At 37.9% G+C, this 85,419-nt stretch carries 74 protein-coding genes; 54 read left to right on the top strand and 20 right to left on the bottom strand.

What is annotated here, in order from left to right; genetic code table 11:
- The first annotated feature begins 622 nt into the window (after nt 1–622).
- Nucleotides 623–892: a hypothetical protein gene (locus BFL47_RS13430; RefSeq protein WP_069660309.1), complete on the top strand. Its 270-nt coding sequence runs from the start codon at nt 623–625 to the stop codon at nt 890–892.
- Between the two features lie 523 nt (nt 893–1,415).
- On the top strand, nt 1,416–2,372 hold the full coding sequence (locus BFL47_RS13425; protein WP_069660308.1) for a hypothetical protein: 957 nt from the start codon (nt 1,416–1,418) through the stop codon (nt 2,370–2,372).
- Between the two features lie 32 nt (nt 2,373–2,404).
- Here BFL47_RS13425 and BFL47_RS13420 read toward each other — a convergent pair whose 3' ends face one another.
- Nucleotides 2,405–2,779: a hypothetical protein gene (locus tag BFL47_RS13420; RefSeq protein WP_069660307.1), complete on the bottom strand. Its 375-nt coding sequence runs from the start codon at nt 2,777–2,779 to the stop codon at nt 2,405–2,407.
- Nucleotides 2,780–2,983: 204 nt separating this feature from the next.
- On the opposite strand from BFL47_RS13420, the gene BFL47_RS13415 reads away from it, so the two are divergent.
- Together BFL47_RS13415 and BFL47_RS13410 are read left to right on the top strand one after the other, a co-directional pair.
- Nucleotides 2,984–5,446 carry a bifunctional YncE family protein/alkaline phosphatase family protein gene (locus tag BFL47_RS13415; protein ID WP_069660306.1) on the top strand — a complete coding sequence of 821 codons (2,463 nt, stop codon included), beginning with the start codon at nt 2,984–2,986 and terminating at the stop codon, nt 5,444–5,446.
- A gap of 30 nt (nt 5,447–5,476) precedes the next feature.
- The gene (locus tag BFL47_RS13410) at nt 5,477–6,292 is read left to right on the top strand and encodes a hypothetical protein (RefSeq protein ID WP_069660305.1); all 816 of its coding nucleotides are present in this window, start codon (nt 5,477–5,479) and stop codon (nt 6,290–6,292) included.
- Here the strand turns inward: BFL47_RS13410 and BFL47_RS13405 are convergent, their stop codons facing one another.
- Nucleotides 6,293–7,570 carry an Hsp70 family protein gene (locus tag BFL47_RS13405; protein WP_069660304.1) on the bottom strand — a complete coding sequence of 426 codons (1,278 nt, stop codon included), beginning with the start codon at nt 7,568–7,570 and terminating at the stop codon, nt 6,293–6,295.
- A 224-nt stretch (nt 7,571–7,794) separates the two neighbouring features.
- On the opposite strand from BFL47_RS13405, the gene BFL47_RS13400 reads away from it, so the two are divergent.
- Together BFL47_RS13400 and BFL47_RS13395 are read left to right on the top strand one after the other, a co-directional pair.
- Nucleotides 7,795–8,625, top strand: a complete 831-nt coding sequence (locus BFL47_RS13400; RefSeq protein ID WP_069660303.1) for an energy transducer TonB — start codon at nt 7,795–7,797, stop codon at nt 8,623–8,625.
- A 33-nt stretch (nt 8,626–8,658) separates the two neighbouring features.
- Nucleotides 8,659–9,183, top strand: coding sequence for a protease (locus BFL47_RS13395; RefSeq protein WP_069660302.1), 525 nt, complete (start codon nt 8,659–8,661; stop codon nt 9,181–9,183).
- Between the two features lie 11 nt (nt 9,184–9,194).
- Here the strand turns inward: BFL47_RS13395 and BFL47_RS19320 are convergent, their stop codons facing one another.
- Nucleotides 9,195–9,527 carry a phage holin family protein gene (locus BFL47_RS19320; RefSeq protein ID WP_083257172.1) on the bottom strand — a complete coding sequence of 111 codons (333 nt, stop codon included), beginning with the start codon at nt 9,525–9,527 and terminating at the stop codon, nt 9,195–9,197.
- Between the two features lie 62 nt (nt 9,528–9,589).
- Nucleotides 9,590–11,095, bottom strand: a complete 1,506-nt coding sequence (locus BFL47_RS13385) for an MFS transporter (protein ID WP_069660300.1) — start codon at nt 11,093–11,095, stop codon at nt 9,590–9,592.
- Nucleotides 11,096–11,350: 255 nt separating this feature from the next.
- Here BFL47_RS13385 and BFL47_RS20375 point away from each other — a divergent pair, with 255 nt between their 5' ends.
- Nucleotides 11,351–11,479: a hypothetical protein gene (locus BFL47_RS20375; protein ID WP_262482892.1), complete on the top strand. Its 129-nt coding sequence runs from the start codon at nt 11,351–11,353 to the stop codon at nt 11,477–11,479.
- 63 nt (nt 11,480–11,542) lie between these two features.
- Here the strand turns inward: BFL47_RS20375 and BFL47_RS13380 are convergent, their stop codons facing one another.
- Complete coding sequence (locus BFL47_RS13380; RefSeq protein WP_069660318.1) at nt 11,543–12,391, bottom strand: glycoside hydrolase family 16 protein; 849 nt, start codon at nt 12,389–12,391, stop codon at nt 11,543–11,545.
- 385 nt (nt 12,392–12,776) lie between these two features.
- On the opposite strand from BFL47_RS13380, the gene BFL47_RS13375 reads away from it, so the two are divergent.
- The 28 genes from BFL47_RS13375 (at nt 12,777) to BFL47_RS13240 (ending at nt 48,695) form a co-directional block, all read left to right on the top strand.
- Nucleotides 12,777–15,671, top strand: a complete 2,895-nt coding sequence (locus BFL47_RS13375) for a triple tyrosine motif-containing protein (protein ID WP_069660299.1) — start codon at nt 12,777–12,779, stop codon at nt 15,669–15,671.
- Between the two features lie 204 nt (nt 15,672–15,875).
- The gene (locus BFL47_RS13370) at nt 15,876–16,640 is read left to right on the top strand and encodes a polysaccharide biosynthesis/export family protein (protein ID WP_069660298.1); all 765 of its coding nucleotides are present in this window, start codon (nt 15,876–15,878) and stop codon (nt 16,638–16,640) included.
- A gap of 93 nt (nt 16,641–16,733) precedes the next feature.
- On the top strand, nt 16,734–18,983 hold the full coding sequence (locus BFL47_RS13365; protein WP_245681374.1) for a GumC family protein: 2,250 nt from the start codon (nt 16,734–16,736) through the stop codon (nt 18,981–18,983).
- Nucleotides 18,984–19,268: 285 nt separating this feature from the next.
- On the top strand, nt 19,269–19,802 hold the full coding sequence (locus tag BFL47_RS13360; RefSeq protein WP_069660297.1) for a UpxY family transcription antiterminator: 534 nt from the start codon (nt 19,269–19,271) through the stop codon (nt 19,800–19,802).
- A 53-nt stretch (nt 19,803–19,855) separates the two neighbouring features.
- Nucleotides 19,856–20,869 (top strand): acyltransferase family protein, encoded by a 1,014-nt coding sequence (locus BFL47_RS13355; protein WP_069660296.1) that lies wholly within the window; start codon nt 19,856–19,858, stop codon nt 20,867–20,869.
- Nucleotides 20,870–20,888: 19 nt separating this feature from the next.
- Nucleotides 20,889–22,334: a lipopolysaccharide biosynthesis protein gene (locus BFL47_RS13350; protein ID WP_069660295.1), complete on the top strand. Its 1,446-nt coding sequence runs from the start codon at nt 20,889–20,891 to the stop codon at nt 22,332–22,334.
- On the top strand, nt 22,331–23,497 hold the full coding sequence (locus tag BFL47_RS13345; RefSeq protein ID WP_069660294.1) for a DegT/DnrJ/EryC1/StrS family aminotransferase: 1,167 nt from the start codon (nt 22,331–22,333) through the stop codon (nt 23,495–23,497). The genes BFL47_RS13350 and BFL47_RS13345 overlap by 4 nt, the downstream gene beginning before the upstream one ends.
- 39 nt (nt 23,498–23,536) lie before the next feature.
- A complete protein-coding gene (locus BFL47_RS13340) occupies nt 23,537–24,394 on the top strand; it encodes a glycosyltransferase (RefSeq protein WP_245681373.1) in 858 nt (285 codons plus the stop codon).
- A gap of 37 nt (nt 24,395–24,431) precedes the next feature.
- Entirely contained in the window at nt 24,432–25,526 is a 1,095-nt protein-coding gene (locus BFL47_RS13335) for a glycosyltransferase (RefSeq protein WP_069660293.1), read from the top strand.
- A gap of 105 nt (nt 25,527–25,631) precedes the next feature.
- The gene (locus BFL47_RS13330) at nt 25,632–26,918 is read left to right on the top strand and encodes a DegT/DnrJ/EryC1/StrS family aminotransferase (RefSeq protein WP_245681372.1); all 1,287 of its coding nucleotides are present in this window, start codon (nt 25,632–25,634) and stop codon (nt 26,916–26,918) included.
- Nucleotides 26,919–26,927: 9 nt separating this feature from the next.
- Nucleotides 26,928–27,527 carry a sugar transferase gene (locus BFL47_RS13325; protein WP_069660292.1) on the top strand — a complete coding sequence of 200 codons (600 nt, stop codon included), beginning with the start codon at nt 26,928–26,930 and terminating at the stop codon, nt 27,525–27,527.
- A gap of 34 nt (nt 27,528–27,561) precedes the next feature.
- On the top strand, nt 27,562–28,638 hold the full coding sequence (locus tag BFL47_RS13320) for a hypothetical protein (RefSeq protein WP_069660291.1): 1,077 nt from the start codon (nt 27,562–27,564) through the stop codon (nt 28,636–28,638).
- A 109-nt stretch (nt 28,639–28,747) separates the two neighbouring features.
- Entirely contained in the window at nt 28,748–29,887 is a 1,140-nt protein-coding gene (locus BFL47_RS13315) for a hypothetical protein (protein WP_245681371.1), read from the top strand.
- Nucleotides 29,888–29,897: 10 nt separating this feature from the next.
- Nucleotides 29,898–30,686, top strand: a complete 789-nt coding sequence (locus tag BFL47_RS13310; RefSeq protein WP_069660289.1) for a glycosyltransferase family 2 protein — start codon at nt 29,898–29,900, stop codon at nt 30,684–30,686.
- 21 nt (nt 30,687–30,707) lie between these two features.
- Nucleotides 30,708–31,763, top strand: a complete 1,056-nt coding sequence (locus tag BFL47_RS13305) for a glycosyltransferase (RefSeq protein ID WP_069660288.1) — start codon at nt 30,708–30,710, stop codon at nt 31,761–31,763.
- A gap of 51 nt (nt 31,764–31,814) precedes the next feature.
- Nucleotides 31,815–33,653 (top strand): asparagine synthase (glutamine-hydrolyzing), encoded by a 1,839-nt coding sequence (gene asnB, locus BFL47_RS13300; RefSeq protein ID WP_069660287.1) that lies wholly within the window; start codon nt 31,815–31,817, stop codon nt 33,651–33,653.
- 28 nt (nt 33,654–33,681) lie between these two features.
- Nucleotides 33,682–34,773 carry a glycosyltransferase gene (locus BFL47_RS13295; protein WP_069660286.1) on the top strand — a complete coding sequence of 364 codons (1,092 nt, stop codon included), beginning with the start codon at nt 33,682–33,684 and terminating at the stop codon, nt 34,771–34,773.
- Between the two features lie 9 nt (nt 34,774–34,782).
- Nucleotides 34,783–36,678: an asparagine synthase (glutamine-hydrolyzing) gene (gene asnB, locus BFL47_RS13290; RefSeq protein WP_069660285.1), complete on the top strand. Its 1,896-nt coding sequence runs from the start codon at nt 34,783–34,785 to the stop codon at nt 36,676–36,678.
- Nucleotides 36,679–36,720: 42 nt separating this feature from the next.
- Nucleotides 36,721–37,794 (top strand): NAD-dependent epimerase, encoded by a 1,074-nt coding sequence (locus tag BFL47_RS13285; protein ID WP_069660284.1) that lies wholly within the window; start codon nt 36,721–36,723, stop codon nt 37,792–37,794.
- 398 nt (nt 37,795–38,192) lie between these two features.
- Nucleotides 38,193–39,572: a pectate lyase family protein gene (locus BFL47_RS13280; RefSeq protein ID WP_069660314.1), complete on the top strand. Its 1,380-nt coding sequence runs from the start codon at nt 38,193–38,195 to the stop codon at nt 39,570–39,572.
- A gap of 106 nt (nt 39,573–39,678) precedes the next feature.
- Nucleotides 39,679–40,833, top strand: a complete 1,155-nt coding sequence (locus BFL47_RS13275) for a glycosyltransferase family 4 protein (protein ID WP_069660283.1) — start codon at nt 39,679–39,681, stop codon at nt 40,831–40,833.
- Nucleotides 40,834–40,879: 46 nt separating this feature from the next.
- Nucleotides 40,880–41,905: a GNAT family N-acetyltransferase gene (locus BFL47_RS13270; RefSeq protein ID WP_069660282.1), complete on the top strand. Its 1,026-nt coding sequence runs from the start codon at nt 40,880–40,882 to the stop codon at nt 41,903–41,905.
- A gap of 78 nt (nt 41,906–41,983) precedes the next feature.
- The gene (locus tag BFL47_RS13265; RefSeq protein ID WP_083257170.1) at nt 41,984–42,787 is read left to right on the top strand and encodes a phytanoyl-CoA dioxygenase family protein; all 804 of its coding nucleotides are present in this window, start codon (nt 41,984–41,986) and stop codon (nt 42,785–42,787) included.
- Between the two features lie 11 nt (nt 42,788–42,798).
- Nucleotides 42,799–43,770: an aspartate aminotransferase family protein gene (locus tag BFL47_RS13260; protein ID WP_069660281.1), complete on the top strand. Its 972-nt coding sequence runs from the start codon at nt 42,799–42,801 to the stop codon at nt 43,768–43,770.
- On the top strand, nt 43,767–44,294 hold the full coding sequence (locus tag BFL47_RS13255) for a GNAT family N-acetyltransferase (protein WP_069660280.1): 528 nt from the start codon (nt 43,767–43,769) through the stop codon (nt 44,292–44,294). The genes BFL47_RS13260 and BFL47_RS13255 overlap by 4 nt, the downstream gene beginning before the upstream one ends.
- A gap of 33 nt (nt 44,295–44,327) precedes the next feature.
- Entirely contained in the window at nt 44,328–45,377 is a 1,050-nt protein-coding gene (locus BFL47_RS13250; RefSeq protein ID WP_069660279.1) for a GNAT family N-acetyltransferase, read from the top strand.
- Nucleotides 45,378–45,406: 29 nt separating this feature from the next.
- The gene (locus BFL47_RS13245; protein WP_069660278.1) at nt 45,407–47,356 is read left to right on the top strand and encodes a polysaccharide biosynthesis protein; all 1,950 of its coding nucleotides are present in this window, start codon (nt 45,407–45,409) and stop codon (nt 47,354–47,356) included.
- A 241-nt stretch (nt 47,357–47,597) separates the two neighbouring features.
- A complete protein-coding gene (locus BFL47_RS13240; protein ID WP_069660277.1) occupies nt 47,598–48,695 on the top strand; it encodes a phosphatidylinositol-specific phospholipase C1-like protein in 1,098 nt (365 codons plus the stop codon).
- A 5-nt stretch (nt 48,696–48,700) separates the two neighbouring features.
- On the opposite strand, the gene BFL47_RS13235 is transcribed toward BFL47_RS13240, so the two are convergent.
- The 10 genes from BFL47_RS13235 to BFL47_RS13195 all read right to left on the bottom strand — a co-directional run bounded on the left by BFL47_RS13235 (nt 48,701) and on the right by BFL47_RS13195 (nt 59,393).
- The gene (locus tag BFL47_RS13235; RefSeq protein ID WP_069660276.1) at nt 48,701–50,581 is read right to left on the bottom strand and encodes a metallophosphoesterase family protein; all 1,881 of its coding nucleotides are present in this window, start codon (nt 50,579–50,581) and stop codon (nt 48,701–48,703) included.
- A 105-nt stretch (nt 50,582–50,686) separates the two neighbouring features.
- Nucleotides 50,687–51,175 (bottom strand): VOC family protein, encoded by a 489-nt coding sequence (locus BFL47_RS13230; RefSeq protein WP_069660275.1) that lies wholly within the window; start codon nt 51,173–51,175, stop codon nt 50,687–50,689.
- Between the two features lie 16 nt (nt 51,176–51,191).
- Complete coding sequence (locus tag BFL47_RS13225) at nt 51,192–51,767, bottom strand: YceI family protein (protein WP_069660312.1); 576 nt, start codon at nt 51,765–51,767, stop codon at nt 51,192–51,194.
- Between the two features lie 228 nt (nt 51,768–51,995).
- Nucleotides 51,996–52,991 carry a hypothetical protein gene (locus BFL47_RS13220; protein ID WP_069660274.1) on the bottom strand — a complete coding sequence of 332 codons (996 nt, stop codon included), beginning with the start codon at nt 52,989–52,991 and terminating at the stop codon, nt 51,996–51,998.
- Between the two features lie 11 nt (nt 52,992–53,002).
- Nucleotides 53,003–53,407 carry a hypothetical protein gene (locus BFL47_RS19620; RefSeq protein ID WP_170827323.1) on the bottom strand — a complete coding sequence of 135 codons (405 nt, stop codon included), beginning with the start codon at nt 53,405–53,407 and terminating at the stop codon, nt 53,003–53,005.
- 14 nt (nt 53,408–53,421) lie between these two features.
- The gene (locus tag BFL47_RS13215; RefSeq protein WP_069660273.1) at nt 53,422–53,742 is read right to left on the bottom strand and encodes a hypothetical protein; all 321 of its coding nucleotides are present in this window, start codon (nt 53,740–53,742) and stop codon (nt 53,422–53,424) included.
- A 42-nt stretch (nt 53,743–53,784) separates the two neighbouring features.
- The gene (locus BFL47_RS13210; protein ID WP_069660272.1) at nt 53,785–55,209 is read right to left on the bottom strand and encodes a hypothetical protein; all 1,425 of its coding nucleotides are present in this window, start codon (nt 55,207–55,209) and stop codon (nt 53,785–53,787) included.
- A gap of 42 nt (nt 55,210–55,251) precedes the next feature.
- Nucleotides 55,252–56,646, bottom strand: a complete 1,395-nt coding sequence (locus BFL47_RS13205; protein WP_069660271.1) for a hypothetical protein — start codon at nt 56,644–56,646, stop codon at nt 55,252–55,254.
- Nucleotides 56,647–56,672: 26 nt separating this feature from the next.
- Nucleotides 56,673–57,974 carry a DUF3344 domain-containing protein gene (locus tag BFL47_RS13200; RefSeq protein WP_069660270.1) on the bottom strand — a complete coding sequence of 434 codons (1,302 nt, stop codon included), beginning with the start codon at nt 57,972–57,974 and terminating at the stop codon, nt 56,673–56,675.
- An 18-nt stretch (nt 57,975–57,992) separates the two neighbouring features.
- The gene (locus tag BFL47_RS13195) at nt 57,993–59,393 is read right to left on the bottom strand and encodes a hypothetical protein (protein WP_069660269.1); all 1,401 of its coding nucleotides are present in this window, start codon (nt 59,391–59,393) and stop codon (nt 57,993–57,995) included.
- A gap of 289 nt (nt 59,394–59,682) precedes the next feature.
- Here BFL47_RS13195 and BFL47_RS13190 point away from each other — a divergent pair, with 289 nt between their 5' ends.
- From BFL47_RS13190 to BFL47_RS13150, 10 genes are all read left to right on the top strand, one after another.
- Nucleotides 59,683–60,087: a Crp/Fnr family transcriptional regulator gene (locus BFL47_RS13190; protein WP_245681370.1), complete on the top strand. Its 405-nt coding sequence runs from the start codon at nt 59,683–59,685 to the stop codon at nt 60,085–60,087.
- Nucleotides 60,088–60,330: 243 nt separating this feature from the next.
- Nucleotides 60,331–60,672: an EthD domain-containing protein gene (locus BFL47_RS13185; RefSeq protein WP_069660268.1), complete on the top strand. Its 342-nt coding sequence runs from the start codon at nt 60,331–60,333 to the stop codon at nt 60,670–60,672.
- A 138-nt stretch (nt 60,673–60,810) separates the two neighbouring features.
- Nucleotides 60,811–60,981, top strand: a complete 171-nt coding sequence (locus BFL47_RS19810; protein WP_170827322.1) for a hypothetical protein — start codon at nt 60,811–60,813, stop codon at nt 60,979–60,981.
- 17 nt (nt 60,982–60,998) lie between these two features.
- Nucleotides 60,999–61,895: an NmrA family NAD(P)-binding protein gene (locus BFL47_RS13180; protein WP_069660267.1), complete on the top strand. Its 897-nt coding sequence runs from the start codon at nt 60,999–61,001 to the stop codon at nt 61,893–61,895.
- A gap of 43 nt (nt 61,896–61,938) precedes the next feature.
- Complete coding sequence (locus BFL47_RS13175) at nt 61,939–62,574, top strand: flavin reductase family protein (protein WP_069660266.1); 636 nt, start codon at nt 61,939–61,941, stop codon at nt 62,572–62,574.
- Between the two features lie 226 nt (nt 62,575–62,800).
- Entirely contained in the window at nt 62,801–63,388 is a 588-nt protein-coding gene (locus tag BFL47_RS13170) for an RNA polymerase sigma factor (RefSeq protein ID WP_069660265.1), read from the top strand.
- 58 nt (nt 63,389–63,446) lie between these two features.
- The gene (locus BFL47_RS13165) at nt 63,447–64,463 is read left to right on the top strand and encodes a FecR family protein (protein ID WP_069660264.1); all 1,017 of its coding nucleotides are present in this window, start codon (nt 63,447–63,449) and stop codon (nt 64,461–64,463) included.
- A 187-nt stretch (nt 64,464–64,650) separates the two neighbouring features.
- A complete protein-coding gene (locus BFL47_RS13160) occupies nt 64,651–67,788 on the top strand; it encodes a TonB-dependent receptor (protein ID WP_245681369.1) in 3,138 nt (1,045 codons plus the stop codon).
- Between the two features lie 12 nt (nt 67,789–67,800).
- Nucleotides 67,801–69,141, top strand: a complete 1,341-nt coding sequence (locus BFL47_RS13155; RefSeq protein WP_069660262.1) for an alkaline phosphatase family protein — start codon at nt 67,801–67,803, stop codon at nt 69,139–69,141.
- Nucleotides 69,142–69,278: 137 nt separating this feature from the next.
- On the top strand, nt 69,279–72,548 hold the full coding sequence (locus BFL47_RS13150) for a TonB-dependent receptor (RefSeq protein WP_170827321.1): 3,270 nt from the start codon (nt 69,279–69,281) through the stop codon (nt 72,546–72,548).
- Between the two features lie 78 nt (nt 72,549–72,626).
- On the opposite strand, the gene BFL47_RS13145 is transcribed toward BFL47_RS13150, so the two are convergent.
- On the bottom strand, nt 72,627–73,838 hold the full coding sequence (locus BFL47_RS13145; RefSeq protein ID WP_211480968.1) for a type II toxin-antitoxin system HipA family toxin: 1,212 nt from the start codon (nt 73,836–73,838) through the stop codon (nt 72,627–72,629).
- Between the two features lie 17 nt (nt 73,839–73,855).
- On the bottom strand, nt 73,856–74,164 hold the full coding sequence (locus BFL47_RS13140; RefSeq protein ID WP_069660259.1) for a helix-turn-helix domain-containing protein: 309 nt from the start codon (nt 74,162–74,164) through the stop codon (nt 73,856–73,858).
- Nucleotides 74,165–74,460: 296 nt separating this feature from the next.
- On the opposite strand from BFL47_RS13140, the gene BFL47_RS13135 reads away from it, so the two are divergent.
- Both BFL47_RS13135 and BFL47_RS13130 read left to right on the top strand, forming a co-directional pair.
- A complete protein-coding gene (locus tag BFL47_RS13135) occupies nt 74,461–74,952 on the top strand; it encodes a YybH family protein (RefSeq protein ID WP_139125821.1) in 492 nt (163 codons plus the stop codon).
- Nucleotides 74,953–74,962: 10 nt separating this feature from the next.
- On the top strand, nt 74,963–75,871 hold the full coding sequence (locus BFL47_RS13130) for an SMP-30/gluconolactonase/LRE family protein (RefSeq protein ID WP_069660257.1): 909 nt from the start codon (nt 74,963–74,965) through the stop codon (nt 75,869–75,871).
- Between the two features lie 100 nt (nt 75,872–75,971).
- Here BFL47_RS13130 and BFL47_RS13125 read toward each other — a convergent pair whose 3' ends face one another.
- Entirely contained in the window at nt 75,972–76,418 is a 447-nt protein-coding gene (locus tag BFL47_RS13125) for a Crp/Fnr family transcriptional regulator (RefSeq protein ID WP_083257169.1), read from the bottom strand.
- A 432-nt stretch (nt 76,419–76,850) separates the two neighbouring features.
- Here BFL47_RS13125 and BFL47_RS13120 point away from each other — a divergent pair, with 432 nt between their 5' ends.
- The 3 genes from BFL47_RS13120 to BFL47_RS13110 all read left to right on the top strand — a co-directional run bounded on the left by BFL47_RS13120 (nt 76,851) and on the right by BFL47_RS13110 (nt 78,848).
- Nucleotides 76,851–77,489 carry a DUF6266 family protein gene (locus tag BFL47_RS13120; protein ID WP_069660256.1) on the top strand — a complete coding sequence of 213 codons (639 nt, stop codon included), beginning with the start codon at nt 76,851–76,853 and terminating at the stop codon, nt 77,487–77,489.
- A gap of 3 nt (nt 77,490–77,492) precedes the next feature.
- Nucleotides 77,493–78,137, top strand: coding sequence for a DUF6266 family protein (locus BFL47_RS13115; RefSeq protein ID WP_069660255.1), 645 nt, complete (start codon nt 77,493–77,495; stop codon nt 78,135–78,137).
- Nucleotides 78,138–78,323: 186 nt separating this feature from the next.
- Nucleotides 78,324–78,848, top strand: coding sequence for a hypothetical protein (locus BFL47_RS13110; RefSeq protein ID WP_069660254.1), 525 nt, complete (start codon nt 78,324–78,326; stop codon nt 78,846–78,848).
- A gap of 41 nt (nt 78,849–78,889) precedes the next feature.
- On the opposite strand, the gene BFL47_RS20250 is transcribed toward BFL47_RS13110, so the two are convergent.
- A complete protein-coding gene (locus BFL47_RS20250) occupies nt 78,890–79,315 on the bottom strand; it encodes an FUSC family protein (protein ID WP_262482893.1) in 426 nt (141 codons plus the stop codon).
- 3 nt (nt 79,316–79,318) lie between these two features.
- A complete protein-coding gene (locus tag BFL47_RS20245) occupies nt 79,319–79,972 on the bottom strand; it encodes a hypothetical protein (RefSeq protein ID WP_245681367.1) in 654 nt (217 codons plus the stop codon).
- 158 nt (nt 79,973–80,130) lie between these two features.
- Between BFL47_RS20245 and BFL47_RS13100 the strand changes: the two genes are divergently transcribed.
- From BFL47_RS13100 to BFL47_RS13085, 4 genes are all read left to right on the top strand, one after another.
- Complete coding sequence (locus BFL47_RS13100; protein ID WP_069660311.1) at nt 80,131–80,820, top strand: SIR2 family NAD-dependent protein deacylase; 690 nt, start codon at nt 80,131–80,133, stop codon at nt 80,818–80,820.
- Between the two features lie 292 nt (nt 80,821–81,112).
- Entirely contained in the window at nt 81,113–81,886 is a 774-nt protein-coding gene (locus BFL47_RS13095; RefSeq protein WP_069660253.1) for a DUF2971 domain-containing protein, read from the top strand.
- Nucleotides 81,887–82,014: 128 nt separating this feature from the next.
- Entirely contained in the window at nt 82,015–82,755 is a 741-nt protein-coding gene (locus BFL47_RS13090) for a phospholipase D family protein (protein WP_069660252.1), read from the top strand.
- A gap of 212 nt (nt 82,756–82,967) precedes the next feature.
- The gene (locus BFL47_RS13085) at nt 82,968–85,073 is read left to right on the top strand and encodes an AAA family ATPase (protein WP_069660251.1); all 2,106 of its coding nucleotides are present in this window, start codon (nt 82,968–82,970) and stop codon (nt 85,071–85,073) included.
- The last annotated feature ends 346 nt before the right edge of the window (nt 85,074–85,419 follow it).

The raw sequence follows: 85,419 nt of genomic DNA, 5'->3' as shown, positions 1-85,419 counted from the left end.
AATGATGTCTTTTATACCCTAAAATTAATCGTTAACTTCAGTCCTGAATAGTTAGGTTAAAAGTAATAAATAAGTGTAATCGCTACAATTTCGAAGCAAAGATATGCGTGCATTAAAAGATATCTATAGTTAGCACTGGTTGCAAGATGTACTCGTTCGCTGCATCTTCGAGTGATAGTATAAATTTAGGGATATCTGCAAGAACGAAATCTTCTTTTAGCGCAAAAAACTGGAATAGCTCAGAGTATTTCAGTGTAAAAGGTAAACCATAATAATTCATAAGGGCTTGTTCTGTTTCTACCAATTTTTAGCATCAGATCATTTAGTTCGTCACTTTAAGGGTTCTCCTGCAGTAGATGCCAGAGGTGCGCCCTTGCTATATAGTCCAATAATAATTCAGGAAATTCTTTATCATCCATTACGCTAAGGTATTTAAATTCAACGTATTTGCGTATAATGAAAATTGTTTATTATCGACAGTAATTAGGTGCTTAATTGTTCTTAGATTTCAGAAGATAAGGGTAAAAATAAATATGCCAATTTGGTCAATAAAAGGCAATCATAAAAGTTTTTGAAAACCAATTCCGCATTTAAAGCTTTATGTAATAAAGATTTATAAAGTATGGCTGATAATAATATTGGCATTTATGATGATCAGGATGATCAGAATAATGCAGATGAAACAACTAATTTGGACAAAGCTGAAGTAAATAAAGATGAGTCGGAAACAGAAGATACAGAGATTAAGGTCAATGCCCAACCGTTAACTACCCAAGGTGATGAGGCTGAAATTGAGAAATTCATGGCTGCAACTACAAACCTTTCGCTAGATCAATTAAAGAAAGAGGGCGGTCCACAAAGTAATGATGATACTGACGAAACAGCTGAGTGATTCTTAACCTTTGATCAAACAAATAATCAGTAAAAGCCAGCCTTAAGCTAGCACTTTTGATATTAGATCTTAAATCGATGTCGAGGTATTGACATGTGGTTTTGAAAATATTTGGGCGATGCTTTCATCTAAGTATTAACAGTTTATTGTGATTGGTAAGTGATAAGAGAGCAATATCAATGGGTTAAGGAATCGGGAAATGTTTTGTTCAACTATGGCAAGACAATATCTTCCAATGGTTTATTAATTGAAAACTCTTCGTTTGGGAGAGGTGGGAGTATAAAGAATTTATTGGTTCACATTGCGAATACGGATGAACTTTGGGTCATGGAATTCAATATTGCGTGAGAAAGCTTATTTTGTTTTTTTTAATGGCTAGTTCTTTTAGCATACTTGTGCGTCAAATTATGATTTCAATGTAAATTTGATACTTACCAACGTAACCGGCCTCCAGGCTATTATGAACCTTATAAACAATGCGCTTCTTTTTTCTTAACCTTATCTCTGTTAGCTCCGATTAGCCATGAACAATAACCCGCGTAGAAAGAGTGACATTCTGCTCAAGAGTGCTTTTGAAGAAGCTTTTCCCGATTTACTGCGCTTCTTTTATCCGGAAGCTGATCAAGTATTTGATTTGGATAAGGAATTTCAGGTGCTGGATAAGGAATTACGGGAGATCTTTCCTGAACGTGAGAAGAAAGGAGGAGCACGTGCCGCCGACTTGCTGGTTAAAGTATGTCTTTTGAAAGGGGGATTTGAATATATACTGGTACATGTAGAAATTGAAGGAGGGAACAAACCAGGCTTTGAGAAAAGGATGTTCCAATATCAATACAGGCTAACTGACCGCTTTGGAATTCCGGTGGAAGCATTAGCTGTATTTACTGGAGAAAGGAACCAACGGAGACCAGGCCAGTATCATGAAAAGCTAATTTTCACCGAGATCTTATTTAAGTATAAAGCCTATCAAATCTTTGATCATACTCATGAAGAACTACTGGGTATGGATAATCCATTTTCATTGATCATTCTGGCAGCACAGAAGGCCCTGCTTGAAGGGAAAATACCGGAAGAAGAATTAGGTGAAGAGCGGCTTACCATTGCCCGGACTTTAATAGAGAGTGGTAAATATAATCATGAAAAAATTGCACGTTTTATCATCTTTTTGAAAAATTTGGTCTATATAAAAGATCCGAAAATTAATCGTATTTTTGATATAGAAGTAGACACCTTAATGGGAAGGAGCAACGTTATGGGAATAATAGAAACAATAAACGAACTGAATAGGGAAGAAGGTTTTGAAATGGGTCTTGAAAAAGGTATAGAAAAAGGCTTATCTCAGAAAGAACTGGAGAAGAATATAGAGTTCACCAAAAACCTACTATCTTCAACAGATTTAAGCGTCTCAAAAATTGCTGGTCTGGTTGGTGTTACAGAAGATTTTGTTAGAGAAATCAGTAATAGCTTGAAAGACAAATAAATTACTTTTTCACTTCGCTAATTTTAACATCCCTACGGGACACCTGTTGAGTCATTACAATTTATTTTAACTGCTTTTCCCTCTGCAAAAGTTTTGTATCCAGTGATAAATTTATAAATGAATCTTAATTTATATTTCCATAAGTCTTGAAATTCCATTTTTTTAATAATTTTATTATTTAACGCAACCGCATGAAGTTTGGATGCTAGTTTATTATAAGCAACAATCTGCATTTCTTCGAGCAGTTCTTCAGCACATATTTTTCCTTCCAGAAACAGATGTTCGTAGATGAATTCGTAATAAGGTTCAGAACTCACATTCAAGCTTAATTCAGGAATAAGTTCTTCAGCAATTAAAGATTCTTCTATAGCTCGTTTGAGCAATTGTAAATCCGGATGCAATTTCACATAGAAAATTTATTAGCGTCACTCACAATCTTCTCTTTCTCTTATTGTACTAATGTACCTGTATTAAATTTGTTTACACTAATAGAAAATAGGTGATCATAAAAAGAGATTGTATTGGTGAGGTGATTTTATTAATAAACCGCTAATGATTTATTAATGCAAACTTAATATATGGTGCCTTACTTTATACTTTGTTATAACGATATGATGTTACACACTACAAAGAAGCGTTCGCTTAAATTACTTATCCTTTTATTTGCTGTAATTATGGGCTCTACCTGTAAAGCGCAGTTGCCTACTAATAATCCTAAAGCACCGAAGGTTCTTCTTCCTAATGGCTGGTCTTTAAGTCCCGCTGGTAAATCTTTGCCGCTTGGTGATCTTCCTCTGAATATGGTCTTGTCACACGATAAACAAATGCTTGCTGTCACCAACAATGGCCAAAGTGAGCAAGTGATTCAATTGATTGATCCTAAAAGTGAAAAGTTATTGGATGAGGTGTCTATTGCCAAGTCCTGGTATGGGATCCGTTTTGGTGATGATGATAAAAAGTTATATGTATCCGGTGGAAATGATAATATCATTTTGGTGTATGCTATTGCGGGTAGGAAAATCGGAAAAGCGGATACGCTTACTCTAGGTAAACCATGGCCGGTTAAAATTAGTCCAGCTGGATTAGATGTAAACAATAAGACCAATCGTTTATATACGGTTACCAAAGAGGATAGTGCGCTGTACGTTTTTGATTTGAAAACTAAAGCGGTCATTAAGAAAATAGACCTGCAACATGAAGCTTATTCTTGCCTGCTCAGTCCTGACAAGCTTAAATTATATATTTCACTATGGGGCGGCGCCAAGCTGTTGGTTTATAATACGGTAACCGGGAAAATTATAAATGAAATTTCTACGGGAAATCATCCAAATGAAATAGTTTGCAGCAAGAATGGAAAGTATGTTTACGTGGCCAATGCCAATGATAATTCGGTATCGGTTATTAGTGCCGCGTCGAATAAAGTGATCGAAACTATTTCTGCTACATTGTATCCGACAAAATTGACTGGATCGACTACCAATGGATTGGCCTTATCTTCTGATGAAAAAATACTTTACATCGCTAATGCGGACAATAACTGCTTGGCTGTATTCAATGTTTCCGTCCCGGGTAAAAGTGTCTCGAAAGGATTTATCCCTACGGGATGGTATCCAACGAATGTTAAAACGGTTGGCAATAAGATTTTGGTAGCCAATGGAAAGGGTTTCGCCTCTATGGCCAATCCGCAGGGGCCTCAGCCAATTAAGAAGACGGATAATAGTGGTTACCAGACGGGTATTACGGATAAAAAGAAGGTTCAGTATATCGGGGGACTTTTTAAAGGAACGCTTTCTATAATTGACGAGCCTTCGGATGCACGGTTAAATACTTACTCCAAACAGGTATATGCGAATACTCCTTTTAACGCTCAGGTTGAAAAAGTGGCTAAGGGTGAGGAAGGAAATCCTATCCCGATGAAAAAAGGTGATGTTTCTCCGATTAAACATGTTTTTTATATCATCAAAGAAAACCGTACGTATGACCAGGTTCTGGGGGATATGAAGGAAGGAAATGGTGATACGAGTTTATGTATTTTTCCGGAACGGGTAACTCCTAATCATCATGCATTGGCCAGACAGTTTGTTTTACTGGATAACTTTTATGTGGATGCGGAAGTGAGTGCTGATGGTCATAATTGGAGTATGGCTGCTTATGCCACTGATTATGTGGAAAAGACATGGCCAATTAGCTATGGTGGTAGGGGTGGTACCTATGATTATGAAGGAAGCAGAAAGATTGCTTATCCTAAAGATGGATTTATTTGGGATTACTGTAAGCGCGCTGGACTCAGCTATAGAACGTATGGGGAATTTGGAGAAAATGGAATGGCCAATATCAAAGCTCTGGAGGGCAGGGTATGTCCGGGTTATGATGGTTTTGATATGGATATTAAGGATGTAGACCGGATTAAAGTTTTTAAGCATGATTTTGATTCGCTGATAGCTATAAATCAGGTGCCGCAGTTTAATTCTCTCCGGATAGGGAATGATCATACCAGCGGACAGAAACTAGGAAAAATTAGTCCTATTGCTGCAGTTGCGGACAATGATCTTGCCTTAGGTCAGCTGATTGAATATATTTCTAACAGCTCTATTTGGAAGGAGACAGCGATTTTCGTTCTGGAAGATGATGCGCAGAACGGCCCGGATCATATTGATGCACACCGCTCTCCGGCTTTTGTAATCAGTCCTTATGTTAAAATGGGCTCGGTAAATCATACCATGTATTCTACTTCAGGAATTTTACGGACAATGGAACTGATTTTAGGTTTACCACCAATGAGTCAGTATGATGCCGCTGCTTTGCCACTTTTTAATTGTTTTGATAGCAAGCCTGATATGAAGTCATACCGTTCATTGGGTTCAAACATAGATTTGAATACCCTCAATATTGCCGTGAATACAAGTTCTAAAAGATCGGAATCGTTCAACTTTGCTAAAGAAGATGCAGCTCCGGATCTTGACCTGAATGAAGTAGTATGGAAATCGGTGAAAGGGGAGGACTCTGTGATGCCTGCTCCACGGAGAAGTGCATTTGTAAAGTTGGAACTGAAAAGTGACGATGACGAGGACTAATTAGCGAATCATACTTAACCTTTTATTACAATGAAAAACATCTTTTTAGCTGCATTGCTTCTTACTGTTGGAACCGCTTTTTCACAGCAATCCAAGGTCATTAATTCTTCAAATTTAATTTCTGGGGTACAGCAACCTTTCCTGTTTTCGGTGTCTTCATTAACTGAACCTGGTTGGAACATCAACTACTCGGGTAGTTATGGAAAAAATATTACAAATCCTTTTGGCTTTAATGGGGTAGACCAGCAGTTTGCTGTATCGGGCTATCTAGGCTCCCGCTTTACCTTATATGCCAAAGCTGGGATTGGTTTCAGTGAATCAGGGGGAGTACGCAGTTTACAACAGGTAGAGGTCATCCGGGACTTAATTGGAGGTGCTGGTAAAACACAGGGATTTAGGTTTGGAACGAGTCTGGGTGTAAGACGTGAGTGGACAAACGAGAATGTCGTTTTTAGTAGATTAACTGCGGCACTGGGTAATAAGTTATGGAACCTGGCAGGTAATGTGAGGATTGAAAAGGCCTTTGATAATAACAGGGATAACGTTGATTTGATTACAGCTGTTGGTTTTCATCATAAACTGGGTAAACAATTCTTTGCTGGCTTTGAAGCTGCAGGTGAAGATTTGGAAGGGTTCTGGGACAAAGAGGAGGCTGAAGGAGGTGCTAAGCTTTTTATCGGTCCATCGGTTAATATGGCCACTAAAGATTCGCACTTTTTGTTCTCGCTAGGTGGCGGACCGATTATCTATGCTACTTCGAGTACCCGCAACATTGACAGTGCACCAAGAGACTTTAATATTTCTAATAACGGTTATACTGTCCGGTTTATGGTAGGGTTTAAGTAATCATACTTCTTCATCTTCGAACAGATAGCCACTGTAAGCCAGCCCTTGGGCAACACTCCTAAAGTTATCTCCGGAATTTATGTTGAGGTGCGGAAAAGTTGTTTTGAAAAGATTCTGGACAGATACAACCATGGATGTTCCACCGGTAATGAAAAGGCTGTCAATATCTTTTGTATTTATTTGATTTACTGTCATGAATTCATTTAAATAGACGCGGATTTTGTTGATATCCTTTTCTATAATGGCATTGTACTCTGACAGGGAAACAACCTCATCAATTTCTATATCCCTGTTGGAATAACTGAATGCGGAACTCTGCTTACTTGAGAGATCAATCTTTGTCTTTTCAATGGACTGAAATACGGAATAACCGAGATTATGATCAATGAGTGTTATGAGATTTTTAAATTTACGGTTATTTTTGGAGAAATAATAGTAATCATCAATGTCTTTCCTGATCCTGCTGCCGTTGAAAAAGTTCATTTTATCCCAGGAACAGATATTGGCGAATAGTGAATTGGGAACGTTCAGGATCTTTCCTGGCGTGGCTTCATAGGGCGTGTCCTTACCAAAATAGGGGGTTCCTCTTTCCCACATAAAGGCGGAATCAAAACTATCTCCACCAATGTAAATCCCTCCTGTAGCGAGCAGATTGTTTTTGCGGTCAATGCTACCCACTTTTTCCGGGTCAAGTATCAGATAAGTAAAGTCTGTTGTACCTCCTCCAAGATCGGCTACCAATACATTCTCCTTTTTTTGGAGCGTCTTCTCGTATGCATAGGCTGCTCCTATGGGTTCAAACTGGAAACGGACATGTTTAAATCCGGCGAGTTGAGCGGCTTTAGTTAGCCTATTTTGTGCCAGGGTATCCTTTTGGGTGCTGTCATCATCAAAGAACACGGGACGGCCTATAACAACCTTCTGGGCTTCTTGTCCTGTCATTGCATCAGCTCTTGCTTTTAGCTCTTTCAGAATAATGGCTACCAGGTCGGATGCGTCATATGCTTTGTTTTGAATGCGTGTTTGGGTGAAGCTGCTTCTGGATAAGATCTGTTTGACTGATTTAATAAACCGTCCTTTCATGCCATCTTGCAGGTAGGCTGAGATGGCATTTTCTCCTACAACGTATTCTTCATCTCCTGTCGTGCTCCGGTCTTGTGGAAAGTAAATCAGGGATGGAATGATTAGGGTCGTGAGGATCTCTTGTTTCTCTTCATCGTAAATGGATAAAGCCGAATTTGTCGTTCCAAAATCTATTCCATACAAATATTTCTTCATGGCAAACGGGGATAATTATTCAGCGATGTATAAAATAGAATAACCGGGCGGCGAAAGTATAAAAAAAAACTGGAATTAACCTGATGGATTGGTTGAGAAATATATTTCTTCAAAGAGTATTTTTATTATGGAATGTGATTGATGTTGTCATCATAAGAATATAAAAAGAGACGTAGCTATCCTGCTTTTTAAACCTTAAAAATTCACCTTTAATATTTAATAAAATGGCAAAGTTAGATCTTTATAACCAAGAGTGGATTGACGTCGTATTTACTGGAAGGAACCAAGAGTATGGTGCTTATCAATTAAGGAAAAACAATAGTAGGATGACAAATCTGGCTATGTTCTCTGGAGCATTATTTTTTACTTTGATAATGAGTGCTCCGCTGATTTCCAGATATATTAATGGGGCAGAATCGAATAATGGAATTGTGCAACTGCCTTTAACTAATGTAACACTTATTACTGCTCCAGCGATTGATAAACTGGCCCCTCCTCCTCTTAAGGTAGTGGAGCCTACTCAGCCTAGGGTAAGTCAGATAAAGTTTCCTCCTCTGGTAGTGGTGCCTGCTAATCAGGTGAGCAATGTGGATCCACCTACTGTTGATGAGTTGAAGATTGCGGATCCTGGCCCTAAAACGGTTACGGGTAATCCTGATGCGGCCGTGCAGATTGATGGTCCTGTAGGTACATCTCCGGGAACCAAATCAGTCGTAATAGAAGATGAAACGGTACATCCTTTTGAAGAGTTGGAACAAATGCCGGAATATCCTGGTGGGTTGGCTAAATTCTATTCATACATCGGTAAGAATTATGTTTATCCTGCTTCAGCGAGGGAAAGTGAAGTTTCTGGGAGAATAGTTATGAGTTTCATTGTGGAAAAGGATGGTAGTCTTACGGATATAAAGGTGCTTAAAGATTTGGGTATGGGTACTGGAGAGGAAGCAACCAGACTCTTGAGAAAGACAATTAAATGGACCCCAGGGATTCAAAATGGTAGAGCGGTAAGGGTTCAGTATACACTGCCAATCATGTTGAATTTGGAAGGGCAGTAAATTATGCCATATAAAAAGGGATACTTTTGTGATATGAAAAACTTGAAATTTATATTGGCTGCCGGAGTGTTGGCCCTTTCATCTTGTAGTCAGACTACACGTTCAACGGATCGTGACAAAGTAGTGGCGGATTCAATAGCTCAAGAGATAAATGTTCTTACTGCACAAAAGGCTCTTTTTGCTAAAATGGAAATTAAGGATACGATTAAAATAGGTGATTTGGTTCAACTGAGATTCACTGTTTATAATAAGGCGGACAGCGTTATGCAATTTTGTAAATGGCATACTCCATTTGAACCTTTAATAAGTAAGTACTTGGATATTAAAAATGAAAGTGGGGAGGAAGTTTCTTATAAAGGTGCAATGGCTAAAAGGATGATGCCCCCTCCAGCAAGTAGTTATATGAAGTTAAATCCTCAGGATAGCGTTTCTATTGATGTTGATTTGTTAAAGGGTTATGCAATTGAAGGCGCAGGTAAATATACAATTAGCTATAACAGTCAAAATATGAGCGGATTAATGGTTAGAGACAGTATCTCATTTGTGTATATTAAATAATTCTTTTGGTGTTAATTGAGGGACAATAGAGTTCCTGCAATTGCTGAAACTAAGGCTATTATCAAAGCCGGAGTAAAGCCTTTTAATTCGAAATCATTAAAGAGTTTATCTGCTATTTTGATCATTACGGCTGTAACTATCAATCGTACAAAAAATGATAAGAAGCCAAGTGTCAGGATGTTTAGTGGAAAGCGGAGCAGCAATCCTATAGTCGCATTCAGGATACCAATAACAAAAGCAACCAGTACTGCCGTTCCAAAACTTTTAATCCTGATGCCTGGAAGCAAAGAGGAAAGTGTTAAAAGTATGCCTGCGTTAACTAATAATCCGATTATAAAATTCATGAACAATAATAATGTAAATAGTTTTTAATTCGGATTATTTTTTAAAAGTGTTTTTGATCTTTCTATAACCCTTCCTTAGGAAGGTCGTCCTTACCCGGGTCTGAAAAATGCTTTCTTTGTGTCCTGACAATGGCACTTAGCTGTTCATGTATACTGATAATGTCACCGATCAAGAAATAATCCCTTAAATTGTTCTTAATACTGGTGCGCATAATTCTTCTTACTGCATTCTTCTGCACCTCGCCGACTTCATTTATCCGGCCCAGAAAGTTTAAGGATAACAAGGCGAGTAACGCTCCTATAAGGAACAGAAAGTTCCATTCATGCAATGCAACAATGCGAACCAATTTGGAAGCCGTTGGACTGGTCCATTGAGCTGAAATAGACAGACTTCTTTGTGCAAAAAAGTCGGCTAATAATCCCCCCATCAATGGTCCTAAAGATGAAAACACAGCTGTGATAATATTTTTGACTGATAAATAGACAATCGCATCTTTTTTAGGAGCAAGCTTTAATCCTATATTGGTGAGGGATAAATTGATTCCTGCTGTAGAAATCCCACTGAATGCATGAATAATGACCAGTAAGCCAATGTTAGCGAAATGATGGGAGTAAATACCTACAAAACACCAGGCAATGATGCACAGTATATAAAGAGGGGCATTGATAGCTATAATACTCTTGTTACTGTAGCGGTCTGAAAAAGTGCCCCACATGTTTAAAGTCAGGATACTGAAGAGCTGACTAATTATGGAAAGTATGATGATGTAAGAGATGGGTAATCCTAATCCTTTCATCATAAACACCGTAAAAAAAGGTGTAGCTATATTTAAAGCAAATACCCATGCTGAATTGAAGACGAGTAAGTGGCGAAAATTAATGTTTTTGAGGGGGCGTTTGAAAAGGGATAGGATATCAGCATTAGTGAGGTAGGATTGTGGTTCTGGTGCATTGGATAAGATGATTCCACCAATGATGCCAATTATTCCGGCCAGGATGAAAAAGATGGAATAGGTTTTTAATTCATACTGTTGCTGATTCTTTTGTACATAGTCAAGTATTAGAGCTAAAATAATACTCAGTACTACATTTAAGATCTGCGTATATTTACTGCGGCGTGAGAAATACTTCCCTAACATGGCTTCGGGAACCATGTCTTTCATCCAGGAGTTCCAACTTGGTCCGGCTATAGATCCAAACAGGTAATGAAAGAAAAGGAAAAATAGAAGCAACTGAACGGGGCTGTCTGGAGACCACCAAACCATGCAACCGATTAAAAAGAGTGGAATCCTGGCGAGAAAGGCACAATAAACCGCAACAGCCCTTCTGTTATGATACTTACTAACCAGCCATATCGATATCAGCTGAAAAATATTGGTAAACATAGGCAAAGCCGCCAATATACCTATCTCTATGTTATTTGCACCTAATAGAAGTGCCATTGCAATTAAAAAGGCCCCACCAGTAAAAGCAGTCATTGCTTCTGCTGTAAGACCATCCCATATTACTATTCTTAACCCTTTGGTTATATCATTTTGCGTTAATATTTCTTTTGGTCTTAAATCCATAGAATGTAGATAATGAAGAATAGGTCTTAGCTAAGAAACATTCATTTATACTTTTTTTGGCAGAACTGTGATGTCAATTATGGAAACTTGCATTATGTATAAATTTATAAAAAAACGACCAGATTAGGATGGCTAATTGTCTTGTTTTTTAGATACTTACCAGTTTTGTTTGTATGAAGTGCGAGGCAGTTTTCGCTGGCACAGACTTTGTTGATTGTTAGGTAAGTAAATTAAGCATTTACCTAAAATTTAAGTATGGCTGAGAAAAGTAATGATAAAGATCCCTGCTGGGAAAAGTACGAGCAGGTAGGAACGAAAACTAAAAAAGGTAAAAAAGTACCAAATTGCGTCCCAAAGAAGGATTCAGGTACGAAGAAAAAGTGATTAAAATATTAACCCCTGTGATATTTATCACAACGATTAATATTTTAATCACTTACTTAGGAATTACTTTTCTATCATTTTGTACACGCGTGCATAGTCTACTTCCATCACCGCAGGGAAAACTGTTGGATCTACGCCATCTTTTCCACCCCAGTTTCCTCCTACAGCAACATTCAGCAGGATATGGAATTTTTTATCAAAAGGCCATGATGAAAAGCCTTTTCCATCATTTATAAAATTGAATATTTCCTGATCATCAATATATCCTCTAACGGCATAAGGGGTCCAATCTAATCGATAAATATGAAAGTCTGACATTGCTGTTGGTATCACTTTAGCATCACCCTTTTGCGTTCCAATCGCACCATTGTATGCATCTGTATGAACAGTGATATGTACATTATTAGGGTCATAACCGACATGTTCCATAATGTCAATTTCTCCGGATTTGGGCCAGTCGCCATAAGCGAAATCTGTTGGCAACATCCAGATGGCTGGCCATGTCCCTTTGCCTGCTGGTAGTTTAGCTTTAAATACAAACCTGCCATATAAAAAATCAGCTTTTCCTTTTGATACCATCCGGGCAGAAGTGTATTCCTTTCCATTAAATGATTCTTTTACGGCGTTTATCTTTAATGTACCGTTTGAAACTTCAGCGTTTTTTACTGAGTTGGTATAGTACTCCAGTTCATTATTTCCCCATCCGCTACCGCCAATATCATAGCCCCATTTAGTAGGATCCGGCTGGCCTGATGTTTCAAATTCATCTGCCCATAAAGGCGTGGTTTCAAATGTCCAATTTTTATCAACAGGTGTTTGAGAAGGTTTTTCAGGTAAGGGTTTAACTTCTGCCTTATTTGAACATGAAGTACTAATAAATAGAAAGCAATTTAACATGGTTATTAGAGACATACCTTTAGGGTTATTTGGTTTTAGAACAGGTTTCATTTTATTCAGGTTGTGCTAATTTATAGTATTAGCATCGTTAGAGCGTTTATAATTTGAGTGCAAATATAAATACTCTACAAACGGAACCGGATTTGACCGCTACAACAATACCTGAACTGGAATCTTAATTATGGATAAACAGTGAAAATTTGGTACTACATTACTACTACCCCTTAAGAATCATGTTGTATATTTGACTTAATAAATGCTGTTTTTATTAACCAATAAACCTATTAAGCATTTGGGATTTTAATTTATTGTTGCAATTAAGTAAGTTGCACATATTCTGTTTTTATTCTAATAACTAATTCAAACTATCAATCTTAAAATTAGTTCTGTATAATTTTACATGAGGTGTATCTATCTAATCATTGTTCTGTTTTCCTTTTCAAAGCTGTACGCTCAGAATCCTATAGGGATTCCACAAATAAATACTTATAGTAATCTGGATTATAAAGGGGGTACACAGAACTGGGATATCGACCAGGACAAGAATGGGATTCTGTACTTTGCAAATAATGAAGGCTTATTAAGTTTTGATGGAAGGCATTGGAAATTGTATGCTTTGCCACACCGCACCATAGTAAGATCTGTTAAAATAGATGCTGCTGGTAAAATATTTGTCGGTGCTCAGGATGAGTTGGGGTACTTCTTTCCTGATCAAAGCGGATCGCTTAAATTCCATTCTTTAAAAAACCGGATACCTGCTAAAGATCGTCAGTTTTCGGATGTTTGGGAGATCGTGATTATAATGGATGAGGTGTTCTTCCGTACGACAAATAAGCTGTTTCATTTAAAGGATGGGTTAATTAAAGTGTATAAACCTGAAAGTTCCTGGCAATTCATTGGTAAGGTTAATGGGAAGCTTTATGCGCAGGATATGAAAAAAGGCTTGATTGTTTTTGAAAATAACAGCTGGCAGCCAACCGTATTCAAAGCAAATCCCATCCATGATTACATTACATCTATCTTAAATTATAGTACTGATACACTTCTGGTGACTACTTTGAAAAGTGGATTATATTTGATGGGCAAAAACTTTTTTATTCGAAAGGAGAGTCTTTATAATCAAACCTTTAAAAATAACCGTCTTTACAAAGCGATTACCGTTAACAACAATTTGTTTGCAGTTGCTACGTCTTCTGCGGGTTGTTATATCATGGATAAAAAAGGAGGAATTATACAGCAATTTTCATCAATAGAAGGCTTGTACAAAAATAATTTAAGAAGCATTTTCATGGATAAAAACCGCAATCTGTGGTTAGGACTTGATGATGGTATCAACTTTATTGCGTTTAATAATGCTATTAAATATATCTATCCGGATAAGGAAAAACAAACCAGTAGTTATTGTTCATTAATATTTAATAATTCCTTGTACGTAGGTACATCTAATGGTTTGTTTTACAATAGTTTACAAGTAAATAATAAGGACTTAAGTTTCTCCAGGCAGGATTTTAAACAAGTTGCAAATACCACAGGCCAGGTGTGGAACATGAGCGAAGTAAATAATAAACTACTCCTTGGTCATGAGGATGGTGCTTTTGTGATTGAAAACAACAACGCAAAACAGTTATATGGATCTCCCGGAACCTGGCTATTTGAACCGCTATCAACCAGTGGCCCTTCCTCAAGTATAATAGCAGGAACCTACACCGGTTTACAATCTATTGATTTCAGTAATAACCAGTTTATTAATAAAGGTCAGGTTAAGGGCCTTAATGAACCTTTGCGTTTTCTTATCGCCGACAAAGGTGTATTATGGGCCTCGCATCCTTATAGAGGCGTTTACAGAATGAAATTATCTTCCGGCAGGAAGAGGATAACCGAGACTAAATTGTTTACAGATAAAGATGGATTACCATCATCTTTAGGAAATTACGTAGCAAAGATTAAAAATAGAATTGTAATAGCAACAACAAAGGGTATTTATGAATTCAATGATAAAACGCAGCGGTTTGCTCCATCCACCTTTCTTGGTCTTATTTTTAAAGATAATGTTTATCATTATCTGAAGGAAGACAAAGTGGGTAACATTTGGTTTGTCAGCTACAAGAGGGCAGGTGTTGTTGACTTTAAAAAGCCTTCTGGAAATAAGAAATACACCATCGTCTTCTTTCCTGAATTAAATGCACAGGTACTAGCAGGTTTTGAAAATATATATCCATTTGATGAAGAGAATGTATTTATTGGAGCTACCCGTGGGCTGATACATATCAACTATAAAAAGTACATCCAGAATATAAAGCCTATAAATGTTACCCTTTCGCTGATTAAGGTTTCAGGTAGGAAAGACAGCATCATTTATGGAGGTTATTTTTTAGCGGATAATAAAATACAGTCGCAGCAAAATGCTAAAGAGAGTGTAGAATTGACGCATGAAAATAATTCGCTGCATCTCGAATACTCCTCTGCCTTATATGAGCAGCAAAATATTATAGAGTTTAGTTATCAACTGAGTGGGTTTGATCGTGATTGGTCGGAATGGAACTCTAAAAGCGAAAAAGATTACACCAATCTTCCGCGAGGTAACTACATTTTTAAGGTGAAGGCCAGGAATAATCTGGGTAACGAATCCAAGACTGTTACTTATAGCTTTTCTATATTACCTGCCTGGTATGAATCTTATTGGATCTATCTATGTTATTTTTTGGTTGTAATAGGAATATTCAACTTGTTAAGCCAATGGCAGAAAAGGAAACATGCTAAGGAACAAGAGTATCTTAAATACCAGTATCAGGTTAAAATTGAGCGGAATGAAAATGAAATAGTCAGGTTGAAAAATGAAAAGCTGGAGGCAGAGGTGAACTTTAAAAACAAAGAATTGGCCACGACAAGTATGCACCTTATCCAGAATAATAAATTGATATCAAAAATTAAGGAGGAATTAGCCCCTCTTTTAAAGGATGAGGAAAATGGTGCGGAGGAACTTAAAAAAGCAATTCGCCTATTGAATGAAGCGGAAAAAAGTACTGCTGATTGGGAACAGTTTGCCATACATTTTGATCATGTTCATTCAAATTTCATCAGTAAATTAAAAGCCAGGTTCCCTAACCTGAGTTCAAATGACTTAAAACTTTGTGCCTACCTGAAGATAAATTTATCGTCAAAGGAGATGGCTCAGTTAATGAGCATCACGATCCGTGCTGTTGAAGTGAGCCGGTATAGGTTGAGAAAGAAGTTGCAGATTTCCTCCGATACCAATTTATTCGACTATCTCTTACAGGTTACCAGCCAGGATTGAGCTGTTGAATTAATATTTCACCCTGTTATTTTGTTGATTTATTTGATTAATTGGTGATGATATTTATGTAATAGTGTGCATGTTTCGTTTGATGATAACACTTCTAGCACAACCTCTATAAATCATTCCTTTTTTTAAAATTTCGATATAGATTTACATACCAGTTAGAAACAGTAGGTGGTTGTTAAGTAAAAAATAGAATTTATGTTCAAATTTTATATGTATTGTTCGTTGAGCTTAATTTTATTAAGTTCATGTTCGCCTAGAAGGAATCTGGTTTATTTTAGTGATCTAACTGGAAAATCAGGAGAAAGTCAGGTAATTACTAACGATATAGAGCCTAAAATTCAAACCAATGATTTATTGAGTATAACGATTAATACATTAAGTACTGAATCAAATGTTTTGTTTGCTGTAAATTCGAATAACATGAATAAAAACGGTTATTCTGAGAAAGAAGGATTTCGTGTTAATAAACTAGGCAATGTAAACTTGCCGGTTGCAGGGAACATTCACCTTCAGGGATTAACGATTGAGGAAGCACAGCAAACGGTGATAAAAAGTTTGAATAACTATGTCAAAGATCCAATTGTAAATATTCAGTTCCTGAACTTTAGAGTAACGGTAATCGGAGAGGTGAATCATCCTTCGACTTTTACCATGACCAATGAGAAGATGAATGTTTTAGAGGCTCTGGGTATGGCGGGTGATATGACTGCTTACGGTAAAAGAGAAAATGTTTTATTAGTCAGAGAGATTGAGGGTAAACGTACAATTATTCGCATGAACCTAAACAAGGGTGATATTCTTAATTCACCCTACTTCTACTTGAAACAGAATGATATCGTATATGTAGAGCCGGATAAAGCAAAAGCAATAGATATTAGTCCTAATAATCGCCTTATGCCGCTTGTTATAGCGACTATTTCTGCAGTAGCGGTATTGGCGACCACTTTTCTTAATCGATAAACAAACAATAAGTAAATAGTTGACACCGTGGCTTTAATCAATCAAAAACAACAACAAGCTTATCAAGTAAAAAATAATTTACTTGAAACTTCAATGAGGTATCTTAAAAACTGGTACGTTTTTGTTTTATGTATAGGTATGAGCTTAGGAGCCGCTTACGCTTATCTGGCTTATTCTACACCGCAATATAAAGTTAGTAGTACTTTGTTGATACAGGACGATGTAAAAGGTGATGCAGGGGGCAAAGGAACTGCATTCAGTGATCTTAATATGTTTCATATATCTAAAACAGTGGATAATGAAATGGAGGTTTTACGTTCAAGGGACTTGATTTTTAATGTACTTAAAAGCTTGTCTATGGATATCCATTATATGGTAGAAGGGAAAATAAAGGATAAGGAATTATATGGCAAATCATTGCCGGTTCGCGTTGTGGTATATAAGTTGAATCCTGGCGCTTATGCTCAAATTCTGAAACTGGTTATTAAAGACAACTCTAGTTTTACTCTTGAAAGTAAAGGGAGAAGAGTGCTTTACAGATTTGATCAACTTATAAAAACGAATGATTACCTGGTTAAAATAGAAAAGGGTCCTTCTTTCAGTGCTAATTTTTCACCAGTGATTATTCAGTTTAAGGATTTGTATAGAATGGCCGAAGCATATAGCCTTTCCGGGCTTACCGTGTTGCCTATTGCCAAGGATGCAAATACGATTGTGCTAAGTCTCCTGGATCCGATTCCTCAAAGAGGGGTAGATATTCTGAACAAGCTGATTGAGAATTATAACAGGGAGAATGTGAATACTAAAAATATCATGGCGGGTAATACGATCCGCTTCATTGATAACAGGTTGAAGTATCTCACTAATGACTTGTCGGTAGTAGAAGGTGATGTAGAAAAGTATAAAAGGTTGAATAGGGTAACTGATATTAATGCCGATGCGCAAATAAATCTTCAGAATTCGGGTAATTACGACCAGCAGCTTTCAACATCGAGTGTTCAATTGAATTTAATAAGGTCTCTGGAAAGGTATCTTGGTCAGGCTGATGGAAGGTATCAGTTGGTACCTAGTACTCTTGGTTTAAAGGATCAGACATTGAGTAATTTGATTGACAAGTATAACGATCTTCAAGTGGAAAGACAGCGTTTGATGCGTTACAACCGGCCTAATAATCCACTTGTTTTAAACATTAACGACCAGTTGGCCGGACTTAAAAGTAATATAAAAGAAAACTTAAAAAATGTACGAAGAGGCCTGACATTAGAGCGCAATAGTTTACAGTCTAAATCTTCTCAATATGAGTCAGTTATCAGGAACGTTCCTGGTATTGAAAGGGGCTTACAGGAGCGAAGCAGAGAACAAAGTGTAAAGGTGAGTTTATATCAGTACTTATTACAGAAAAGAGAAGAAACGGCATTGTCTTTATCTTCAACGATACCTACCTCTCAAATTATAGACCGGCCAGCATACAATACTGCTCCCGCTAAACCTAAAACAACATTAATTTACATCTGCTCTCTTTTAGGCGGATTTTTATTGCCCTTCTCCATTCTATATGTGAAGGATAAATTGAATACAAAAGTGCAGGACATAAGTGATGTGGAGCTCTCTTTTGGAACGCGGATTCTCGGGGAATTGAGTCATAATGAAGAACGTAAGACTAGTATTGTCGTTCAAAAAGGTAGCCGTACTACGATATCCGAATTGTTCCGCTACATCAGGTCAAACCTGGGATTAATGAATGATACTGTTCAGAATCAGGTACTGCTGATTACTTCAGGAATGAAAGGGGAAGGGAAGACTTTCTTTTGTATCAATCTGGGTATCACGTTAGCAATGGTAGACAAAAAGGTGGTCATTTTGGAATTTGATCTTCGTAAGCCTGATTTATTAAAGGATATGAATATTAAACAGGAAAAGGGATTGACTGATTACCTGATTGATCCTGATATAGAGCTGAATCAAGTAATTAAACCTTCTAATATTGCTCCTAACCTATATGTAATAGGATGTGGAACGCTACCCGATAATCCATCTGAATTACTTATGAGTTACAAGATTGGACTTCTGTTTGAAAAATTAAGAAAAGAGTTTGATTATATTATTGTGGATACTTCACCTGTTGGGCAGGTAGCGGATGCCTTTAGCATTGCGCCATATACGGATGCCGGCATTTATCTGATCAGATATAACTATACAGAAAAAATGCAATTGGGGATTCTAGAGGATATTTCTGAAAACAAAAAACTCAAGAATTTAATGCTTGTGTTTAATGATGCCAAGAAGGAAAACCGTAAAGCATATGTATATGGAGGGTATGGGTTACAGGAAATGAAAGCTTAAATTTTATATAATTTGTTGTTCTATACAGTTTTAAATATTTAACCAATTTACAATATAATAAACCAGTCAAATATATTAAATACATCAAATCTACTCTACAATTGATATCGAATTGATCTTAAAAGATTAATGAAGGTGTGTTATAAACCAATGTGTTCTGATTTTATAAAAAATCAAATTTCTAAAGCTTTATTTAAAAGCATTTCAAAAGCAATCATGGGAGTGAGTTAGCGAAGCTATGTTTGCCTTACAGAGAAATTTAAATCCTACCTATTCAATCATTTTATGGAAACCCGAACATTTTTAGACACTGAAATCAAACGGAAATGGTTTGTGATTTACACCCGTGCGCGATGGGAAAAGAAAGTGGATCAGCTGTTGAAACAGCAAGGCATCGATTCTTTTTGCCCTTTAAGAACGGTTAAGAGTCAATGGTCAGACAGGACAAAAATGGTAGAATTACCCCTGTTCAGTTCCTATGTATTCGTGCATGTCAATTTGAAAGAGGAGTTGGCTGTACGACAAACTTATGGGGTACTCAATTTTATTTATTACATGGGTAAGCCTGCGATAATCCGGGATAAGGAGGTCAATAAAATCAAAGAACTACTGATGACACATCCTGATGCAGAAGTAGTAAGTTATAATACTGTTTCAGTAGGAGACAAAGTACTGTTAAAACAAGGAATATTCAGTAATCATGAGGGCAAGGTGATTAAGATTTGCGGCAAAACAGTACTCATGTTATTCGATAATCTGGAATGTGCTATGGTTACCAGAATCTCCGTTTCAGATCTTTGTCTGGTTCCTGCATGTTAAAAATAGATTTACCTAAGAAATAATAAGTTCATACTGCACCTCTTCCAATAATTATGACACGTTTAAAAGAATTGGATGTTTTGAGAGGTTTTGCCGCTCTGAATGTGGTGTTATTTCATTATACAAGCCGGTTCAGGGAAATTTATGGACACAATTATCCGGTTAAGTACGACTGGATCTATGGCCATTATGGTGTTGAACTCTTTTTTGTAATTAGCGGATTTGTTATTTACATGACTTTGCAAAAGGTGAACAATGTGAAAGAGTTTGCGTTTAAGCGATTTACCCGATTATACCCTACCTATTGGATTTGTTTACTCATTACCCTCTCTATCATTTCTTTATGGAAGCAGCCTGGAAAAGAAGGCTTTACGGTTTATGAAATAATAATGAATTTGAGTATGATTCAGGGCGTATTTGAAGTGCGAAATATAGATGGAGCCTATTGGTCACTTTTACCAGAATTGTTTTTCTATACGGCCATGGCCTTTATCTATTATTTGGGCTGGCTTCCTAAAGTTAAAGTACTTGCCTTAACATGGCTTTTATTGATGTTGTTAAATCGACAGGGTCTATTTCCTTTTGGCGCTTATTTCTTAAATTTTAAATATGGTATGTTCTTTCTTGCTGGAATATTGTTTTATAACCTGAAATTCAATAATGGAGGATTTACTGATCATTTACTAATCGCCGCTTGTTTAGGTACTGGGATCTGGATACATCAAAGTGCTGGATGTATTTATGCATTTACCGGTATTTTCTTCCTCTTTTATTTGTTCGTTTATAATAAGCTAAAGGTTTTGAATATTAGGCCACTCGTATTCCTGGGGTATGTTTCTTATCCGCTGTATCTGCTTCATCAAAATATTGGTTTCATCTTGATGAAGACGTTGAAACTATATATTTCAAATGAGTTTGTGGTGATCTTTTTGTGTGTTGTCATACTGATTGGAATTGCTTGGCTGGTGGCAAGATACCTGGAAAAACCTATCCTATACTTTTTAAGAAATCTGCAATATTCTAGGAAACAGTATCCTGATAAAGTAGTAGAATCCCTAATTCAATAATCCCGATTAGTTAAGCTTTATGAGCAGTTTAAGGAAAACAACAGTCTCAGGATTGGTATGGACTTTTAGTCAGCAGTTTGGAGTTCAGCTAATTAGTTTTGGTATTACGATCATTCTTGCCAGACTATTAGCACCATCAGAATTTGGTTTAATTGCGATGCTAACCGTTTTTATGGCGGCAGGAAGTGTTTTAGTGGATGGTGGTCTTTCTTCCTCTTTAATCCGGTCTGATGCAGTTACTCAACGAGATTACTCAACCGTGTTCTTCTTCAACTTAGGAGGAAGTATAGTCATTTATGCCTTGGTTTATTCACTGGCACCCTATATTGCACACTTTTATAAACAGGAAATCTTGATATCTGTGATTAGGGTATATGCAATCGTATTTGTTATGAATGCATTTTATGAAATTCAAAACGCCAGGCTAACGAAGGCTATGAATTTTAAAATCCAAACAATCATACAAATTCCTGCTGTTTTGGCCGGCGGACTATTAGGTGTTATAATGGCCATGCAGGGTTATGGCGTTTGGAGCTTGGTATGGATGAATATCCTGCAATCTTTTTTGATTACTGTTTTTCATTGGGTACTATCGGGTTGGCGACCCTCGCTGATCTTCGATAAGTCAAGCTTTAAGACTCATTTCAACTTTGGCTATAAAATGACTTTATCCGGCCTTCTTGAAATTCTATACAAGAATATATATGTGCTTATTATAGGTAAGAACTATTCGGCTACACAACTGGGTTATTATTCCCGGGCAGATTCACTTAGCCAGCTCCCTACAGGTAATATAGCTACTGCGATGAACAAAGTAACCTATCCCATGTTTGCATCCATCTCACAGGATAACATCAGGTTAAAGGTGGTATATAAAAAACTGATGCAGCAAGTGATCTTTTGGAATGCAGCATGTCTGGTTTTGTTATATGTAATTGCGGAGCCCCTTTTCAGGTTCCTTATTACCGACAGATGGTTGCCGGCAGTGCCTTATTTTAAAATCCTGTGTATTGCTGGAATACTTTATCCGCTCCATGCTTATAATCTTAATATTCTGAAGGTAAAGGGCAGGAGTGACCTTCTTTTAAAATTGGAGGGTATTAAAAAAACGATCAGTATAGCAGGTATTTTTTGTGTGATACCCTTTGGAATCTATGGCTTACTTTATTTTCAGCTTTTATTCAACGTAGTGGCTTGTTACATCAATTCTTTTTACAGTGGTAAAATGATTAATTATCCGGTTAAGGAACAGCTTAAAGATATTCTTCCAACCTTAATTCTGTCAGCCGCTACCGGTATTGTATGTCATTTTTTAGATATTTTTCTACAACATAATTTACATCTTCCTGATCTGGGAAGACTCCTTATTGACTCATTTACCTTCTTTACTGTTTACCTGGGCTTTAGTCACCTGGCCCAACTTGATGCTATATACGATTTTAAACAACTAATCTTAAGAAGATGATACCAGTTACAAAACCCTTTCTTCCTAAAGTAAAAGAATACGATGATTATGTAAATAGCATTTGGGAACGTCAATGGCTCACCAATAATGGCCCATTGGTCAATGAATTGGAGCTAAAATTGAAGGAGTACCTCGATGTGAAACATTTACTCTATGTGTCGAATGGTACGATGGCTCTTCAGCTAGCGATAAAAGCCCTGGGATTGACTGGTGAGATTATCACCACTCCATTTTCTTTTGTAGCGACTACCAGCAGTATAGTGTGGCAGGGATGCAAACCGGTCTTTACTGATATAGATCCGGAGACTTTTAATATTGATCCTCGAAAAATAGAAGAAGCGATTACACCGGAAACATCCGCTATAGTGGCTACTCATGTATTTGGTAATCCATGTGATATTGATGCTATCCAAGCTATAGCATCAAGGCATAATCTAAAAGTGATTTATGATGCGGCGCATTGTTTTGGTACCAAGTATAAGAACAGGTCGGTGTATGAATATGGAGATATCAGTACCACTAGTTTTCATGCTACCAAGTTGTTTCATAGTATAGAAGGGGGGGCTGTGTTTACTCAATGTCCTGAGTTATTAAGGAAAATGGCTTTTATGCGAAATTTCGGACATAATGGGCCTAACGAGTTTACAGAGTTAGGCATCAATGCTAAAAATTCAGAGTTCCATGCTGCTATGGGTCTATGTAACTTAAAACATGTGGATGAAATATTGGAAAAAAGGAAAAAGCTGTCTTCGTATTATTGGCAAAAGTTACAATATCTGCAGGCAAAGTATCCCCGACTTAATAAGGATCAGGATTACAACTATGCCTATTTTCCGGTACTTTTTGATTCAAAGGAGCTGATGCAGCAGTGTTTAACCGCTTTAGAGGGAGAAAAGATTTATTGCCGCCGCTATTTCTATCCTTCATTGGCATCTTTACCTTATGTGAATTATACTTTTTTGCCTGTTTGTGAGTCTGTTGTGGAAAGGATCCTCTGTTTGCCTCTTTATCATACACTAACGTTTTCTGACCTGGATCTGATTACAAGAATAATACTAAGGGTTCAAAATTATTTACCTGATCAAACTTTGAAGGAAGAAGTTCCGATCGCTATTGCACAAGAGATAGTCAGAATGATGGATACTGTAAACGGAAAAGTTTAATGAATACGGTGACCCTTTTGTTGTCGTAAAGAAAATAAAATGAAGAATTTTGAAATAATGATGAGTATATGTTGTATCTCATATAATCATGAAAAATACATCAAACAAGCATTAGATAGTTTTCTAATGCAAACTACCAATTTTAAGTTTGAAATAATAATTGGTGAAGATTGCTCTACCGACCAGACCAGAGCGATTATAGAATCTTATTCCCGCAGATATCCTGATGTAATTCATCTTTTAGTTAGCGATAGCAATGTAGGAGCAATAAAAAACCAGGTGAGGGTAATTAATAAAGCAAAAGGGAAATATATTGCGATGTGTGATGGGGATGATTATTGGAGTGATCCATTGAAGTTACAAAAACAGGTCGATTTTATGGAGAGCCATCCCCAACATGTTATTTGCTGCCATTATACCAAAGTGATAGATGAGCAAGGGAAGCTTGTTTACATAAATAAAAAACCGGAAGTACTGGAGTTTTCTTTTGATGATGTTTTACTGGGGAAAAAGGAAGAAACAAGAATCTGTTCCCTGGTAGTTAGGAATAATGGATGGGTTAAACAAATTGGTGCTGAAGATTGGTATTATAAAACATTTGGAACTGACACACTTTTTAAACTGTATATCATGGCCTGGACAAATGGAAAGATCTACGTATTACCTGATGTGATGGCTGTGTATCGTTTACATCGGGGAGGTATATGGAGCCTGATAGATGGGAAAGTTAGAAAGGGCAGAATGATCAGTGACTTTAATGTAATAATCAACAACTTTCGTTATTCATCCATATCTAAAAAGGAGTTGCTAAAAATGTACATATCCCGGTATCTGCTATTTGATATGAGGAATTTAAATATTTCTAAGGCATACCATACATTGACCAAGCTAATCTAGTATAATAGATTCTTGATTTTAATCCTCAAAAGTAAAAATGAAAGGCAAGCTGTTTTTTGTGATCAATACGTTACAAGGTGGTGGAGCAGAGCGTGTGGTAAGTACTCTTGCAGGTTATTTACAGCAACGTAATTATGCTGTTCATATCATTTGCCTCAACTATGCTGAATCATCCTATACAATCCCTCAGGAAATTAAAGTCATTTATTTAATAGATCGAAGGGCAAACAGTGTGTTTTACAGGTTGTATTATGCGGCACTTACTGGTTGTAAATTAGTAAACCTTTTAATTACTGAAAAACCAATAATTGTGATTTCTTTCATGACCAGTGCTAATCTGTGGACAGGAATTACCTGCCTTTTGACACGCACTCCTTATATTGTATCAGAACGAACAACTCCTGATCATACGCTTAACCAATTTGGAAGTTTTCTTAAATGGATCACTTTTGTCATTTACAGTAAGGCTAAAGCTGTAGTGCTTCCTTCCAGAGGGATTGCATTGGCATTGAAAAAGATTAAAGCATTTCAGCATCTTATTAATTTAGTAGTCATAAAAAATCCGGTTACTATTTTTACCTCTTTTTCTAATCAAAGAGTTCATTCCTCAAAATTTATATTAGGGGTCGGCCGATTATCATACGAAAAAGGCTTTGACCAGTTAATTGAGGCTTATGCAAGTATAAAGTCAACCGATACCGATTTGCTGATCGCTGGGGAAGGGATAGAATTAGAAGCGCTTCGGAAACAAGTTGATTCGCTTCAATTAGGTTCCAGCGTGCAATTGATAGGTTCAAAGACAAATCTACAAGATTATTATCATCAGGCAGAAGTGTTTGTCCTTCCTTCAAGAGAAGAAGGTTATCCGAATGCTTTGATTGAAGCGATGAGTATAGGTTGCCCCAGTATCGCAATGGACTGTGAATTTGGCCCATCAGAAATTATCAATCATGGCAAGAACGGTTTGTTGATTCAAAATAAGAGTATAAAAAAAATGTCAGAATCTATTTTTAAGGTACTATCTGACCCTGTTCTGAAAGCTAAATTAGCTGTTAATGCCCGATTAATTAATCAAACCAATGCGCTGGATGTTATTTCCGCTAAATGGGAAAAAATAATCGAGGATCTATAATTATAATTAAATGCAAATTTTTCTAATCTGTTTAAAACTTGTATAGCAGATTGGTTTTCTTCAACTATTTGATTTTAATATCAAGTTACCGAGAGAATACTGATCATGAGTACAGTATCAAGTATTGTGGAATTTACAAAAATCAACCCTATGAATATTCCCTTTTCTCCACCATTTATTGATCAATCCGTGATTGATCAGGTAGTTGATACGCTCCATTCAAAATGGATCACATCGGGCCCTAAAGTTAAGGCCTTAGAAATAGAAATTATGAATTTGACCGGTTCTAAGGCAGCGGTATGTGTAAATTCCTGGACTTCAGGAGCAATCATGATGTTAAAATGGTTTGGTGTGAAAGAAGGAGATGAGGTAATTGTTCCTGCTTATTCTTATTGTGCGACTGCTTTATGCGTTTTGAATTGCGGAGCAACACCTGTAATGGTGGATGTACTGGACGATTTTACAATAGATCCCAAAAAGATAAGAAAAGCCATAACAAGTAAAACGAAGGCAATTTTAGCTGTCGATATTGCAGGTTGGCCTTGTCACTATGATAGTATCAATAAACTGATTAGAGACCCTGATATTAATAAACTATTCGTTCCGGAGTCTGAAAAACAAGCAGCTATGGGCAGAATAATATTGATTGCTGATGCTGCTCATTCCATTGGAGCTACCTATAAAGGCGTTCCTTCTGCTCAAAAAAGTGATATTGCTATTTTTTCTTTCCATGCCGTGAAAAATATTACAACTGCTGAGGGTGGATGCATCTGTCTGAATCTTCCTGTAATCTTTAATAATAAAGAGGAGTATAATTTTTTAAAGATCTTTTCGCTCAACGGACAAAATAGAGACGCCTTTGCTAAAGCAATGGGTGCCAGCTGGAGATACGATATTTTGTTTAAAGGGCTAAAGATCAATATGCCTGACATTTGTGCGGCAGTGGGGCTCGCTCAGATTAGGCAATATCCAACACTTTTATTGCCGCTCCGGAAAAAAATTGCCATGAAGTATTGCCGCTTGTTTAGCATGTTTCCCTGGTTTATTCCTCCTGCATTGAAAGATCGGAGTAGAGAATCCTCTTATCATTTGTTTCCCTTACGGGTTAAAGGTATTACCGAAGCCGAAAGGGATCAAATTATCGACTTCTTATTAAGTAAAGGCATAGTAGTTAATGTGCATTTTATCCCAATGCCCATGCTTACTTACTTTAAAAGCATTGGATATGATATTGAACATTATCCGAATAGCTACAAGCAATATTCCTGCGAAATATCACTGCCCATATATCCACAATTAACGGATGTGGAGGTTGATTATATCATAGAAAATACGATAGAAGCAGTTCAATTGCACACGGTGAATAGTGATTTAATACAAATTGCATCTTAATTAAAAGTCATGAGTAGTAAAAGGATTTTTGATGTACTGGTATCGTTGTTAGGAATCATATTGCTGATCCCTTTATTTTTGCTGGTATCGATCTGTATCATGATAAATTCAAAGGGAGGAGTCCTGTACCGTCAAACCAGAATTGGACGCAATAGTGCCGCTTTCAGCTTATTAAAATTCAGGACTATGCGAATAGGTGCTGATCAGACAGGAGAGTTGACAATCGGATTTCGTGATAGTAGAATTACCCCATGCGGTTATTTTTTAAGAAAATATAAGATTGATGAACTGCCCCAATTATTTAATATTTTAACCGGAGAAATGAGCTTTGTAGGACCCAGACCTGAGGTGAGCAAATATGTAAACTTATATAATTTACAGCAACAACGGGTATTAAGTGTGAAGCCGGGAATCACAGACTGGGCCTCTATTACATATATAAATGAAAATCAATTATTAGCAACATCTGCAAATCCTGAAACCTTCTATATTGAACAGGTGATACCTGATAAGATTAAACAGAATTTAAAATATGTTGACCATCATAATCTATGGATAGATATGAAGATCATTCTGTTAACTATAAAGAATATTGTGTTTAACCGCTAATTGTTTATAAATTTCTATTGTACCGAACTGTTTTATGAAAAAGATTAAAATATTAGATTGGCCAGCCCAGCGGTTTTACTGTGAAACACATCCATTTTATCGTTGGAAAGAACAACTTATGGAAAGAGGATATGAGGTTAAATGCTACCATAATCACTTACATAAAGAGTTGAAAGAAGCTGATTATTTAATTTTACATTCCCGTTATTTTAATCCTGGATGGCAAAGTGTTCATGATCGGAATCAGCAAAACGAAGAAGAGCTGATTGCCTATCTTCTTCAAATGAAAAAGGCGAATGGAAAGCTGATTTGGTTTGATGCTGCAGACTCTTCCGGCTCAAGTGATTTTCCAATTATTCCCTTTGTCGATGTTTTTTTGAAAAAACAAATTCTAAAAGACAAAGAATATTATGCAGGCGCTCCTATGAATAATAATTTGAGAGTATGGATCGATAATGATGAGTTTGGCACTTCATCCTTTCAGCCATGTCCTGTAAACCAGCTGCATAAAATAAAACTGGGATGGAATTTAGGGTTGAATGACTACCGTTATTTTGGTTACAAGATGAGTAGGTTAAGTAACTATTTAAATTACAGCTTATACCCGATTAAGTTTAGTCAGGTCGCTGAAACCAGACCTTTGGATTTAACCTTTAGAGGCACTATTCACTATGAAAAAAGCGGACCGGACAGGGTATCTGAACAACGAAACAAAGTGATGTCCTATCTTAAAAATGCAAGCATGAACGTGGCAAGCGGACCGGTAATACCCAAAAAAAGCTATTGGAAAGAGTTAAGGAACTCGAAGTTATGCATTAGTCCTTTTGGATGGGGAGAAGTTTGTTATCGTGACTTTGAATCGTTTATTTCAGGAGCATTGCTCATTAAACCATCTATGGATCATTTGATTACTTACCCGGATATGTACGTTCCTAATGAAACTTATATTCCTGTCAAATGGAATCTGGATGATTTACCAGAAAAATTGGAGCATATTAAAAATAATTTTTTAGACTACAAACACATTGCTATCCATGGGCAAGAAAGGTATAAAAAAGTGGTAAACGATCCCGAAACATTTATTAATACGCTGTTAAGTGCTATTAATTGAACCCCTTAATTAGGGGTGCTTCTGTTTATATTGACTTATTAATATTGTAATGAAACTATTGGTTATACTCATGATTTTTTATCTGTATGCATTAACATACGGAGTTTTTATGACTGATATTTTTAGAATACCAGCCCCTTTACTGTTTTGCTTTCCCCTAATCGTTTTGTACAAAGAAAAAAGTGATCATTTTTACTATTGGAAAGAACTGCTTGTTTTAATTGCTTCGGTTTTTTGCTACTATATCATAGGGTTATCTGACTTTAGAACTTTTATTGCAACCTTTATCAGCATGGTTATTTGTGTTTGCTATTTTAATTATTTTGTAAATACAAACAGAAGTCGGTTTAATTATTCCATACTCATCTTTTACCTGCTTCTGGCATTCTCTGCTGTAGTCATGGTTCTGAATCATTTTTATGCGCAGATGAATAGTGTTAGGGAGTTGATTATGAATGAAATGGTGTTACAAAGTCCTTCCGGTATTGCCATTTCACAATTTACTTTTGGATATCAACTAGCCGCTTTAGTATCATTTGCCGTGATCTATACAATCGTATTCCATCAACCATTCTATATCAAGATTTTAGTGTTTTTAACTTGCCTGCTATTTATTTATTTAGGCATGCAACGCTCTGTATTCATCACTTTTGCTTGCTCTATTTTACTTTTTTCGTTGCTGTATTATCGGTACAAAGCTATTTTTATCATAGGGATCGCTATTTGTACCAGTCTTCTGTTTTATAATTATGTATTGAAAGACAGTTCGGATAATAACAATAATATCCTGAGTAAAAATGAGAAGAATGATCCTGAGTTTAACCGTTCCGGACTTGTTGCAGAGAACCTCAACATTTACGCAGATTATCCCTTAGGCTTGGTGTTTTATGGTAAAAGTTGGGGTGACGTAATTTATAGAAACCGAGTATTTTCATCTGGTATTACCTCACACAATGCCTACCTGATGTTTTTTACTTACCTGGGACCTTTCTTGGGATTAGGATTATTATTAGCCGTATACAGCAAAATTGTGCGAATAGGTATTGCTGCTTTAAAGGAAATCAGGCTAAAGGAAAATGCGATGCTCATTTGTTTATGCTTTTCATTTTTAGCGATTTCAATTAATGCGCTATCTCATAATGCCTGGCTGATCAGCGCAGATGGACCTACTTTATTTTTGTACATCAGTATTCTTCATCTGAATAAGGCTAAAGATGTAGAAAAGGAGCATGCTAAATTGGAAATTTAAATCTTAATATATGCTATTTTCATTTGTTATACCAACCTATAATCGAGCTTTGAAAGTAAGCAGGGCAATTGATAGTATCTTGAATCAACCCGAATGGGCGCTAACATCTGAAATCGTGATAGTGGATGATGGTTCTACCGATGATACAGAAACATTACTTCAGAAATATATTTTAAATAACCAGTTACGCTTAATTAAACACCCTTCTAACCGGGGAGTTGCAAGCGCAAAAAATACAGGTATTTTAAATGCAAAGCATGAATATGTGGTCTTATTGGATTCAGATGATCTATTGGAAGTTAATGGACTAAAATATTTAAACAAATTGATTTTGAATAACAGGTATGATGTCGTTTTTTGTGGCACCAAGGTGTTGAAAAATAATGCTTTGATGTATGATCCTGCCTTTTGGGGCATTAAGTCCTATACCGATATGCTTGTTAATCCTGTTGGCGAATACTTGCCGGTATGCAAAACGCAATTGATGCAAAAGAATTTACTTCGAAACCTGAGGGGTTATGAAAGTATCACCTGGCTAAGCATGGCAAAGGTGGGATGTAAGATCTATTATGATACGGAGCCCCTTGTGCTTGTTGATGATCAGGGCGACGACCGTATTTCCGTTCGTTTAAGCGGCATGAAAAATTCGGCACAAATGAGTGAAGGATATGCTTTGTATTTGAAAGAATTTGGAGCAGATCTTAAACGACTTAATTACATGCTTTACCTGAAAATCAATTTCAAAATGATTTGTTATTCCTTAATGCGCTTTTACTTCGAAAAGAAAAACCAAAATTAAAATAGAAGAATTCAAATTCTAATGAAAAAAAAGGTGTTTTTTATAGTAAGCCATTTAAGAGCAGGAGGATCTGAAAGAGTATTCTGGCTTTTGTCCCAATATTTAGATAAGTCATTTTATGAGGTAAGTTTGGTACTGCTAGACTCCAGAAATTCCTTTTTTTCAGCTGATATTGATGGCGTTAATGTCATCAATCTGAATTCAATCCGTGCATCCAATTCATTTTTTAAACTCCGTAGTTTAATAAAGGCAGTACGACCTTATGCCATTTTTACGACAGGAGGTCATATTAATACATTGCTTTCTTTTGTTTCTCTTTTTGCACCCGTTCCTGTACTTATTGGCCGTGAATCAAATGTGATGAATATGACGGCTAAACTTGGGGGACCAAAAGAGAAATTTTGGGACCTCTTTGTTCGGCTTACCTATTTTAGGTTTAAAGTTGCTGTTTGCCAGTCGAATGAAATTCACGATGCAATGGCCAATTTGTATCATATTCCTATGCATAAATTGGTGGTTATTCCGAATCCTGTCCTGTTAACAAGCCTCCAGAAAGTGGAAAAAGTACGAGCAGGTAAAAAGCTTATTCTAGTTGCCCGGTTGGCTATAGAAAAAGGAATAATCAGACTGCTGCATATTATAAAAAAACTACCTGTTGATTATACACTTACGATAGCTGGTGAAGGCCCCATGAAAGAAGCCATTAAAAAAGAGATCAGTTTACTTCAACTCGGAGAGCGGGTGCATGTGGTAGGCCTGATACCAGATATTTTAAATACGATCGTTAATCATGACCTCATGGTATTAACCTCTTTAACAGAAGGCTTCCCCAATGTGGTACTTGAATCTTTATCAGTAGGTATCCCTGTTGTAGCTTTTCGGGTAAGTGGCATTTCCGAAATGCTTCGCAACGATTTTAACGGGTATATCATCAACCAGGATGATATGGATTGTTTTGCATCTCACGTTGTTAAAGCCTGCAATAGAAAATGGGATTCTTTATCTATTAAGGAAGATGTGAACAACCGTTTTGGAGTTGAAAAAGTAGTTAAACAATATGAAAAATTGTTACTGTAAAGACACGTTTTGTCAAAATTGTCATCTTTTAAAATAAAATCATATAAGTGTATGTGTGGTATCTACGGTTCTACAATTAAGTATAGCGATGAAATAATACGGGCAAAATTGTCTCTGGCAAATCATAGGGGGCCCGATTATTCTGCATTTGAGCATATAGGGGAGGTTACATTGGGTCATAACAGACTTGCAATACTAGATTTGGATTCACGTTCAAATCAACCTTTTACTTATTTGCACCTTAAAATAGTATTTAATGGGGAGATCTATAATTACTTGTCTCTAAAAGCGAAGCTTGAAAAGAAGGGTTATAACTTCAGCACCACATCAGATACTGAAGTCATCTGTGCGGCTTACCTTGAATATGGTGATGAATGTGTGAATAGTTTTAATGGCATGTTCTCCTTTGTGATTTACGACATCAGGAAAAACAAACTTTTCGGAGCAAGGGACCGATTAGGTAAAAAGCCTTTTTATTATTGTCACACTGGTTATTCATTTGAATTTGCCAGCCAGTCATCTCAACTTAAAATTGAAAGGAATTTTACGTTAGATCAGCAGGCGGTTAATGAATACTTTTTTTGGGGATATATCCCCGAACCCCGATCTATCTGGCAAGAGGTGAATCAACTTTCAGCAGGAACCCGATTTACATATCAACTTAGTTCAGGCTCTTTAAATATTGAAAAATATTGGGATCTCGATTACAATAGGACGAACAAATTTACGGGGGGGTATATGGAGGCAAAGCGTACCCTTAAAGAATTGTTACAGGATGCCGTTGCGATTCGAATGCATGCAGATGTCCCATTGGGAGTTTTTCTTTCGGGAGGTATAGACTCTTCTCTGATTGCAGCTCTTGCATCGAGGAAAGTAAATCATGTCAAAACGTTTTCCATTAAATTTAATGAAAAGGGTTTTGATGAAAGTTCATACGCGCGCCTGGTTGCTTCCTATCTTCGAACTGAGCACCAAACCATCGAATGTAATTATAATGAAGGCATTGATCTGATTAATGATTTTTCTAAATATTACGATGAGCCATTTGCAGATTCAAGTGCCATTCCAACCATGTTGTTAAGTAAGTATACCCGTAAAAAGGTTACAGTAGCATTAAGTGGAGATGGTGGAGATGAAGCCTTTATCGGCTATTCGAGATATCGATGGATAAAATTAGTAAATAACCTGTTTAAATTACCTTTGCCCGTTCGTCAGTCTTTGGGATCAATAGTCAAACTTTCGCCCAATTATGTCCACAAGCTTATTGCCATGGGTATTTCTATAAAGGATATTGAAGTGCTCTATATCAGGATGTTTGGTGGTATGGAAAATTCATGGATTGCAGAACCGGACAAAGGAATGGGAAATCCATTCCGATCTATTTTTGATGATAAATCAAAAAACCTGTTAGAGACATTATCCGATTTTGACATTAAGACGTATTTAAACGGTGATATTAACACAAAAGTTGATCGGGCATCTATGGCATTTTCTCTGGAGTCCAGGGCACCTTTAATGGATTATCGGATCATAGAATTTACCCGTAGTTTGCCAACTCATTTTAAATATTACCAGGGAAACCAAAAACGTATTTTGAAAGATGTACTGTACGAATACTTACCTCCCGATCTGTTTAAGAGACCAAAGGCAGGGTTTACAATGCCCTTTAAAGAATGGTTCAGAAAGGAACTTAAGGAGTATGTTATGGATAACTTATCTAAACAGGAACTGGAAAAGATCCCCGGGATTAATGTGAAAAGAACGCAGGAAATTATTCAGGAGCACATGACTGGTAAGTGGAACCGTTACCCTCAAATCTGGAAGATCCTCGTGTTTTCTCAATGGCTTAAAAAGCAAGTTAGCAGTCCTGTTTTTGAAACTCACAAATAAAAGCCATTGCATTATTAAAAATACGTGTATGAATGGTAAAGTTCTATTTATAACATCCGGAATGTGCAAAGGGGGGGCAGAAACACAATTGATAAAAGTGGCCTTGTTCCTCAAATCACTTGATTATACCGTACTTATTATATCCTTAACCCCCATTAATGAATTTGAACTTGATTATGAAAAGAACGGAATCCCGGTACACTTTTTGAAAAGATGGAGGCCGTATCCCTTTTCAAACTGCATTTCATTGTACAAGACGGTAAAATCTTATAAACCGGATGTCGTGATTGCTTTTATGTTCATTGCCATTATTTTTGCAAGGGTACTCAAGAAAATCTTAAACTTTCCATTAATATCTACTATTCGGATAGGTGTATTACCTCGCAAATGGTACATTCCATTTTTGATCACTTCCGGTTTAGATGACCAGATTGTTTATAATTCAAGGGCCTCTATGAAAAAATTTGAGGAGCAAAAACTGGTGGGTAAATCAGGATCAGTTATTAACAACAGTATTACAATCCCTTCATTAATAGATAGAAACCCTGAATGCCGTCACGATAATTTGTTTCATTGGGTTTGCATAGCGCATTTCCGTTGGAATAAAGATTATATGACACTCTTCAAGGCAGTAGCACTCCTTAGGGGAATGAACTTCAGATTGGATATCATCGGTGAACTCAATGCGCAAACCTGGCCATTTCGGGTGATTGAAGAATTTAAAATAAAAGAACATATACGCATCCTGGGGTTCCAGAAAGATGCTAGTGATTATTTACAAGATGCAGATGCTTTTGTGTTGTCATCGTTTTCTGAAGGTATGCCAAATGCATTATTGGAAGCCATGTCTTACGCTAAACCTGTAGTCGTAACCGATATTGATTGCAATAAGGAATTGCTTGATCAAGCAGCATGTGGCCTTCTTTCCAGGAAAGAGAATGAATACGACCTTGCGTCAAAGATGTTGCAAATGATGCAAATGACAGCAGATGAAAGAGCCGGATTAGGCCGGAGAGGAAGAACCCATATTGTAAATCATTTTGCTGAAGATAAAGTGATGAACCATTGGTTAGCTCTTGTCAGTCCCTATTCCTTGGTAAAAGAACAGATTCATTTTTAAATTTATTTTATGTGTGGGATATTTGGAACATTAAATATTGGAATCGCTGATCAAGCGGAGGAAGTATTTAAAGGGCTCTTTCATCGGGGGCCTGATGAGCAAGGCTTTGTCATCAAAGATAATCTGGAGCTCTATCATACCCGGTTGGCCATACAGGATCTAAGTAAATCCGGACAGCAACCTATGTTTCATCAGCATCTATCCATTGTTTTTAATGGTGAGATCTACAATCATCTGGAGCTTAGGGAAAAATACAATCTTTACTCAGAGTCTAATTCAGATACAAAAACATTGTTGCTGCTTTATGAACTTTTGGGTATTAGCATGCTGGAAGAACTTGATGGCATGTTTGCCTTTGCTTTATATGACCAACGGCAGCACCAACTTATTCTTGCCCGTGATCGGGCAGGTAAAAAACCCTTGTATGTATATAACAAGGGAAATGCACTGGCTTTTTCATCTGAATTGAATGTTCTATCTCAACTCTTTGCTCCGGAAGTAAACTATTCTTCCCTTGCTGCCTACCTATATCTAGGCTATCATTACAGGAAGGCAACACCATATCAACGGGTAACTGAATTACAGAACGGTCATTATCTGAAAATAGACACTCAAACCACAGAACAAACCATTGTCAAATGGTTTGATATAGGTGCCTGTTATCTGAATAAAAATAAGCTTTCCTATGCTGATACGCTTCAGGAGTTGGACGAAAGACTACAGCTTGTTGTTAAAAGAAGAATAGAAACCTCAGATCGTGATGTTGGCTCTTTTTTGAGCGGAGGAATAGACAGTGGTTTAATCACAGCTATTGCTGCAGCCCATACCCGCGAATTGAAAACCTTTACAGTAAGGGTGGAAGGTGCATATGATGAATCTTTGCTAGCCGAAAAAGTAGCAAAGCGATATCATACGAATCACACCGTTGTCGATATCTCATTTTCTGATCTCCAGTACGATATAGAAAAGATCCTGATTAATTATGGTGAGCCATTTTGCGATAATTCGGCTATCCCAAGCTATTATGTTGCAAAAGCTGCGAGCGAGCATATCACAGTCGTATTAAATGGCGATGGAGCTGATGAGCTGTTTGGAGGATACCGGCGATATGTGCCCTTTAAACAGTTTGACTTCTTTAAGTCAGGCTTTATCACCAAAGTTGCTGCCCGCGGATTAGCTGGCCTATTACCAATTGCAAACGAAAAGAAAAGTAATTATAATTACATATACCGTTTGTTAAAACTAGCCGGTTACAGTGATATCCTGCAGCAATATAGCTCTGCCTCATCTGATTTACTTGTCGGTTTTGAAAGTCAGTTTTTGATTCAACCTGATCTGAAAGACATTCGTATTGATTTAACTGAGATTAATACAATGCCCTTATCCTCAGTAAACAGATTACTGTTAATGGACTTCCAAACCATTTTGTTTAGTGGTTTATTACCAAAGATCGACATTGCGACAATGGCACATTCGCTAGAGGCAAGAAGTCCTTTCCTCGCCAAGGAAATTCTTGAATTTGCACCAGGCTTAAGTGATGATCTTAAGGTTAAAGGGCTCAGTACTAAATTTATTCTACGCGATTTGGCAAAGAAATACCTGCCCGCAGAGCTAATCGGACAACCTAAAAGAGGTTTTGAAATTCCTCTTAAAAATTGGGTCAATCATAATCTGAAAGAAATTATAGCCGATTATGTTTTTTCTGCAGATGCACTTTACCCTATGTTTATTAGAAAGAAGTTCATTGCAGACTTAATGAATAGAAGGGTAAGTATTTCGGAAGAAAGAAGAGCTAAAATTATTTTCAATGTTTTTGCACTTGAAGTCTGGTATAAAAACGTAAATAAAATAAGAGCAGCTTCTGGAATTTTAAATCCTGAAGCTGTTCAATACGCTCAAAAATAGTTGCTTTAAATCTAAATTAATCACAATTTAAATTGTTCCATCATGAAAATATTAGTTACTGGTAGTGCGGGTTTTATTGGTTTTCATTTAGTGAAAAGCCTGATAAGGAGAGGCGATGAAGTGATTGGCATTGATAATATTAATGATTATTATGATGTAAACTTGAAATTTGATCGGTTGGCAGAGACTGGAATAGATAGATCGGAAGTAAGCTATGGGAAGGAGATAAGTAGTATAAAGTATGCAAACTATAAATTTATAAAGCTTGACTTAACAGATCAGGATGGGTTAAAAACAATGTTCGAAAAATATAAATTTGACGTTGTATGTAATCTTGCAGCACAAGCTGGTGTGAGGTATAGTTTAGAAAATCCAAGTGCCTATATTGAATCAAATATTAAAGGGTTTTTAAATATTCTTGAATGTTGCCGGAATCAGCATATTGAACATTTGATTTATGCAAGCTCTTCCAGTGTATATGGGTTAAACCGAGCGATGCCCTTTTCAGTAAATCACAATGTCGATCATCCGGTGTCACTGTATGCCGCGTCAAAAAAAAGCAACGAGTTGATGGCACATGCATATAGCTATTTGTTTGGCTTGCCCACAACTGCATTGCGCTTTTTTACTGTATATGGTCCTTGGGGAAGACCTGATATGGCTTTATTCCTTTTCTCAAAGGCTATTTTGGAGAATAAACCCATCCGGATCTTTAATAATGGGATGATGAAAAGAGACTTCACCTATATTGATGATATTGTGCAGGGAATTTTAAAAGTAATTGATAAGTCTCCTTGCAGTAATTTAAATTGGGATGGTTTAAGCCCTGATCCTTCAAGTTCAAAAGCTCCATACCGCATTTTAAATATTGGAAGAGGGCATTCAGTAAAATTGATGGACTTTGTTTCTGCAATAGAAAAGAATCTGGGAACCACCTCAAAAAAAATCTATTGTCCTTTACAAGAAGGTGATGTGGTGGATACTTGGGCTGATATCAGTAAAATGAAGGAGGAGTTTAGTTATGTTCCACAAGTAGATATTGAAGAAGGAATAGCTGCATTTTTGGATTGGTATAAAGTGTATTATTCTTATTGCAATCAGGAAATTGTAGTCTAAAATCATGTTTTAAGCATTTGCGGTTTAAAAATATGACATAAAAATTACATAACAGAAATTGAATTCAACGTTTTAATTAAAAATCCTTTAATAAATACGACCATTATGTTTGTATTATAATTTATTTAAATTTTTTTTTTATTGTTTTTAACATGAAACAATTTTTCTCATTATCTAGTAACAATCTTTATACCTCATTTTTGTTTAATTAAAGCCCTTTAAAAATTACATAGGTGATAATTTAATTTCTATGGAAATGAAATTTTAGTTTAACTTAATTGCAATTTTCGTATTTAATACGAGTTTCTTTAACAAAATTGCTGTTTTTTCCTATCTTTTTTGATGTAACTGTTGCTCTTTTTAATTCGTTAAAGAGCCATACATTAATTAAAGATCAGATGAAACGGGAGACCAGCTTAAAAAGAAAAGTTAAAATGTCCATGCTATTACTAGCAATTATTCTATTTACTCAATGTCAAAAAAGTAACGAAGATCAATTAGTTACAAATGCTAATGAAACCAGTGAAACCACTACTACTGTTTTAGTAAGTCCAGAAGTTGCAAAAACTTTAGTCTTATCAAGCGCGACAAAAGACGCTGGATATGCTTACTATTTAGAACCCAAACTTACAATCTCAGGAGACAGCCCTACAAATTCTGCAACTTCTACGCTTAAAATATATGAAAACGGCAAACTACTAGGAGCCGCACATTCTTTACACAGAGATATCAGAAATATAGGAAAAGGTAAATTCAGCCATTGGGACACCGGTTTATACTTCTCATCATCTGATAATAGCGACCCTCGAACCAACGGTAGAAAGTATACCTATACCACTGGTACATCCGGTGCAGTAGTAGTTACGCCAGTAACACAAACAACTCCAGTATCTTTAACAAGCAACACACCAATTGGTTTTGCATCCGTTGATGGATCAACAACAGGTGGTAAAGGTGGCAAAACCATTACCATCAGTAACTTGAGCGATCTTAAAAGGGCTGCTGTATCTCCAGATCCTTTGGTTATTCAAATTTCCGGAAGTATTACAGGTTTAGGTATGATTGAGGTTAAATCAAATAAAACTTTCATTGGCTTAAATGGAGCCATTCTTAATGGAACAGGATTGTCTATCTGGGGTGTCAGCAACGTTATTGTTAAAAACCTTAAGATCAATAAAGTGATTGGTGGCGACTGTATCACTATAAAAGGGGGATCAAACCATGTCTGGATAGACCATTGTGAACTTTGGCAAGACAGAAGTCATGGATGGGATTATTATGATGAATTGCTTGAAGTAACCGATCGGTCTGATTTTGTAACGATCTCCTGGAATGAATTTCATGATTCAAACATTGCGCTCCTAATTGGTAGTGGAGATCAACAAACCACAGATATTGGCCATCTTCGGGTAACACTATACGGAAATTATTTTAAAAACATATCTGAAAGACAACCCTGTACACGGTTCGGTTATATGCATTGCTTCAATAATTACCTTGCCAATGGTAGTGGATATGGAATTGGGGTAACGATGAACGCAACGGTAAGAACAGATAATAACTATTTCGAAGGACAAAATATCCCGATCTATACCGATTTTAATTCAAAACCAGGTATGGTAAGTGGAGCGAGTACCAATATATACAAAAATTGCGGTGCTAATAAAATTTCAACAAGCGCATCAAGCTGGGTGCCTTCTTACGAGTATAAATCTGTACTTATTGCTGCAGCTGATGTACCAGCAAAAGTACTCAGTGAGGCAGGTCCCAATTACTAAAGGATAGAAAAATTTATGGATCAAAAAACATTACACGTAAAGTGTAGTGTTTTCTGGTTTATAATCATTTCCCCACAAAACTTACCCATACCTTAACCAATATACCTTGAAACGAAATAAGATCCTGATCGCCTGTGATTCTTCACGTTCTTTGCTTGATTTTCGGGGAAGGCTCATGGAAGAATTATTAGTAAACCACAATGTCTGTGTATTTACACCAAAAATTCATCAAATCCATGTCAGAAAAAAACTAGAGCGTTTGGGCATTTCCATCTATGAAAACGATCTGAACGGAAGCACTATTTCCATATTTTCAGATCTCGCTTATATCATTAAGCTATTCAAACTGATGCGCTCTTTAAAGCCTGATGTGTTTTTTCCCTATACCTTTAAACCGGTGATATATGGTACTCTGGTAGCAAATTTTTGTCATGTAAACCGCATAACTCCCATGCTTACAGGTTTAGGTTATAGCTTTTTGAATACCAATAGTAAAAAACAAGTAATTAAGCTAATAACCAGAACCTTATTAAAGATTAGTTTAAAAGCTAATAAAAGAACCTCGCTTATCCTCCAAAACAAAGATGATTATAACACGCTGATTCGGGCTGGAATAATCAATACAAATCAGGCTGCACATATAGTCAACGGATCAGGTGTCGATCTATCTCATTACGATTATTCAGAACCCGAACCAGGCAGCTTGAACTTTTTGATGATATCCCGATTGATTAATGCAAAAGGGGTTAACGAGTATTATGAAGCTGCAAAAATTATCCTTCAAAAGCATCCTAATGTCCGCTTTACATTAATAGGTGCTTATGATCCAAATGTAGATGCCATTGATGCAGCACTATACAATAAGATCAAAGCAGGGAATGTGATCGAATACAAGGGCGAAGTGGACGATGTAAGATCTTTTATCAAAGCCTGTTCCGTTGTCGTTTTACCTTCTTATTATGGCGAAGGCGTACCGCGATGTATTCTTGAAGGAATGGCCATGGGAAGAGCCATCATTACCAGTGATTCTGTGGGATGCAGAGAAACTATCAACCTTTCATCCGATCAGCCAAGTGGCTTTTTGGTGCCCATTAAGAATGCAACTTGCTTAGCCGAAAAAATGCTTTATTTTATTCTGAATCCCTTACATATCGTTTCCTATGGAAAGAATGGAAGAGCATACGCCTTTGAGAAATTTGATGTCCGAAAAGTAAACCTCCAGATGCTTCAAATACTGGAAGGTCCTACTGTTTTTGCCTGATTAACCGAGACTAATTTATCTTTCCTGATGTTTTAAACCACTTAATATGACTAACTCTGTTATTACACAAAAAGAGGAGTGGACAAGATATCTAAACAAATCTTTTACTTTCGACTTTTGTCACACCTGGTATTATCATTCGCTCAGTAAAATAGGCCATCCTTTGCTTTTTGTTTATCATGAGCAAGATGACTTTGTTGCGGTGCCTCTACTTAAAAGAGCCATAAAAGGGACCAATTTATACGATTTAACGGCTGTATATGGTTATTCAGGTCCTATCTCAAATAAACCGTTTAATGTTATTCAAGAAGATATGATGCTAAATTTTGAGAATTCTTTTAAAGAATTCATGAAGGCTGAGTGTTGTATTTGTGTGTTTTCCAGGTTAAATCCATTTATTGGTCAGTCCCCCTTACTGGAGAAGATTGGATCAGTCTGTTGTAATGGTAAAACCATATATATGGATCTTCAACAATCGCTGGAAGAACAAAGAGCAAAATATAATAAGCGTTTGCTGCGTCAGATCAGGCAATTAAGAAAAGAAAGCTACGAAATCAAAGAGGCCGATAGTCAAGAGGAAATAGGTGTTTTTACCCGAATGTACATAGAAAATATGGATCGCTTATCCGCTTCTAAAGACTATTATTTTGATGAAGACTACTTTTCTAAAATGCTTCAAAGTAACGAGTTGAACAGTAAACTTTTATTGATATATCATGGTACAGAGATGATCTGTGGAGCAATAGTAATATGCTCCATGAATGTGATTCGAAATCATCTATCTGCCACAAATAAGGATTATCTGAAAGAATCGCCAAGCAAACTGTTAACAGATGAAATTAGTATAGTTGGTCGTAATTTGGGAATGAAATATTTCCATCTTGGAGGAGGAGTAGGAGGTAAAGAAGATTCCCTTTTCGCCTTCAAAGCTTCTTTCTCCAATCTTTATCTTGATGATCATCTTTGGTGTTTAATTGCAGATCAGGAAGCATATACCTTTTTAGTAAATAAAGAAAAAATAGAAGTTGATACTAGTTTTTTTCCCTTATATCGTGCCGTACCTGTTTATTGAAATTAATAAATAAACCCTTCAGCAAATACCTATTGCCGGAGTATAAAATCCCCTAACCTGCTTAAATTTTTAATCACAATGGAAAATAAATTTGACTTCTCCCAGTCTTCTGATGCATCCTTTATGCAATCTATTGATCGTTTTGGATGGGTTATTTACGAAAATGTATTAGAGCCCAGATTCATAGATGAAATCAACGATTCGCTTGAAGAGGCTTATGAAAAAAGGAGACAAATCCAGGTAAATAATGGGATTCATATCAATATGGAAGGAACCCTTCACCATCTCTTAGAAAAGGATAATTTCGGATCCCGCTTTTTAGAAAAAATGTATTTCGACGAAGAGATGAAGGCTTTCCTTGGTGGCAATTATATCTTAAATTCTTTTGGAGGTGTGATGAATTCCAAAAACACAAAACCTTACGTGCAGAACATCCATCGCGATGTCAGAAGTTTTTGGGAAAAGGAAAAAATGATGATTCAGATGATGGTCATATTAGACGATTTTACATTAGCTAATGGTGCTACGTATATGTTATCCGGTTCGCATAAAACAGAAGAAAAGCCGGATGAAGAAAAATTCTATCAACTTGCCGATAGGGCAGTCGCCAAACGGGGAAGCATCATTTTATTCGACTCCAATCTGTGGCATGCCGCAGGCAAAAATACCACCGAAGGTAACCGGAGAGTTTTAACTCTTGGTTTTACACGTCCCTATTTTAAACAGCAAATGGACTATCCACGGAGCCTGGGATACGAATATGGTGAAAGTCTGAGTGATCACTTAAGACAGGTAATAGGCTATAAATCAAGGATACCCGAAAGTCTTTACGAGTTTTATCAACCTGTAGAAAAACGCATGTATCAACCCGGACAAGGATAATAATCTTCTTCATGCGAACTCATCCGAAACGATCAAAGGCAATTGGTGGCTACTTAGAAATGCAATTTCCCAAAGGGGAAGAGTACTATCCATCATTAATTAAATTAAATACGGGAAGAAATGCCCTGGAATATATATTGAAAGTGAATAAGTATTCCTTAATATATATTCCTTACTACACCTGTGAAGTGTTGCTTGAACCTATAAAAAAAAGCAGGATCCCTTATGTTTTCTATACTATTGATCAAAACCTGGATCCTGTTATCGATTTTTATATTGCTCCTTCAGAGTGTTTCCTTTATACCAATTACTTCGGAATTAAACAGTTAACCGTTCAAAGATTAAGCGAGCAAATGCAAAATCTGGTAATTGATAATTCCCAAGCTTTTTTTTCAAAACCACTAGCCGGCATAGATACCTTTTATTCCTGCAGGAAATTCTTTGGCGTTCCCGATGGGGCCTATTTGCAGAGCAATAAGATCAGTAGTCTGAAATTTGAAAGAGATGTTTCATGTAACAGAGTATCTCATTTGGTAAAAAGTATTGATTTGGATATAGAAGATGGGTATGAGGACTTTATTCAAAATAATATGGTTCTAGCTAATAATCCAATTAAAGCGATGTCTGCCCTTACTCAATCCATCTTATCCGGAATCGACTATGAAAATTGTGCACAAATCAGAAATCGAAATTTTCGAATTTTACATCAAGCACTTTCCGGAAAAAACAAACTGGTATTTAGTCCCGATGACAGTCATGCTCCAATGTTTTATCCCCTTTTAATAGATAAAAATACAGTGCAAAAAAAACTAATCAATAAAAGAATTTTTATTCCAACTTATTGGCCCAATGTCTTAAAGTGGACCACTTCCAAGATGTTCGAGAATTATCTATGTATACATCTTCTTGCATTACCTATAGATCATCGACTTGATGATAATGATATGAATCGAATAATCAGTTCTTTAAGCCTATTTATATGAACAATTCAATTTACTTAAGAGTCCTCCATCAGGATGATGCTAATATATCCTATGCTTGGCGTAATAACCCTTTAATATGGGAATTTACAAAATTCAGGGCTGAAAGATACATTACATTTGAGATAGAAAGCGCATGGATAAAAAATATTATTAACAGGGGAAATGAGTACCGGTTCGCAATTTGTATGAAAGATGACGGACGTTATGTAGGAAACGTACAATTGATTGATTTAAAAGGGCACTCTGCGGAATTTCACCTTTTTATTGGTGATGTTTCTTACTGGGGAAAGGGTATTGGAAAAGAAGCTACAGATCTGATTCTTCAATATGGGTTTCTAAATCTCGATCTTCATTATATCTATCTTCAAGTTCATAGAGAAAATTTACCTGCTATGTCTATTTATAAGAAATTGGGATTTGTAGTGGTCAACGATACCGAAGAGTTTGTAAATATGGAAATTCAACGGGATAGTTATCAAAAAGTGATCATAGCCAGTGACTTAAGCGATATTTCAGCCGCTTAATAAAAATTCAAAGCAATAACCATTTATATCCATATGATTTCTTTAATTACTGTTTTCCAAAAAAAGGATTGGACAAACTATGTTCAACAATCTCTACAGTATGATTTTTACCACACCTGGTATTATCATTCTCTGATCAAAGACGACGAGCCTCTCTTATTCGTCTTACATGAAGGCGATGATTTTGTAGCCTTTCCTTTGCTTAAAAGAACGATTCCAAATTCTGATCTATATGATCTTACTTGTGTTTATGGATATACCGGTCCTATCTCAAATAGAAGGTTCGATGATCTGCCTACTCAAATGATGGATGATTTTAAATCCGGATTTTTAAACTATTTGAAGGAGGCAAAGATTGTTTCTGTTTTCTCACGCTTACACCCGTTTTTTAATCAGATCCCCTTGATGGAAAAATTTGAAGGCGTTTGTGATAACGGAAAAGTGGTTATACTCGATCTGCAGATGCCTTTGGAAGAGCAACGATCAAAATATCAAAAAAGGGCATTAGAAAAAATCAGACAATTACGAAGGAATGGCTTCGAAGTAAAAGAAGCACACAGTCAGCACGATATCAATGCATTTGTTAAAATCTATACGGAAAATATGAAGCGGATAGGAGCGACCGACTTTTACCTTTTTAATGAAGAATACTTTGAAGATCTACTTAGCTCAAAAGAATTCAATAGTAAATTACTCATGGTGTATCATAACGGCGAACCTGTATGTGGCTCTGTCATTATATGTACACAAAATATTATACAAGCACATCTTTTAGGAACGCGAACGGACCATTTTAGGGATTCCCCAGCAAAATTACTTACTGATGAAATTAGCATTATAGGACGCCAATTGGGCATGCATTACTTTAATCTTGGTGGAGGAGTAGGATTTAAAGAAGATTCTTTGTTTTTATGGAAATCTGCTTTTTCTAGTAAGTCCCTTGATTTTAAAAGCTGGCGCTATATTGCTGATTTAGAAAATTACAACACCTTGGTCAATGAAGCACAATTAGATCCCGAATTAAATGTCGATTATTTTCCCTTATACCGTTATCACAATCCACAGGTAAAACTCTGTTCCTGAGGTCAATTTACGTCGTTTATCTTATCATTATGAAAAAAGTATTATTTTGCGAAAAGGCCTACTCCCGTTGGCTTATTCTATTTATCGATCTTTTTATTATTAACTGGGCCTTTTCGCTCTCATTTTTCATTACCTATAAATTTCAATACAATGAAATTTTTCAGGATGGCTTTATGCGTATGCTGGCCTTTTACAATATCATCTCCTTGCTGGTTTTTCTATCCTTGCGTATTCACACTGGAATCATCCGGTACTCGAATACAGAGGATATCTTCCGAATCTTTAAAGCTTTAATGATCAGCAGCATTTTGTTTTGGTCGTCCAGTAAATTACTGATCATTCCTTATTATGTCCCGGAAATTGAAGTAATTGATGTCATTACTATCCTTAATTTTTTTACAGCGAGTTCATTGCTTATTATTTTAAGGACAGTGGTAAAAGGAATGTTCGTTTATTTAAAGGAGTTGGAACTAGAAAATTGCGAAAATGTATTGATTTATGGATCAGATAAAAAGGCCCTTTTAATTAAACAAGCGTTTGAGTTCTCTCCAGGGAAACATTATCGGATTCTAGGCTTTATTGATAACGATGAAGATAAAATTAATAAATATATTGAGCAGAAAAAAGTCTATGCTCCTCATTCCATTGGGTCTATTCGTCGCAAGTATGGTGTCGAAAAAATGGTGATCATGAACGATTCATTAAATCAGGATAGTCAGAAACGGGCAGTTGAAACCTGTATCAAATTAGGCATAAAAGTAATCGCTGTTCCCCCATCAACAGAGTGGGTGAATGGAAGACTCAGTTTAAATCAAATCAGAGATCTAAAAATAGAAGATCTTCTGCAGCGCGATCCTATTATCCTTCAGAAGGATAATATTGCCAGGGAGCTTTCAGGCAAAAGAATCTTAGTTACCGGAGCAGCAGGCTCTATCGGTGCAGAAATAGTCAGGCAACTGTTTAACTATAATCCGGTTTCATTAATTCTTTGCGATCAGGCAGAAACTCCCTTGCATGAATTGCAATTGGACATCGAAGATCACTTTCCTGGTCTTAAAGCTAACATCTGCATGGTAAACATACAGAATGCAAAACGTCTGAGGAATTTATTCTCCACCTATAAACCTCAGTTAGTTTTTCATGCTGCCGCATTTAAACATGTTCCCATGATGGAAAATAACCCATCAGAAGCTATATTAACCAATGTATTGGGAACTAAAAACCTGGCTGATCTTTCAGTAGAGTTTGAAGTAGAAAAGTTTATCATGATCTCTACCGACAAAGCAGTGAACCCCACTAATGTAATGGGCGCATCTAAATGCCTCGCGGAGATGTATATCCAGTCATTAAACTTTCACCAGTTAAGAACCCATCCCATTGAAGAGATTTTTCAAACAAGGGGTTATCAAACCTCTGCAACCAAATTTATTACCACCAGATTTGGTAATGTTTTAGGCTCTAATGGATCAGTTGTACCACGTTTCAAAGAGCAAATAGAGCGGGGCGGACCTGTCACCGTTACTCATCCTGAAATTACCCGGTTTTTTATGACCATACCAGAATCCGTGCAACTTGTACTCGAAGCATCAGCTATGGGAAAAGGAGGAGAGATCTTTATATTTGATATGGGAAAACCTATCCGGATTGTTGACATGGCGATAAAAATGATCAGGCTTGCTGGCTTATCACCTGAGCAGGATATTAAGATCGTGTATACCGGTTTAAGACCTGGAGAGAAACTTTATGAAGAACTCCTGAATAAAGAAGAGCTTGTGATGCCGACCTATCATACTAAGATTAAAATCTCAAAAGGGATACACTGTCAATTCTCATTCATAAAGAAGTCCATTGACGAATTATTGGTATTAAATGAAATGGGTGATGATGTCGCGATGGTGAAAAAGATGAAGGAGATTGTTCCAGGATTTAAGAGCAATAATTCCATCTATCATAAACTGGATAACCTGGTGCTGAATTAACAGAACCGTTAGGATTCAATTAATACCCATTAAAAGAGGTCGCCTAAACGGTTGACCTCTTTTTTTATGATGTTTTTACCTGGAAATTCACTGCGGATCAAAACCCAGATTCGCAACCAGCTCTTAAGTAAGCTCAACCTTGAAAAAATTGAATCATTATGTTATTTCAGAACTAACCTTATTTTAACATATCCGATTTATTTTTGCATTCAACATAATTGGCAAACTGTATTAATCACAAATGAAAACAAGTACTTCAGCAATTCTTTTCCTTCTAGCGATTATGTCTTTTTCGCAAATACGGGCACAGACAAAAGCGCAGGCACCCGAAGATAACCTAAAGCTCAACCAAATTCAGGTAATCGGATCCCATAACAGTTATAAACAGGCTATTGAACCTGCACTATTTAAACTCATCCAGTCTAAAGATTCAACTAACCGATTAGGTGGTTTGCAATATGAACATATTCCCATCACGGATCAGCTTAATATGGGTCTGCGCAATTTAGAAATCGATGTGTATGCCGACAGCAAAGGAGGTAAATATGCACATCCAAAGGGACTGGAGCTAGTTAAGCCAGATCAACCCTATGACACAGCAGGCGTGATGAACCAACCCGGATTTAAAGTATTGCATGTGCCCGATATTGATTTCAGAAGTTCGAGTCTAACTTTTGATGACTGCCTTCAGAAATTAAAGAACTGGTCGAACTCAAATCCAGGACACATTCCCGTATTCATTACACTGGAACCCAAAGATGGAGAGACAAACCGATTTGGCACCACACCCGAAGCTTTTACCTCAGCACTATTCGATCAGCTGGATGCTATAATCCGTAAAAATTTAGGTATGGATAAACTCATCACTCCAGATATGGTCAGAGGCAATTGTATAACTTTGGAAGAAGCGGTATTAAAAGGCAATTGGCCTAAGCTTAAACAAGCCAGGGGTAAATTTTTCTTTATCCTGGATAATAAGGATAAAAACAGAGACCTGTATCTGCAGGGTCATCCCTCATTAAAAGGACGATTAATATTTGTCAATGCCGAGCCCGGAACACCAGAAGCCGCCACTCTGTTCAGGAATAATTCAGAAGATCCTTCCATTCAGGGCTTAGTCAAAAAGGGATATATCATCCGTACACGTGCAGACTCAGATACTAAGGAAGCTCGTGCCAATGATTATACCCACTTTAAACAAGCACAAGATTCAGGAGCACAAATTATAACGACTGACTATTACAAGCCAAGTGCTTTTTTCAATTCACCTTATCATATCGTTTTTGAGGATGGTACGTATGTGCGGAAAAATCCTTTAAATGGAAAAATTAACAAATAAATCAGTTAATCGAAACTGAGATCCTGAACTTTTCCTGTATCTACATGAATCAGAAAACGATCAGCAGGAGCATCGTGTAGAAACTTATCCAGGATCTTAAAAAAAAGACCCAGCTTCTTTAGGAGCGGGTCTTTTTTTTGCCACTCTGGGTGATTTTTAAAGAAGCATTTCGAAAGTATCCTGTACTGTTTAAGACGATCAGAACCAATGTCAGCAAGTGCTAACTGATCCGCACTACGAATCTTATAGAAGTCAGCAATCAGGTCAAGCCCATTCCATTTCTTAAAATCATTTCGCTTTAAACGAACCTTCTCCATAGCAGAATCAACTGATTTCTCTGCTCTTTTCCAGGCTTGTTGATAACGTTCTTTATGCTTAAGGATCGTATCAAAAGAAACCGAAAGATCCGTATTTGCGAGTACCAGCAAATCATCACCAGAAACAGGCATCAGGAAATCCTTAAGCACAGAAGGCCAATCCTCCGGAAGAAAACGCAACCTGACCAATTCCCTTAGATGATAATCGGTGAAATCATGATAACTTTTTGTTTGAAGGATGGTGCTATCCCAAATGCCGGGAGCATGCTGACTTTCCAGCAAGTGATGCTCCATTCTATACAGATCAAAAAGTTCATTAAACCGTGGTACTTGTGCAATTACGATTGTTTCCACCTCTAAATCCCTATTCGGTTTGATTGTAAGCAATTTATAGGCAGGAATATATGCCGCTAACGAAGGGGTTTGGACGTTCACCAATGTATTTCCCTTTGGAGATGTATAGATTCCCGTATCATTAATATGCATATGGCCTCCAAAATGAACTTTGATTCCCGCATCAGCAAAAGCAACCGCAACTTCTTGTCGCGGAACACGGTCCAGCTGCCATTTACCCGCACCCATCATTTCTGCTATTTCAGGTGAGGCACCATCATTGAAGTCGACCATGGGATAGTGGCTGAACGCAATTAAGGTCTTGCCTTGTTTCTTAGCTTCATCAGCAACTTTCCGAACCCATTCAACCAGATGTTTTTTATGCAACAGTACATTGTTGTAACCTAAATCAGCCTCCGGATAAACATTGCCATCTAATGCCAAAAGCCAAAGTCCCTTAACCGGCTCTGCCACATAACTCACATCCTGCACAATAGTACCGGGAGCGACCTCATATACCCTTTTATTTAAAAGACTAGCCTTTAGACCTTTTTCATAGTTATAATCCGATGACGAGTACGAACTGAAAGGAGTAGCCCAATACAGATAACCAGGTTTAGGATAAAATCCGAATTCCCGCAACTGATCCGTAATGCCGAGATAGCCCATTTTGGCCAGATCAGGACTCACCACCACAGGGAGTTCATTTACGCCGGAACGCTTAAACATCCCCTCTTTACTATAAATAGCCTGTTTCCTGCCACCCTCACCTAAGAAATCAGATTTACCCGCGTCCTGTTCAAATGGACCCGCAGGATCATGATTACCCGTTGTGATAAAAAATTCCATTCCATACTTTGCGCTGTATTCTTTCAAAATGCGCTGCAAACCCCGGATATGTAAGGGTTGCCCATCATCACTGTAATCTCCCGGAAGTGCTACATAGTGGATGCCCCGCTTTGCAATATCATCAAGCGCCGCCAAAAAGGCGAAATAGTTCTCATTAAAAATTCGAGTGGAATGCAGCTGTGCATCCATTGTTCTCAGCAGCGTATATCTGCCGGTCTTTGGATTGAATACCCCCTTGTAGTCGCTGCCTTCCAGTTTACCATACAGGTCCTGTAAATGAACGTCCGCCAAAAAGGCAACCTTTAGAGATGCAGAATCTTTCTGTGCTTGCAAAGAAGCAGTAGAGAGGCACAGTAAAATAAAGAGATAATAAAAAATACGGTTCATGTACTGCAAAAATGCCTAAAATCAAATTAAGTCTATGTTACATTAACTTTATGAAACTCCCTTAAGGCAATTTTTATTATTTTTTATGAATACAATGGTAAATACTTACAACTCGGCTAGTAAGCTTTCAAAATTAAGCGGATTTACAAACATCGTCAAAGAGCCATCTTCAAGCCTTGGCCACAATTCCTTTGGTCTATCCCAGTATAATTCTACACCGTTATTATCAGGGTCTCTCAAATATAGCGCTTCTGATACACCATGATCAGAAGCACCGATATTAGGATGTTTTGCATCAAGCAACCTTTGATAAATGGCTGCCAGGTCCCTTCTTTCAGGATATAAAATCGCGGTATGGTAAAGCCCAACGCCATCTCTTGTGGCAGGAGGGGCATTTTTGCTATCCCAGGTATTTAAACCGATATGGTGATGATAACCGCCAGCAGAAATAAAAGCGGCTTCGTCTCCATAGGATACCATCAGCTCAAAACCAAGTAAATCACAGTAAAAAGCCAGGGAACGTTTAAGGTCAGCCACTTTCAGATGAACATGTCCGATTCGCGTCTCGGATGGTATTTTATAAGGAGAATTCATGATTTATCTTGAACAATTACTTGGTGATAGTGAACTCCACATTAGCTGTTAAATCGATCTTATTGCTGACACCAGAGGTGAGCGGATCGCCACCCACACCGAAATCTACACGGTTGATGAAACCGCTAAGCGTGAAGCCGGCTGTTAGTTTTTTCATTGCAGTGATAGCTGTACCATTGAAAATGACACGTAAAACAACAGGTTTAGTCACACCATGAATCGTCATGTTGCCTGATAAAAGGTAATTTTTTCCAGCTACTTTTCTAAACGAGGTACTTTTAAACGTAAGCTCAGGATATTTAGCAGCGTCAAAATAATTTGCACTTTTAAGATCTTTGTCCCGGTACTCAACTTCAGTGTTAATGGAATTTACATCTGCCTTAAAAGTGATCACCGCATCGGTTAAATCCGCTTTTTTGCTCACTAGAGTGGCGTCGATGATTTTGAAGTTACCTTCCACATGCGAGATTCCAAAATGAGTTGCACTGAAATTAACTCTGGAATGATATTTATCCAAAGTGTAAGAAGTCTGTCCGACAACGGTCGCTGAGAATAAAGTGGCACCGATAATTGCAAATAATAGCTTTTTCATTTTTGGGTTTCTTTGATGTAGTTCAAACATACATAGCAAATCTATGTTTTTCCATTAGCTCTTTTTTTCATAATTTCGAAATTGCCTATCAACCTTATAAGTATCGATGTTCGTGTTGAATTTGAAAACAACTACTAGTTACTTGGAATAAAATAATCCACAGCCTCAATTGCAGTGGATCCATATTTCGGTAATAACCTGCCAGTCAATGTCACTTTAATATAATTCTTATCCTGAACCGCATCCAATAGTTTCTGTTCTTAAACTCAAGTCCAGATCTTTAACTCCATCTGCCGAAACATCCCGTATTCTTGCTATTTCAAAAGGAACCCCATTCAGTCTGAGGGTGGACAAGTCTACTTGAGTCACATCAAATGTCGATGTACCCAGTATGACCGATGCGGCACGTGCAATTTGTCCCTCCGAATCATATAAGCGAACCGTTTTGAGATCAAATGGCGCTTTAATTACTTTGACAGGTGCCGCTCCTTTAGGGAAATTAAATACCAGGACAACAAGGCCCAGCACATCATCATCATAATACGGCATTTGTATACGCAAGGGGTTTATTCCTGGACTCAGGTGGCTGGACACCTCTAAAGGTAGTATATTCCAATACGAGCCCATTGTTGAAGTTCCACCTGGAACTGTTGTTCCGTTAAACAATTGATCTCCGATATCTATACCATTTAAATACAATGCACCGTCGGGCCACATATCACCGTCTGCCACATGCATGGTAATGTTTACTTTTCCTGTCGTGTAATTGGCTCCTGATAAAAATACATCCCAACCATGTAAATCAACAGGCGAATTTGGATTGCCCGGGTAACCCCGAAATGTACCACGATTCGAGTCATTTCCATTAAGAATAACGATATTACGGTTATTACTACTAATTCCATCGGAATAAAACAAGATCAATGAAGCTCCGCCAGCATTGAACTGCCCAAAATCACTTAGGTTAAAAGTCCTCGAAGAAGATTTTATTGTTGCTGTTACATCAGCGCGATAGGCCTGCGTATTTGTTACAGGAGAATTATACCGGTTATTCACAGCACTTATGCCAATATTGGTTCCTGTAATAGTAATCCCGTTTAACTTCAGCGTTTTCCCAGTTTCCTCTTCTAATGGCGAACCGCAGTGCCAATAGAGATAAGCCTTAGTGACACCGCTTAAGGGAAAGGTTCCAATTACTTTGATCTGCCCATAACCGTCTCTCAATCCTCCGGTTCCTACGGATACATAATCGGTATTGTAAACGGTAGTAAACTTAGTCGGTATCCGGGAAACGAAGTAATGGCATCATTCCCTTCATATAGAGCAATATCCCTGTTGTTGCTGCTCATTCCATCTGAATAAAACAGGATTAATGAAGCGCCGTTTGTATTCAGGTCACTTAAAGGCTGAGCACTGAACGTAAAAGTTCGTGAACTTGCAGATTTGACGATATTAGTCACATCGGCACGATGGGACTGACTTTGGTGATATGGCCAGCAATTGGACGATGATATACCGATAGGGGTTCCAATAACGCCGGTCGAATTAAACGTAACTTTTGAGGTCCATACCGGTTTATCTACTTCTGTAGAATTTGATAACCCGTCCCAATAGAGATAAGCCTTGTTCACGTTTCCCAATGGAAAGGTTCCGGTTACCCGGATTTGTCCATTACCACATCTCTCAATCCTCCAACACCTACGGATAAATAATCGGTATTATAAAAAGTATTGAAGTGATGGATGGGTTCGGTAGTCGCAGTAATCTGTGCTCTACTCTGCGTCTGCGTACTATTTTTGATGTCGCAATCCACACATCCAGACTTGGTTCCATATCCTTTAGCAAGACTAAGTTTCTTTTCTGCAGATGAAACAGCTTCAACACTATTTTCGTCTGTCGTATTTTTACAACCGAAGATGAGAATACAGGACAGGAGCAGAATGGTTGACTTCTGAAAGATTGGGTTGGTTTTCATGTTCGTATTTTTGGTTCTGTTTAAACTGAGGGAGGTGACCGTTTATTTACTGATTACAATGTAATCCTCCCCCTTAATAGGAGTAGATCCATATTGCGGTAATAACTTACCGGTCAAGGTCACTTTAACACATTGTTTATCTTGCACTGTACCCATTGTTTTTAACAGTAGCTGACTATCAAAAAGAAATTCCAGATCTTTAATACCATCCGGTGCAAGGTTGGAGCAAGTACTGCAACTGGTGACATCCCCTTTAAAAGGAGCTGACTTATCAATCACTCTTGATTTTTTGAAAGGAATCCCATTTAATTTAACAGTAGAAAGATCTACTTTACTTACATCAAAGGTTGAAGAGCCCATGATTGCTGCTTCTTCCGCACTACTCGACGTACGCAATGTATTCGGGCAATTAAGCGGCCTGTAATCAAACGGGACCTGAATTGCGCTTACCGGTGCTGCCCCTTTTGGAAGATTGAACACCACAATCACAAGGCTCAGTAAATCATCCACATACTTATCTAAAGTCACATGCAGTGACTTCACATCGGGGCGGAGCCAAGGTGTTATATCGATCGGCTTTATATCCCACCGCGCGCTACTTGTGGCAGTCGCACCTGGAACTGTATTTCCGGAAAATATTGATCCTGATGCAATTTTTTGGGAATTCAGAAATAGATTACCATCTTCCCACTGTTGACCATCAGCCACATGCATGGTCATTATACCTTTTCCAGTTGTGTAATTTAATCCCGATAAAAGAACATCCCAACCTTCAGGATCAAAAGGTGCATTCGGATTTCCCGGGAATCCAGCAAAACCTTTATTAGAATCATTACCATCAAACAGAACAATGTCACGGTTGTTGTTGGGGTCTCCATCCGAATAAAAAATAACTAATGATGCTCCGACAGGATTTGATTCATCCTCGTACTCGGTCCCGAACCCTCTAAATTTAAAAATTCTTGAAGATGCAGCTTTTACTGCGTCTGTTACGTCAGCGCGATAGACCAGAGTGAACAATTCGTTAGTTATTCTGCCATCTGCTCCGTTATTTGGCCCAGCAATCCCAATAGTTGTCCCTAAAATTGTGCCAGGAATAACTGACGGATAAATGGAGTACCCGTTGAAATTTAAATTAGCCCGATACTCCCAACCTGTCGAATTAATGTGCCAATATAGATAAGCCCTGGTGACATTTCTTAAAGGAAATGTACCAGGAACTTTAATCTCATTAGAGCCAATTTCTATCAAACCTCCAGTTCCTACAGATAAATAATCGGTATTATAAAAAGTGTTGCGGTAAGTCATCGGCCTATCTATAACTGATTCAGCAAGACTGAGGGGTTTTTCTGTTATTGTTGAAACTGGTTCAAGGATATTCTGATCAGAAGTTTTTTTACATCCGAAAATTGAAACACCTGACAAAAATAGCAGAGCAAATCCCTTAAAAAATCGTTTCGCTTTCACAATAATTGTGTTTAAATACTGATTCAATTGAGCTATTTATTTCTATTTACTTATCAGGATATAGTCTTCACCTTTAATAGGAGTGGATCCATATTGCGGTAATAACTTACCGGTTAAGGTCACTTTGATGCATTGTTTATCTTTGACCATACCCAATGTTTTCAACAACAGCTGACTATCAAACAGAAATTCCAGATCTTTAATACCATCCGGTGCAAGGGTAGAGCACGTACTGCAACTGGAAACAGTACCATTAAAAGGAGCTGATTTATCAATCACTCTTGATTTCTTGAAAGGAATTCCATTCAGTTTAACGGAGGAAAGGTCTACCTGATTCACATTGAAGGTTGAAGAGCCCAGAATGGCTGCTTCTTCTGCACCACTCGAAGTACGCAGTGTATTTGGACAATTAAGTGGCCGGTAGTCAAAAGAAACGGGTATGGTGTTAACTGGTGCAGCCCCTTTCGGAAGATTAAACAGGGCCACTACAAGGCCCAGTAAATCCTGGTTAGGTAATTGGTTTATTGTTACACGCAAGGAGTTCACTCCAGGCTGAAGCCAGGGGGTTATATCAGTTGGTATGATATCCCAACGGGCGCTAAATAACGTATTGGCGCCTTCGACTGTACTTCCATTAGCATCCCATCTTGAAAAGATTTCCTGTGAATTAAGAAAAAAAGGACCGTCTCCTTCATTTATAGATTGACCATCAGCCACATGCATGGTCACAAGTACTTTTCCTGATGTATAATTTACACCGGATAAACTAAAATCCCAACCTGCAGGATCAAAAGGCGCTTTCGGATTGCCTGGGTAACCAGCAAATCCTTTTTTAGAATCATTCCCATCGAATAGAACAATATCACGGTTGTTACTGCTAATTCCATCTGAATAGAATAGAACAAATGAAGCTCCGTCAGCAACCAGCCGCCCGAATTCACTTACAGCGAATTCCCTTGTGGCTGAAGATTTTACTATAGCTGTTACATCAGCGCGATAAGCCTGGGAATTTATTTCCTTACTTGTACCATTATCAAGACCGTTATTTGGCCCAGTAATCCCAATATTCGTCCCGGTAACGGTAGTCCCGTTTAACTTTACAGTCTTCCCAACCTCTTCTACTACAGGCGATTCTCCGTGCCAATAGAGGTAAACCTTGGTAACACTGCTTAATGGAAAATTTCCTAAAATTTCAATACTGCCAGAACCAGTGTGCTTAAATCCTCCAACTCCTACGGACAGATAATCGGTATTATAAAAAGTGTTGCGGTAAGTCAGAGGGCTGGGCGCTGCTACTGCAGAAAGACTGAGTGAATGTTCTGATGTTGTTGCAACGGATTCAACACTACTTTGATTTGTATCTTTTTTACATCCAAAGATTAAAATACCTGACAAAATCAGGATGGTCAACTTTCTACTATTTGGGTTGATTTTCATGATAATGAGAATGTGTTTGGTGATTACTAAGTACTTGGTATAAAATAACCGATACCCTCAATTGCAGTGGATCCATACTGCGGTAATAACTTACCAGTTAAAGTCACTTTAATATAAGTCTTATCCTGAACTGCTGTTCTGAAAATCAATTCCAGATCTTTAACTCCATCTCCTGAAATATCACGTATTGATGATGTTTCAAAAGGAACCCCATTCAATCTAAGGGTGGACAAGTCTACTTGAGTCACATTAAATGTCGATGTACCTAGTATGACCGATGTGGCACGTACAATTTGTCCCCCCGGGTCATAGGTGCTAATCGGTTTAAGATCAAACGGGACCTTAATTACTTTGACAGGTGCCGCTCCTTTAGGGAAATTAAATACCAGGACAACAAGGTTCATCACATCATCATAATAATCCGGCATTTGTACACGCAGGGGATTTATCCCTGGACTCAGGTAGCTAGACACCTCTAATGGTAGTATATCCCAATACGAGCCCATTGCTGAAGTTCCACCCGGAACTGTTGTTCCGTTAAATAATTGATCCCCGATATCTATACCATTTAAATACAATGCACCGTCAGGCCACTTATCACCGTTTGCCACATGCATGGTAATATTTACTTTTCCTGTCGTGTAATTTGCTCCTGATAGAAACACATCCCAACCAGTTAGATCAACAGGCGAATTCGGATTGTTAGGGTAGCCCTGAAATGTATTATCGTTCGTATCATTTCCATTAAAAATAACGATATCACGGTTATTGCTACTAATTCCATCGGAATAAAACAAAATCAATGAAGCTCCGCCAGCATTCATCCGTCCAAAATCACTTAGGTTAAAAGTCCTCGAAGAAGAAGAAGAAGATTTTATTAATGCTGTTACATCAGCGCGATAGGCCTGCGTATTTGTTACAGAAGAATTATACTCGTCAGTCCCGGCGCTTATGCCAATATTGGTTCCTGTGATAGTAATCCCGTTCACCTTCAACGTTTTTCCAGTTTCCTCTTGTGCTGGCGAACCGCCGTGCCAATAGAGATAAGCCTTATTGACACCGCTTAACGGAAAGGTTCCAATTACTCTAATCTGCCCATAACCGTCTCTCAATCCTCCTGTTCCTACGGATAGATAATCGGTATTGTAAACAGTTGTAAACTTAGTCATTGGTCCAGTCGCCTCATTAGCAGCAAGACTAAGTGACTGCTGTGGTATTGTTGAAATAGGCTCAACAGTACTTTGATCTGTATCTTTTTTGCAGCCGAACATTAGACTACCTGCTACGAGCAGAGGGGTCAACTGCTTGATAATTGATATCGTTTTCATAATTATGATTAATTAGAATTAAAATGCACCCATTTGCATGAAATCTACGCCCTCAATTGGAGTAGATCCATATTGTGGTAACAATTTTCCTGTTAAAGTCAATTTAAAGCAATCCGTACCATCCTGCGGAGAATATGATCCAAGCCTTTTAGGCTGGTCAATTACAAATTCCAAATCTTTAATTCCATCTGCTGGAAGGCTGGAACAGGTACTGCAATTTGTTACAGTACCGCTATAAGGAGCTGCTACATCTCGTATGCTTGTCGTTTTAATAGGCAACCCATTAAGTTCAAGGCTTGAACGGTCTATTTGATTCACATTCAATGTCGACGTACCCAGAATGGCCGCTTTCTGAGTGCCCGGATAATCAAACGATTGTTTATTAGGGCATTGAACGGGTTTAAAATCAAATGGAACATCAATTATTTTGGCTGGTGCCGCTCCTTTAGGGAGGTTAAATACCACAACAACAAGACTTAGCTTATCCGCCATTTGAGTATAATCCAACAATGTTAAACGTATGGGATGAATTCCCTGACGGAGGAAAGCAGAAACTTCTATAGGTACTATATCATAACGCACTGACATTGGTGTAATTTCCCCAGGAACAGAACGCCCTCTAAAAAGATTACGCAAATTCGCGCCGCCGTTTACTTGTATTATGCCCTCTTCTGCATCCTGGCCGTCAGCCACATGCATTGAAATATTCACTTTTCCTGATGTGTACTTTACTCCAGGTAAAACCACATCCCAACCCTTAAGATCAAGGGCTGCTTTGGGATCGAGCGGGTAACTTCGAAATGTTTGAAAATTGGAATCGTTTCCGTTGAATATAACGATGTCCCGATTATTGTTACTATTCCCATCTTGATAGAACAAGATTAATGAGGCTCCGTCAGCAGTTAACCGGTCAAATTCTCGTATTGAAACGATTCTCCCCCCTTCTTTTACTCGATCTGTTACATCAGCGCGATAGGTGCGGGATTGAATTTGAACAGGAAAAGGAGGATAGTCTGGTCCATTATTTATATTTGTTACACCGATACACGTTCCTGCCTCAGTTTCTTCATTGAAATATATATATTCTCCAACACTCTCTGCGTCTGTTACCATGGATTCACCGTGCCAATAGAGATACGCTTTAGTGACACTGGATAAAGGAAAAGTTCCCGTAATTCTAATTTCTCCCCTACCATCGGTCAATCCTCCGGTTCCTACAGATAAGTAATCGGTATTATACACAGTAGTAAACCGGGTCATTGGTCCAGGAGAGTCATTAGCAGCAAGGCTAAGTAACTTCTGCGTTGTCGTTGAAACCGATTCAACACTACTTTGATCCGCGGCTTTTTTGCAGCCGGTAATTAAAATGCCCAATAGAATCAGGACAGTAATCTGTTTAATGGTTTGTTTGTTTTTCATAATTGGTAGTTTGTTTGTTTTTCATAATTGGTAGTTTGTTTGTTTTTCATAATGTAGATTATTGGGGTAGACCAATTGCAGTAACATTCTTAATATATACAAGACACCAAACTCATTATCAGGGGTTAAAAGAAAATTAAATTTTTTCAATAACCTGTATAAAGAGTCTGGAAGGCCATGCTTAATGAATTACCACTGCCAAATGACAAGGGCTAGATTTAATATTCGGTTAAACGCTATACAATGCCAATATATCTTCTCTAACTTGCATGAAAATAATTACTGAACAATGGAGCAGCTTCAAGCAGCCATTAACGCAATCTCAGCAGTTCCCAAGGCAGATTTTGATCTGCTTCAGTCTATTACTAAAGATTTTTCTGTCAAAAAAGGTAGTTATTTATTAGAACAAGGTGCAGTATGCAAATACATCTATTTTCTAAAGAGTGGTTTTTTCAGGATGTTTTATGTTGATTTGAACGTAAACGAAGTCAACTTCCGGTTTACTGCGGCGGATAACTTCCTGGTCGATTACCAAAGTTTCCTGACACAGCAGCCCCCTCGTTATTATTGGCAGGCGATGCAGGATGCAGAAATAACAGCATTTGCTTATGCCGATGTTCAGCGTCTTTACAGAGAATACCCTGCCTGGGAACATTTTGGAAGAATATGTCCGAGCGCGTATACATGCAGCTAAACGAGCGGGTTGAAATGTTTCAATTTATGTCTCCGGAGCAGCGTTATCAGCATTTATTGAATACCAGGCCTGAATTATTTAATCAAATCTCCCAGTTTCATCTCTCCTCATACCTTGGCATCAAACCAGAATCATTAAGCCGATTGCGCAAACGTCTTTTATACAAATAGTATTTCTTAACCGAAGTCAACGAAAAGTAGGAGTTGCCAGCCGTACTATTGTAAACACAAAAATAGAAAGACAATGATCAAATTCACGATTTTACTTGCCCGCCGTCAAGATATGAGCCATGAAGAATTTGTGGCCTATCACAAGAATAACCACGCACCTTTATTTTTCTCCTTACCCGAGGTGCAACAACATATACGCGAGTATGTGCAATGCCATAACATTCCTTTTACTATGCCAGGTTTACCACCTATTATTTACGATGGTATCACTGAATTATGGTTTGATGATGCAGATAAAATAGGGAACGTTTTTGGTGCTCAAAGCTATATGGAGCTCATCCGGCCAGATGAAGAGAAGTTTTTAGATCTACACGGCTGTAGCTTTTTAATTACTACTGAACACCAGGTTATTTAAATAAAATTTAGTTCGGAGAAACCTGAATCAGGCTATGATAAGAAAACAATGGCAACCGATATTCTGGAACTTGTACCGCAACTTGAATTAAGCAAAGTGTGAGATATAGAAGATTCAAAACACTATCAGCAATTGAGCATGCCTGTATTGGGAATTGGCAGTTATGTCAGTTATAACTTCATGAAAATGGGTATGCCTTGCGCAGCACAGGATGTAGAGGTAATAGGAATTTTAGATAGCGAGCATTACTTGTATGAGGAACAACCCGAACAAGTGGTCGATGCCGTTGTTAGCTTCCTAACCAAGTAGTCAGAAAAAAATAGAAAATGGGAAAAGCAATATTACTAGCCGGAGCTTCCGGTAATTTAGGAAACCGGATTTGCAGGGAATTAATGATCCGGGGAGCATCAGTAAGCGCTATCGTTCGAACCTCTACTGACCCCGAGAAAATAAACGTCCTTGTGAAAATGGGTGTTACGGTTATCCAGGTAGATTTAAATAGGCCGGATGAAATTGCTAAAGCATGTATCGGTATAGATTGCCTGGTGTCGGCACTGGCAGGTTTAGGCGATGTAATTGTGGATTTACAAAAGAGGATTCTGGACGGTGCTTTAGAAGCAGGTGTTCCCAGGTTTATTCCTTCCGACTTTTGTACCGATTACACTGATCTGGTACCAGGAGAGAACAGAAATTTTGATCTACGAAGAGAGTTTAAAGCCTATTTGAATAACACTTCAATAAAAGCATCCTCTATTTTTAATGGTGCCTTTGCCGATATCCTGAAATACAATACACCGGTTTTAAACCTGAAAGATAAGAGCATTGGTTACTTTGGTGACAACAAGGACTGGAAATTAGATTTCACTACCATGGATGATACAGCAGCCTTTACAGCTGAAGTGGCTCTGGATGATGACGCACCACGTAATTTACAGATTGCAAGTTTCCAAATCAGTCCCAATATGATATGGAATGATGTGAAAGAAGTAACGGGACAAGAATTTAGAATCTTTCAATTAGCAACCCTTGAAGACTTTGCGCAAAGTATTAAAAAACAAAGAGCCGACAACCCTGCTGGAGAAAATGAGTTATATGCAAAATGGCAGCAAAGTCAATATATGTATTCGATGTTTTCGACGCATCACTTAAAACTGGCCAATGATTGGTATAAGAATCTTACCTGGACAACAGGTTTAGAGTTTATCAAATCTTTTGTTAAATAAATAAGTTCCCCACCAAGTTAAGATAAATTTAAGACAAGCTAACATGGAAAGCATTACAAGCGCCCAAATACAACTAATGGAGAAAAATTACCGGATAAACCTAATAAACAGTTTAAACGGTTATAAATCACTTAACCTGCTGGGAACAATTAGTGCTGAGGGCATCACTAACCTTTGTATTGTCAGTTCTGTGTTTCATCTCGGTGCAAATCCGCCTTTACTAGGTATGGTGATACGGCCCGAGCGCGAGCACAATGATACACTTGGTAACATTAAATCCACAGGACAATACTCGCTAAATAACGTATTGCCAGAATGGTATATGCAGGCGCATCAAACGAGTGCCGGTTATCCATCTGGCGTATCAGAATTTGAAATCTGCGGCTTTGACGAGTATTATATTAACGGGTTCAATGCGCCTTTAGTTAAACAATCTACCGTCCGTGCAGGACTTGAACTGCGCGAAGTTTTGGATATGAAAGCTAACGGAACTACCATCGTAATAGGCGAAATCGTTCACATAGTAGCCGACGATTCCATGATAACCAGTGACGGTATGGTAGACCATATAAAGGCTGGAACCATGACTATAGCCGGCTTAGATACTTACTGCCTGCCTCAACTTGTTGGCCGTCTGGCTTATGCAAAGCCGGACGTAAAACCGCAAAAAGTAATTTAACAACGCCAAAACTTTAGTGATGGAGAAAGATCTAAGCACTTTTTATGCTATTAAATGGTTATATCTGCTTTGTGGCGACATATCATTAGATATATCTATTTACCAACTTCAGGTAATTCAAATTTAAAAGGCTGTTTGTTTTTATTTCCCAATTTATTAATCCTCAGCTAACATAAACTTTAATTGCCGGAAATATCTTTGGAGAGTTCTATTCTACCACTACTATATGATTCATTTATCTGATAAAGATCTGCTTTTGAGTTTATCTTTAGGAGACGAGCAAGCCTTTAAAACACTATTTGACAGATATTGGAAAAGCCTTTTTTCTTTCGTCCACCGCTTTACAAAAAGTGAAAGTGAAACTAAAGACATATTACAGGATGTATTCATGTATCTATGGAATAATAAAAACACCATCTATGCAAATGACTCCTTGTTGCCTTATTTGAAGGTTGTAGCAAGAAATAACGTAATGACCGCTTTCCGCAAAGATAAAATCAGGCTTGAAGGTGTGGATCTTCTTACGAGAACAATTCAAAATTTTGCAGCCAGCGATGATCAATTGCTTTTTAAAGAAGCGAAAAAGACAGTTGACACGGAATTGTTAAAAATGCATTTCAATATGAGGTCGTGTTTCCAGCTGAGCAGATTTGAAGATAAATCTATTCGGGAAATCGCGAAAGAACTTCAGCTATCTGAGCAGACTGTCCGGAACAATATTTCAGAGGCTTTACGCAGGTTACGTATACGTGTTTATCACAGTTCATCCCTAAATCTATATCTTCTACTTTCGTTTTTGATGTTTATAAGTTAATATAAGCTTAACAAGTTCTTAAAGTACATTTTAGCTTCTCAAACGCTAATGCTTATGTATGAAGAGCAAGGAATCTCAATTTGTAAAAAGGCTTTTTGAGCAATATCATGATCGTTCGATTCCCCAACATCAAAAAGAAATAATTGATGAATGGTTTGAAAACTATAAAGGTGATGGGAAAGCAGCTATTTTTGATCAGCCTGAAACGGAACAAAGAATCTATCAGGAATTAAGTGAGCGTTTGAGGCAGTCCACAAAACCTGCACCGGTATATCGCATGTGGCCAAATTCGCTATGGACGAAAGTAGCCTGCTCAATAGGCGTACTGTTTGTTTTTGGTGGTCTGTATTTATATACAAAAAGCAATCAAGCAACCAGTTTTAAGGAAACATTGAACGCCGTAACCACCACTAACGGACAGGTGAAGCAGATCATACTCGACGATGGAACACATATATGGCTTAATTCAGCTACCAGTATACGAGTTCCTGCATCTTTCAAAAACTTAAAGAATAGAATAGTGTACCTGGATAAAGGTGAAGCCTTTTTTGATGTAAAGCATGATCCTACTCATCCATTTAGTGTCATTTCCGGCAATTTAGAAACCAAAGATATTGGTACTTCTTTTTCAATACGAGCATACCATCCCGATCAGGAATACCGGGTTGGAGTAGCCTCCGGGATCGTAGATGTGTACACCATAGACGGATCCGGTAATCGTAATCCTGTTAGTAAAGGTATCTCCCAGGGCCAGGTATTGCTTTATAAACCAGTCAGTAAAAAAGTTACGCGCACTGAAAAGAATATCGGGCTGATGAACAGCTGGAAAAATGAAGGTTCTATTTACTTCGATGCAATGAATTTAGTGCAGATAGGCGAAGAGCTAGCGCGCCATTTCAACATTAAAGTGACTGTCTCAAATCCTGAGCTTGACGAAAATACCTATAGTATAAAGGCAGATAACCTCAACCTGAATGAGATGCTGCAACAGCTTACGGCAGTAACAAGTATCAGTTACAAACTGGAAAACAATCGTTTAACTATTAACCCCTCAAAAAAATCAAACATGAAATAACAGTAGCATTCAAAATAGCCGGAAGTGCGGGAACACTTCCGACTGTAAAACCTGGGCTGTAGCAGCCTGGCTTGTTCAATTAACTCTATAAAAATTAATTAATTAACTAAATATGCAGTTTTTTATTCATTTATTAAAAAAGGTTAACAAAAGAAATTCGATTAACCACCTCTTACTATCACTATTTATGTTCGTATTACTATCTGCAACGGGTAATACGGCTTACTCACAGTCTACGGATGCATCCATATCAGGATTGATCAAAGACGAGAAGGGTGAACCTTTACCTGGAGTAATCATTGCTATTCAGAACGCTTCAAATGGATTCCGATCTACCAGTATAACCAATGTTGAAGGACGGTATAGCTTTCGCCAATTGCCTTTAGGTAAGCAATACTTTGTTGAGGCATCCTACATTGGATTTAAAAAACAAGTGAAGAATGGATTATCCATTAACCAGGGCGACCGGCTTAATGTTGATTTCATCATGTCTGGAAATGCGACTGATTTAAATGAAGTCGTAGTGAAAGGTACTGTTTTAAGTAGCCGAAATGATCGGCTTGGTGGAAGTACTTCCATAAATTCACGTACGATTCAGCAAATACCAGCGCTAAACCGAAGCTTCACAAGTCTGCTGTCATTAGCTCCAACTGCCAACGGAGGTTCTGTAAGCGGCCAGTTGCCCTCATCGACCAATTATCTGATTGATGGTACCAGTGCGCGAAGTAATTTGACATCAGGTGCAGTAGGTAGCGGGCCTTATTCCCTATCTCTGGAGGCGATTCGTGAGTTTGAAGTATCAACGAATATTTATGATGTATCTCAGGGACGTGCTGGTGGTGGTACTGTAAGTGCCGTAACCAAATCGGGAACCAATACCTTTACCGGATCGGCATTTGATTATTACCGTTCCGATGATTTGGCTAGTCAATATGATATTCGTGGTAATAAACGTCAGCAAAACTTTACTACCAATCAGTATGGATTTAGTTTAGGAGGGCCTATCCTCAGAGATAAAATATTCTTCTTTACCGCGTTTGACCGTCAGAATCAGGCGGCACCCTTTAATGTTGCAGATATCCGATCTGATGCCGATGCTATATCGCTGCGTATAAGTAAAGGTATGCTGGATAGTGTCATCCAGATAGGACGTGATAAATATGGATTGAGCAGCAGTGCCCAGGTTGGTGAATTTCCAAGAAACACCATTGCCAATACTTTATTTGCTCGTATTGACTGGCAGATCAATGACAAGAACCGTTTAACCATTAGAAACAACTACAGCGACTGGAACAATCCCAATAGTACCGATGATAACTCAAATATTAACTTATTTGAGGTTTACGGGGATTTTAAATCCAGGGAAAATACAACACTGGCATCGTTGCGTACTCAATTTAGTCCCAATTTTCTAAATGAGCTGAAGGTGCAATACCAGACTGCCAAGCGTGATTATTTACCCAACAGCCAATTGCCAGTTGAAAACATTCCACGTGCTATTGTAACGGTAAGATCAACTTTGCCAAATGGTACATTAGGAAGTACCTCAGTTCAATTAGGTGGTCAGCGTTTTACACCGGAGAAAGGTTTGGAAAACCAATTACAACTGGTGAATACTAGTTATTTAACCAAAGGTAAGTACAACTTTACATTTGGTACGGATAACACATTGACTTATCTGGATAACTATATCTCAAATGAGCAAAATGGAAGGTTCATATTTAATAGTATCCAGGAGTTCAATGATTTAAACCCGACCCGGTTTGTCCGCGAAGTACCTATTAACGGAATTCCTTCTGTACAACAGTATGTTTTAAATCTGTCTGCTTTCGGTCAGGTACAATTTGAGCCCGTAACAAATGTAAGTGCCAGTTTTGGACTTCGCTGGGATTTAACCAGCTATCTGACTAAAGGAGAATACAACCCGATTGTTGATAATGCTTTAGGATTAAGAACTGATGCCAATCCTACAGACTGGAATAATTTTCAACCAAGAATGCAGTTTTCATGGGATGTAAAAGGTGAAAAGACGGATATTATCCGTTTGGGCGGAGGAATCTTCTCCTCAAATCCCGTTAATTATTCACAGGTTAATAATATCCAAAACACCGGAACCAAGGTGGCTTCTATAGATGTTACCCGTCCAGTTGCAGGTACTAACCTGGTGCCTGTACCTAATTTTCCCGCTTATCGTAATGATCCATCTACGGCACCCGGACTAATTGCAGGAGCACCTACCGTGTCTACTATCAATTTGAACGACCCAAATCTTCAGATCCCGAGTATTTATAAAGCCAATTTAAGCTATAACCATCTATTTGGTGATTGGTTGCGTTTAGGTGTTAACCTTTTAGTAAGCCATACCAGTAATAACTATGTTTATCTGGACCGCAACATGGCTGACCAGCCTTATTTCACACTTGCGAATGAGGCAAACCGTGGCGTATTTGTTCCGGCGAATACCATATCCGCATCTGGCGTTACCAATAACGTTAAAGGCAGAAAAACACAGTTAGTAGGCCGTACGCTGGAGTTAACTAATGGTGCAAAATTAAATCAAAAAGCCTTTGTTTTTGATGGAGACTATCGTTACTATAAAGATGGTTTCTTATCTTTCAGTTATACCTGGAATGATACGAAGGACAATACCTCTTACAATGGGAACGTAGCAAACACCTCTACTTTCCGTCCCATTAAGTCAGACCCAAGAGATTTAACTGAACTGAATTACTCGGATAACCAGTTCCGAAATAAGGTGGTTTTATATGGATCAACACCGACATGGAAAGGATTTTCTTTCAGTGGCCGGTTTTCAGGTAGCGGCGGTACACGCTTTTCACTAACCGTTGACGCTGATATCAATGGTGACTTCGTAGGTGGACCAAGTACAGATAATGACCTGGCCTTTGTTTTCGATCCCAACGATCCAAACACCAATGCAGCTGTCAAAGCTTCCATGGAAAAAGTGTTGAGCAATCCTGACAATCGCGCGAAAGACTATATCCAGAGTAGTTTAGGTAAAATAGCCAATCGTAACGGTGGAAGTAACCCTTTTTCGGGCACATTTGATGTTCGCCTTTCTAAAAGTATCAAAACATATGGAAGCCAGGCACTTACTATCACTGCTGATGTATTTAACTTTGCCAATTTGTTGAATAAACATAAGGGCGTTAATTATAACCTGGGCCAACAAACGCTATACACAGTAACGGGTTTCAACCAGGCTACCCAACAGTACAACTACCGTGTAAATGAGAACGTTGGGGTAACTACAGCAAACGGTACACCCTACCAGATTCAATTGGGTGCACGGTATTCATTCTAATAAACAAATTTCATGAGAAGATTATTTTTAGTATTATTTCTATTACCTATTTCGATTCAGCTTTCTGCACAGCAAAGTAAGTACGTGGTAATTATCAGCATTGACGGATTCAGACCTGATTTTTACAGGGAAGACAAGTGGGCCACACCAACTCTACACAAAATGTTAGAAGAAGGAGTGTCGGCTGACGGAGTTCGGGGTGTATTTCCAAGCGTTACCTACCCTTCGCACACGACCATCATTACCGGTGCCAAACCTATGAAACATGGCATCTACTATAATTCACCATTTGAGCCGGAAGGGTCAACTGGCCGATGGTATTGGGAAAGCAACCTGATAAAAGTGCCGACTTTATGGGATGCAGCAGCAAAGGCAGGACTAAAAACTGCCTCTGTATCATGGCCGGTATCATCAGGAGCCAAAGTGGATTACAACATTCCGGAAGTTTGGTCTTTAGACAAAAATCAGGATCGTGTAGCACCAGTGAGAGCGCTCTCTACTCCAAAGGGACTATTTGAGGAAATTGAGTTAAATGCTACCGGAAAACTCGATGCGCAAAAATTAAGCAGCGACTTTTCATCAGCTGATGAAAATGGAAGCCGGATGGTTGCTTACCTGATCGGGAAATATAAGCCAAACCTGCTTACATTTCACATCTTTGCTGTTGATCATGCAGAGCATGGCGATGGAAGGGATGGCGATCATGTGAGGAAAGCAGTAGCGGGTGCAGACCATGCCGTAAATAATATCATGGAAGCCATTGAGCAAGCTGGCATAAAAGACAGTACAACAGTAATTGTGACAGGAGATCATGGATTTGTGAATATCCACACCTCCGTATCCCCAAATGTATGGCTGGCACAAAACGGTTTGTATACCAAAACAAACGGGAAGCTAAACTGGAAAGCACAATTTCACACCTCAGGAGCCTCCGCTTTTTTGATGCTCAAAGATCCAAAGGATAGCAAAACGCTGGCACAGGTTCAGAAGATGCTTACTGCTTTGCCTGAATCTCAGAAAAAGTTGTTCCGTGTGGTTAATCGTGCCGAATTGGACCAGGTTGGCAGCGATCCAAATGCAGCACTCGCATTGGCACCTATTGAGGGCATATCCATGAGTTCCTCGCTAACAGGAAATGCCATTAAAGCGGCATCCGGTGGTACACATGGTTTTTATCCTGACTTTCAGCATATCCAAACAGGCCTTTTAGTATCTGGTGCAGGAGTTAAAAAGAATGTAACGCTGCCTTTGATCGGTCTTGAAGATATCGCTCCATTAGCAGCTAAATTATTAGGAATTGATTTTGATGCACCTGACGGTATTTTATACCCGGGAATATTGGTAACAAAATAACAAGTATAATTTTATACGATGCATCAGAAAACAGGCAGGGAAACTTGTCTGTTTTTTGATGTTTTATCAGTTTGACTTTTATAGGTAATACTAATTATGGCGTTTGATTGATGAAATACGGATTTCTTATATTTTGCATGGTATTCATTCTCCCTCATCAAATTGTTGGGCAGACAACTAAAAGTACGTTGTCGGGGATCATCTATGATCAAAATAAAAAGTTAGTCCAGGGAGCAACGGTACGCCTGTTTTATCAACCCACACAAACCCAATACGGCTGTTCCAGTAATGAATCAGGTCGGTTTTATCTACCCGATTTAAAGCCAGGCGGACCCTATGAAATCGAGGTTACCAGTACGGGATACACCGCATTCCACCAAAAAGATCTTTATTTCAGGTTTGATGAGCCCGAGCGCATCAATATTACCCTAAAAAACCCAGGAATTCAACTTCCAGAGGTAGTAATAAACTTGTTTAGGCCCGGTAAACCCCAAATCACTACACAGCAAACCGGACTGTCCACTCAGGTAGACCAAAAACTCTTAGGGAGTTTACCTGCTATTAAAAGAGGTATTCAGGATTATGTGCGTCTAAATCCACTTTCATTTGGCCCATCCATTGCCGGAGGCAATTACAGACAGAATTTTATTACCATTGATGGCTCTGAATTTAATAACAATTTCGGAGTAGGAGAGAATCTACCAGGAAACGGAGCGCAACCGGTATCACTTGACGCAATTGATCAACTATCTGTCAACGTAGCTCCCTATAATGCCATATGGGAGTCCGGATTTATCGGAAGTACCATTAATATCATCACCCGGTCGGGGAGTAATAAAACGCAGGCATCTGTATACCGGTTTTTTCGTAATCAGAATAGTTACGGAAATCAGGTTGCCGACCAATCTTTCGACAAAAGAAAACTGTCTTACCATCAGGACGGCATCCGAATAGGCGGACCTATCCTGCGAAACAAGCTATTTTATTTTTTAAGCCTTGAAACCGAGCGTGAGCAGTATAACCCGCAACCCTATATAGCCGCTACCATTGCAACACCATATGGAAGCAGTACAAACATTTCAAGGCCCCAGGCTACCGAACTCAATGAAATTGACCAATACTTACGCAATACCTACCAATATGATCCTGGCACTTATAGTAATTATGATTTTCAAAACAAGAGCACAAAAATATTAGGCAGATTAGATTGGAACATCGCTGCTAATAATACATTTAGCATTCGCTATAACCAATTAAGAAGCGGGCGACCTGAACTCGTAAACGGATCACGAAGCCCTTTAACCGCTTTTCCGGTTGGAGTAGGCAGAAGAAATAATAACGCGCTACCCTTTAGTAATTCCAATTTTAGTACCAAGTCTAATTTTTATTCTATTGCTGCCGAATGGAATAAACTTTTAACCGCAAATAGCTCCAATACACTTAGAGCCTCTTATACCAAGCAATATGAACCTCGCAAATCGGATAGTAAATCCTTTCCTTTTGTCGATATTTTAAAAGATGGCGTTCCATTCACTTCTTTTGGATTAGAGCCTTTTACTTATGGAAACAGCCGTAATGTGAATCTGCTATCGGTGATGGATTACGTCAACTTTAGTCAAAGCCGGAATACCTGGTTAGCAGGTGTTAAAATTGATTACAGTAGCACAACTAACACGTACATGCCATTTGGAACTGGTTACTATACATTTGCCTCATGGGATGATTTCGTTAGCGGACAAAAGCCCGTAGATTATGCACTTACATACTCTACCAATCCGGAAATACAACAGCCTGTTTATAGCTTTAAATATGCAAACCTGGCTGTTTTTGCGCAGAATAGTATTATGCTGGGAAAACACTCCAGTTTAACTGCAGGGATTCGTGTAGACCTACCCTGGTATCCAAAGTCGCTTGCAGAAAACACAAATCTAGCCGCACTAACCTTTGCGGAAGGTCAGCAAGTGCATACCTCTGAGTTACCCCAGGCATCTCTTTTAATATCCCCGAGAATCGGAGTCTCCATTAATCTGAACGAAAACGGAACAATCCGCTTTAGAGGAGGTACCGGCATCTTCACTGGAAGGATTCCATTTGTGTGGATCATCAGCCAGGCCAGATATTCAGGCTTGTCGCAAATTACACAAACCTGGCAGGGAAAGGAAAATACACCCGGGATCTTCAATCCTGATCCATCGGCCTATGTGCCAGCTGATCTGACCGCTCAAAGCTTGAAATTACCCTCTATAACCAGTGTATTAGATAAAGATTTTAAAATGCCTCAAACCTGGAAAAGCAGTGCCGGTCTTGATTTGCTGGTATCCAAAGGCTTGAAGTTCAAAATAGATGTACTCTACAATAAAGATATTCATGCCATTACTTTTAAGGATATCAATCTTGAAGCCGCTCAATATTTAAATATTGCCGGCTATCCGGATAACAGGCTTGTATATCCAACTGATATCAAAGACCGGTTTATCAATAACCTGAATAGTTCAGGTTTAGCCGATTTAAATGGGAACTCTCCGTTGAATGTAGTGAAAGTAAGCAATGTATCAAAGGGGTATTACTGGTCCATGACTGAGCAGCTTGAAAAGAAAATATCAAATACCCTCGTGATTTCAGTGGCTTATAGTAGGAGCATGGCGAAGAATTTGAATGACGGAGATGGCGACCAAACCCTTTCGGCTCTAAATGCCACGCCTAGTGTGAATGGCAATAACCAAAGCCAATTAGGATCTGCGGGTTATGTAGTCCCCCACAGAATAGTGGCTTACCTTAACTTCCATAAAGTATATCTTAAAAAGTTCAAAGTTGGTGCTGCCTTAGTTTACCAGGGATCTTATAGCGGGCGATTTTCCTATACCTATTCGCGTGATTTCATTCATGACGGTGCGAACAAGGCCTTGATCTATGTACCTAAAGATGTTTCGGAAATTTCATTTGTTGATTTAACGATTAATCGACCAAGCCTTGTTACTTATACCGCATCGCAGCAAAGTGAGGCCTTTTTTAAATATATCGATCAGGATAAATACCTGCGTACACGTAAAGGGAAATATGCAGAAAGGAATGGAGCATTGATGCCTTGGCGCAATCAGTGGGATATTAAGCTGACACATGATTTTGTTTTAGGTGATCATAAAGCGCAGCAGTCTATTCAGTTGTCATGGGATGTTTTGAATGTGGGTAATTTACTGAACCAAAACTGGGGAATAAGGAAAATTGTTCAGGCTAGTGCTCTGCTAGTTCCTGCAAATTTAGGTTCCGTTTTGCCAAATGGGACCGTTAAGCCGACATTTCAATTGGCCACAACAAGTGGCAACCTGATTAGCGAAACTTTTGTAAATGATGTGAGTAGTAACTCGACTTATATGATGCAATTTGGGATCAGGTATATTTTTAATTGACTTAAACCCATTCAAACATTGATCGTTAGCATCTAAAAATGTCCTAAAATCTGAACTAATTTATGGAGTTGTACCTGCTCATTCGATACCGTTGATAGCATTTGTAATAAGTTTAATATTAGTCTTTGTAATATTATGTTTTTGCGCCAGACCAGTCCAATGTGCTAAAGAACTTTTCGTTTGTTCAATAACTTCATCTATCAGCTTCCTTGTTAACTTTGATTCCTGTCCAAGTTTCACTAAATGGCTGGTTTTAGGATTTCTACCTTCACCCATGACCATTGTGCTTTGTTCTCCACTCGGGCCACTTGAAAAAGTAAGATCATACCCGGGAGCTAACTTCCATTCGCCATTTTCATCCATTAGAAAACTGAAATTTTTAGCGTGATCATCCCGGTTATGTGCTAATACATTGAAAACAGCGAGGCGAAACATTTTTTCGACTTCACGAATATCCTTGGTTAGAGCAGCAGTCAGATTGAGCAAATCTTCATAATCCAGGGATGGTGTTCTAAAATCACTATGCAATAAGCCACTTGCAGTATGCATATGCAACCGTTTATTACCATCTCTGTCAAATCGTTTCACGCCAAAATAACCAGCGCCCTTGTGTGATGGGAATAAGTGTACTTCTGGCATGATCATGCCTGCCTCCTTTGCCATTAAAGCATAGACATACTCAATTGCACCGGCATCATGACCGTCCAGTGAATTTGAAAATTTGACCAGCCAGGGTTCTAATTCTTCGTTAAGTTTCTTTGCGCCATAAGTGATCTGCTTACGATCAGGAGTTACGGCAATAAGAGCTTTCGGACGAGCACCTGCAGATGATCCGTTCAAAGCCAATAATTCTTTGATGACTTCTTCCGAGCTACCTTGTAACACTTCTTCTGTCTGTGAGGCCAGATTATCGAGGTCTATAAATTCCTGGCTATCTGAAGGACTATGATCAGGTTCATAAACCAATGCCCCCATACCAGATAAGCCCACATGCGCCAGCCGATCCAACTGAGATTGGCTGTGAGGCAAGATACCTTGCGATCTTAGTAGCCGGTCAAAAAGCAATCGCCCCCAACCATCGGGCAAACTATCGCTAAACACACCCGGGAGCCCCTCAAACGGACGTTGAGGTAATTCAATAACGCCTCTTTGCAATGGCATCCGGAATGGAGATATTTCCATGCCCTTTTGAATGAATGCATTGTCATATTCAAAATAAATAATGTGGTCGCGAATGGCCAGCCGCCCCACAGCCTGAATTTCTGAACCAAAGTCTAAGCCAACCCTCAATTCTATAATTGGTTGTGTCATTTTTTACGCCCTCTTTTTCTGGATATGGTATCTGTATCTTTCAATACCTCATCTATTGACGTAAAATTAGGCTTTGATGGTTTCAATACCTCGATTATTTCTTCTATGCCACCAGTAACCATCAGAAGCTTTAAAAAGGATCCTATGGAGATTGCACCTTTCTGCTCAAATTTGCGCAGCGTTGCAAGGGGCACACCCGAGCGTTCTGCCAAACCTTCCTGGGTTAACTCCATAGATAGTCGTCTGGCTCGAATATGATCAGCTAATTTTAGCTGAGCTTTTGATAGAGAAATAAGTGATATCATTGTAGTAGTAATCTATGAAGTATAACCAGTAATAATACTATAGTATCACAAAGCTAATCATTTGAATTATAAAAAGACTAATTAACCCTCCACCAATTATACCATAATGAGGCATAAGCCAAGACGCCCAATATGCCTTGGATATAGTATAGTGTCTTATTATTCCGGAGTATTGAGAGAATATTACTGTTTCTGCTCTGAATTCAAATTGGCCATATACAAGAGGACTTGTTTTTATACATAAGAATTGATAAGTTTAATTATTATTAAACCATGCACGGATATTTAATGGAATTATGAAATCTAAATCGCGTATTCTTCTCTCATTAATACTTTTCTTCATGGCTTTTTCGGCCTCCCCGCAATCTGTGGATCAATTTAATGGCACCCAGGCAGAACGTGATTCCCTTAAAAATACTAGTATTGCAATTCGTGCTGCTTTTTCTAAAGGAAATTTAGATCGTATTTTGGCGTTTCACCACCCAGATGTAATTAAAGCTACCAGCTACCAAAGCTATCAAACCGGCAGAGAAAGCCTTAGGCCAGGTTTAAAAGGGACATTGGATAACTTCCACTTGGAATTTGTTGAAAATAATACGGAAAGTCTTCTCATAAATGGCAATACCGCTATTGAGCAAACCTTATTTACAATTAAAGGCACTCCAAAGGGAAATGGTCAGCCATTTATTTTTAAAGGCCGCTCAATGATTGTCTACGTAAAGTACAAAGAAAGCCCCACTGGCTGGGCGACCATCAGAGAAATGATACAACCAGCGACAGAGAACTAATAGTACAAAAATGAATCATCTAAATGCCTCAGTCAGGCTTTGCTTTACCTTTTTATGCGTACTGCTTTTATCTCTTACTTCATTGCAGGTCAAAGCCCAGCTGTTCAACCAGGATAGTCTAAAACTCATTTCCCGCCAGTTTATCTTCACTGAAGGCCCTGCGGTAAATAAAAAGGGCGATGTTTATTTTACTGATCAACCGAACAACCAAATCTGGAAATATGACACGAACGGGAAACTTTCATTGTTTATGAATAAAGCCGGCCGAGCAAATGGTACCTATTTTGATAAACAGGACCAACTGCTGGTTTGTGCCGATGAAAACAATGAGTTATGGTCTGTTAGTAAAAATAAAAAGGTAAAAGTACTGCTGTCAGCTGTAGATGGCAAGAAACTGAACGGGCCTAATGACCTTTGGGTTGATGCTAAAGGTGGGATCTATTTTACAGATCCTTATTACCAGCGTGATTACTGGACAAGGAAAAAGCCGGAAATTGAGGGACAGAAGGTCTATTACCTGTCGCCCGGTAAACAAGCTAAGGTAAGAGTGGTGGCGGAAGATGTAACCAAGCCAAATGGTATCGTAGGCTCAGCAGATGGTAAATACCTGTATGTTGCAGATATTCAGCGGAACAAAATATACCGTTACACCATCGGTAAAAACGGCGGTCTCAGTGGCCAGACGCAGATCATTAACCAGGGTGCTGATGGAATGACAATTGACAGCAGGGGAAATCTCTATCTTGCGGGCAATGGCGTTACTATATTTAATCCGGAAGGCGTACAAATTGGTCATATTGTGGTAAAAGAGCCATGGACAGCCAATGTTTGTTTTGGCGGGAAAAACCGTTCATATCTCTTCATTACTGCTTCAACCGCGATTTATACGATTGCAATGCAGGTAAAGGGAATAGAATAAGAAACTGTGAAATAGTTTAAGTTTAAAAAGGGATCATTTTCTTATACAATGTAAGAATACACTTTTCATGAATTCGTTTTTTTAATTTGTCATTTCTGAATCAAATAAAAGTTGTACTGATCGTTCCAACCCGATGTTGCGACGCTACTAAAGCTCTTTGCATGATCATTCTGAAATAGCTTTCTATCTTAGGAATCTCAGTAAAAACTATAATCCGGTCGCTTTCAGTTAATAAGAGCAATTCTGATTCTTCTATAGCCTGGATGTAACATGAAGACGGTTTCTTGAATAAAAGACTATCCTGATCAGCAATCCACCAGTTTTCAATTCCAAAGTGCAGGGTTTGTTCATTCAACTTTTTATTGATAAAGAACTGCCTTAAACAGCCTTTTACAACAAAGTAGTTTCCCTGGCAGATCTTTCCTGGTTCTAACAGGAATTCTTTTTTATTAAGCTTTATGAGTGTGAGCCTATCACAAAGAAACTGCTCTTCTTCCAATATTAGCTGAAGATATCTTTTTATGTGATTTAATAACTCCGTGTACATAAATCAAAAATACGGTTTGAAAATTACTTTCAAAGGGAGTGAAGATGTTGGAGTTGATATAATTGGTACCTAGGATTAAACGAGGTCGAATCAGGTAGATACCAGCTGGATATCTCAAATGCATCAAATTCGCAATTGGCAGCTTTAATTATCGTTTAGCCCTCGCCTCGAGGTGAGCGTAGTGTGTGCAAGCAGCGAGCGAGCAGCGTTCCGCTTATAGAGACCTTCCCATCGCTATTCGTCGCTGTCTTGAATGCTTGCTCTATTTAGAACCTTATACTGGTAATGCGCAAAATCGAGAAAAATCCGACGTGGTTGAGAAGAGTTTGGAAGATTTCGCTCAACAATCGTCCGTCTTAGTTAGCCTAGGTAGTTTCGTTTCAGCAGAACGATCAATACACGATCTTATCTGATTAAACTAGTATTATAAGTATGGGACGAATTAAGAATGGCGCAAATGGCGCATTTTCAGGAAAAGTAGGCAGCGTAATTGGGAGCAGCTGGCGGGATATCGATTACATGAAGGGACATTCCAAACGATCATCTAAAAAACCATCAGAAAGTCAGAGCGAGATCCGTCGTAATTTCGGCCTGCTTTCAGAGTTCTTGGGATTGCTTCGGCCTGTAATAGATCAGGGATTCAAGAATCAGAATACAGGGAAAGCGACAACATTGAACTTAGCGATTCAAGCAAATTATGGGGTATTTGAGGATCTCGAAGCAGATTGCCTGCCTGACTATTCCAGGATTATTTTGAGTAAGGGAAAAGTGGTAGGAAAACCAGCGGGGTGTAAACTTTTAGCACTGGAAGAGGGTGTTATGCGGATCACTTGGGAAATGTATGGATTTTCGGCCATTGAAAGAGGGGTAGATCAGGCAATTCTGGTTCTCTATTGCCCTGCATTGAAGGAATCTATTGTTATAGCGGATCAGTATGTACGTCAGGACCAAACAGCTGATGTAGGTCTTCCGGAACGTTGGTATGGAAAAGTTATATGTGTCTATATGTTCATGACATCTATGGAGGATAATAATTCGGATTCAGTTTTCATTGGATACTTTACTAATTAAATCATGGCCATATTCAAGAATAACCGCTATTCCGGTAAAATGGGAGGTCTTACTTATTATGTTGATCAGTTCGGCAATCAGTGTACCCGTGCACTTCCGAGTCGTTCAGCTGCACCAAGCGATAAACAACTGTGTAGCAGGCTGAAATTTAAAATGGCCATGAATTTTCTGCAACCCATTCGAGCTTTGGTTATTAAATCGTGGCATGGAGATTCACATAAGAGTGGTCTGCCTTTTGATGCGTCCTTAGGCATGATGATTAAACAGGCTGTTGAGGGTGAATATCCGGATTTGTATGTTAACTACTCCAGGGTGCAAATAAGCCGTGGAATGATGGACCGACCATTGAACCTTAAGTTTGTAATGGAGAACGATGAAGCTGTGCTGACTTGGGAAAATAATTCTTTCATCTGCAAAGCCTCTTCTCCGGATGATATCCTTCAGTTTGTGCTGGTAAATGAGGCAAAGGAGAGTAAAATGGTGTTTGAACAAAAGGCCTTAAGGGGCGATTTGAGTTTGAGGCTTGCGCTTCCTGCAACGTTTGGGAACGATGAGTTACATGGCTTCTTTTTTTTTGTCAACCATAATTTTAAGGAGGCATCGGCAACTACCTATTTGAGATATGTTCCATCCGAAACTTTAATATAAATGCTTGCCTTGAAATTATATCATCTCTACGCATAATTGGGGATTGTTAATGTCTTAACTATGTGTTAAATTTGTTATATACTGAGAGTCTAAGTTGCTCTGGCAGTTGACTTTCCATTTAATTTTTATTCAAAAGGCGATTAGGATTCTATTGTTTCATCTCTAACCTCAAGCACTTAACTCATTATGAAAAAGCTATTCTTAATTCTTTTAGCTGGAACATTGTTTTCCTGCAGTAACAAGCAAAAAGCTGCTGATGGGGCAATGAAAGATACCACCGCAAGTGCGGCACTCGACTATCCATACACTATTAAACAACCGGATAATTGGGAAATGGGTAGTACAGCTAATACTCTGGTTGCCTTAAAAGCATTGAAAGCCTGGGAAACTGGAAAGATGGATGAATCAATGCAGTATTTTGCAGACTCGGTGTATTTGGAGTTCGACAGACTAGATAAGAAAATGCCGAAAGACAGCGTGAAAGTATTGCTTAGTGATATATGGAGTGATTTCAAAAGTTTGAATTTGAAAATGCAGGATTGGGAGTCTGTGATTTCAAAGGATAAAGAAAAGGAGTGGGTAACCGTTTGGTATATACAGAGTTGGGAAGATGCAAAAGGAGTAAGAGATTCTATGGCGGTTGTTAATGATTTTCAGCTAAAGGACAGCAAAATTATGAGGTTTAGTGAATACACGAGGATCTTTCATTAAATAAAGGGAAGAGAAGATCAGCTGCGGACTTAATCTCTTCTTTATTTCCGTAAGAGTCCAACACGAGTTAAACGAATTTGCCGTATAGTTTTTTGTTGGATATAGCGGTTGTGCAGGACCATGCCGCCAATTATGCCGATCAGGCTGCCAATTACAATATCAAGCGCGCGAGCCTGCACCAGCTCATTACTATTAAAAACGGTAACACCGCGGCTAAGTTCAGCCAGGAATACGGATAAGGGGGTTATGAAAACGGCGGCAAGACCATAATGTCTGGTCACCAGCATTTCAATGATGAATTGCAGGATTAACAGGCAGATACAAATTTCCAAAAGGGAGAAGTTGAATTGAATCAGGATCCATGTAAGGCCCATCCCGATCAGTGTTCCTGAGATCCTGTGAATGCTTCGCTGCCATACGTGCGTTACGCTGACACCCTGCATGATGGCACAACAGGAAACGGGGATCCATTAGGGATTGTCCAGTTTGAAATAGTGTCCAATTAAGAGGGAAAGCGTGATGAAGATCCCAATGATAGCGGATTCGGTGAGATTGGCGTAATCTTGTTTCCTCTTCTGAATGGCACTTACTTGTGACGGGTGTTTTTGAGTGATATATAGGCTGTAAAAAAAAGCGAGGATGCAGGCCAGGATGGTGCCGGCAGCAATCAGGCCTATTTTTGTCGGGACATTAACCAGATCAAAGGGCATACAACTGGCCATAGACGCGATCATGATGAAAAAGAAACTTCCCGGGGGATGCATTTTGAAATAGCTGGTTACCCAGTTGAGGCCCAAAGCGTAAAGTCCAAGAATACCCGCTGAAAGATAGGGGTTAAAGCTGAAGCTGATTCCGACGGCAAAACTGATGATGAAGCCGAATGAGCAAAGCATTAAAGTCAACATCCTGTTTTCCAGGTTGGTGGATGGCATGTATAAGATGACCAAACCGCCAAGGCAGGCAAGTACGCCATAGTCGATGCGGCCTGTGTAATAGCCGATTAGTAGGGGGAGACCTGTGCAAAGTGAAGCCAATACCGGGATATGCCAGAGGCGCTCTGTCTTTTTGAGTGTGAATAAAAGGTTGAGCTCTCTTAGTAGTATTGTTTTAAAATCTTGGGGCATATGGGATCAATAGTGTCTTGTAATGTAATACAGCGTTTTTTCGGCAGGTGTTTTACGCTGGTACAAATGTACGACAGTTCAATTTACACTCCTAGTTATTGTGCATTCAATTTCTCTTATTGCTTATTTCTAACGAAATTGGGCAGGAATTTATTGAGATGAAAAAGATAGTCATATTAACAGGTGCTGGTGTAAGTGCAGAAAGTGGATTGAAGACTTTTCGGGATTCTGATGGGCTTTGGGAAGGATATAATGTGGAGGAGGTCTGTACTGCGGATGCATGGAGACGGAATCCGGTATTGGTTCAGACGTTTTACAATGACAGGAGAAAGGCGATAATTGATGCCTGGCCTAATGCTGCGCATATTGCGCTGGTTCGTTTGCAGGAAAAGTATGATGTTCAGATAATTACTCAAAATATAGATGACTTGCATGAAAGGGCAGGGTCGTTACATGTTACTCATTTGCATGGGCTGATTACCAGGTCGCAGTCTAGTTTGAATGCGGAAAAGACGTATCCGTTGGATGGCTGGGAGATTAAAATGGGTGAGGTTTGTGAGGATGGCTCTCAGCTAAGGCCGCATGTGGTGTTTTTTGGGGAGGCTGTTCCGATGCTTGAGAAGGCAATTGAGATTTGTGAACAGGCTGATATTTTTGCTGTTATTGGAACTAGTTTGGCTGTTTATCCGGCTGCGGGGTTAGTTGATTATGTGCCGAAGGGGATTGTTAAGTATATTGTTGATCCTAATGTGCCTTTTGGGAAGGGGAAGGGGTTTATTAGTATTCAAGAGAAGGCGACTGTGGGAGTGGTTGAGATGGTGAGGGAGTTGATGGGGGAGGCTCTGTAATTTAAATCAAGAGTGCTTATATTAAATTTTGACTACAGGCAAAATAATTTTGGGTGCTCAAATGTCACTAGTACCTATAGAAGACAAATATTTAAAACCCAATATAAGCTTAAGGAAATTTTCTTACCAGAAGCAAATTATAGAAATTGAAGCAATGAGCGTAAATAAATCAATTGACTACAATTGAGCTGTATATAAGGTCAGTAGACATTGATATTCTTAAATTTTATTTATGACTTTCCAGATTTCAATTTATCCATTACCAATGCGTCCATATACTCCCTAATCGATTATGAATAATCAAACTCCTGATATTCTTTATAAATATACATCTTGGTCCGGCGATATATCTGATCCTAAAACAGATATTTTATTTAAGAATATCTTTTGGTTTTCGAATCCAGTCGATTTTAATGATCCATTTGATTGTATGTTACCAGTACTATTTGATGAATCTTATTATAGAACTAGGCAATTTTACAATGATTGGTTTAAAGCAATGGTTAAAATTGGGAAAGAAAACCTAACACCGCAAGAAATAGATATGAAAGTTGAAGAGATTTTGTTAAAACCAAATAGTATTATTTTTTCAACTGATATCATGACGGATAGTATCCGATGTATTATTAATAGCAAAACACGGATTTCATGTTTTACTTCTGAAAATAATAATTTATTAATGTGGTCACACTATGCTGATTGCTATAGGGGGGTATGCTTGGGATTTGAGACAACACAAATCAATGATTCCTATTTAGTAATGTTAGAAGAGGTTAAGTATTCTGAAAATTTTCCAAAATTAAAAAGCTTAACCAATATTCCTTTGTTAACCACTAAATCTACCTATTGGAAATACGAAAAGGAATTCAGACTAATTAATATAGGAGGTTACAATAAAATAGAGTTTGATCAGACTGCACTCAAAGAAGTGATTATTGGGTTTAAGATGGATAAAGCAATAAAAGCCGCCTTGGTCGAACATTTGCGAAATGCTGTACCTCAATGTATTATATCTCAGGCATCGCCTAGTGAACGGAGATTTGAAATAGAAATAAAAGTGTTGTGATTTAATTTACACGAAAATAAACTTTTTCAAAATTAACTCTTCTCACAATTAAGAAAACTGTAATATTGTACTATAATTTAAGCGGTAAAACCACTTAAATAAATATAAAACCTTACCTAAATCGACAAATGGCCAAATTTTTAAATACGACAGGAGTATCATATCACTTAGAAGACCTTATAAAGGGAACCAAAGATAGATTAATACTGATTAGCCCATATCTGCAGTTTAACGATAGAATTAAAGAACACTTGAATAATTTAAACATTCAGAAACGCGATATAAGAATTGTTTATAGAGAAAACAAACTCCATGTAGATGAAAATAATTGGTTAGAAAGTCAGATTGGCGTAAGGACTAGTATATGTAAGAACTTACATGCAAAGTGCTATATAAATGAGAATGAGGCTATAATCACCTCAATGAATTTATATGAATTTTCACAGCAAAATAATAATGAGATGGGTATCTATATCTCTAAAATTCAGGACCCAGATTTATACAGTTCGGCTATGGAGGAAGCTCAGCGCCTTTTGACTATTAGTGAAGAAATAAGAGTCACAGTGAAAAAGGTTAGCTCTGAAAGTTCATTCCGCTCAGATAAGAAAAGCAGCGACGAGAAAACACTTGTCAGTAAAAGTTTAAACAACTTAAATGGATTTTGCATTCGTACGGGTTTATCAATACCTTTTAATATCGAGAAACCAATGAATTATGACTCTTTTAAGTCTTGGAGTAAATTTGGTGATCCAACTTATCCGGAAAAGTTCTGTCACTTTACTGGTGAGAAGTCGAATGGAGAAACATCTGTTCAAAGGCCAATAATGAAAAAAAATTGGAAACGGGCATCTGAGGTGTGTAAGCTATAATGAACCTTTAAATTGAAATATTAGTGATAGTTGAAATGGAAGAAGTTGTGAAATATATAGATAGCTACTTAACGAGAACTAAGGTTAATGGTATTGCTCCTGTGAATCAAACTCATATATAAATTTAAGTATGCTCTCACCACACATCTGTTCTGCTATCAAAAATCAATTTTCTATTTTAATTCTGCTAATTTATCGTAAGATGTTTTTATATGGAATTCGTAATTAAAAACTGCAATAACATCGATGAGGGTAAGATTATTCTAACAAAGAATATTCTAAATATCAGATATGGAATTAATGGTACGGGAAAAAGTACAATTTCCAAAGCAATTAAATTTGGATCAGAAGACCAATCACAACTTGTTCAACTCACACCGTTCAAGCTGATTGACACAGATACCACAGTTATACCAGAAGTAATTTGTCCGGAGGAAATCAATACTGTATTGATTTTTAATGAAGAATACCTTAACCAGTTCTTGTATAAAGAAGATGAGCTGATTGCCAATAGTTATGAAATTTTCATCAGGACTGTAGAATATCAAGGGTACACGGATCAGATTGATAATCTGTTAAAGGAGATTAAAGATGTGTTCTCGAAAAATAATGAGCTTGATACTATCATCCAAGATTTTGAGGGATTATCTAAAAGCTTTGCTATGACTCAGTCCGGTTTATCCAAGTCCTCACCCTTGGTAAAAGGATTGAAAGATGGGAATAGGATACATAATATTCCAATAGAGCTCAATGGCTATTCTAAACTTATCAAGGATAAGAGCTGTGTTAGCTGGCTAGGATGGCAGGTTCAGGGTGAGCAATTTCTGAGCATATCAGATGATTGCCCATATTGCACTTCTTCTACCAAAGATAAAAAGGAAATTATACATAGTATTTCAAAAGTTTATGACAGAACTGTTATTAAGAACTTCAGTATCATCCTCGACGCACTAAAGAATCTCGGCGATTACTTTTCCAAAACTGCCAATGAAACTCTTAAAATTATTACTGAAAAACAGAGCGGTCTAGAGAAAGCAGAAGAAGACTATATTATAGAAATCAAAAAGCAGATAGACAATCTTTTAGGGAAATTAAAAGCACTAAAGTATATTTCTCCTATTTCGTTTGCAGAGGATGCAAAAGTTTCAGAGATTTTGAATGGATTAAAAATTAACCTTGATCTTTTCGATAGGTTTAAGTCTGCAAAGACATCCGAAATTTTGATTTCCTTGAACAATTCACTTGACCAAGTACTTAAAAAAGTTGGAATGTTACAGGGAGAGATTAATAAGCAAAAAAGTTTACTTAAAAAGCTAATTGAAAATCACAAGAAAAATATAAACGAATTTTTGCAGAACGCTGGCTACAAATATCAGGTCGAGATTATAAATAATAAAAAAAAGGACTATAAGTTGATTCTGCGACATAAAGATTCGACTAAGATATTAAATGGAGGTAAGCAGCATTTAAGTTTTGGTGAAAAAAATGCATTTTCATTAGTTCTTTTTATGTACGAGGCTCTTTATAAAAAACCAGAACTTATTATTTTGGATGATCCAATTTCCTCCTTCGATAAAAACAAAAAATATGCGATTATGCATATGCTGTTTGGGAAGCAACTGCATAAGGAAAATATTCGAAACAAAACCGTTCTTTTACTAACCCACGACCTTGACCCGGTTATTGATACTGTAAAAGTTATAAAAGAATACTCCTCAATCTGCGAGGCCAAATATATTTACATTGATTCTGGTAACCTCAAAGAGAAACCAATTACAAAAACAGATCTATTAACTTTTGCCCAGATTTGCAAGAAAGCGCTTCAGTCAGATATTAGTGAAATTATTAAACTTATTTATTTAAGACGTAACTACGAAATAATCGATGATCTTGGTGATGAGTATCAAATACTATCAAACCTATTTCACAAAAGGGGGTTAGCGGACCTAAAAGATATGAGGAAAGCTATTGGCAATGATCTATTGGAGGATGCCGATTTTCAAAATGGTAGCGTGAACATTAGGGTTTTCATCCCAGATTTTGATTATTGTGAAAGTCTAGTTAGAATAGATAACCCAAATCATCTTTACCAGATTTACGATTTGGCTGAGAACAACTATGTGCGTATAAATATTTTTCGATTAATTTATGAAGATCAATTGGAAGAGATTCCAAATGTGCTTAGGAAATTCATTAACGAATCATATCATATTGAAAATGAATTGATTTGTCAACTAAATCCTAATGATTATGATTTGGTGCCTAGTTTCATTATTGATGAGTGTACGAAATACATTGAGGAAAAAAGAAATGTTTAATGAATCATTTTTTCAAAGAATCGGCTTTCCTAGAGAATAATTACATTCCCGTTAAATCCCGCAGTGCTGTCGTATGACATTTGCTAGAATATTTGCAGTCACACCTACTGAAATCTTTTTATCTGCAATAGAACTGATAGTTGTTATACTATGATGGCAAAGCTGGGATTTAATTTAAAAATAATTTTTATTTAGTTTTTTTGTTTTCGTTTTGTTACATGGCTATTCGTTTTATTTCAAATTCCAAATTATTTCACATACTTTCTTGCGGATAATTGAGAAATGTATAGTGCATTTAGGAAACTTGGAAATCAGAGTGGTCGAGTAGGTAAGGGGAATTTCACCC

It is taken from the genome of Arcticibacter eurypsychrophilus (assembly GCF_001730525.1).
In the GTDB taxonomy this organism is placed as follows: Bacteria; Bacteroidota; Bacteroidia; order Sphingobacteriales; family Sphingobacteriaceae; genus Arcticibacter; species Arcticibacter eurypsychrophilus.
This window is presented reverse-complemented; position numbering and strand designations above follow the sequence as displayed.

Coding starts and splice junctions, on each gene's coding strand:
- BFL47_RS13215 (WP_069660273.1), bottom strand. CDS start 53,742: ATGAAAACCAACCCAATCTTTCAGAAGTCAACCATTCTGCTCCTGTCC.
- BFL47_RS13095 (WP_069660253.1), top strand. CDS start 81,113: ATGAATAATCAAACTCCTGATATTCTTTATAAATATACATCTTGGTCC.
- BFL47_RS13165 (WP_069660264.1), top strand. CDS start 63,447: ATGAAGAGCAAGGAATCTCAATTTGTAAAAAGGCTTTTTGAGCAATAT.
- BFL47_RS13190 (WP_245681370.1), top strand. CDS start 59,683: ATGGAGCAGCTTCAAGCAGCCATTAACGCAATCTCAGCAGTTCCCAAG.
- BFL47_RS13285 (WP_069660284.1), top strand. CDS start 36,721: ATGAAAATATTAGTTACTGGTAGTGCGGGTTTTATTGGTTTTCATTTA.
- BFL47_RS13135 (WP_139125821.1), top strand. CDS start 74,461: ATGAAATCTAAATCGCGTATTCTTCTCTCATTAATACTTTTCTTCATG.
- BFL47_RS20375 (WP_262482892.1), top strand. CDS start 11,351: ATGGCTGAGAAAAGTAATGATAAAGATCCCTGCTGGGAAAAGTACGAG.
- BFL47_RS13360 (WP_069660297.1), top strand. CDS start 19,269: ATGGAAACCCGAACATTTTTAGACACTGAAATCAAACGGAAATGGTTT.
- BFL47_RS13225 (WP_069660312.1), bottom strand. CDS start 51,767: ATGAAAAAGCTATTATTTGCAATTATCGGTGCCACTTTATTCTCAGCG.
- asnB (WP_069660287.1), top strand. CDS start 31,815: ATGTGTGGTATCTACGGTTCTACAATTAAGTATAGCGATGAAATAATA.
- BFL47_RS13405 (WP_069660304.1), bottom strand. CDS start 7,570: ATGAAGAAATATTTGTATGGAATAGATTTTGGAACGACAAATTCGGCT.
- BFL47_RS13380 (WP_069660318.1), bottom strand. CDS start 12,391: ATGTCTCTAATAACCATGTTAAATTGCTTTCTATTTATTAGTACTTCA.
- BFL47_RS13265 (WP_083257170.1), top strand. CDS start 41,984: ATGGAAAATAAATTTGACTTCTCCCAGTCTTCTGATGCATCCTTTATG.
- BFL47_RS13415 (WP_069660306.1), top strand. CDS start 2,984: ATGATGTTACACACTACAAAGAAGCGTTCGCTTAAATTACTTATCCTT.
- BFL47_RS13230 (WP_069660275.1), bottom strand. CDS start 51,175: ATGAATTCTCCTTATAAAATACCATCCGAGACGCGAATCGGACATGTT.
- BFL47_RS13330 (WP_245681372.1), top strand. CDS start 25,632: ATGAGTACAGTATCAAGTATTGTGGAATTTACAAAAATCAACCCTATG.
- BFL47_RS13250 (WP_069660279.1), top strand. CDS start 44,328: ATGATTTCTTTAATTACTGTTTTCCAAAAAAAGGATTGGACAAACTAT.
- BFL47_RS13325 (WP_069660292.1), top strand. CDS start 26,928: ATGAGTAGTAAAAGGATTTTTGATGTACTGGTATCGTTGTTAGGAATC.
- BFL47_RS13085 (WP_069660251.1), top strand. CDS start 82,968: ATGGAATTCGTAATTAAAAACTGCAATAACATCGATGAGGGTAAGATT.
- BFL47_RS20245 (WP_245681367.1), bottom strand. CDS start 79,972: ATGCCCCAAGATTTTAAAACAATACTACTAAGAGAGCTCAACCTTTTA.
- BFL47_RS13270 (WP_069660282.1), top strand. CDS start 40,880: ATGACTAACTCTGTTATTACACAAAAAGAGGAGTGGACAAGATATCTA.
- BFL47_RS13160 (WP_245681369.1), top strand. CDS start 64,651: ATGTTCGTATTACTATCTGCAACGGGTAATACGGCTTACTCACAGTCT.
- BFL47_RS13150 (WP_170827321.1), top strand. CDS start 69,279: ATGGTATTCATTCTCCCTCATCAAATTGTTGGGCAGACAACTAAAAGT.
- BFL47_RS13125 (WP_083257169.1), bottom strand. CDS start 76,418: ATGTACACGGAGTTATTAAATCACATAAAAAGATATCTTCAGCTAATA.
- BFL47_RS13385 (WP_069660300.1), bottom strand. CDS start 11,095: ATGGATTTAAGACCAAAAGAAATATTAACGCAAAATGATATAACCAAA.
- BFL47_RS13200 (WP_069660270.1), bottom strand. CDS start 57,974: ATGAAAACGATATCAATTATCAAGCAGTTGACCCCTCTGCTCGTAGCA.
- BFL47_RS13100 (WP_069660311.1), top strand. CDS start 80,131: ATGAAAAAGATAGTCATATTAACAGGTGCTGGTGTAAGTGCAGAAAGT.
- BFL47_RS13395 (WP_069660302.1), top strand. CDS start 8,659: ATGAAAAACTTGAAATTTATATTGGCTGCCGGAGTGTTGGCCCTTTCA.
- BFL47_RS13305 (WP_069660288.1), top strand. CDS start 30,708: ATGAAAAAAAAGGTGTTTTTTATAGTAAGCCATTTAAGAGCAGGAGGA.
- BFL47_RS13280 (WP_069660314.1), top strand. CDS start 38,193: ATGAAACGGGAGACCAGCTTAAAAAGAAAAGTTAAAATGTCCATGCTA.
- BFL47_RS13430 (WP_069660309.1), top strand. CDS start 623: ATGGCTGATAATAATATTGGCATTTATGATGATCAGGATGATCAGAAT.
- BFL47_RS13350 (WP_069660295.1), top strand. CDS start 20,889: ATGAGCAGTTTAAGGAAAACAACAGTCTCAGGATTGGTATGGACTTTT.
- BFL47_RS13365 (WP_245681374.1), top strand. CDS start 16,734: ATGAGGTATCTTAAAAACTGGTACGTTTTTGTTTTATGTATAGGTATG.
- BFL47_RS13175 (WP_069660266.1), top strand. CDS start 61,939: ATGGAAAGCATTACAAGCGCCCAAATACAACTAATGGAGAAAAATTAC.
- BFL47_RS13335 (WP_069660293.1), top strand. CDS start 24,432: ATGAAAGGCAAGCTGTTTTTTGTGATCAATACGTTACAAGGTGGTGGA.
- BFL47_RS13245 (WP_069660278.1), top strand. CDS start 45,407: ATGAAAAAAGTATTATTTTGCGAAAAGGCCTACTCCCGTTGGCTTATT.
- BFL47_RS13155 (WP_069660262.1), top strand. CDS start 67,801: ATGAGAAGATTATTTTTAGTATTATTTCTATTACCTATTTCGATTCAG.
- BFL47_RS13340 (WP_245681373.1), top strand. CDS start 23,537: ATGAAGAATTTTGAAATAATGATGAGTATATGTTGTATCTCATATAAT.
- BFL47_RS13315 (WP_245681371.1), top strand. CDS start 28,748: ATGACTGATATTTTTAGAATACCAGCCCCTTTACTGTTTTGCTTTCCC.
- BFL47_RS13110 (WP_069660254.1), top strand. CDS start 78,324: ATGAAAAAGCTATTCTTAATTCTTTTAGCTGGAACATTGTTTTCCTGC.
- BFL47_RS13205 (WP_069660271.1), bottom strand. CDS start 56,646: ATGAAAATCAACCCAAATAGTAGAAAGTTGACCATCCTGATTTTGTCA.
- BFL47_RS13410 (WP_069660305.1), top strand. CDS start 5,477: ATGAAAAACATCTTTTTAGCTGCATTGCTTCTTACTGTTGGAACCGCT.
- BFL47_RS13170 (WP_069660265.1), top strand. CDS start 62,801: ATGATTCATTTATCTGATAAAGATCTGCTTTTGAGTTTATCTTTAGGA.
- BFL47_RS13355 (WP_069660296.1), top strand. CDS start 19,856: ATGACACGTTTAAAAGAATTGGATGTTTTGAGAGGTTTTGCCGCTCTG.
- BFL47_RS13370 (WP_069660298.1), top strand. CDS start 15,876: ATGTTCAAATTTTATATGTATTGTTCGTTGAGCTTAATTTTATTAAGT.
- BFL47_RS13310 (WP_069660289.1), top strand. CDS start 29,898: ATGCTATTTTCATTTGTTATACCAACCTATAATCGAGCTTTGAAAGTA.
- BFL47_RS13425 (WP_069660308.1), top strand. CDS start 1,416: ATGAACAATAACCCGCGTAGAAAGAGTGACATTCTGCTCAAGAGTGCT.
- BFL47_RS13235 (WP_069660276.1), bottom strand. CDS start 50,581: ATGAACCGTATTTTTTATTATCTCTTTATTTTACTGTGCCTCTCTACT.
- BFL47_RS13090 (WP_069660252.1), top strand. CDS start 82,015: ATGGCCAAATTTTTAAATACGACAGGAGTATCATATCACTTAGAAGAC.
- BFL47_RS19320 (WP_083257172.1), bottom strand. CDS start 9,527: ATGAATTTTATAATCGGATTATTAGTTAACGCAGGCATACTTTTAACA.
- BFL47_RS13320 (WP_069660291.1), top strand. CDS start 27,562: ATGAAAAAGATTAAAATATTAGATTGGCCAGCCCAGCGGTTTTACTGT.
- BFL47_RS13185 (WP_069660268.1), top strand. CDS start 60,331: ATGATCAAATTCACGATTTTACTTGCCCGCCGTCAAGATATGAGCCAT.
- BFL47_RS19810 (WP_170827322.1), top strand. CDS start 60,811: ATGCCTGTATTGGGAATTGGCAGTTATGTCAGTTATAACTTCATGAAA.
- BFL47_RS13375 (WP_069660299.1), top strand. CDS start 12,777: ATGAGGTGTATCTATCTAATCATTGTTCTGTTTTCCTTTTCAAAGCTG.
- asnB (WP_069660285.1), top strand. CDS start 34,783: ATGTGTGGGATATTTGGAACATTAAATATTGGAATCGCTGATCAAGCG.
- BFL47_RS13115 (WP_069660255.1), top strand. CDS start 77,493: ATGGCCATATTCAAGAATAACCGCTATTCCGGTAAAATGGGAGGTCTT.
- BFL47_RS13240 (WP_069660277.1), top strand. CDS start 47,598: ATGAAAACAAGTACTTCAGCAATTCTTTTCCTTCTAGCGATTATGTCT.
- BFL47_RS13345 (WP_069660294.1), top strand. CDS start 22,331: ATGATACCAGTTACAAAACCCTTTCTTCCTAAAGTAAAAGAATACGAT.
- BFL47_RS13180 (WP_069660267.1), top strand. CDS start 60,999: ATGGGAAAAGCAATATTACTAGCCGGAGCTTCCGGTAATTTAGGAAAC.
- BFL47_RS13120 (WP_069660256.1), top strand. CDS start 76,851: ATGGGACGAATTAAGAATGGCGCAAATGGCGCATTTTCAGGAAAAGTA.
- BFL47_RS13260 (WP_069660281.1), top strand. CDS start 42,799: ATGCGAACTCATCCGAAACGATCAAAGGCAATTGGTGGCTACTTAGAA.
- BFL47_RS13140 (WP_069660259.1), bottom strand. CDS start 74,164: ATGATATCACTTATTTCTCTATCAAAAGCTCAGCTAAAATTAGCTGAT.
- BFL47_RS13295 (WP_069660286.1), top strand. CDS start 33,682: ATGAATGGTAAAGTTCTATTTATAACATCCGGAATGTGCAAAGGGGGG.
- BFL47_RS13255 (WP_069660280.1), top strand. CDS start 43,767: ATGAACAATTCAATTTACTTAAGAGTCCTCCATCAGGATGATGCTAAT.
- BFL47_RS13195 (WP_069660269.1), bottom strand. CDS start 59,393: ATGAAAAACAAACAAACCATTAAACAGATTACTGTCCTGATTCTATTG.
- BFL47_RS13400 (WP_069660303.1), top strand. CDS start 7,795: ATGGCAAAGTTAGATCTTTATAACCAAGAGTGGATTGACGTCGTATTT.
- BFL47_RS13130 (WP_069660257.1), top strand. CDS start 74,963: ATGAATCATCTAAATGCCTCAGTCAGGCTTTGCTTTACCTTTTTATGC.